Genomic DNA, 114121 nt, shown 5'->3' with positions numbered 1-114121 from the left:
TACGGCGGTGCTCCCGGCGCCTACGCGGCCGAGGGCTTCGACGCGATGACCGTCTTCCTCAAGGGCCTCGAGGACGGCGCGCGTGACCGTGCGTCGATGCTCGAGTTCGTCAACGGCTACACCGGCGACGGCCTGAGCAAGTCCATCGCGTTCGACGAGAACGGCGACGTCCCGCAGGACCAGGTCTCCTACTGGGCCTACAAGAACGTCGGCGGCACGCTGGAGCCCGAGGTCGAGGTCAAGCCGGCCGAGTAGTTCGCACCACCTGCACCAACCATCGCGGGGGCGGCCGATCAGTTGGCCGCCCCCGCTCCATGGCCCCGGCAGGGGCTCAGCCTGGGAGGGTCCTGAGTGGACTTCGACAACCTGATCAACGGGCTCGACCGCGCCACACTGGACGGGATCACCCGAGGATCGATCTACGCGCTCGTCGCGCTCGGATACACCATGGTCTACGGCGTGATGAAGCTCATCAACTTCGCCCACTCCGAGGTCTTCATGGTGGGCACCTGGACGGTCCTCGGTGTCTACACCGTCCTCGGGGCGACCTCGTCCTCCGGCACCGGGATGGTCATCGGCGCCACCTTGCTGGCCCTGATCGCCGCCATGCTCGCCTCTGCAGGCACCGCGCTCGCGGTGGAGCGCATCGCCTACCGCCCGCTGCGCAAGAAGGGCGCTCCCGCCCTCATCTTCCTCATCACCGGCATCGGCTGCTCGATGGTCCTCGTCGAGGTCTTCGGCCAGGTGCTCAAGTACTTCTTCGGCCCGCCGTTCGGCCGCGTGCTGGTCAACGTGCCCGCCGTGCTGGAGACCAAGACGGTGTTCACGATCCCGGGCGTCGACCTCGCGATCAGCAACACCCGCATCCTCATCATCGTCGGCGCGATCGTGATGATGGTCGCGCTCGACACCTTCGTGAACAAGAGCCGTCTCGGTCGCGGTGTCCGCGCCGTTGCGCAGGACCCCGACACCGCCTCGCTCATGGGCGTCAACCAGGAGCGCGTGATCATGCTGGTCTTCGTGCTCGGTGGCGCCATGGCCGGTGTGGCCGCGCTGCTGTTCACCATCCAGTACGACTCCACGAAGTTCGACATCGGCTTCATCATCGGGCTCAAGGCCTTCACGGCCGCGGTGCTCGGTGGTATCGGCAACCTCCGCGGAGCCCTCGTCGGCGGGCTGTTCCTCGGCATCGTCGAGGTCTACGCCTCCGCGATCTGGGACTCCAGCTGGACCAACGTGTACGCCTTCGTCGTCCTCGTCGTGGTCCTGATGTTCCGCCCCACCGGCATCCTCGGTGAATCGCTCGGAAAGGCACGCGCATGAGCCAGATCCTCGACGCCTACCGTGGCCTCAAGCTGGGCGACCGCTGGGACGGCGCTCCCAAGGTGGTCCGCTGGGCCGTCATGCTGCTGGTGATCGCCTTCGCGTTCTACCTGCCCTACCTCAACATCCTGCCGTTCGCCTACATCCGGACCGACCTCAGCTCGACCGGTTCCGACTGGGCCAGCGTGCTGTTCCTGATCGTCGTCTACATGATCGTCGCGGTCGGGCTCAACGTCGTGATCGGACTGGCCGGCCTGCTCGACCTCGGCTACGTCGGGTTCTACGCCCTCGGCGCGTACTCGATCGCGCTGTTCGGGTCGACCAACTCGCCGGTCGTGGGCGCACTCCAGAGCCGGTTCGGGTTCTCGGAGGAGTGGGCGGTCCCGTTCGCGGTCTGCATCCCGATCGCGATCGTGATGTCGTTGATCGCCGGTGTGTTCCTGGGTGCACCGACCCTGCGGCTGCGCGGCGACTACCTCGCCATCGTGACGCTCGGCTTCGGCGAGATCATCCGCATCACCGCCCGCAACCTCGACAACGTCACCAACGGCGCCGCCGGGATCACCCAGGTGCCGGTCCCGCCCGGGCCCGAGATCGACGGACGCAACTTCTTCAACACCATCGACGCCGAGCGCTGGTACTGGCTCGCGCTGACCGTCCTGCTCCTCATCATCTTCCTGGCCCGCCGGCTGGAGCACAGCCGCGTCGGCCGTGCCTGGCTGGCGATCCGCGAGGACGAGGACGCCGCATCCGTCATGGGTGTCGCCGGCTTCAAGTTCAAGCTCTGGGCCTTCGCCATCGGTGCGACCCTCGGCGGCCTGGCCGGGCTGCTCTTCGGCTCGAAGCAGCAGTACGTCGAGCCCAACGCGTTCATGGTCAACCTGTCCTTCCTCTTCGTGGCCATGGTCGTCATCGGCGGGTCGGGCAACATCTTCGGTGCCCTGCTCGGTGCCTTCCTGCTCACCTACCTGCCGGAGCGTTTCCGCGCGTTCGTCGACTGGCGCCCGTTCGCGTTCGGCGTCGCGCTGGTGGCCGTGATGATCCTGCGCCCGCAGGGCCTGGTGCCCAGCAGACGGAGGGCCAGGGAGTTCGAGGATCGACGACACGAGGCAGAGGAGGCTGCGGCAGATGTCTGAGCAGCGCATGACGCAGGACATGGCCGTGGAGCTCAAGGACACCTCCGACCACGAGCTCATCGAGATGCACACGTCCGGCGAGGTGGGGGAGACCCTGCTCGAGGTCGACCACGTCACCCTGCGGTTCGGCGGCGTCGTGGCCCTCAACGACGTCAACTTCGAGATCCGCCGTGGCGAGATCCTCGGCCTGATCGGGCCCAACGGCGCCGGCAAGACGACGTGCTTCAACGCGATGACGGGCGTCTACACGCCGACCGAGGGCAAGATCCGGTTCAAGGGCAAGGAGATCGCGGGCACCAAGCCGCACCGGATCAACCACCTCGGCATCGCCCGCACGTTCCAGAACATCCGGCTCTTCCCGGAGATGAGCGCGATGGAGAACGTCATGGTGGGCTGCGACGCCCGCCACAAGACGAGCGTCGTGGGGGTGCTGTTCCGGCTCTACCGGGTGCGTCCGAGCGAGGAGGAGCTGCCGGACAGCGGCATCCGCCGCAGCCTCGCCAAGGTGTTCGGCATCAGCCGCCACACCCTGGAGGAGCGGGCCGGACGCCGACGCTCGATGGAGCTCCTGCGCTTCGTCGGCATCGCTGATCGCGCCCACGAGCTCGCGCGCAACCTGCCCTACGGCTACCAGCGTCGTCTGGAGATCGCCCGCGCCCTGGCCACGGAGCCCGAGCTGATCTGCCTCGACGAGCCGGCTGCCGGCTTCAACCCGGCGGAGAAGGAGGACCTCATGGGCCTCATCCGCCGGATCCGCGACCTCGGGCACACGGTCCTGGTCATCGAGCACGACATGAAGCTGGTCCTCGGGGTCACCGACCGGATCGTCGTCCTGGAGTTCGGCTCGAAGATCGCCGAGGGCACCCCGGACGAGGTCGCCCGCAACCCGAAGGTCATCGCTGCCTACCTGGGAGAGCCCGACGATGCTGCTTGAGATGAAGGACGCCGTTCTCAACTACGGCAAGATCCAGGCCCTCCACGGGATCAGCGTGGAGGTCAACGAGGGCGAGGTCGTCTCGCTGATCGGCGCCAACGGTGCCGGCAAGACCTCGACGATGCGAGCGCTCTCCGGCGTCCGTGGGCTGTCCCAGGGCCAGATCACGTTCAACGGCGAGGACGTCACCAAGCTGCGCGCGGACCAGCGGCTGCGCAAGGGACTCGTGCTGTGCCCCGAGGGCCGCGGCATCTTCCCGGGCATGACGGTGACCGAGAACCTCAACATGGGCGCGTACACCCGCAAGGACAAGTCGGCCATCGACGAGGACTACGACCGCGTGTTCGGGCTGTTCCCGCGGCTGCTGGAGCGCAAGAAGCAGGTCGCCGGCACGATGTCGGGCGGTGAGCAGCAGATGCTGGCCATCGGCCGCGCCCTCATGTCGCGCCCCAAGCTGCTGATGCTCGACGAGCCGTCGATGGGCCTCGCGCCGATGCTGATCCAGCAGATCTTCGACATCATCACCGAGATCTCGCAGCAGGGCACCACGATCCTCGTCGTCGAGCAGAACGCCAAGCAGGCGCTCTCGCGCAGCGACCGGGCCTACGTGCTGGAGACCGGCAACATCGTCAAGACCGGCACGGGTGCCGAGCTCCTCGACGATCCGTCGGTGCGTGAGGCCTACCTCGGCGTAGCCTGATCGCATGGGTGGGCGATAGCATCGCCCGCGTTGTGGTGCCGTGAAAGGACGGCAGGGGGCCACGCTCGTTGCTCGTAGGAAGTGGTGGGTCGATGAGCCGCACGCCGGTGACCGTACGCGCAGCAGAACCCTCTGATGCCGCCTCGCTGCGGGAGCTGTGGGGCGACATCCTGCGGCGCGGGGGGCTCGACGAGCAGCTCGCCGACGTCGGGACCGTGATCGCGACCGCGACCGAGCGCGAGGACCACTTCATCGCCGTGGCGGAGATCGAGGGTGAGGTCGCCGGCGCGGTCTACCTCGAGGCCACGACCTTCACGCCGCTCAACCTCGAGCCGGCGGTGCTCGCGGTGTCGCCGCACGTGTTCCAGCGGTTCCGGCGCAAGGGAGTGGGCAGCGCACTCATGGAGGCGGCCTGCCGCTTCGCCGAGCAGCGCGGCATCACCCACGTGCAGACCGCGGCCGCCGCCGAGGCGCGCGACGCCAACCGGTTCATGGCGCGGCTCTCCTTCGCGCCGCAGGCGATGCTGCGTGCGGCGACCACGAGCGCCGTACGCGCCCGGCTGCCGCAGACGCGCCAGGTGACCCACGCGGCCACCAGCCGCCAGCGCATCGATCGCGTCCTCGCGGCCCGCCGGGTGCGGCGCGAGCGCGTCCCGGGCTAGGCCTTCGGGGCGTCGAGCAGCGCGCAGGTGATGCGCGAGGTGCAGACGCGCTTGCCGCGCTCGTCGGTGATGACGACGTCGTAGGACGTCGACGAACGACCCAGGTGGATCGCAGTCGCCACGCCCGTGACGATGCCCGAGGTGGCCGAGCGGTGGTGGGTGGCGTTGATGTCGACGCCCACCGCGATCTTCTGCGGGTAGGCGTGGACGGCCGACCCGATGGAGCCGAGCGTCTCGGCCAGCACGACCGAGGCACCACCGTGGAGCAGGCCGAAGGGCTGGGTGTTGCCCTCGACCGGCATCGTGGCCACCACGCGCTCGGCGGAGACCTCGACGAGCTGCACGCCCATCTTGTCGTTGAGGCGACCGTTGCCGTCGGGCATGAACGCCAGGAGCTCCTCGACACTCAGGTCGGCCAGGGATGCAGGGGACTCGCTCATGGGGCCCATTCTGCTGTCGGTGGTGGCGGATAGAGTCGGCGGGTGCCTGAGACGACCGACCAGACCCGTCCCCGCCTGCTCCTGCTCGACGGGCACTCCCTGGCCTACCGGGCGTTCTTCGCGTTGCCCGTGGAGAACTTCGCGACCGCCGACGGCCAGCACACCAATGCGGTCTACGGCTTCACCTCGATGCTGGTCAACGTCCTCCGCGACGAGCAGCCCACCCACGTCGCGGTCGCCTTCGACAAGTCGCGGCAGACCTTCCGGCTGGAGGAGTACAGCGAGTACAAGGCCAAGCGCAACAAGACCCCCGACGAGTTCGGCAGCCAGCTGCCACTGATCCGCCGGCTGCTCGACGCGCTGCGCATCCAGCACCTCTCGATGGACGGCTACGAGGCCGACGACATCATCGCCACCCTCGCCACGCAGGGGCTGGCCGAGGGCATGCAGGTCCTGATCATGACCGGCGACCGCGACTCGATCCAGCTCGTGACCGAGGACTCCACGGTCCTCTACACGCTGCGCGGCGTCAGCGAGCTGGCCCGGTTCACGCCCGCCGCCGTGGAGGAGAAGTACGGCGTCCCGCCCCACCGCTACCCCGAGCTCGCGGCGATCGTCGGCGAGACCTCCGACAACCTCCCGGGCGTCCCCGGGGTGGGTCAGGGCTACGCGGCGAAGTGGATCAACCAGTTCGACGGACTCGACAACGTCATCGCCCGCGCCGACGAGATCACCGGCAAGAAGGGCGAGGCGCTGCGCGCGCACCTCGGCGACGTGATCCGCAACCGCCGGCTCAACGCGCTGGTGCGCGACCTGACGCTCCCCGTCCGCCCCGACGGCCTGGCCCGCCAGCCGTGGGACCGCACCGAGGGTCTCGAGCTGCTCGACGAGCTCGAGTTCCGCGGCGAGCTGCGCGGCCGCCTGCTCGAGACGATCGACCCCGACCCCGGCGAGACGCTCGAGGCCGACTCGGGCTTCGAGCTCGACGGTCGCCGGCTCGCGTCCGGCGAGGCCGCGGCGTGGCTGGCGGAGCACGCGCCCGCGGGCGAGCGCGTGGGCGTCGCGGTGCAGGGGAGCTGGCGTGCGGGCACCGGTGAGGTCGTGTCGATCGCCGTCGCCACGAGCGAGGGCACGGCGGCGTGGATCGACGTCGCCGACATCGGGCCCGACGACGACGCTGCCGTCGCGGCGTGGCTCGCCGACCCCGCGCGGCCGAAGGCGCTCCACGACGCCAACGGCCCGAGCCTGGCCCTCGCCGCCCGCGGCTGGGAGCTCGCCGGCCTCGTCGTCGACACCGCGCTCGCGGCCTACCTCGTCCAGCCCGACCAGCGGTCCTACGACCTCGCCGACCTCACCCTGCGCTACCTCAAGCGCGAGCTCCGCCAGGACACGACCGACGCCGACCAGCTCACCCTCGACGCCCTGGACGACACGACAGCGAGCGACGCCGCCATGCTCACGGCTGCTGCCGTGCTCGACCTCGCCGACGCGCTCGACGGTGCGGTGGAGGAGCACGGCGGCACCGGGCTCCTGCGCGACGTCGAGCTGCCGCTGATCGGCACGCTCGTGCGGATGGAGCAGGTCGGCATCGCCGTCGACACCGACTACCTCGAGGGCCTCGAGTCCGACTTCGGCGAGCAGGTCCGCACCGCGGCCAACGACGCCTACGACGTGATCGGCAAGGAGATCAACCTCGGCTCGCCCAAGCAGCTGCAGGTCGTGCTCTTCGACGAGCTCGACATGCCCAAGACCAAGCGGACCAAGACCGGCTACACGACCGACGCCGACGCCCTGCAGGGCCTGTTCGAGAAGACCGAGCACCCGTTCCTCCAGCACCTGCTGCGGCACCGCGACGTGATCCGGCTGCGCCAGACGGTCGAGGGACTGCTCAAGACCGTCGCTTCCGACGGACGCATCCACACGACCTACAACCAGATCATCGCCGCCACCGGGCGTCTCTCCAGCACCGACCCCAACCTCCAGAACATCCCCATCCGCACCGAGGCCGGACGCCGGATCCGCGAGGCCTTCGTGGTGGGGCACAGTGTGGGCGGCGAGGGCTATGAGTGCTTGATGACGGCCGACTACAGCCAGGTCGAGATGCGGATCATGGCGCACCTCTCCGAGGACGCCCTGCTGATCGAGGCGTTCCGCTCCGGGCAGGACTTCCACTCGATCACCGCCGCCAAGGTGTTCGGCGTCGACGCCGCGGACGTGAGCGTCGAGCAGCGCGCGAAGATCAAGGCGATGAACTACGGCCTCGCCTACGGCCTGTCCGCGTTCGGCCTGTCGCAGCAGCTGCGCATCAGCACCAGCGAGGCGGCGAAGCTGATGGAGGAGTACTTCGAGACGTTCGGCGGGGTCCGCGACTACCTCGGCGGCATCGTCGACGAGGCCCGCAAGTCCGGGTTCACCGAGACCATCCTCGGTCGGCGTCGCTACCTGCCCGACCTCACCAGCGACAACCGCCAGCGGCGCGACACGGCGGAGCGGATGGCGCTCAACGCGCCCATCCAGGGCTCGGCGGCCGACCTGGTCAAGGTCGCGATGCTCGGTGTCGAGCGGGCGCTGACCGAGCAGGGGCTGCGCTCACGGATGCTCCTCCAGGTCCACGACGAGCTCGTGTTCGAGGTGGCGCCGGGGGAGGCCGACACACTCGCCGAGCTCGTCCGCACCGAGATGGGTGGCGCGGCCGACCTGACGGTCCCGCTCGACGTGTCGATCGGCACCGGCCGCAGCTGGCACGACGCGGCTCACTGAGTCGGCGTCACGGCTGTGCCGGGGGCGGCCCGCTGTCGACCGGCTCGGGCTGGCGGGCGATCCGCAGGCTGACGACCGTCAGCATCACCAGGAGCGCGCCGTCGACGACGGCGGCCGCGGTGACGAGCCCGGCCACCGAGTCGGCCCGCAGGCCGACGACGACGAGCGCCACCAGCGCACCCCACACGAGCAGGACGGCGCGGCGCCCCTGCCGCGCCACGACGGCGTACACCTGGAGCTGGAGCATCGCCAGCAGGGTGCCGAGGACGGCGAAGAGCCACAGCAGGTGCTCGACCTCCGCGAACTCCGCGCCGCCGACGAAGATCATCGCCACGCCCGACAGGAGCCTCGCAGCCACCACTGCCACGACACCCACCAGCCCGATGGCGAGGAGACTGCGCACGAGAGCGCGCTGACGGCTGTCCCGCTCAGCCATGTCGGGGAACACGACGATGACCACGAACTGGGGGAGGAAGAGCATGACCTTGGTCATGATCAGGCCCGCGGCGTAGAGCCCGGCCTCGTGCTCGGGCAGGACCTGGCGGGCGAGCACGACGTCGACGCTGGAGAGCGCGAAGAACGCCAGGAGGACCTGCGCGTTGCTGACGCTCTCGACGAGCATCGATCGCGCCGAGTGCTCGGGCGCGCCGGCCTCCGGGACCCGACGATGCCGCAGCAACCACCAGCCGACAGCGACGGGGAACAGGAACCCGATCGCCACGCCGAGGATGGCGCTCGTCGCGGTGGGCCGCCACAGGATGATCGCGGTGCCGACCACCAGGCGGGGAACCCCCTGGGCCAGCAGGAAGCACGAGAGCGCTCCCCAGCGGCGTTCGCCCTGGAGGATCCCCGCCTGACCGCCGGCGAGCGTGAGCGGGACCGCTGCGAGCGCGACCACCGCGGCCGCGCCGAGGTCGTCGAGGTTGAGCAGCGCGTCGATCGCAGGGACGAGCAGGCAGAGCACCAGGCCGATGCCGAGTGCGACCTTGGTGCTGAGGGCCAGGATCGTCTGCTCGACCGCTGCGACGTGGGTGCGGTCGACCGCGATGCGCCGGGCGGCGGTGGCCTGCAGTGCCAGGGCGACGACCTGCACCACGATCAACAGGCTGAGGCAGGCGACGAAGGCGCCGTACTGGGTCGGGCCCATGAGCCGCGCGGCGATGATGGTGAAGCCGTAGGTGCACACGTTCATGACGCTGGTCGCCACGGCCACCGTGCCGCCGCCGGCGCCGACGGGCCGCTCGGGCACGTCGCTCACTGCGCCGGCTCCTGGAAGGGCGAGCGGTCGGAGGCGCCGAAGCTGCCGACGAAGACCTGGGTGACGCACACCGGGCTCGCGTCGGCGGGCGCCGAGACCTCGAACGAGGAGATGCTGTCGTTGACGCCGAACTGCATGAGTCGCAGGCCCTGCTGCAGGTCGAGGTCGACGTCGACGGTGTCGGTGCTGACGGTGATGCTCGTCGGCTGCTCGGCGAAGTAGTCGAGCCGCACCGCCCAGGCGAAGCCGTAGAGGTCGATGGTCATCGGGACCCGCGTGGTCCTGCCGGGTCGCACGAGGAATCCGCAGTCCGGGTTGTCGGTGGGCTTGTTCTTCGCGGCGTAGTTGACGACCTCCGCCTCCCGGAGGTGTCCGGAGCCGTCGGCTGCGAGCAGCTGCTGCGACGGGCGGTCGAAGGACAGGGGCAGGTCGAGCGGCTTCAACATCTTCGGCAGCTGGGCGTTGGCCAGGAACAGCACGGGGTGGATGACAGTGGGCGGGGGAGGTGTGCTGACGAGCGTCGCGTCACCGGCGCGCTTGCTGTCGGCCACGATCGCGTCGACCCACGGGCGGGGCGACTGCTCGCGCGCCGCGGCCCAGCCGAGGGCGTTCATCACCACGATGGCGAGTGCCACGCAGGCCGCGACCATCTGCATCACCAGCCGGCCACCCTCGACCACGCGTGGGGACGGGGCTCGTCGCACCTGCGACGTCTGGTTGGCCGAGCGGGTCTGGGCGGTGAGGAACGCCAACGTCAGCGCGGCCACGGGCAGGATGTCCGTGGCGTAGCGGCCGGTGCCGGCGGCGACCAGCAGCGTGTCGACGTAGCGGTCGCTGCTGAGCACCAGGCCCCAGCTGACCAGCAGGTAGACCGCGGTCATCGCGATCGCGAGCGCACTGCCGCGCCGGAGGACCAGCGACACGACCAGGAAGAGGACGAGCGCGACCCCGAGGCTTGCGGCGAGCGCCGAGGAGATCGGCACGTAGTTGTCCCACGCGTCCTGCATCGTCTCGAACGGCCCGCCGGCGATCGTCGTCAGGCCGATGTTGCGCATGCTCGCCGTCATGAACTCCCACCACTCGTCGAAGGAGCGGGGCGCGAACTGCGTGGTCTGGATGCCGATCGCGCCGGAGCGTCGCGTGGTCAGGTAGACGACCGTGTAGACCGCCGCGAGGACGGTCGGCGCGGCGAGCACCGGGACGAGCCGCCGGAGCCGGGCGACCGGTGCGCCCTCGACCAGGAGGTAGCCGACGAACGCCACCGGGATCATCACCAGGAGCGCCTTCTCCCAGAAGAACAGCCCGGCGGCGAAGCTGACGAGGAGCCAGACCGCGTCGCTGCGGCGGTGCCCGCGCAAGGCGTAGCGCGCGGTGAAGAGCACGCTCAGTCCCATGAAGAGCTGCAGCGGCAGCACCTGCACCCCTGATGCGAACCAGACGGTCGGCATCAGCAGCAGCGGGGACAGCGCGATGAGGAGGAGCGGCAGCAGCAGCTGGACCTTCTCCCCGAAGATCTCGCGCAGCGCGGCCGCCCACGCGATGACCGAGGCGACCGCGAACGCGGTCAGCACGCCGGCGGCGAGACCGAAGCCCAGAGGCTGCACCGACGTGATCAGCCAGACGACGAGGAACTGTCCCGGCATCAGGTGACTGTTGTAGCCCTGGAAGACGTAGGCGAGGAAACCCTGCTCCTGCGTCTCGTAGAGGTAGATCCAGTCGTCGGCGAACCACGACCAGTGCGAGATCGTCCACCAGCGCCAGGCGGCCGTGGCCACCACCAGGATGAGGAGGCCCACCCGGAACATGCTGAGCGGTTGCTCCGTGCGACCACCGGGTGGCGCGCTGCTGCTGGTCACGTCACTCCAGGTACGGCTGTGGATATGGCTGGCTCGGCGGACACTCTAGAGGAACGACCGGGTGCGGCAGGACGCTATGGCCACGACGGAGTCGGGATAGCATCGGCGTCCGTCGGTCGTCCGTGGGGAACGCAGGGGAGTAGTGCAGGGTTTCGTGGCAACGTCGGTCAGCACGCGCCACCCGACCCGACCCGGCCCCGCCGACTGGGCGGCGTACGCGCTGATCGTCTTCTTCTCGCTGGTCCAGCAGGTCGGGCGGACCACGCTCGACACGCGCGTCGAGCTGGCGGAGCGACCGACGTCGTTCCTCGCCGGCGGCTTCAGCCTGTGGCACGGCACCACCAACTTCGGCGAGCTGCTCAACCAGGCCTACGGCTACCTGTGGCCGCAAGGCCCCTTCTTCGTGCTGGTGGAGCTGTCGGGGATGCCGACCTGGCTCGGTCAGCGACTCTGGTGCGCGGTCGTGCTGCTGGTGGCGTACGAGGGCGCGCGGCGGTGCGCCCGCGCACTCGGCTTCGACAGCGGGCCGGCCTCGCTGGCCGGCCTGGTCTACACGTTCAGCCCGCGCCTGCTGGGCACGGTCGGGGTGATCAGCGCTGAGACCCTGCCGGGTGCGGTGCTGCCGTGGGTCGTGCTCCCGATCCTGCTCTGCGCGCGAGGTGCCCTCGGTCCGGTGCGTGCTGCCGTGCTCAGCGGCGCGGCAGTGGTCTGCATGGGCGGGGTCAACGCGGTCGAGGTGATCGGCTCGCTGCCGATGCCGCTGCTGATCGCCGTGTGGGCGACCTGGCGACGACTGGTGCCGCTCCGCTTCCTCGTGTGGTGGTCGGGCGCGATGGCCCTGGCGTGCACGTGGTGGCTGCTGCCCCTGCTCACGCTGGGCCGGTTCAGCCCTCCGTTCTACGAGTACGTCGAGAGCGCGAGCAACACGACGGGGGTGATCGGCTGGTCCGAGGCGCTGCGGGGCGCCTCCCACTGGGTCGCCTTCATCACGACCGGTGGCCGCGGCTGGTGGCCGGCCGCGCACGCCTACGTCGTCGAGCCGGCCCTCATCCTGGTCGCCGCCGTCGTCACCGCCATCGGCCTGCTCGGCCTGGTCCGCTACCGCGACACCATGCGCGTGCCGCTCGTCGCCGGGCTCGGGATCGGCCTCGCCGCGCTCACCATCGCCCACGGCGGCTGGGAGGGCAGCCCGCTCTCGGGCTTCTTCCTCGACGCCCTCGAGGGTCCGCTGCAGGTCTTCCGCAACGTGCACAAGGTGGACCCCACCGTGCGGTTCGCCGTGGCCATGGGTTTCGCGTCGGCCGTCGCCGAGGCCTCGGTGCTGGTGGCTCGCCGCCGGCTCCCCGTCCTCCGGCCGGCGCTCGTGCAGGGCCTCGCCGGGATCCTGGTCCTCGTGCTGGGCCAGCCCTTCCTCGTCAACGACGCGCGCACGCCCGGGTGGGACGAGGTCCCCGAGGCGTGGCAGCAGGCCTACGACTTCCTCGAGCAGCGCCAGGACGGGACGACCACACTGGTGGTGCCCGGGTCGGGCTTCGCGCTCCAGCAGTGGGGCTGGACCTACGACGAGCCGATGCACGCGCTCGGCGAGGGCGTGAGGTGGACGACGCGCAGCCAGGTGCCGATCATCCCCGGCCAGTCGATCCGGGTGCTGTCGGCGATCGACCGGCTCGTCTCGCAGGGCGAGGCCGGCCGGGCGCTGGGTCCGCAGCTGGCGCGAGCCGGCGTCGGCTACGTCCTCGTGCGACGCGACCTGACCCGCGGCTTCACCGACTCCCCGCCACCTGCGGGTGCGGCCCAGTCGCTGGCGACGGCGGGGTTCCAGGAGGTGGCGACCTTCGGCGAGTTCGCCGACGGGGGTCGCGAGATCGAGATCTACGCCGTGCCCGACCGGGTGCCGCGCATCAGGTCCACGCCCACCTCCGACGTCCAGACCGTCGCGGGCGCCCCCGAGGCGTGGCTGTCCCTCCTGGACACCGGCCTCGTCGACCCCGACGTGAGCACGGTGAACCTCGGAGAGCCCGGGTGGTCCGACGACGCCACCCTCGTGACGGACACCAACCAGCGCCGCGAGCGCGCCTTCGGCCGCGTCGAGGAGCCGCTGTCCACGGTCCTCGAGGCCGACGAGCCCTACCGGCTCCAGCGCTCGGTGCCCGACTACCCGGTCACGCCCGGCAGCGCGCAGGTCGTCGCGCGCTTCGAGGACGGCGTGGAGGTGCGCGCGTCCAGCTCGCAGGGGTACGCCGACGCCTACGGGTCCGTCGTACCGCAGGCAGGTCCGGCGGCCGCCTTCGACGGCGACCCGGACACCCGGTGGGTCTCCTCCCTGGCCGGCAAGGCGCGCGAGCAGTGGCTGCGCGTCCGGTTCCCGAGCCCGCGTGCCGTACGCCAGGTGAGCGTGCTGCCGGTCATGGACGACGCGGCGATGGCGCCGATCCGCCGGTTGCAGGTCCGCACGTCCGCGGAGACCACGTCGCTCCCGACCAACCCGACGGGGGCGCGGGTCACGGCGTCGCTGTCGGGGGAGCGGGTCGACTGGGTCGAGGTGCGGGTGACGGCCGCCTCGACGCTCGCCGAGCGCAACCAGCTCGCGATCACCGACATCACCATCGACGGGCGCTCGCTGCAGCGGGTCCTCGTGCTGCCGGAGCCGCTCGACCCCGGCGACGGCCTGCTCCTCACCGGCGACAGCGGCACCCGCGCGTGCCGCTCGACGGGCAACCTGCCCGACTGCAGCACGGCGCGGATCCGCAACAGCGAGGAGCCCCGGGGCCTCCGGCGCAGCGTCGAGGTGTCGGCGCCCACCGACCTCCAGCTCGAGGGGCTCGTGGTGGCCCGGGCCTCCCGCGCGACCGCCCAGCTCCTCGAGCCCTTCCTCTCCGAGCAGCAGGTCGGCGCCACGTCGATCTACGGTGACGACCCCCTGGTCGCGAGCCGGTTCGCCTACGACGACCGCGCCGACACCACGTGGATGAGCTCGCCGAGCGACACGCAGCCCACGCTGTTCTTCACCTGGGGTGTCGAGCGGCGCATCACCGGCGTACGCCTCCCGCTGGGGCCGGCGGTCAACCCCGGCTACACCCGCATCGTGCTCCGGGGCGCGGACCGGATCGAGCGGCTGACCGTGACCGGGGAGCTGACGAAGCTGCCCAGGCCGATGAAGGTGACCCAGCTCGAGATCTCGTTCGTCAAGGACGAGCCCGACGGGGTCGTGTCGGTGCCGCAGATCGACCTCGACGGCGGCGGCATCGTCCGCCCGTTCGACCCCGACCTGCCCACCGGCACGGTGTGCGGTCTCGGCCCGCAGGTGGTCGTCGCCGGACGGGCCAGGCAGACGAGGGTCGACGGCACCCTCGGCGACGTGCTGAGCGGCGCGCCGATGAAGCTCAGCACCTGTCGGAAGAAGTCGGACGACGCCGCGGTCCCGGTGACGACGCTGGACGAGGGGCGCGCACTGATCTCCACCGTCCCCACCGCAGAGTTCGAGGTCGTCGCAGTGTCCGGCCGCCCGACCACCACCGCCGAACCCGGCTCGCGTGCCGTCGAGATCGACAGCGAGGACGACAGCCACGTCGTCGCCTCCGTCGCGAGCGGGCCCGAGGCCGTGGTGTCGGTCCCGTGGAACTTCAACACGGGCTGGGAGGCCGACCTCGACGGACGCCGCGTCGAGCCGATCCGCGTCGACGGCTGGCAGCAGGCGTGGATCGTGCCGGAGGGCACGGGCGGCACCCTGACCATGCGGTTCGCGCCCCAGGCGACCTACACCGCCGTGCTCGTCGCCGGGCTCGTGGTGTCGGGCCTGCTCCTGCTCGCCGGGCTCGTCCTGCTCGTCACCCGGCGGTCCGGGTCCGGACCCCTCCGCGCGTCGGCAGCCTCCGCGTCGGCATGGCGCGACTGGCCGGCGGCTTCGGCGGCTCGCCTCCCCGTGGTCGCGATCGCCCTGGTGGCCGTCGTCGCGACGATGGGATGGGTGGCGGCCGCCGCGTTCGTCGTCGGCGCGGCCTGGCTGCGCCGCGACCTCTCGCGCCTCGTGCTGCTGGCGGTCGTGCTCGTCGTGGCGTCGGGAGTGCTCGACGCGTGGCCCCTCCCGGTCCCCGGCTCGGTCGCCGACGGCCTGGCTGTCGCGGGAGTCGGCCTCGCCCTGGCCCTCGCCCTGCGCGGTCTCTCGCCGGGTGAGTCCCGCACGGAGGAGGCGGCATGAGCGCCGACGTCGTACGCACCGGGAGCCCGTGGCGCGGACCTGCCGGCCTCAGCGCCCTGGCCGTGCTCGTGGTCACGGCGTTCTGGCGCGGGGTGCTCCTGAACGGGTCCTTCTTCAACCAGGACGACTACTACCTGACCACTCGCGCGCTCGACGTCGATCCGTGGTCGTGGTCCTACCTGATGGAGCCGGTCGCCGGCCACGTGATGCCACTGCAGCACGCGACCTACTGGCTGGTCGCCCACCACCTGCCCTTCGACTGGCCGACGATCAGCCTGATGATCCTCGGCGTCCAGCTCGCGTCCGGTGTCGTCGCCTGGCACCTCCTGAGCCGGCTGCTGCCGGGGAGGTGGGCGCGGGTCCCGCTGCTCGCGCTCCTCATGTGGGCGCCGCTGACCCTCGCGACGACGCTGTGGTGGAGTGCGTCGATGGGCCTGTGGCCGCACGTGCTGATGGCGCTGGTGGCGACACTGTTCCTGGTGCGCCAGCGGCTCTCGATCGGCTCTGGCTGGGTCAACCTCGGCACGTGCCTGCTCGCGACCGCTGTCGGGCTGGCCTGGCACGAGCGCTCGGTGCTGATCGCACCGCTGCTGGCCACGGTGGCGGTCGCGATGTCGGACGCCCGTGGCTGGCGTCGACTCACCGAGACCGTCCGACGACTCTGGCCGCTGTGGCTGGCCTACCTGGTCGGGATGTCGGCCTACCTCTGGCTCCACGTGCAGATCACCACGGTCGACGCGGGGACCGCGCCGGCGCGCGAGTACCTCGCCCTCTCCGGCACCTACATCTTCGAGAACGCGCTGCCCGGGATGGTCGGCGGTCCGTGGTTCGCCGAGCTCAAGGGTGGCGCCGTCATACCGCCGATCTGGGTGAGCGTCGTGAGCGGCCTGCTCGTCCTGCTCGTCGTCGCGGTGCTGCTGCGGCGCGGTCGCGCGGATGCTCGCTGGGCACTGGTCGTCGTCGTGGTCTACGTGCTGATCGACCTCGCGCTCGTGCTCGCCGGGCGGGCCGGGTTCGGCCGGATCCTCGGCTACGACCCGCGCTACTCCGCCGACCTCGTCCTGCCGGCGGTCGTCGCCGTCGCCCTGGCGCTGCGCGCGTCGCCACCCCGCGAGCGACGCCTGCCGCAGCGCTGGCACCTGCCCGCCGGGTTCCTGTCCGCCACGGTCGCCACGGCCCTGGTGCTCGTGGCGTGCGTCGTCGGGACGATGACGCTGGTGCCGCACTTCCAGAACGACGACGACCGCGACTACTGGGCCAACGTCCGCGAGGGACTGGCGCGCGACCCGTCGCAGGTCCTCCTCGACGAGTACGTCCCCACCGACATCCTGCTGCCGCTGCTCGAGGACGAGGCGCAGGCCTCGTCGGTCTTCGCGCCGCTCCCGGAGACGCCGGTGTTCGACGAGCCGTCGCCGCGGCTGCGCACGATCACCGAGTCCGGCGAGCTCGAGGCGGTCACCGTCCTGCTGCCGACCTCGATGCGGCCGGGACCCGACGAGGGATGCGGGTACGCCGTCTCCTCGGCGCCGCGGACCGTGCGGATGCGCCGCGCGCTCGACGGCCGGTTCGTGATGCGGGTCTCCTACTTCACCGACGTGGTCACCGAGATGGAGGTCGAGGCGGGCACCTACTCGACCCGCTTCCGCACCGGCGTCGGCCCCAACGACGTCTGGATCGTGGTGCCCGAGCAGGACGAGGTGCGCGGCATCCGGTTCTCGAGGGACGACCCGACCTCGCGGTCGACGGTGTGCATCGCCGGACTGGTCGCGGGCATCCCGGAGGCGTCGTGAGCCACGGCGGCCGGGGCGGGCGTGCGCCCCAGGTCGTCGGTCTCGCGGTCAGCCTGGTCGTGGCGGTCCTGCTCCTCGGTCCGGCGCTGCTGTGGCCCGGGACGGTCCTGCGTGGCGACATGGTGTTCGTCCCGCACCAGCCGTGGAAGGACGCGTGGCTCGGCCTCGACGGCGGCATCCCACGGGCGGTGCCCATGGACGCGCTCGTCTCCCTGGCGACGTACGTCGTCCCGGGCGGACTGCTCCAGAAGGCGCTCCTGCTCGCCTCGTTCGTCGTCGGTGGGTGGGGCATCGCCCGGCTGTCGCGTTCGGTGGTCGACGCGTCGGTGTGGGGTGTGGCCGCTGCGACCACCCTCTTCCTCTGGAACCCCTGGGTCGTCGAGCGGCTGTCCATCGGCCAGTGGGCGACCGTCGCCGGCTATGCCCTGCTGCCGTGGGTGGTGCTGGCCGCGTGGCGGCTGCGCGACGATGCGTCCCGCTGGGGCGGCCTCTTCGTCCTGCTGGTGGGCAGCGCGATCTGCAGCCCCTCGAGCGGTGTCACCGCCGTCCTCGTCGCGGCCGTGGTCGTGCTCGCAGCACGCACGGCGCGGTCGCTCGCCACGCTGGCGGCCTGCGCGGTCGTCGCCAACCTCCCGTGGGCGGTGCCGGCGCTCACCCTGGGTGACGGCGTCGACCTCGCCCCGGGGCCGGGCTTCGAGTCCTTCCGGGCCGTGGGGGAGTCGGCGCTCGGGCTCGTGCCCAGCGTGCTGTCGCTGGGTGGCATCTGGAAGGTGAGCGTGGTCCCCGGCGAGCGCGGTGCCGTCCTCGTCGTGCTGCTCGCGGTGGCGCTGTCGGCCGTCGCCGTCGCCGGGCTGGTGCGCTCGGGAGGGTCCCGCCGCATGGGCAGCAGCCTGCTCGCCGTGGGGGCGGTGGCGGTCGTCCTGTGCGTCGGCCCGGCCTACCTGCCCGGGGCGTTCACCTCCGCGGCCGACGTGGTCCCCGGGCTCTCGATGTTCCGGGACTCGCACCGGTTCCTCGCTCCACTCGCCCTGCCGCTCTCCGTGGGCCTCGCCGCCGCCGTGTCCGGGCTGCACCGGCGGGCGTCCCACGGCCGCGAGGGCCTGGTGGTCGCGGCCGGCACCCTGGTCGTCGCGCCCCTGCTCCTCCTCCCGAGTGCCGCGTGGGGGCTGACCGGCGACCTGCGCCCCGTGACCTTCCCCGGTGAGTGGCAGGAGGTGGCCGACGAGCTGGCGGGCGCCGGACCCGGCTCGACGGTGGTGCTGCCGTGGGAGGGGAGCTACCGGCGGTTCGGGTGGAACGACGGACGCGCGACGCTCGACCCCGCCCCGCGCCTGCTCCCCGGCGACGTGCTCGTCGACGACCGGATCGTGCTCGACGACGACGTCCTGCCGGGCGAGGACGCGCGGCTGGGTGAGGTCACGGTCGCCCTCGACAGCGCCGATCCGGGCGCCGCGCTGTCCGACCTCGGCGTCCGGTGGGTGCTCGTCGAGAAGCCGCTCCCGGCGTCGTACGCCGTCCCGCCGGGCGAGGTCGTGGTCGACACCGCAGGGCTCACGCTCGTCGACCTCAGTGAGCCGACGGGTGCCGCCCCACAGGACGACCGGCCATGGCGGCGGTGGGCCGTCCTGGGCGGCGACGCCGTGGTCGTCCTCAGCCTGGTCGGCGTTTCGGTAGTGCATCTCCGGCGTGGGCGGTATGCTCCCGCTCGAACATGACCGCGGAGTAACAAATCGCCGCACATCCCTGGGAGAAGTCTTGAACAGCAGCGTTATCTCTGGTGCCTGTGGCCTCGTGGCGGCGATGGTCGTCTCCGTCGGTGGCGTCAACGCGGTCCAGTCCGCGACCGCCGGCGACCCGGTGCCGAAGTCGTCGCTCGGCGGATACTCGGACGAGTGACCGGCGCCGCCGGCTCACCGCGGCACCCCCGCACATCGTGATCTCCTCCCTCCAGATCGTCGTCCCCGCCTTCAACGAGGCCGCACGACTGCCGAGCACGATCGAGCTCCTCGCCACCTGGCTGCGCACCGACGCGCCGTCGTGGAGTGGTGTCGAGGTCATCGTGGTCGACAACGCCAGCACCGACGGCACGGCCGACGTCGCCCGCGCGCTCTCGACCCCTGACCTGCCGGTCACGGTCGTGCACTGCGCGCGTCCCGGCAAGGGTGCGGCCGTCCGCGCCGGCATGCTCGCCACGACCGCCGACCTGGTCGGCTTCGTCGACGCCGACGGCGCCACCAGCTTCGAGGCCCTGGCGACCGCCGTCTCCCTCATCGAGGGTGGGGACGCCGACGTCGCGATCGGCTCGCGGGCCGTCACCGGCTCGGTGACGATGATGCGCCACAGCGCCCTGCGCGAGCGCGGTGCCGCGGTCTACCGCTGGTCCACCGCCCGACTGGTCCCGGGCATCCGCGACACGCAGTGCGGCTTCAAGATGTTCCGGGGCCGGCTCGCCCGGGAGATCTGGGCCGACACCCGCATCGACGGCTTCTCCTTCGACGTCGAGGTCCTCGGGCGCGCGCACCTGCACGGCGCCCGGGTCGCGGAGTTCCCGGTGACCTGGGTCGACGTGCCGGGCTCGACCTTCAGCCCGGCGCGCCACGGCGTGGAGTCCTTCCGTGAGCTTGCCCAGATCGGCCTCATCCTCCGTCGGGCGTCGCGCACCGCGACCGTCACGCCGCTGGTCCACGCAGCTCCGCACCCGCTGCACGAGACGCCGATCGCGGACCTGGCGCTGGATGCCTGACGCTCCTGGCCTGTCCGGGGCCAGGGCCGTGGTGATCAACTGGCGCGACCTGGACCACGCGCTCGCGGGTGGGTCCGAGCGCTACGCCTGGGAGTACGCCAAGGCGCTGTCCACGGCCGGCGCCGACGTCGAGTTCCTCACCGCCCGGGACGAGGGCCAGACCGCCAACGACCACCGCGACGGCATCCCGATCCGCCGCGGCGGGGGAGCGCTCACCTTCTACCCGTGGGTCGTCTGGCAGCTGCTACGCCGACGGCGCCGTCTCGACGTCGTGATCGACCCCGAGTGCGGGATCCCCGCGTTCTCGCCCCTGTTCGTGGCGCGCCGGACGGCCGTCGTCCTGCTCGTGCACCACGTGCACATGGAGCAGTTCCGCACCTACTTCTCACCGCCGATGAGCACGCTCGGGCGGTGGCTCGAGGGCTGGCTGATGCCGCGGGTCTACCGGCGCGTGCCGACGTACGCCGTCTCGCGCTCGACGGCGGACGAGATGCGGCGCGAGCTCGGCTGGCGCACCCCGATCGGCATCCTCGAGAACGGCTCGTCGGCCGCGACCCGCGCCTCGAGCGGGCCGGGTGACCCGCGGCGCATCCTCGTGCTCGGCCGCCTCGTCCCGCACAAGCGCGTCGACACCGTGGTCCGGGCGCTCGCTGCGCTGCGTGACGAGGTGCCGGGGCTCCACCTCGACATCGTCGGCCGTGGTCCAGACCGGGAGTCGGTCGTGGCCACCATCGAGGAGCTCGGCGTGAGCGACCTGGTCACCGTCCACGGCTACCTCTCCGACGACGAGATGGACCGTGTCCTCGGGGGCTGCGGGTTGCACGTCTGCGCCTCCGACGTGGAGGGGTGGGGGCAGGTCGTGATCGACGCCGCCGCGCACGGCATCCCCACGGTCGGACGCGACGTTCCGGGCCTGCGTGACTCGGTCGTGGACGGCAGCACGGGCTGGCTGGTCCGTCCGGACGGTGACGACCTGACGGCGGTGCTGGCCGACGAGGTGCGGTCCGCGATCGCCCTGCTCGACGACCCGGCGCAGCAGGCGTCGTACGCCCAGCGGTGCCGCGAGTGGGCGGCCCGCTTCACCTGGGACCGGATGCACGACGAGGCGGTGGCAGCGACCGTCGCGGCCCGCTCCGGTCGTGGGCTACCGCCGAGTTCTACTGGTTCGTAACAAGATGCGCGTGACCGGCTCTCAACAGCTGTTCCCGCTGCTACCCTGTCGCTCGTTCTGCGGTGGGCAGGCACTCAAGAGGGAGAACTAAGACACATGCGACGGATCCTGGGACCCCTTCTGGTGGGCGTGGGCTGCTTTCTGATCGTGGCCGCGCTGATGGTGCGCTTCTACGCCTACCCGAAGCTCGCGGTGGCGCCGGAGAACCAGAACAGCGTCACCAAGCTCCAGGCCGAGGGAGCCACCTTCTTCAACACCGGCACGCTCACCGAGGAGAACACCGACCTGTCGGTCGAGAACCAGACCCTCGGTGACGTCGAGGCCACCGAGGAGGCCGGCGACAACATCCGCGTCTGGTACGGCTCGACCTCGATCCGCGCCTCCGACGGCACGATCATCTCCCGCAGCCAGGAGCGCGCCGCCTTCGACGCCACGTCCGGCGCGGCCGTCAACTGCTGCGACGCCTACACCGAGACCACCGAGGGCGACCGCCAGGCGGCCAACCGCGAGGGCCAGATCTACAAGATGCCGTTCAACACCCAGCAGAAGACCTACCAGTGGTGGGACGGCACGCTCGGCGAGACCGTCGACATGAAGTTCGTCGAGGAGGACGAGATCGACGGCCTCAAGGTCTACAAGTTCGAGTCGAGCGTCCCGCGCACCCAGGTCGGTGAGCGTGAGGTCCCCGGCTCGATCCTGGGCGAGGACGAGGACACCCTCATGGCCGAGACGATGTACACCAACGACAAGACGCTGTGGGTGGAGCCCGAGACCGGCGCGGTCGTCGACCGCAACGAGCACACCGTCACCGCGCTCGCCTACGACGGCGAGGACCGCGTGACGGCCACCGACGCCAACCTCGAGTACACCGACGAGACCGTTGCCGCCAACGTCGACGACCTCGGCGGCAAGGGCAGCCAGCTCGGTCTCGCGCGGACGACCGCACCGATCGTCGCCGGCCTCCTCGGCGTGGTCCTGCTCGGCCTCGGCATCCTGCTGGGACGCCGCAAGGAGCAGGAGACCACCACCGCCTGAGCCGGCCTACGACCTTCGTCGACGACGGGGGATCAGCCTCGAGGTGCCGAGGGCTTGCGAGCCCGGAGCACCAGGCTGATCCCCCGTCGCTGCGTCACGGGCAGGACCGACTCGAGGGCGACGGCGGCGCGCAGGCCCGCGTTGACGAGCGGGTGCACCTCCTCCATCTCGCTCTCGCTCTCGTCCTGGCGCGAGCGACGCATCTTCGCGACCGGACGGAGCAGCACGTTCCACGAGTCGAGGCCGACGACCTCGAGGCCGACCGACTCCACGAGTGCGGTGAGGTCGTCGCGCTCGTAGCGACGGACGTGCCCGAGCGCGACGTCGTGCCCGCTCCACAGGTCCATGCCGGCCGGGACCGCGACCAGCAGTCGGCCGCCGGGGCGCAGCACGCGGGCGGCCTCGGCGGCGACCCGGTCGTCCTCGTCGATGTGCTCCCACATGTCGGTCGACATCACCAGGTCGAAGCTGGCGTCGGGGAACGGCAGGCGTCGCGCGTCGCCGCGAACGATCGACAGGTCGCGCGAACGGGCGAGCGCGGCAGCGGCGGGGGAGTACTCCAGCCCGGTGACCTGCCAGCCCGCGTCGCGGAGCACCGCGGTGTTGCCGGCCGAGCCGCAGCCGACGTCGAGCGCGCGGCCGACAGGAACGCCGCGCACGAGCTTGCGGACGAGGGCGCGCCGGCCGGCGTACCACCAGTGCCGCTGCTCGAGCCGCGCCGACTTCCGGATCTCGTCCTCGTCCACGCGGCCGAGGCTAGAGCATGCCGACTCGTCAGCCGGCACCCGGCGCGGACGTCGCCCTGCACCTAGGATCACCGCATGATCTCGCAGGGGGACCCGGGGAACGGCGACGGTTTCGCCACGCGCTTCGAGCAGATGGTCGGCAACATCGAGCAGGGCGTGCTCGGCAAGACCCACGTCGTGCGGCTCACCCTGACCTGCCTCGTCGCCGGAGGCCACCTGCTGCTCGAGGACTTCCCGGGCACGGGCAAGACGATGCTCGCGCGGGCACTGGCCAACACGATGTCGGGCTCGCACGCGCGGATCCAGTTCACGCCCGACCTGCTGCCCTCGGACGTGACCGGGGTGACGGTCTTCGACCAGCACGCCTCGCGCTTCGACTTCCACCCGGGCGCGGTGTTCCACAACCTCCTGCTCGCCGACGAGATCAACCGCGCGTCGCCCAAGACGCAGTCCGCGCTCCTCGAGGTGATGGAGGAGGGACACGTCACCGTGGACGGCGTGACGCACTCCGTGCCGCAGCCCTTCATGGTCATCGCCACGCAGAACCCCATCGAGCAGGCCGGCACCTACCGGCTCCCCGAGGCCCAGCTCGACCGCTTCCTGATCAAGACGTCCGTCGGCTACCCCGACGCGGAGTCCACCGAGGCACTCCTGCGCAGCAGCCAGGTCCGCGACCGAGCCAGCCTGGTCTCGCCGGTCGTCGACGGCGCCACCGTGACCCGGATGGCCGCGCACGCCGATGCGATCCATGTCGACGACGCGATCATCACCTACGTTCGCCGTCTGGCCGAGGCCTCTCGCGAGCACCCGGACGTACGCGTCGGGCTCTCGCCGCGCGGCGCGCTGGCGCTGGTCCGGGTCGCCAAGGTCTGGGCCGCCGCGGACGGGCGTGGACACGTGGTGCCGCAGGACGTCGCCTCGCTCTGCGAGCCCGTGCTCAACCACCGGCTGATCCTGCGACCCGAGGCGGCCTTCTCCGACGTGCAGGTGGAGTCGGTCATCGCGGACGTCGTCGCGTCGGTGTCGGCCCCCACCGGTCGGAGCTGATGGCACGCCGCCTGCCCCGACCGTCGACTGCGGGCCTCTCCCGACTCGGCGCGTCCGGGCGCGGGGTCACCGAGACCGGATGGGGCCTCGTGACGCTCGGCCTGACCAGCTGGCTGGTCGGGGACCGCTACCACTGGCCCGAGCTGCTGCTCCTCGCCGCGGTGACGGCGATCGTCCTCGCGCTCGGGCAGGTCGTCGTGCTCGTCCCTCGTCCGGTGCACGCGGACCTCCAGCTCCGACCGGCGCGGGTGACGGTCGGCGAGACGGCGACCGCGCAGGTCGACCTGCGCGGCAGCGGCGTGCGGCTGCTGCCGCCGGCGATCGAGGTCCCCCTCGGCGAGGGCCGCGCCCGGCGCTCGGTCGGAGCCGGACGCACGGCCGCGAGCGCCCGCAACGGCACAGTGCGGCTGGAGATCGACCTGCCCACGACGCGGCGCGGGGTCGTCGAGGTCGGACCCGCGACCCACGTGCGCACCGACCCCCTGGGCCTGTTCCGGCGCCGTCGCGAGGTGAGCGGGACGCACGTCCTCCACGTGCGGCCGGTGATCACGCCCCTGCCTTCGCTGGCCTCCGGGATCGTCCACGACCTCGAGGGGGTGGCCAGCAACAAGCTCGCCGCCAGCGACCTCTCCTTCCACGCCCTCCGGGAGTACGTCCCCGGCGACGACCCGCGTCACGTCCACTGGAAGTCGACGGCGCGGGCGGGTTCCCTGCTGGTCCGCCAGTTCCAGCTCACCCGGCGCAGCCACGCGACCGTGCTGCTCGACCCGTCACCGCGCGCCTACGCCGGCGAGGACGAGTTCGAGCTCGCGGTGTCGGTCGCCACCTCAATCGCGCTGCGTGCGCTCGCGGACGACTACGAGATCACCTTCGGCTGCGGCGACGACATCGTCACCACGCGCGAACCGCAGATCATGCTCGACCTGGCATGCCGCGTGCACCAGGGGAGCGGGACCCTCAAGGACACCGGGGTCCGCGTGGCGACCGAGGCCGGCGGCACCAGCCTCGTGGTCGTGGTGAGCGGCGGCCGCTCCGACCCGACCGAGTCCCGCCACGCCGTCGCGCACTTCCCGTCCGGGGCCGACTCGTTCCTCGTCCGTGCCGACCTGGCCGCAGAGCCGCGGGCCGTGCGCAGCGACACCCACACGACCGTTGCCGTCGGCGCTCTCGGCCAGCTCTCGTCCCTGCTCGTCCGGGCGGCGTCGTGAGCCCGGCACCCGGCTCCGAGGTCCCGGGCACGACCACGACCGCGACCACGACCGCGACCACGACCGCGACCACGACCGCGACCAGCACGGCGATGTCGACGAGGCGGCGTACGTCCGTGGTCGACGTGGTCGCACCGGTCGTGATGACGATGCTGGCGCTCAGCGCCCTCGAGGGCAGCTATGCCGATCGGTCCTACCTGGTCGTGGGAGGCCTGGGTGCGATCGTGGCCACCGTCGTCGCCACGATCGCGTGGACCCAGGGCCGCTCGCGCAGCGAGCTCCTGCTGGCGCTGCTCGTGCTCTTCGCGCCGCTGGGCGCGCTCTTCGCCCGGCACGGCGGCGACGTGGTGACGATCCCCGGGATCGAGTCGATGTCGGCGGTGCTGACCGACGGGTTCACCGGTCCCGGACAGCTGCTCAGCACCATCCCGCCCGCCGACTCCGCCGGCGCGCCGCTGACGATGACCTTCATCCTGGGCTACCTCGTGGCCGGGGCCAGCGCGGGCACTGCGCTCTACGGGCGACGCCCGGTGCTTCCGGTGCTCCCGCCCCTGGTCGGGCTCGCCGTCGCCGTGCTCCTCGGCGTGCAGGACCCGACCGGCGTCGCCGTCCGCGCGGTCCTCTTCGTGGTGGTCGCCCTGGTGTGGAGCGCGACCCGCGGCCACCGGCGCACCGGCTCCACGGGCACCCTCCGGCACGTCGCCGTCCGGGGCCTGACCGGACTGCTGGTGGTGGGGACCGCGGCCGGGCTCGCGTCGGGTGTGACCGACACGTCCGCCGAGGGCGACGAGCCGCGCTGGGTGCTGCGGGGTCAGGTGGGCAAGGGCGAGGACGTCACGCGGCTCGACAACCCGCTGGGGGACTTCCGTCGCTACACCCGCCAGCTGCCCGGCACCCCGGGCAACGTCTTCAACGAGGTGCTGTTCGAGGTGGACGGGCTGCCGCGGGGCGTGCCGATGCGCTTCGCGACGCTCGACGTGTACGACGGCACGAGCTGGCACGCGGACAACCGGACGGTCGTCGACCAGGCCGACAGCCTCTTCCTCCGGATCGGGTCCGAGGTCGACGCGCCACTGCCCGGCAGGCCGATCGACCTGTCGGTCACGCTGCGGGCGGGCTACGTCAGCAGCTGGCTGCCCCTGGCCGGTCAGCTCACCAGCATCGACTTCACCTTCGTCGACGGCAGGGCGCAGCGCGAGGACGTGCGCTACAACCCGGCCACGCTGAGCGCGATGGTGCGCGGCGGCCTGACGCGACGCGACGACTACGAGTTCTCCGCCGTGCTGCCCGCGACGACGCTCAAGGTGGGCATGACGCCGTACCGCCGCGCGCGCAGCCAGCCCGAGGGGGCCTTCCTCGACGACGCGCTCGAGCCGTGGCGGCGGGCCTCCCTGTCCCCGATGGAGCGCGTGTTCAGCCTCGCGGAGTACCTCCGCACCAACGGCCGCTACAGCGACGGCGCGCAGCCGTGGGAACGGCGCTTCGAGGCCGGGCACGACGCCGAGCGGTTGGGACCCGACTTCTTCGAGGCGAGCCAGACGGTCGGTGACGGTGAGCAGTTCACCGCGTTCATGGCGCTGGCCGCCAACCGGCTCGGCGTCCCGGCGCGGGTGGTCGTCGGCGCGGTGCCGGGCCCCGACGGTGTCGTCAGCGGCAGCGACGTGACGTCCTGGGTCGAGATCCGCGTCTCCGACGGGTCGTGGCGGATCCTGCCCTCCGACCTCTACCTGAGCACCCGGGCGCCCCGGCGCTCCGAGCCGCCGAAGAAGGACCCGGGGACCTACGTCGCCGAGGCCGAGCAGGAGAAGGCGAGCAAGTCCAAGCCGCCGACGACCCAGCCCCAGCGCGACCCGCTCGAGGAGGTCGTGGAGGAACCGCCGTCCGCGGCTCCGCGCGTCGTCGGCACCGTGCTCCTCGGTGTGCTCCTGGTCGGGTGGATCCCCGGCCTGAAGTGGCTGCGCCGTCGCCGGCGGCGTACGGCGGGGTCCGCGCGCGAGCGTGTCGCAGCCGCGTGGCAGGAGCTGCTCGACCTCGTGGAGGACCTCGGTCAGGTCGTGCCGGACGTGCCTCGCCCGATGCAGGCCGCGGTGCTGGGGCGCGCCGACGCGGCGGCGCGACTGGCGGACGGCGTGTTCGCGGCCGGTCCGCTCGACGACGCCGCGGTGCAGGAGATGTGGGAGCTCGTCGATGCCGAGCGCCGCACACTGGTGGCCGAGCAGGGCTGGCGCGGCCGGCTGCGCGCGTGGTGGAACCCGGCCAGCCTCGACGTGCTCAGGACGGTGCGGAGGTCAGCTCGTCGAGCACTCTCCGGCCCAGCTCCTCAAGTGTGAGGGGCGGGTGCCGGTGGCGACGCGCACGCAGCGTCACCACGGTCGTGCCGCGGAGCCCGACGGCGCCCACTGACACCCCGCTCCCGCCACCGGTGACGGGGTAGAACGCGAGGTCCTCGACACCGTCCGCCTCGACCTCGCCGAGGTGCGAGACGAGCAGTGTCGACCCGAGACGACCGGAGAGCAGCCCCATCGCCGCAGTCGCCATCGCGCCCACGAGACGTGACCCGCCGCCTGATCCCGGCGGCGGCGCCTCCGGCAGCGCCGACCGGATCGCCTCGCGGAGGGCGTCGCCGGAGAGCCGCTCGACGTCCCGCAGCCGCAACAGCGCGCTCCGGTCCCTCACGACGGGTGCGGCACCGCCGTCGCGGGACGCACCGATCGCCACGGCGATCCGGTCGGTGCGCGCACCTCGGTCGTGGTTGTGTGCCCGCACCGCCGCCACCGAGGCCCGCACCAGCTCGGCAACGGGCACGCGCCCCGGGACGGTGAGCCGGACGAAGCTGTCGCCGTCCCCGGCTCCCGGTGGCCCGGGAGCCACCGTCGCGGGAGGGGTGAGCGCGGCCTCGCGCAGTCGACGTACGGCAGCGGCGGTCCCGCCGCCGGACGGAGGGCGATCGCCCACGCCGCGGGCCGACGAGGTCGGCGAGGCAGGCAGCGTGGTGCCGAGGAGGGCGAGCAGCCCGAGCCCGTCGCAGTGCTGGTGCTCGGCAGCGAGGGCGAGGTCGCGCCCCGCGACGACTGCTCGTAGGGCGGTGGGCCCGGGCGCCGTCGCCCGCGCGAGCAGGCTCGCCTCCGGTGAGGGCTCGCTGCCCTCGACCGCGCAGTCGAGGCCGGTGGCGGCCAACCCGGCGCGCACCCGCTCGGGCGTGACGGGCTCCCGCACGCGCGCGGTCAGTGCGATCACCCACGCGACGGTCGGGTCGGCGACCCAGGGCCGCGAGGTCATCCGTCGCCCCGCAGGTGCGCCACGAAGATCGCCGTACCGGGGGTCAGCAGCCCGCGCGCGCGTGACCAGCCGCCCCACACCCGGTCGTGCTGCTCGGGCCACTCCGGCTCGACGAGGTCCGAGAGGACGAACCCGCCGGCGTGGAGCAGCCGTACCCAGTCGCCGAGCGTGCGGTGGTGCTCGACGTAGGCCACCCGCCCGCTCGCGTCGTCGACCTCGACGTAGGGGGTGCGGTCCCAGTAGGACTGGCTGGCCGTGAGTCCGGCCTCGCCGGGGTCGTCGGGGAACATCCACCGGGTCGGGTGGGTGATGGAGAACGCGAACCGGCCGCCGGGGCGCAGCACACGCGCGACCTCGGCCAGGGCCTGTGCGATCTCGCTGACGAACTGGAGCGCCCCGAAGGAGCAGAAGACGACGTCGAAGCTCGCCGGGGCGAAGGGGAGGTCCGTCGCGGTCCCGCGGACCGACGGCACCGCCACGCCGGTCTCCTCGTCGAGGCGCAGGGAGTGCTGGAGCTGGCGGTGGGAGAGGTCGAGACCGATGCCACGACCGCCGTGGACGCGGACCCACCGCGAGCACTGGCCCGCCCCGCTGCCGACCTCGAGCACGTCGCGACCGGTCACGTCGCCCAGGATCCGGAGGTCGTCCTCGCGATGACCCTCGGGACCCCACACGAAGCCGGCGTCACCGAGGAAGGCGCCGTGGGTGGCCTGGTACTCGTCGGCGTAGCGGTCCCAGTCGGGGCCGTTGGCGTCGCGCGACTCACGCTCGGAGACGGCCCGTCGCTCGACCCGCACGGACTGCGGCAGGTGGTCCTCCACGCCGCGAGCCTAGTCGCGTCCGGGACGTGCGAAGACGGCGCACCGGGCAGGAGAACTGCCCGGTGCGCCGCTTCCCTCAGGGGTACGAGGCTCAGCCCCTGATCCGACCGTTCCTTACGCCCGGGTTGCGCGGGCCGGAGCGCCAGTCGGACGGGTTCGCCTTGGCGCGGACCTCCGCGCCGTCCCGTACGCCACCCTTGTCGGTGTCGCACTTGGTGGGATCGGTCTTGGCCTTGTTCCACAACTTGTTGGCCTTGCCGGTGACCTCGGCCTTGTCCTTCAGGCCGTCGCGGTCGGTGTCCTTCTTCGTCGGGTTCGACCGGGTCTTGCCGATCACGAAGGACCCCTTGCGGGTCTTGATCTTCTGCTTGATCTTGTAGCCCTTGACCTCCTTGCCGTCGCGCAGACCGTCCTTGTCGGTGTCGTTGCTCAGCGGGTTGGTCCTCACGGTGATCGACTTCTTGACCTTCTTGCCGCAGATCTCGAACCGCTCGCGGATCTTGACGCCCTTGACCTCCTGGCCGTCGGTGAGGCCGTCGTTGTCGGTGTCGGCGTCGAGCGGGTCGGTGCCGTGGGTGTTGACCTCGGCGCCGTCGGTGAGGCCGTCGCCGTCGCTGTCGGGGTTGAGCGGGTCGGTGCCGTGGGTGTTGACCTCGGCGCCGTCCGTCAGCCCGTCGTCGTCACTGTCGGGGTCGTTCGGGTTGGTGCCGATCGGACCTTCCTGACCAGTGGGCAGGCCGTCGCCGTCAGGGTCGTTCGGGTCCGGGACGACGGTGAAGGTGGTCGTGTCGGCCGAGCTCGTCCGTCCGTCCAGGGTCTGCGTCGCGCTCACCGTGTGCGGGCCGGCCGCCAGCGGCGCACCGGGGTCGCAGCTCCACGTGCCGTTGGCCAGCACCGTGGCGGTGCAGACCGTGGCGCCACCCTCGGTGACGGTGACCTGGGCGCCGGGCAGGCCGGTGCCGGAGATCGTCGGCGTGGTGTCGTTCACCGTCGCGCCGTTGGCGGGCGAGGTGATGTCAGGAGCATTGATCGCGCCCGGCGTGGGACCGCCGCCACCGTCACCGCACTCGATGCCACCGGCAGGTGCGCCGGCGCTGGCCGACAGCGGGACGATGTCCACGTCGGCGATCGTGACCGACGGGACCGGGAGCGGACCGACCGCACCGGTCGTCGCCAGCTTCAGGTGCAGCAGCGCGGCCTGGCCAGAAGCGCTTGTGCCGTCCGCGGCAACCGTCTTGGTCAGGGCGCCGAGCGAGAGCTCGACGGTCAGCAGCGGGTTCTCCGGGAGGGCGAAGGTGGCGACCTCGTTGGCCGCGTCCAGCGTCTGCGCCGGCTGGCCCTGCGGCGTGATCGTCACCACGGGCTGGGTGTACGCGACGTCCGCGCCGCCGGTGACACCGCTCGCGGTCGCGGTCAGGGTCGGGTCCTGGCTGACGCCGACGGTCACCTGGTCGAAGAGGTTGAGGGCGGCGAGGTTGCTCGACGCGGTCGAGACCACCCGGCGGGCGTCGTTCGCGCCGCCGGTCGCCGCCAGCGAGACGTCCTGCTGGGTCTTCACGGTGCCAGGGGCGTTGAGCAGCCGGCCGACACCCGGGACGTCGAGCACCGAGGCGTCGACGGTCGTGGTCGACGACGAGCTCAACGGCGTGCCGGCGGGCAGGCAGCTGCCGTCGGTGAACTGCGCGTGCGCGACCGACGTGGAGATGCCGGCGTTGAGCAGTGGGTTGGGCGGGATGGCGCCGCTCTGCACCGTCGTCGCCGACGGATTCGTCGGCGGCGCTGTCTGCTGTGCCGACGACAGGATGTCCGGCAGCTGCTCGCCGCCGAGCTCGGCACCGAGGTTCGAGGCCCGCGCCGTCACGCGGGGCGCACCGGCCTGGAGCGAGCCGGTCGCGGACGCGACGTCGACCGCGGCCGCGTTGATGCTCCCGATCGGCGCAGGCAGGGTCGCCCCCAGGACGTCGACCCCCAGGAATCCCGCGGACGTCGAGGCGGTGGCGCTCGTCGGCACGGGTGCCGCCGACGCCGTCTGCGCGGTCGCCAGGAACGTCCCCGGCAGCGCGAGGGCGACAGCTACTGCTGCCCCCCTGGTGAACCGGTTGCTCAACCGGTGGTGAGTCGTGGAACCCATCTTCGTACCCCCATGGTGTTGAGTGCGCCGCTGACCCTTTGTGCATCAACGAGGCAACTACGAGTGATCTGTAGGGATTAACGAAAGACCCACGATTAGGTAACACAGGTTTTACTTTCGGTCCGGCGTGCGGCGGTGCACATGTCACGATTCACCCCATGTCCGACCTCGCTGCCTCGCTGACGCCGCTTGCGGGAGGGCACTCCGGGCGGACCTTCCTCAGTGACGTGGCCGGCGAGCGATCGGTCGTGCGGGTCTATCCGCCCGGGGATGCTCGCGGGCCCGACGCTCCGCAGGTCGACGAGGCCGTCCTCCGCCTCGTGCGCGGGCTGGTCCCCGTCCCGGACGTGCTGGAGGTGCGGCGCGGGGAGAGCGGTTTGCCGGGGTTCCTGGTCACTGCGTGGATGCCGGGGGAGCCGGGCGACCGCCTGGTCGTCGGTCTCGACGATGGCGGGCTCGCCCGGTTGGGTCACGCGATGGGGTCCGTCGCGGCCACGCTCGCAGGGATGCCGATGGTGCGCCCGGGGCCCTACGTCGACTCCGACCTCCGCATCGGCGCCTTCCCCGAGGGCGGTCTGGCCGAGTGGGTCGAGCAGCGCCTCGGTGCCTGGACACCCGACGAGCGCGCGTCCCTCCGCCCGGTGGCCGAGGCCGCGCACGACGAGCTGGACGGCGTCGGGCGGGCGTGCCTCGTGCACAGCGACCTCAACCCGAAGAACGTGCTGGTCGACCCCGGCACGATCGAGGTGACCGCGGTCCTCGACTGGGAGTTCGCCCACGCCGGCCACCCCTGGACCGACGTGGGCAACCTGGTCCGGTTCGAGCGGCAGCCGGCCTACGTCGACGCGGTGCTGCGCGCGTGGACCGGGCGGCACGGCGGGACCCCGGCCGCACTGCTCGACGGCGCCCGCGCCGCGGACCTCTGGGCGCTGGTCGACCTCGCCTCACGCGCCGGGACGAACCCCGTCGCGGACCGTGCGGACGTGCTGCTCCGGGCCATCGCAGAGGCGGGCGACGTGCACGCGTGGCCGGCATCGTGGGAGGGCGTCGGCCCGAGCGTGCGCTGAGCGTGGGCTGAGCGTGCCCGCCGGTTGGACGGCGGGCGCCGCACGCGCGTAGTCTTGGCTGCTGCGCCAGTCGCCTGCCCGGCTTCCATACCGAGCGAAGCGAGGCTCGCCTGCCACCGTCATCGACGGAGGTGCGTGAAACAGACGGTTGCGCGCGTCCGTACGACTCCATCCATCCAAGGAATCTCCTTCCATATGACCAGCACCCTCTCCACTCTTCCGGACTACGACGCGCCCCAGGTGGCCGTCAACGACATCGGGTCCGAAGAAGACTTCCTCGCGGCGATCGACGCGACCATCAAGTACTTCAACGACGGCGACATCGTCGACGGGACCATCGTCAAGGTGGACCGTGACGAGGTCCTCCTCGACATCGGCTACAAGACCGAGGGCGTCATTCCCTCGCGCGAGCTGTCCATCAAGCACGACGTCGACCCCAACGAGGTCGTTTCCGTGGGCGACAAGGTCGAGGCCCTCGTCCTCCAGAAGGAGGACAAGGAAGGCCGTCTGATCCTGTCCAAGAAGCGCGCCCAGTACGAGCGCGCCTGGGGCACCATCGAGCAGGTCAAGGAGGAGGACGGCGTCGTCGAGGGCACCGTCATCGAGGTCGTCAAGGGCGGCCTCATCCTCGACATCGGCCTGCGCGGCTTCCTGCCGGCCTCGCTCGTGGAGATGCGTCGCGTCCGCGACCTGCAGCCCTACGTCGGCCAGACGCTCGAGGCGAAGATCATCGAGCTCGACAAGAACCGCAACAACGTGGTCCTGTCGCGCCGTGCCTGGCTCGAGCAGACCCAGTCCGAGGTTCGCCACGGCTTCCTGACCCAGCTCCAGAAGGGCCAGATCCGCAAGGGTGTCGTCTCGTCGATCGTCAACTTCGGTGCGTTCGTGGACCTCGGCGGCGTCGACGGTCTCGTCCACGTCTCCGAGCTGTCGTGGAAGCACATCGACCACCCGTCCGAGGTCGTCGCCGTGGGCGACGAGGTCACCGTCGAGGTCCTCGACGTCGACATGGACCGCGAGCGTGTCTCCCTGTCGCTGAAGGCGACGCAGGAGGACCCGTGGCAGCACTTCGCCCGCACCCACCAGATCGGACAGATCGTCCCGGGCAAGGTCACCAAGCTGGTGCCCTTCGGTTCGTTCGTCCGCGTCGAGGAGGGCATCGAGGGCCTGGTGCACATCTCCGAGCTCGCCGAGCGTCACGTCGAGATCCCCGAGCAGGTCGTCCAGGTCAACGACGACGTCATGGTCAAGATCATCGACATCGACCTCGAGCGTCGCCGGATCTCGCTGTCGCTCAAGCAGGCCAACGAGACCGCTGCCGCCTCCGACGTGGAGGAGTTCGACCCCACGCTCTACGGCATGACCGCGACCTACGACGAGCAGGGCAACTACGTCTACCCCGAGGGCTTCGACCCCGAGACGGGCGAGTGGCTCGAGGGCTTCGACGACCAGCGCGCGGTCTGGGAGGACCAGTACGCCAAGGCGCACGCCCGCTGGGAGGCGCACGTCAAGCAGCAGGAGGAGGCCAAGCAGGCCGAGGTCGAGGCCGGCGAGGCCACGTCCTACTCCTCGGGTGGCGACACCGCGACCGAGGGCGGCGAGACCGGTGGCGACACCGGCGGCTCGCTCGCCTCGGACGAGGCGCTCCAGGCGCTCCGCGAGAAGCTCACGGGCGGCCAGGCCTGATCGCCTGACGCTCACGCAGCACTGCACGACACGTTGGCCCGCCGGGATCACCCGGCGGGCCTTCGTCGTGCGTCGGGTAGAACTGCCGCATGACTGATCGCGGAACCTCGGCCCTGGTCCTCGGTGGGGGCGGCATCACCGGCATCGCCTGGGAGCTCGGCATCCTGTACGGACTGGCGGAGGCAGGCGTCGACCTGACCGGGGCCGACACGGTCGTCGGCACGTCCGCGGGATCGGTGGTCGGCGCGCAGCTGGGCAGTGGGCTCTCGCTCGACGACCTCTACGCCTCACAGCTCGAACCCCCGGACGCCGAGCTGGGCGGGCGGCTCTCGCGCATCGCCGCCCTCAAGCTGGTCCCGCCCTACCTGCTGCCGGGCACCGGTCGCGACAAGCTCGCGAGGGTCGGCCGGGTCGCACGCGCGGCCCACGAGCCCGGGAGCATCGACCGCGAGGGTGTGATCCGCTCGCGGCTCCCGGTCCACGACTGGCCGGACCGCGACCTGCGGATCACCGCGGTCGACACCGAGAGCGGTGAGTTCACCGTGTTCACCCGCGACTCGGGCGTCGACCTGGTCTCGGCGGTGGCGGCCAGCTGCGCCGTGCCGACGGTGTGGCCGCCCGTGGAGATCGCCGGCCACACCTACATGGACGGCGGGATGCGCTCGACGGCCAACATCGACGTGGCGGCGGGTGTGGACCGGCTCGTGGTGCTGGCGCCCCTGCCGCGGTCGGTCAGCAAGAGGACGTCCATCCAGGCGCAGGTGCAGAAGGTCGCTCCGCGGACCTGGTCGGTGATCACGCCCGATCCCGAGTCGCTCGCCGCCTTCGGCCGCAACCTGCTGGACCCGGCGAAGCGGAAGGTCGCGGCCGAGGCCGGCCTGCGCCAGTCCCGCGACCTGGTCGAGCAGGTGCGCGGAGTCTGGTCCGCCTAGGCCGACCGCAGACGCACGAACGCCCGCCGGGACGACCCGGCGGGCGTTCGTCGTACGCGCTGCGTGGTGCGCTCACGCCTCGGCTCACGTCCGCGGGACGAGGTGGCGGCGCTCCTCGACGAGGCCGAGCTCGTCGAACGGGTGGCTGGTGGAGGAGGGGCCGGCGAAGCGGTCGTGGCGGGCGTAGCTGACGAGCAGCGAGGCCAGGGCGAGAACGGCGATGAAGGCGATGAAAGTGGTCATGGCAGTAATTCTGCTCCCGTGTAGTTCCTGCCACCAGTGGCAGGAATGCCAGTCTTGGTTGATTTACTGCCACCGCTGCGGCAGGCTGTCGCCATGAAGAAGGTGGCGGTCGTCGTCCAGGAGCAGCCCGAGCCGTTCGGGCTCGGCGCGTTGTGCGAGGTGTGGGCCGAGCCCTACCACCCCGAGGACGACAACCCGGTGTTCGACTTCAAGGTCGTCTCGCCGACACCCGGTCGGATGCGCACACGCGCGGGCTTCGACCTCGTGGTCGAGCACGGTCTCGACGAGGCCGCGGACGCCGACCTGGTCTGCCTCACGCCGAAGAGCAACCACCTGCAGTCGGCGCCCGAGGTCTCCGAGCTGCTGCGTGCCACCCACGAGCGCGGTGCGATGCTCTTCGCCCACTGCTCGGCGACGTTCATGCTGGCCGAGGCCGGTCTCCTCGACGGGCGCCGCTGCACGACCCACTGGCGCTACGCCGCTGAGCTCGCGGAGCGCTATCCGAAGGTGATCGTCGACAAGGACGTGCTCTACGTCCAGGAGGGGACGATCATCACCGGGGCCGGTTCTGCCGCCGCCCTCGACTCGGCCCTGCACGTGATGCGCCAGCAGTTCGGCGCGAAGGTGGCCGCGACGACCGCCCGCCGGATGGTGGTGCCGCCGCACCGCGACGGTGGTCAGGCGCAGTACGTCGCTCGCCCGGTGCCGGTCTGCGAGTCCGAGGCCCTCGCACCGTTGCTCGCCTGGATCTCCGCCAACCTCGGTGACGACCTCGACGTCGAGACCCTCGCCCGCCAGATGCACATGTCGGCCCGCACCTTCGCCCGCCGCTTCAAGGAGGAGACCGGGACCACGCCCTACAGCTGGATCCTGGGGGAGCGGGTGCGTGCCGCGGAGGAGCTGCTCGAGCAGACCGACCAGTCGATCGACTGGGTCGCCGGCGAGGTGGGCTTCGGCAACGCCGCGACGCTCCGCCACCACTTCGGTCGCTCGCGCGGCGTCAGCCCGCAGGAGTACCGGCGTACGTTCCGGATGCCCGCCTGAGCCCGCTCCTGCCTGCGCCGGACGCGTGCGGAGGAGCGACGTCGACCTCGGTAGCCTTGCCCGTGTGAACGCGACTGCGCTGGCCGACCTGTCCGCCGACGACCTCGCCACCCTGCTCGAGGAGCAGCGGGCGGCCTACGAGGAGCTCAAGGGTCGCGGGCTGAAGCTGGACCTCACGCGCGGCAAGCCCTCGTCCCAGCAGCTCGACCTGGCCGACGAGCTCCTGCGGCTGCCCACGACGACGAAGGACGCGGCAGGTGTCGACGTACGCAACTACGGGGGGCTCGAGGGCCTGCGCGAGCTGCGGGAGATGTTCGCCGAGCTGCTGTGGGTCGAGCCCGAGCAGGTGGTGGCCGGCGGCAGCTCGAGCCTGACGATGATGCGCGACTGCCTCTTCTACCTGACGCTCTTCGGCGGCGTGGACTCCGAGCGGCCGTGGGGCCAGGAGGAGAAGGTCCGCTTCGTGTGCCCGGTGCCGGGCTACGACCGCCACTTCACGCTGCTCGAGAGCCTCGGCATCGAGATGGTGACCGTCGCGATGAACGACGACGGCCCTGACGTCGACGCCGTCGCCGCACTGGTCGCCGACGACCCGAGCATCAAGGGCATCTGGATCGTGCCGACCTACGCCAACCCGTCGGGCGCGATCTGCAGCCAGGACGTCGCCGCCCGGCTCGCCGCGATGCCGACCGCCGCGCCGGACTTCAAGATCTTCTGGGACAACGCCTACGCGCTGCACCACCTCACCGAGGAGGAGGCCAAGAGCGCCGACATCCTCACCCTCGCCTCGGCGGCGGGGCACCCGCACCGGCCGATCATGTTCGCCTCGACGTCGAAGATCACCTACGCCGGCGCGGGCGTCGCCTTCCTGGCCGCCTCGACCGACAACGTGGCGTGGTATCTCGGGCACCTCGGCAACGGCTCGATCGGGCCCGACAAGGTCAACCACCTGCGCCACGTCGAGTTCTTCGGCTCCCCGCAGGGCGTGCGCGACCACATGGCCAAGCACCGCGAGATCATCGCGCCCAAGTTCGCCGAGGTCGACCGGGTGCTCACCGAGCGGCTCGGCGACCGCGGTGTCGCGACCTGGAACACCCCGACCGGGGGCTACTTCGTCAACCTCGACGTGGTGCCCGGCACGGCGTCGCGCGTGGTGGCCCTGGCCAAGGAGGCCGGCATCGCGCTGACGCCCGCCGGGTCGTCGTACCCCTACAAGCAGGACCCCGACGACACCAACATCCGGCTCGCGCCGACCATGCCCCCGCTCGCCGAGGTCACCGCGGCGATGGAGGGCGTGGCGACCTGCGTGCTGCTGGCCGCAGCCGAGAAGGCATCGGCTTCCTGACCGCTCAGGCCGCGACCGGCTCGGCGCCGAGGCCGCCGCGCACCAGGTCGGCGTAGCGACCGCCGAGGAGCAGCAGCTCCTCGTGGGTGCCGCTCTCGACCACGCGGCCGCGGTGCAGCACGGCGATCCGGTCGGCGTTGCGGACCGTCGAGAGCCGGTGCGCGATCGTGATGGTCGTGCGGGTGCGGGTCACGTCGTCGAGCGTGGCGAGGATCGACCGCTCGGTCTCGTTGTCGAGGGCGCTGGTCGCCTCGTCGAGCACCAGCACGGCCGGGTCGCGCAGGAGCGTACGGGCGATGGCGAGGCGCTGCTGCTCGCCGCCGGAGAAGCGGTGGCCGCGGGAGCCGACGACCGTGTCGTAGCCCTCCGGCAACGACGCGATCAGGTCGTGGATGCGTGCCTCGCGGGCCGCCTGCTCGATCTGCTCGTCGGTCGCGTCGGGGCGGGCGTGGCGCAGGTTGTCACGCACGCTCGCGTGCATCAGGTACGTCTCCTGGGTGACCACGCCGACGAGCTCGGCCAGGTCGGTGAGCGCGAGGTCGCGGACGTCGACACCGTCGATGGTGACCCGGCCGGAGGTCACGTCGTGGAGCCGCGGCACCAGCGAGGCCAGGGTCGACTTGCCGCTGCCGGTCTCGCCGACCAGCGCGAGCGTGCTTCCGGCGGGGACGTGCAGGTCGATGCCGGAGAGCACGGGTCGCCCGGCGTCGTACGCGAAGCCGACGGCCTCGAAGCGCACCTCGCCCGCGGAGTCGGCGCGGGCCAGCCGGGACGGCGTGCCGGGCTCGTCGATCTCGACGGGGAGGTCGGAGTACTCGAAGATCCGGCTGAAGAGCGCCATCGACGCGGTGAGGTCGACGCCGACGTTGAGCAGGCCCATCAGCGGCCGGAAGAGGTTGCCCTGGAGGGCGATGTAGGCCACCAGGGTGCCGATGGTCATCCCGCCGGACGTCGCGGGGAAGCCGGCGGCGAGGTAGATCGCGGCGGGGACGGCGGCGAAGACGACGTTCATCGTCGCCATCCGCCAACGGCCGGCCAGGCGCGAGCGGATCTCGAGGCCGACGAGGTCGGCCGAGGTCTTCTCGAACCGGGCGGTGAGCCGCGGCGAGGCGCCGAGGGTCTTGGTGAGGAGCACGCCGCTCACCGAGAGTCCCTCCTCGATCTGGACGTGCAGGTCGGCGAGGCGGCGTTGGCGCTCGCCCGTGACCCGGTGGCGCATCCGGGCGACCTGCCGGGTGAGCAGCACGGCCGGCGGGAGCACGACGAGGGAGAGCAGCGCGAGGCGCCAGCTCAGGGCGACCATCGCGACGGCGGTGCCGACGACGACGGTGAGGTTGGCGGCGATCGACGTCGCGGTCTGGGTGACGACGCCCTGCATGCTGCCGATGTCGTTGACCAGGCGCGACTGCACCTCCCCGCCGCGGGTGCGGGTGAAGAAGCCGAGCGACTGGCGCTGGAGGTGGGCGAAGAGGTCGCTGCGCAGCCGGTGCATGACCTTCTGCCCGACGGCGGTCGAGAGCCACGTCTGGACGACGCCGATGACGGCGGTCGCGACGGCGACGCCGAGCATCGCGTCGACGAGGACCAGCAGGAGGCGTACGTCCTGGCGCGGGAGCGCCTCGTCGATGACGTGGCGCACGAGGAAGGGCTGGGCCAGGCCGACGGCCGAGCTCAGCACGATGAGGGCGACGACGACGGCCAGCGTGGCGCGGTGCGGCGCGAAGAGCCGGGCGATGCGGCGCAGGGAGACGGGAGAGTCCGCCAGCTGGCGGAGGTCGGCGGGATCGGGGCGCCCGACGCGGGAGCCGCGCCGGCCCCGCTCTCCGCGACCTGGGGTGGGCGAGTCAGGGTGGTCAGCCATGCGACCAGCTCCTCTCTGGTGTGGAATCAGAAGTGAGGTAACCTCACTATGAGGGGGCAACGCGGCACCGAGCAGAGGTATTCCCATGGACCACGAGCACTCCACCGGCGACCTCGTGATGGCACTGGCTCGTCGCGTGCGCCGTGAGCACTTGGAGGCCCTCGCCGCCTGGGACGTCACACCGTCGCAGGCCCGGGCGCTGCGGGTGCTGTCGTCGAGCCAGGACGGGATGCGACCGTCGACGCTCGCCGACGAGCTGCGGATCGCGCCGCGCTCGGCGACCGATGTCGTCGACGGTCTCGCCGGGCGCGGCTGGGTCGCGCGAGCCCCCGACCCGACCGACCGACGGGCGACCGTGCTGAGCCTCACCACCGCCGGCCGGGAGCTGGTCGAGCGCATCGAGGGCGTACGACGACAGGCGTCGGAGCGGGTCCTGGACGTGCTCACGGATGCACAGCGTCGTACGCTCCACGAGATCCTGACCGTCGTCGTGGGGGAGCGCCAGTGACCGTCCGTGTGGGCCTGACCGGGGGCGTCGCCTCCGGCAAGAGCACCGTGTCCGCGATCCTCGCCGAGCTGGGTGCGGTCGTGATCGACGCCGACCTGATCGCGCGCGAGGTGGTCGCGCGGGGGACCCCTGGGCTCGACGCGGTGGTCGCCGAGTTCGGTCCGGAGGTCCTCACGCCCGACGGTGACCTCGACCGGCCGGCGATGGGGGCGCTGGTCTTCGGCGACCCCGACGCCCGCAAGCGGCTCGAGGCGATCATCCACCCGCTCGTCCACGCCCGCAGCGCCGAGCTCGAGGCATCGGCCGGCGACAGTGCCGTCGTCGTCCACGACATCCCGCTGCTCGCCGAGGTGGGACGTGCCGGCTCCTTCGACGAGGTGATCGTGGTGGATGCCCCCACCGACGTGCAGGTCTCGCGGATGGTCGAGGACCGCGGCTGGACCCGTGAGGACGCCGAGTCCCGGATCGCCGCCCAGGCGACGCGTCAGGTCCGGCTCGCGATCGCCACCCACGTGATCCACAACACCGGGACGCTCTCCGACCTGCGCGCCCGCGTGGAGGAGATCCATGCCGGCCTCGCGGCACGCGCCTGACGTTTCTTCCCCGCCGGGGTGCGGCCGGTAACGTCCCGGCCGTGCCCCCGCTCCGACCCCGCCTGGCCGTGATCGCGGCCGGCGTCCTGCTGGTCAGCGGGTGTGCCGGCCTCGGGACGGACCCCTCCGGTGATGCCTCGCCGGCCAGGTCGTCCGCGAGCCCCTCGGAGTCCCCGGAGTCCTCGGCGCCCGCCGAGTCGCCCACGGCCACCGAGACACCCGAGGACCCGGACACCCCGACCTCCTGGGGCCCGACGGTCGGCGAGCTCGAGCAGGCGCAGGAGATCGTCAGCGGCTGGACGCCCGAGCAGCTCGCCGGTGGAGTGATCGTCGGACGCTTCCACGGCTACGACCCCGCCGAGCCCGCGGCGATGGTCCGCGACCTGCACCTCGCGGGCGTCTCGGTGACGTCCGACAACGTCACCGACCGCGACCAGGTGCTCGCCATGACCTCGGCGCTGGCCGACGCCGGCGCCGCCGACGGCCGCGACTACCCGCCGGTGATCGGTGTCGACCAGGAGGGCGGCTACGTCTCCCACCTGCGGGGGATCGCGACCGACTTCCCGCACTTCCAGTCAGCGGGGCTCGCGATCCAGGCCGACCCGCGGCTCGGGCGACGGGTCACCCGCGAGGCCGCCCTGACGACCGGTCTCGAGCTCCGCAGCCTCGGCTTCACCTGGGTCTTCGCGCCGGTCGCCGACGTCACGATCGGTCTCGCCGACCCGACGATCGGCGCACGCTCGCCGTCCGAGGACCCGGAGGTCGCCGCGCAGGCGATCGGTGCGGCGATCAAGGGGTACGACGACGCCGGCATCGTGTCGACCGTCAAGCACTTCCCCGGCCACGGCACCGCCACCAGCGACAGCCACGACACGCTGCCGGTCGTCGACTCGACGCTCGCCGAGATCGAGGCGCACGACCTCCCGCCCTTCGAGTCCGCGATCGCCCATGCCGCGCCCGCGGTGATGCTGAGCCACCTCGACCTGACGTCGATCGCGCCCGGCGTGCCCGCGAGCATGGCGCCCGAGGTCTACGACCTGCTGCGCGACGACCTCGGCTTCGATGGCGTGACGATCACCGACTCGCTCGGCATGGGCGCGGTCGGTGGCCGCCCCACTCCCGCGCTCCAGGCCCTGGAGGCCGGGGCCGACCTGCTGCTGATGCCGGTCGACACCGCCGTGACCCACCAGATCGTGGTCGACGCGATCAACTCCGGCGAGGTGTCCCGCGAGCGGGTGGAGGAGGCCGCCGCCCGCGTGGTCGCCGTACAGATGTGGCAGGCGCGGCTGGCAGCACAACGGCCCGTGCCCCCCGACGTGGTCGAGAAGGCACGGGCCGCGAGCGCGGACCTGGAGTCCGCGGCGTACTGACCGCGCATGCTCCTGCCCGGCGCGTCGGACGACCAGAAGTCAGGGGGACACGTCAGTCGTAGGCTCGCGATGTCCTCGCCGACACAGTTGTGGTCGTCCGACGCGCCGGGTCCGGAGACGACGAGACCGCCGGACAACAGTCCGGCGGTCTCGCGGTGACACGTGGTGCGGGCGCTCAGGCTGCGAGGTCGGGGTCTCCGGCGCGACGCAGCTTCTGGAGGGCCTCCCGCTCGAGCTGGCGCACGCGCTCGGCGGAGATGCCGTGGCGGGCGCCGATGTCGGCGAGCTTGTGCTGACGACCGTCGGCCAGGCCGTAGCGGGCCCGGACGATGTCGGCCGACCGCGGGTCGAGGATCCCGACCAGGTCCTCGAGCCGCTGCTTGGCCTCGGCGTCGAGGAAGTTGAGGTCGGGCCCGGGTGCGGTCTCCTGGGCCATCAGGTCACCCAGCGAGGTGTCGCCGTCCTCGTCCACCGGGGTGTCGAGCGAGACGTGCTCGCGGCCCCAGCTCATGAGGTCGAGGACCCGGTCGAGGTCCATGCCGAGCTCGGTGGCGATCTCCTGCGGCTCCGGGTCGCGGCCGAGCTGGCGCTCGAGCGTGCGACGGGCGCTGCCCACCTGGTTGAGCTCCTCGACGACGTGCACCGGGAGGCGTACGACGCGGGCCTGCTGCGCGATGCCGCGCGTGATGGCCTGTCGCACCCACCAGGTCGCGTAGGTCGAGAACTTGTAGCCCTTGGTGTAGTCGAACTTCTCGACCGCACGGATCAGGCCGGTGTTGCCCTCCTGGATCAGGTCGAGCATCGGCATCTGGGAGCGCCCGTACTTGCGGGCGATGGACACCACGAGCCGGAGGTTGGCCTCGATGAAGCGGTCGACGGCGAGCCGTCCCTGCTCCGCGAGCCACTCGAGCTCCTCCTCGTTGGCGGTCATCGGGGCGCCGCCCTTGCGGCGTCCGACCCGGCCGGTGTCGAGGAGGTGCTGGGCGAGCAGGCCCGCCTCGATGGTCTTGGACAGCTCGACCTCGGTCTCGGCGTCGAGCAGGGGGGTGCGGGCGATCTCGTCGAGGTAGAGCCCGACGCTGTCGCGGCCCTCGATCTCACGGGTGGTGCTGGTGCGCTTGGCCTGTGCAGTGCTCATCTTCGTCCTCCTGCTTCTCGTGCGATCACCCCGTGTCGCACATCTGGTCCAACACCCGTGTCCGTTGCGGGATTCCCTGACGGATTGCTCCTGGAGCCTGCCGGCGGATTTCGGTGCCTTCACCTGCCTTGACGAGCCAGTACCCCGTGGAGTTGCACCTGGGACGAACTCTCAGGGACTTCTCAGGGGTTCCCCTCCAGCGGTGGGAACATGCAGGCATGGCTGCACGAGTGGATCTCAACGCCGACCTCGGCGAGGAGGTCACCGACGACGCGGGGCTGCTGGCCGTCGTGACCAGTGCCAACGTGGCCTGCGGGTTCCATGCCGGCACCCGCGCCACGATGCAGGCGGTGTGCGCCGAGGCCGTACGACGCGGGGTCGTGGTGGGTGCCCAGGTGTCGTACGCCGACCGGGAGAACTTCGGCCGGGTGGACCTCGACGTCGCACCCGACGTGCTGCGCGACCAGGTCGCCGAGCAGGTCGAGGTGCTGTCCGTGATCGCGGAGGCCGAGGGCGCGCGGGTGGCGTACCTCAAGCCGCACGGCGCGCTCTACCACCGCGTCGCCGTCGACGAGGTGCAGGCCGTCGCGGTGCTCGACGGGTCCGGCGAGCTGCCGGTGCTCGGGATGCCGGGGTCCCGGCTGCTCGCGCTGGCGGGGGAGCGGGGTCGGGGCGTGCGGGTCGAGGGCTTCCCCGATCGCGGCTACACCGACGACGGCCGACTGCTGCCGAGGGACGCACCCGGCGCGCTCATCACCGATGCGGACGCGGTCGCCGCCCGGGCCGTCGTCCTCGCGGTCGACGTCGACTCGGTCTGCGTGCACGGCGACTCGCCGGGCGCGGTCGCCACCGCGACGGTCGTACGACGCGCACTCGAGGAGGCCGGGCTCGACGTCGCCGACTGCTGGTCGTGACGGTCGAGAAGACGGTGGAGAACCTGTGCACGGACGACGCTCAGCCTGTGGAGCACGGAACGAGTTCTGTGGGGAACCCTGTGGGACCCGAGGTTTGTCGACGAAACCCTTGCGGCGGGGTCCCGCGGCGACATAGAACTCTCCCTACCAGCACCGCTTCGGCGGGGCTGGGGATCGGATCGGACGAACAGCTCCACCCGGCGACTTGCTCGCCGCGCAGGCCCGGTGACGGGGACTGCGGGAGCCGGGAGGCCGGTGCGGTGGCTCGGACGTCACCACCCCGGGCACATCGAGGGGCTCCTGATGCTCATACCATCTGGAGCCCCTCACCTGTGTGCGCCCACGAGGTTGCCAAACCCTCCCGGCACGTCACAAGTCGGCCGCGCGGACGGCTCGATGAACAATGGGTGGCGTGAGGGTGGTCCCGGTCGGCGAGTGCGCGTGCCTCGTCGAGGTCGGGGACGCGGTGGCCGCCGCCTCGCTGGCCGCCTGGGCGCGCGCGTCCGGGCTGGTCGCCGAGGAGATCGTGCCGGCCGCGACGACGGTGCTGTTCGACGGCTGCGACCCCGCCGCTGTGGAGGCCGCACTGCCGCCGATGGACCGTGAGTCCCTGAGCGACTCAGGGCCGAGCGTGCGGCTGCAGGTGACCTACGACGGCCCCGACCTGGAACGCGTCGCGGACCACTGGGGCTGCTCGACCGACGAGGTCGTGGAGCGACACACGGCCACCGACTTCACCTCCCTCTTCTGTGGCTTCGCACCCGGGTTCGCCTACCTCGGCGGGCTCCCGGCCCACCTCACCGTCCCGCGGCTGGAGAGCCCGCGGCCGCGGGTCGAGCCCGGGTCCGTCGCCCTCGCCGACCGCTGGTGCGGCATCTACCCGACCGCCTCGCCGGGCGGCTGGCTCGTGATCGGCACGACCGAGGCCACGCTCTGGGACGCGCGTCGGGAGTCGCCCGCACTGCTGGCCCCGGGCACCCGGGTGCGGTTCGAGGTCGCGCCATGAGCGTCGAGGTGCTGGACCCCGGCCCGCTGTCGACGCTGCAGGACCTCGGACGCACCGGCTGGGCGCACCTCGGTGTCGCCCGGGCCGGTGCGCTCGACCGGGGCGCGGCCGCCCTGGCCCGCCGACTGGTGGGTGGGGCACCCGATGACGCGGTCGTCGAGACCACGATCGGCGGCATCGTCCTGCGCACGGGTCGGGCGGTGACGTTGGCCGTCACAGGTGCGCGGTGCGACGTGCGCGTCGGTCGCCACCAGGTAGCCCACGGGGCGCCGGTCACGGTGCCGGCGGGCGCCGTGGTCACCGTCGGCGCCGCGCTCGTGGGGGTCCGCTCCTACGTCGCCGTCGCCGGCGGGATCGACGTGGAGCCGGTCCTCGGGTCGCGCTCGACCGACACCCTCGCGTGGGTCGGGCCGCCCCGCCTTGCGGCCGGACAGGTGCTGGCCCTCGGCTCGCCGGGCCGGTGGCCCGAGCCGCCTGCCGCGGTCGTCGTACGCCCTCGGGAGGCGGTGCTGCGCCTGCGCCCCGGACCGCGAGCCGACTGGCTGGCGCCGGGCGCGTGGGCTGCTCTGCACGGGACGACGTACGCCGTCGCGCCGGACAGCGACCGCATCGGGCTGCGGCTGGCCGGACCGCGGGTCGAGCGCCGGGCGGGGGAGCTGCCGAGCGAGGGGATGGTGCTGGGGGCCGTGCAGCTGCCGCCGTCCGGGCAACCGGTCGTGTTCCTGGCGGACCACCCGCCGACGGGTGGCTACCCGGTCGTCGCGGTCGTCGAGGACGCCGACCTGGACCTGTGCGCGCAGCTGCGGCCGGGGGACCCGGTGGTGCTGCGGACGGCCTGACTCACTCCTCCGGCGGGGGCTCCCAGCGGTGGAGGGCGGGGTCGTCCATCCGGAAGCTCCGCACCGGCCCGGGCGGGGTCTCGGCGGTCTCGAACCGGACGGTGACGACGCCGGACCCCGAGCCCCACACCCAGCCCGGCCCCATCTCGTCGTGGACCACGTCGACGCCGGGTGGCCACGTGCGCCGCGGCGGTTCGGGCAGGACGACCTCCACCTCGTCCTCCTCCGGCTCGTCCCCGAAGAGGTCCTCCTGCACCCAGTCGGCGAGGCCCGACACCCCGACGCCGAGGAGCCGTACGCCGCCGGTGGTGTCGAGGTCACCGAGCAGCGCGCGGGCGATGCGGGCGATCGTGGCGCCGTCGTCGGTCGGGCTCGAGAGCGTGCTGGACCGGCTCAGCGTCGTGAAGTCGTGCAGGCGCACCTTGATCGAGACGGTGCGCCCGGAGAACCCGTTCTTGCGCATCCGCGTGCCGACCTCCTTCGCCTGGCGGGTCAGGATGCCCTCCATCAGCTTCCGGTCGTTGAGGTCGACGTCGTAGGTGCTCTCCACACTGATCGACTTCGCCTCGCGCTCGGCGACGACCGGGCGCAGGTCCTGCGCGCGGGCCAGTTGCCACAGCCCGTGCCCCTGCGCCTGGCCCAGCAGCCGGACGAGCTCGTCCTCGCTGACCTGCTCGAGCTCGGCGATGGTGTGGATGCCGGCGCGCCGCAGCCGCTCGTTGGTCGCCGGCCCGACCCCGGGGATGACCGTGACCTTCATCGGTCGCAGCAGGTCGAGCTCGGTGCCGGGTGGGACGACCGTCATCCCGTCGGGCTTGTCGAGCTCGCTGGCGACCTTGGCGAGGAACTTCGACGAGGCGATCCCGACCGTCGCGGTGAGCCCGCCGGTGACCTCGTGCACGCGGCGGCGCAGCTCGGCGCCGACCTCGGTGACCGTCGCGACCTCCAGGTCGGGCAGGTCGGCGGCCGCGAGGTCCACGAACGCCTCGTCGAGCGACAGCGGCTCGACGAGGGGCGACAGGTCGCGCAGCACCTGCATGACCGCGCGGCTCGTCTCGCGGTAGGCGTGGAAGCGCCCGCTCAGGAACGCCGCGTGCGGACAGCGGGCGCGCGCCTCGCGACCGGACATCGCCGACCCGACGCCGTACTTCCGTGCTTCGTACGAGGCCGTGGACACCACGCCGCGCCCACCGGTGCCACCGACGATGACCGGCTTGCCGCGCAGCGACGGCTTGTCCCGCTGCTCGACGGCCGCGAAGAACGCGTCCAGGTCGAGGTGGAGGATCGAGGCCGTCGCACGCACCCGGTCATCCTCTCAGCCGGTCGATCACGACCGTTGCGGGCCACGAGGCGTCCACAGGGCCAGTCAGACCCGGCTTCTCCACAGGGGTCCCATCTGCCGGGCGTACGACGTGGGTGGCCGCGGGAAGCGTCACCGACATGGACCCCATCTCATCCGACCCCACGACCACCTCACCCCCGACGACCCGCCTGCAGGCGCGCACGCCGGCCGACCTCGCCGCCTTCGCCCCACTCGCGCTGGGCTTCGTGCCCGAGCGCTCGGTGGTGATGATCAGCGTCGGCTCACCCGGCGGGATGCACGCCCGGGTCGACCTGCCCCACGACCCCGACGACGTCGACGACGTGGTCGAGGCGCTGCTCCGGCCCGCGCGCAACAACGGCGTCCGGGAGGTGGTGGTGATCGTCTACGACGACGACACGACCGTGGCCGACGAGGCCGCGTGGTCGCTCCACGAGGAGCTGACCGCCGCCGGCATCCGGGTGCGCGAGGTGCTGCGGGTCCACGACTCCCACTGGTACGCCGTGCTGCCGGGAGCGCCGCTCGCGGCCTACCGCGGTGTCCCGTTCGACCTCGCCGAGCACGCGTTCACGGCGCAGGGCGTCTTCGACGGTCGGGTGACCCACGCCAGTCGCGAGGCACTGAGGGCGACCATCGAGCACGACGCCGGCGCTGCCCGCGACCTGGAAGCCGCGGTGGCCGACGCGTCCCCGCTGCCGGCGGGATCGCTCGCAGCCTTGGTGCGTCGGCACCACGAGCACGGCACGACCTTCACCTCGTCCGAGCTGGCAGCCGTCGCGGTCTCGCTCCCGCGCGGCGAGCTGCGCGACGAGGCGTGGACGTGGCTCGAGCGCGCCGACGCGCGACGGGCCGTCGACCTCTGGTCCGACGCCGTACGACGGGTGCCGTCGAGCCACGTCGCCGGACCCGCCGCCGTGCTGGCCTTCGCCGCCTGGCTGGTCGGCGACGGTGCCCTGGCGTGGTGCGCGGTCGACCGGTGTCGCGAGGTCGAGCCCACCCACTCGCTCGCGTCACTCGTCGCCCAGCTGCTCGACTCGGCGACCTCGCCCGACACCTGGGAGGAGCTGCGTCCACGGCTCGGCCCACCCTCGGCCCGGACGGCCGATCCGGCGGCGTGAGACCGCCCTTCGGGACGGTTCCCGCCGACGTGGGGGGTGACTAGGGTTCGGGCATGGGTGAAGAGGTCGACCAGCAGGAGTTCAGCCGGGCGGACCGGACGCGCCACCGGGAGAAGGTGCGTCGCAACCTCGACGTCTTCGCGCGCATGCTGCGCGACTCTCGCTTCGACACCGACGACCCGATGACCGGGCTGGAGATGGAGCTCAACCTCATCGACGACGCCGGTGACCCCGCGCTGAAGAACGCGGAGGTGCTGGAGGCCATCGCCGACCCCGACTTCCAGACCGAGCTCGGCCAGTTCAACATCGAGATCAACCTCGCGCCCGCCAAGCTCCGCGAGGGCGGTCTGACAAAGTTCGAGGAGAGCCTGCGGCGCTCGCTCAACGACGCGGAGGAGAAGGCCGCCAAGGTCGGCGCCCACCAGGTGATGATCGGCATCCTGCCGACCCTCGCCGAGGGCCACATGGATCCGTCGAGCCTGAGCGCCAACCCTCGCTACAAGCTGCTGTCCGAGCAGATCCTGGCCGCCCGCGGCGAGGACATCACGATCAGCATCTCGGGCCGCGAACGCCTCACCACGACCGCCGACTCGATCGTGCCCGAGGCCGCCTGCACCAGCACCCAGTTCCACGTCCAGACCTCGCCCGACCAGTTCGCTGCCTACTGGAACGCTGCGCAGGCGATCGCAGGGGTCCAGCTCGCGGTGTCGGCGAACTCCCCGTTCCTGCTCGGCAAGGAGCTCTGGCGCGAGACCCGGATCCCGCTCTTCGAGCAGGCCACCGACACCCGCAGCGAGGAGCTGAAGGCACAGGGCGTGCGCCCGCGCGTGTGGTTCGGCGAGCGCTGGATCACCTCGGTCTTCGACCTGTTCGAGGAGAACGTCCGCTACTTCCCGGCCCTCCTGCCGGTCACCGACGAGGAGGACCCGCTCGAGGTGCTCGAGTCGGGCGGCACTCCCGTCCTCCACGAGCTCCGCCTCCACAACGGGACGATCTACCGCTGGAACCGGCCCGTCTACGACGTCGCCGACGGCATGCCCCACCTCCGCGTGGAGAACCGGCTGCTCGCCGCGGGCCCGACGGTGGCCGACACCATCGCCAACGCCGCCCTGTGGTTCGGCCTCATCCGCTACCTCGCGGAGAGCGAGCGGCCCCTGTGGTCGCAGATGTCCTTCTCGGCGGCCGAGGAGAACTTCCACGTCGCCGCCCAGATGGGGGTCGACGCCCAGGTCTACTGGCCCGGCATCGGCCAGGTCCGGGCGACCGAGCTCGTGCTGCGCCGGTTGCTGCCGATGGCGCGCGCCGGGCTCGACTCGTGGGGCGTGCCGAGCGAGGAGAGCGACCGCTACCTCGGCATCATCGAGCAGCGCTGCCAGGCCGAGACCAGCGGCGCCGCCTGGTTCGTCGAGCGGGTGCGCGAGCGTGGGGGAGAGGACCGCTTCGACGCGTTGCGCGCCACGCTCCTCGACTACCGCGAGCGGATGCACAGCAACGAGCCGGTCCACCTCTGGGACTGACGGCGCGCCTTGATCAGCCGTGGCGCCGCAGCCGGCGCCACTCCCGGCGTACGCCGCTGACCGGGTCGAACCACCCGCGACGGGTCACCACGACCAGCCCGGCCGGCTCGCCCAGGGCGCTGCACGCCCAGGTGACGGGTGCCAGCCACCGGAGGTCGTCGTCGTGCGGGCTCAGCTCGCCGGGGCGGGTGAGCCAGACGACCGGCCGCGGGCCGATCGCGCGGGCGCGGGCGACGAGGGCGAGCACGAGGTCGGCGCGCGCGCCCGCGTCGCCGACCGGAGGATCGTCGACGTGGCGCACGCTGCGGCCCGGGACGCCGGCGTGCAGGACCACCGGGAAGCGCCTGCGGGACTCGCCCTCGACGTGCTCGAGCACGGCGGCGCGGAGCACCCGGTGGGTGTCCCGGTCGATGGGTGCGCGGAGCGCGACGTCCTCGACCGTGGGCTGGGGCATGGCCTCACCCTGCCGGAGGTATGCCCCCGCCGCGCCCCTGTCCACAGCCTGTCCGTCCCCGCGGGTTTTCCGTTACGGTGCCCACAGGCCGACCGCGACGCGCGGTGGGCGCCGAGAGGAGACACCATGGGCACCGTCGTCGTCGGATACGTCCCCAAGCCGGAGGGTGAAGCCGCCCTCGCTGCCGGCATCAACGAGGCGAAGCTGCGGGGCAGCAAGCTCGTCGTGGTGAACTCCCACCGCGGTGGGCAGGAGTTCGACGGGTCCAAGGCCCGCGCCGCCGAGGACGACATGGCGGGCATCAAGACCCGTCTCGACGAGGCCGGCGTCGAGCACGACATCCGCCAGCTCGTCCGGGGCTTCGAGCCGGCCGAGGACCTGATCAGCATCGCCGAGGCCAACCAGGCCGAGCTCCTCGTGATCGGCCTGCGCCGTCGCTCGCCCGTCGGCAAGCTCATCCTCGGCAGCAACGCCCAGCGCGTGCTCCTCGACGCCCCCTGCCCGGTCCTGGCGGTCAAGGCCTAGTCACGCAGGCCCCGGACGTCATACGGACGGGGCATCCGCTCGCCCTCTCCGCATGACGTCGCGGCGGGGGTGGGCGATGATGTGCTCATGGGCTTCCAGATCACCGGCGACCCGGCCGCCGACAAGGTTCTCGACGACTCGTCCTTCGCGCTGCTGGCCGGGATGATGCTCGACCAGCAGTACCCGATGGAGCACGCCTTCCGCGGTCCCGCGAAGGTCGTCGACCGGTTCGGCACGTTCGCTCCCGACGCGATCGCGGCGGCCGACCCCGAGCAGTTCGCCGCGATGGCGTCCACGCCGCCGGCCATCCACCGGTTCCCGGGATCGATGGCGTCACGCCTCCAGGAGCTCGCCCGGATCGTCGAGGACACCTACGGCGGCGACGCGTCGCGCCTGTGGACCGAGGCTGTTGACGGCAAGGACCTGCTCAAGCGGGTGATGGCACTGCCCGGCTTCGGCAAGCAGAAGGCGCAGATCTTCGTCGCGCTGCTGGCCAAGCAGCTCGGCGTACGCCCCGAGGGCTGGGAGGCCGCTGTCGGTGACTACGCGCTCGAGGGACACCGCTCCGTCGCCGACGTCGTGGACGCCGAGTCGCTGCAGAAGGTGCGCGACTTCAAGAAGGCCAAGAAGGCCGCAGCGCGCGGGTCTGACTGACCGGGTTCGGCGCTTCAGGTCGTCCGTGGCAGAATGACGACGCGGCTCTTGACGTCACCGGGCCTCGCCGCGCCCCGAAGTCGTTTGACGAGAGGTGTTCGTGTCTTCACACGCACGCAAGTTGCTCCCCGCCGAGGTGCTCACGCACCCCTCCATCACCTCCCTGGTCGCCGCCGCGACCCCCACGGGCACCGTGTCCCCCGAGGACGTACGACGTGCCAGTGACGACGCCGGCGTCGAGCCTCGCCACCTCAAGGCGCTGCTCGTGCACCTGAGCGGCCTCGGGATCTCGGTGCAGATCGACGCGACGAGCCTCCGGGCCGTCGCTGCGACGAGCAAGCGTGCGTCGACCACGTCGACGGCGAAGAAGGCTCCGGCCAAGAAGGCGGCCCCCGCGGCCGCTGCCAAGGCGCCGGCCAAGAAGGCCGCCGCCGCCAAGGCCGCCGAGGCTCCCGCGAAGAAGACCGCGGCCAAGAAGGCTGCCAGGACGACGGGCGCCCCGGCCGACGAGGCCGTCGACCTCGGCACCGTCGAGGCGCCGGTCGTCGGACCCGACGGCAAGAAGGTCCTGCCGGACATCCCCGACGAGGTGTTCGAGAAGGACGTCGCCAAGGACCCGACGATCAAGGAGGACGAGAAGCAGGCCTTCACCGTCTCCGCGGCCGACGAGACCGACGAGCCCGAGCAGCAGGTCATGGTGGCCGGTGCCACCGCCGACCCGGTGAAGGACTACCTCAAGCAGATCGGCAAGGTGCCGCTCCTCAACGCCGAGATGGAGGTCGAGCTCGCCAAGCGGATCGAGGCCGGCCTGTTCTCCGAGGAGAAGCTCGCCAAGGGCGGCCGGATCAGCCCGAAGATGCTCGAGGAGTACGAGTGGATCTCGGAGGACGGCCGTCGCGCCAAGAACCACCTCCTCGAGGCCAACCTGCGACTCGTCGTCTCGCTCGCGAAGCGCTACACCGGTCGCGGCATGCTCTTCCTCGACCTGATCCAGGAGGGCAACCTCGGCCTGATCCGTGCGGTCGAGAAGTTCGACTACACCAAGGGCTACAAGTTCTCGACCTACGCGACGTGGTGGATCCGCCAGGCGATCACCCGCGCGATGGCCGACCAGGCGCGCACCATCCGCATCCCGGTGCACATGGTCGAGGTCATCAACAAGCTCGCCCGCGTCCAGCGCCAGATGCTCCAGGACCTGGGCCGCGAGCCCACGCCGGAGGAGCTGGCCAAGGAGCTCGACATGACCCCCGAGAAGGTCATCGAGGTCCAGAAGTACGGCCGCGAGCCGATCTCGCTGCACACGCCCCTGGGCGAGGACGGCGACTCCGAGTTCGGTGACCTCATCGAGGACTCCGAGGCGATCGTCCCGGCCGACGCGGTGTCGTTCACGCTGCTCCAGGAGCAGCTGCACGCCGTGCTCGACACGCTGTCCGAGCGCGAGGCGGGCGTGGTGTCGATGCGCTTCGGCCTCACCGACGGCCAGCCGAAGACGCTCGACGAGATCGGCAAGGTCTACGGCGTGACCCGCGAGCGGATCCGCCAGATCGAGTCGAAGACGATGTCCAAGCTGCGGCACCCGAGCCGCTCGCAGGTCCTGCGCGACTACCTGGACTGAGCGGCCGCCGGCACTCGGCAGCCCGTCGAAGCAGCGTCGCCCTCCGGGGCGGCGCTGCTCGTCATCTCAGGTCCACCTCACCGAGCGCCTGTCAGGCTGACGGCGTGAGAGGACGACGGGGGACGGGTTCGGCGGTGCTCGTCGCCGCCGTCGTGGTCCTGGCGGGGTGCTCCGGCGACACCGACGCTCCGGGCGAGGTGCCCGGGTCGGATGCTCCCGCAGGGGTGGACTTCCCGGTGTTCGCGCCGGTCCTCGACGGCGCGCAAGCGCAGTCGAGCACCGTGTCGGCGGACCGGGTGTCGTCCGACTACGGCGACGGCCTGACGCTGGTGCAGCTCGCCGAGCCGGGCGACGACCTGTGTGCCGCGCTCGCCGACGTCCGGCTCGCCGACGACACCTGCGACGCGTCAGCCGGCTCGGTGACGACGTCGATGGAGGAGATGGGCGGCGTGGGCATCGTCCGCGACGGGACGCTCCTCTACTGGGGCGGTCTGGTGACCGAGGCCGATGCGCAGCTCGTGGACCGTGCCACCCGGGCGCTGCGCGAGGCGCCCCCCGCCACCGGCGACGACCTCGGCGAGGTCACCGGGGCCACTGCGTCGCCGACCGGGCCGACCGGAGATCCCACGCAGACCGAACCGGCGGTCGACGAGGCGTTGGCCCCCGACGACCTGGACGTCGCGACCGCGGTCGCCACGATCCGGTTCCTGGCAGGTGAGGTCGGTCCGCGTGAGGCGACCAGCGCTGCCTACGACCGCGCGGCCCGCTGGGTCGGTCGCAGGTTCACCCGGCTCGGCTACGACGTCGACCTGCGGCCCGTCGACGCACCGGCGGGGGAGTCATGGGGCGTGGCCGTACCGGCCGGAAGGTCTGTCAACGTCGTCGCGACCCCGACCGGCTTCGACCCGACCGAGCCGCACCTGGTCGTCGGCGCGCACCTCGACACGGTCCCGCAGGCCCCGGGGGCCGAGGACAACGCCTCGGGTGTCGGCGTGCTCCTTGCGGCCGCCGAGGCCGCGGCCGTGCGGAGCACGCGGCTGCCGGTCGTGTTCGTGGCCTTCGGCGCAGAGGAGCCGCGCGGCCCGGGCGACGACAACCACCACTTCGGGTCGCGGGCGTACGTCGCCGCGCTCGGTCCTGCGGAGCGGCGGGCCGTCCGCGCGATGGTGTCCCTCGACCGCGTCGGGGTGGGGGCACGGGTGCCCGTCGGCTCCGCGGGACGTTCCGACCCGGTGCAGCGCAGCCTGCTCGCGGCCGGCCGGCAGGCGGGCGTGGCGACCGTCGCCGACCCCGAGCAGCAGAGCAGCGACCACTGGTCGTTCGTCAGGGAAGGGCTGCCCGGCGCGCGCCTGGGGTCGACTCCGTACGCCGGCTACCACGACGCCGGCGATGTCCCGTCCGTCGTGTCGCCGGCCCAGCTCGAGCGCACCGGCCGCCTCCTGCTGGCGTGGCTCGCGCCGCGCTGAGGGTCAGGGCCTGAGGCCCGAGCACTGGCGCAGCGACTCGCGGTCCGCGCGGAAGTCAGTGGCGTCCTGCCCGGTGGTGGTGGCCGCGAGGCCGTCGGCGCTGATGCGCTGGGGCTCCCACGCAGCGCGTACGACGTAGGGCGGACGGGGGTCGTCGGTGCGGGGGCGGACCGTCAGGCGGAGCACGCCGGTGCGTGACGTGGTGGCGTCGCCGGGGGTGTACCAGGCGTAGTTGCCGAGGCCGTAGGCGATGTAGCCCGTTCCGAGCCTGCCGTCGCCCTGGAGCTGGTGGGCGTGCGAGCCGACGACGACGTCGGCGCCCGCCTCGACGAGCGAGGTCGCCAGCGCGCGCTGGTCGGGGCTCGGGCAGCGCTCCCCCTGGATGCCCCAGTGGAGGTAGACCACGACCACGTCGGCCACCCTGCGGGTGCGACGCACCCCCTGCAGGAGCCGGGCCGGGTCGAGTGCGACGGCGATGCCGGGACGGTCGGTGGTGGCCGCCCAGTCGCCCGTCGGGTCGGCCGTCGGGTCCTGGTCGGCGACCGACGCGCCGATCGTTGCGACGATCGTGCCGCGGACGTCGTGCACCGCCGCGGCGAACGCCTCGTCGGAGTCACGACCGATGCCGACGACCTCGAGCGGCTGGTCCGCTTCGGCGGCGCGGCGGATCGCCCGGAAGGTGCTCGGGAAGCGGCCGCGACCGTGGTCGAGCGCGTGGTTGTTGGCCATGGTCGCGACGTCGACACCGGCGGCGGCGAGGGCGGTGAACGCCTCCGGTCCCGCGGAGAACGTGAACCGCTTGCCGGGCTCGGGTCGCCCGCCGGTGCCGACCGAGGTCTCGAGGTTCGCGATCGTGAGGTCGGCCGCGGAGAGGGCGTCGGCCACGGGCGCAAGTGCGGTGGCCGGGTCCTGCAGCCTGCTGGCGAGCGGGCCTTCGAAGTGGATGTCGCCGACGACCGCGATGCGGACCGGCCCGGCGTCCTCGTCCGGGGTCGGCGCGGGCTGGTCCGTCGACGGCTCGGTCGTCGGGGTCGCGGGGGTCGAGCCGGGAGGTGGCGACACGCTCTCGGGCGAGGTGGTGGGCGGGCCCGTACAGGCAGCGAGCAGCAGCGCGGCAGGCACGAGGAGGACGCGGCTGCGGCCCCGGGTCCTCATGGCGACATGGTGCCACCGGGCCGGCGACTCACCCCCACAAGTGGGTGGACGCTGACCATGCGGGTTGCCACACTCGAGGCATGAGATCTCGGATCGCACTGGCCGCAGTCTCCGCTCTCGCGCTGGCGAGCATGGTCGCCGCACCGGCGCACGCGGAGTTCTACGGCATCGACGACCCTGCCGACGCGACGGGATCCCTCACCGACATCTACGGCATCGAGGCCAACCACGGGTCGGACACCCTGCGGGTCAAGGTCTACTTCAACGAGCTGATGCGCTCGAGCGCTGCGGGCGTCTCGATCTTCATCGACACCGACCGCGAGCTGAAGGGTCCGGAGTACGTCCTGAGCAGCGGTCTGGGCGATGGCACCGACTACGTGCTGACCGAGGCCGACGCGTGGCAGGGCAGCGACACCAGGGTCAAGTGCGACTACGCCGCCCGGCCGCGGTGGGGCAAGGACGTCTTCCGCGCCGTGATCAGCCGGAACTGCCTCGACGACGCCACGTCGGTGCGCGTGTCGGTCAAGATGGTCGACCAGGCCGACGGCTCGCACCCGGTCGTGGACTGGGCGCCGAAGCGCCACCGCTGGAGCCTGCCGGTCGCGTCCGGCCTCGGCGCCTGACCTCAGCCTGCGGCCACGAGGCCGACCGCCACGCCGCACAGCAGCAGGCCGACGCCCTGCGAGCCGTGGATGCGCTCGCGCAGCACGATCGCGGCCAGTGCGATGGTGCACGCGGGGTAGAGCGACGTGACGACCGAGGCGACCGTGAGGAGCCCGGTCTGGGTGGCGAGGAGGAACGCCACCACCGCCGCCGTCGCGAGCAGCCCGGCCACCACGCCCCACGCCTGCGACCGCTCGTAGGGCAGCCAGCGGCCGCCGAGGGCTGCCGCCGTGAGGGCGACGCACACCATCGCCGCCGCCTGCGACAGCGCGAGCGGGGCGAAGCCCGCCTCCTCGGGCACCTGCCCCATGGCGGAGAAGAGGAGCCCGAATCCGAGGCCGGCGAGGACCCCGTCGAGGATGCCCGCGGCCAGGTCACCCGAGCCGCCCGGCTCGCGGCTGACCAGCCAGATGCCGGGCACTGCTGCGACGATCCCGAGCCACACCAGGAGCGCAGGTCGCTCGCCCGTCGCGACGCCGACGCAGACCGGGAGGAGGGCCGCACCGACGGCGGAGATCGGCGCGACGACGCCCATCCGGCCGGCGGCGAGTCCCCGGTAGAGGAACGCGCCGCCGGCGCCGGTGCCGACACCCGCGAGCGCACCCCACATCAGGTCGTACCGCGTGGGTGAGCCGTCGACGACCAGCGCGAGCACCACGGCCCCCACGAAGGCGGCGGCGTTGCCGGTGAACGCGACGGCCCACGCCGACGTACGCCGTGAGACGAGGCCGCCGACGAAGTCCGAGAGCCCGTAGGCGGCGGCCGCCACGAGCGAGAGCACGACCACCATCAGGTCAGGACCACGCCGACGACCCAGGTGGCCACCGCGAGGAAGGCCGCGACGAGCTCGATGAGGATCGAGACTCCGACGGCGCGCAGCGCGGCCTTCGTCGAGGGCCACGCCCCGGCCGCGCCGACCCGCGCCCGCTCGGCGGCGTACACGCCGAGGACGAAGCCGATGAACATGCCGACGACGGGGATCACGAAGAACCCGACGAACGCGAGGAGCGCGCCGACGACCAGGGTGCGGTTGGGCACGCCGGAGGACTTGAGCTGACGTCCGGGGACGAGGTACTTCACGATCGTGCCGAGGACCAGGAACGTCGTGGCGAAGGCGAAGACCAGCCAGCCGGTGGTCGTGCCGATCTCGAGCGCCCACACCAGGATCGCACCGAGGACCAGGATGGTGCCGGGAAGCACCGGCACGATGATGCCGGCGATGCCGACAGCGATCGCGACGGCGACGAGGAGCTCGGTGGCGGTCACGGGGTCAAGGGTCCCAGATGCGGCTGCCGGATCCGCGTCCGGACGCAGAACAGCCCCGGAGAGCGTGTCCGGGGCCGTGCTGGAAGTTCGGGTGTGGTGCGGGTCTCAGGCGTCGCTTCCCGCGGCCGGGGCAGCGGGGTCGAGCTTGTGGGTCTCGTCGTGCACGGTGGCAGCGACCTCGCGGAGCTTCTCGCCGTGCTCACGGGCGTGGTGCGCGCAGAAGAGCAGCTCGCCGCCGGTCTGGAGCTCCACTCGGAGGTAGGCCTGGGCACCGCAGCGGTCGCAGCGGTCGCCGGCCGTCAGGACGGCCTGGGAGGGTGCGGTGGCAGTGGTCACGTCAGCCTCATTTCTGTTCATCGGTGTCTGGCCCAACGTAGCCAGTGGGACAAAGATTCCCTGCTGCTGTTTCCGGATCGAGAACTCTTGGAGTCAATCACGTCACACCCCGCACCGCTGACGTTGTCCGCAACCGTGGACCAGCCGTTGCCGAAGTGATACCTGACCTGTGCCCCACGCTAGCCGCGCCCATGCGTCCCGGGAGGCAGGCGTGCCTCCGTCGACGTACGGCGTGTCGCGGGTAGTGTCGGCGTGTTCCACATCAGTGGTTCGACGCACACGTACCGGCCGGATTTCTCGTACGACAGGACCCTTGTGGCAGCACCCGCGGACAACACCTACAACGCAGCACACCTCCTGGTCCTCGAGGGCCTCGACGCCGTACGCAAGCGGCCCGGCATGTACATCGGGTCGACCGACACGCGCGGCCTCATGCACTGCCTGTGGGAGATCATCGACAACGGCGTCGACGAGGCGCTGGCGGGTGTCGCGCAGCACGTCGAGATCACGCTGCACGAGGACGGCTCCGTCGAGGTGTACGACGACGGGCGCGGCATCCCGACCGACAAGGAGCCCAAGACCGGGCTGCCCGGCGTCGAGGTCGTGGCCACCAAGCTGCACGCCGGCGGCAAGTTCGGCGGCGGCTCCTACGTCGCGACCGGCGGTCTCCACGGCGTCGGCCTGTCGGTGGTCAACGCGCTGAGCTCGCGGATGGACATCGACGTGGACCGCTCGCCCTCGCAGCAGGGCCTGTCCTTCCAGCGCGGCGTCCCGGGCGTGTTCGACGGCGAGGGCCCCACCGCGGGCTTCACGCCGCAGTCGGGGCTGACCCGCAAGGGCAAGCGGGTGGCGAAGGGGAGGACGGGCACCCGGATCCGGTTCTGGCCGGACCGGCAGATCTTCACCAAGGACGCGCGCTTCGAGATGGAGGGCCTGATCGGCCGCGCCCGCCAGACGTCCTACATCGTGCCGGGGCTCGAGCTGCTCATCCGCGACCAGCGCACCAGCGAGGTCGTCGAGGAGCGGTTCCGCCACGACGGCGGGATCGCGGAGTTCGTCGAGTTCCTCTCGCACGGCGAGCCGGTGACCGACATCCTGCGGCTCCAGGGCACCGACACGTTCACCGAGACGGTCCCGCTGCTCGACGACAAGGGCCACATGACGCCGCAGGAGGTCGAGCGCGAGCTGGCGGTCGACGTCGCGGTCCGGTGGGACACGGCCTACGACACCGAGGTGCGCTCCTTCGTCAACGTGATCGCCACGCCCAAGGGCGGCACCCACGTCAGCGGCTTCGACGCGGCGCTGACCAAGACCTTCAACGACGCGATGCGCGGCGCCAAGGTGCTCAAGGCCGCCGACACCGACGTGATCAAGGACGACGTGCTCGAGGGACTGACCGCGGTCGTGACCGTGCGGCTCGCCGAGCCGCAGTTCGAGGGCCAGACCAAGGAGATCCTCGGCACGCCGGCCGCACGCAGCGTCGTGCGCAAGGTGGTGGCCGCGGAGCTCAAGTCGTTCCTCACCTCCACCAAGCGCGCCGAGAAGGCCCAGGCCAAGGTCCTGATGGAGAAGGTCGCGGGCGCGTCGAAGACCCGGCTCGCGGCCCGGCAGCACAAGGAGAACCAGCGACGGAAGACGGCGCTCGAGTCGTCGGCACTGCCCGCCAAGCTCTTCGACTGCCGCAGCAGCGACACCGACCGCACCGAGCTCTTCATCGTCGAGGGCGACTCGGCGATGGGGACGGCCAAGGCGGCGCGCAGCAGCGAGTTCCAGGCACTGCTGCCGATCCGCGGCAAGATCCTCAACGTCCAGAAGGCCACCGTCGGCGACATGCTCAAGAACACCGAGTGCGCCTCGATCATCCAGGTCGTCGGCGCCGGCTCGGGGCGTACGTTCGACCTCGAGGCGGCCCGCTACGGACGGATCATCCTGATGGCCGACGCCGACTCCGACGGCGCCCATATCCGATGCCTGCTCGCGACGCTGTTCTTCAAGTACATGCCGGAGCTGGTGCGTGACGGACGGCTCTACTCGGCCGTGCCGCCGCTGCACCGCATCGAGCTGTCCAACCCGAAGAAGGGGATGGACAAGTACATCTACACCTACTCCGACGGTGAGCTGCAGCGACGGCTGGCGGAGCTGAAGAAGAAGAACGTGCGCTGGAAGGAGCCGATCCAGCGCTACAAGGGCCTCGGCGAGATGGACGCCGACCAGCTGGCCGAGACCACGATGGACCCGCGCCACCGCACACTCCGCAAGCTGACGATCGACGACGTCGACGAGGCCAGCCGGGTCTTCGAGCTGCTGATGGGCTCGGAGGTGGCTCCGCGCAAGGAGTTCATCGTCCAAGGCGCCTATGAGGTCGACGCCGAGTCCATCGACGCGTAGGACGCGTGAAACGCACGCGCTCGCTGCGTTGTCGTCGTCGCGCGATCGCTTCGCTCCAAGATCGCGCTTCCTCCTCCGCCTTGCGATCACGCACGTTTGACGCGTCCTCCATCCGGGGCCCGGGGGACCGTGACACTGCTTGTGTCGCGGTCCCCGTCGTCCTAGGTTTGTGGCCCGCGTCACAGCTGGTCGAGAGGGAGCACATGCCCGACGAGAAGTTCGACTACGTCGTCATCGGATCGGGCAGCGCAGGGGGCGTCGTCGCCGCCCGGCTGACCGAGGACCCGGACGTCTCCGTGCTCCTGCTGGAGGCAGGTCCCGCGGACGACGACGACAACATCCACATGCCGCTCGCGTTCTCGATGTTGTTCAAGACCAAGTGGGACTGGAACTACGAGACGACACCGCAGAAGCACCTCGACGGGCGCCGGGCCTACTGGCCGCGGATGAAGGCCCTCGGGGGCTGCTCGTCGATGAACGCGATGATCTACATACGCGGCAACCACGCCGACTACGACGAGTGGCGGGACGCCTACGGCGCGACCGGATGGGGCTTCGAGGACGTCCTGCCCTACTTCGTCAAGGCCGAGGGCAACACCCGCCTCGGTGGTCGCTTCCACGGCACCGACGGGCCCCTGCACGTGGAGGACCGGACCTGGAACCACGAGCTCAGCACGTCGTTCATCGAGGCCGGCGTCGCCGCCGGGCTCAAGCGCAACGACGACTTCAACGGGGCCGAGCAGGAGGGCATCGGGCTCTACCAGGTGACGTGCAAGAGGGGTCGCCGCTGGTCCGTCGCCGACGCCTACATCCATCCCGCGTCGGAGCGGCCCAACCTCACCGTCCGCACGGAGGCCTTCGTCACGCGGATCGTCATGGAGGGCACCCGCGCCGTCGGGGTCGCCTACACCCGCGGCGGCGAGCACCACGTCGTACGCGCGGAGGCGGAGGTCGTCCTGAGCGGTGGCGCGATCAACAGCCCGCAGCTGCTGATGCTGTCGGGCATCGGCCCCGGGGCGCACCTGCGCGAGATGGGCATCGACGTCGTCGTCGAGTCGTCGGGCGTCGGCCAGAAGCTGCAGGACCACCCGGTGTCCGGCGTCCTGAGCTACACCAAGGACACGACCGATGTCGCCGAGATGCTCGGCATCGGCAACCTGGTCAAGTGGAAGGCGACCGGCAAGGGCCCGCTGAGCTCCAACGTCGCGGAGACGGGAGCGTTCTACGCCTCGCGCGACGACCTCGACCTGCCCGACATCCAGCTCCACGTCGCGCCGACCGGCTTCTACGACAACGGCATGCACGAGCCCGTACGCCGTGCCCTGACGACGGCGGTGACGCTGGTCAACGTGCAGAGCTCCGGCCACGTCAAGCTGCGCTCGGCCGACCCGACGTGGCACCCCGAGATCGACCCGGGCTACTTCGACGACCGCGCGGACCTCGAGGCGATGATCGGCGGCTTCCGCACCGCCCTGGAGGTCCTGCGCCAGGGACCGATCGCGAAGTACGTCGACGAGCCCTGGATCCCGGCCTCCACCGACCCCTCCGACGACGAGATCATCGAGGGGATCGGCCGGCTCGGCCAGACGCTGTACCACCCGGTCGCGACCTGCGCGATGGGCACGGTCGAGGGCAGCGTCGTCGACCCCGAGCTCCGCGTCCACGGCGTCGAGGGCCTCCGGGTCGCCGACGCCTCCGTGATGCCGCGGGTCCCGCGCGGCAACACCAACGCCCCCACCGTCATGATCGGCGAGAAGTGCGCCGACCTCATCAAGGAGTCGAGATGACCGCCACCCTGGAGCCCACCGCCGCCGTCGAGACCTTCGACTCGCTCGACCCCGCCACCGGTGACGTGGTCGGCACGCACCCCGTCATGGGCGCGGACGAGGTCGACGCCGCGGTGGCGAGGGCGCGCGACGCGGTCGACTGGTGGGGGAACCTGTCGTTCGACGAGCGTGCGGACTTCCTCCTCACGTGGCGTTCGGTCATCACCCGCCGCATCGCCCAGCTCGCGGACCTCTCCCACCGCGAGACCGGGAAGCCGCACGGTGACGCCCAGCTCGAGATCGTCCTCGCCGTCGACCACATCGCGTGGGCGGCCAAGAACGCCAGGAAGGTGCTCGGTCCTCGCAAGGTCTCGTCCGGGTTGCTGATGGCCAACCAGGCGGCCACCGTGGCCTACCACCCGCTCGGCGTCGTCGGCGTGATCGGTCCGTGGAACTACCCCGTCTTCACGCCGATGGGGTCGATCGCCTACGCCCTGGCCGCTGGCAACGCCGTCGTGTTCAAGCCCAGCGAGTACACCCCCGGTGTCGGCCAGTGGCTCGCCGACTCCTTCCGCGAGGTGGTGCACGGACGCGACGTCCTGCAGGTGGTGACCGGACTGGGCGAGACCGGCAACGCGCTGTGCAAGGCCAGGATCGACAAGCTGGCGTTCACCGGCTCCGGCCGGACAGGCAAGAAGGTCATGGCGGCCTGCGCGGAGAACCTCACGCCCGTCGTCATCGAGGCCGGCGGCAAGGACTCACTGATCGTCGACGAGGACGCCGACCTCGCCAAGGCGGCCGAGGCGGCCCTGTGGGGCGGGATGTCCAACGCCGGGCAGACCTGCATCGGCACCGAGCGCGTCTACGTGCACCAGAACGTCTTCGACGCCTTCATGACCGAGATCCTGTCCCAGGCCGACGGCCTGCGCGCCGGGTCCGACTCGGGCGCCAAGATCGGGCCGATCACGATGCCGTCGCAGCTGGGCGTCATCAAGAGCCACATCGACGACGCGATCGCCCGCGGCGCGAAGGTCGCGCTCGGCGGCTCCGACGCCGTGGGGGAGCGGTTCGTCCAGCCCACGATCCTGACCCACGTCCCCGAGGACTCCACGGAGATCACCGAGGAGACCTTCGGTCCCACCCTCGCGATCAACCCCGTCGCGAGCATGGACGAGGCCGTCCGCCTCACCAACGCCACCGAGTACGGCCTGGCCGGTGCGGTGTTCTCCAAGGCCAACGGTCTCTCGATCGCGCGCCGGATCCGTTCGGGGATGACGTCGGTCAACAGCGTGATCGCCTTCGCCGCGGTTCCTGGCCTGCCCTTCGGCGGGGTCGGTCAGTCCGGCTTCGGCCGGATCCACGGTCCCGACGGCCTGCGCGAGTTCACGTACGCCAAGGCGATCACGCGGCAGAAGTTCGCCCCGGTGATGAACCTGACGTCGTTCGCCCGCGACGCGGCGACCGACGGCAAGGTCGCCCAGCTGATCACGCTGCTCCACGGCGGCAAGCAGACCCTGAGGTGAGTCAGGTGCCCTCGCTCACCTCGTAGATCTCGTCCGCCACCAGGCCGTGCGCCTCGCGGTGCACGGTGTTGGCAGCCTCGGCGTCGGGAGCGTCGACCAGGCAGAAGATCCTGCCCTCGGCCTCGTTGACCCAGTACTTCAGGTAGTTCACGCCGTGCTGCGACTGCTCCTGCAGGTCGGCCATGTGGGCCGCTGCCACGTCGCCGACGGCGACGCCTCCATCCATGTGGTGGACGTCCATGAACAAGGGCATCGCGCCACCTCCTTCGTGTGTGGCTCCCCGTTCGGACCCCTCACTCTGCTCCTCGACGCGACGCGCCGACAGTCCGGTCTGGACCTGCCGGCAGCAGCGCGCTTCCTGTCGCGCCCCTAGGCTCGCCCCCATGCGCGTGGACCTGGGGGAGCGGACGGCCGCGGCGTTGGTGTTCCTGTCGTCGGCCGCCGTGCTGGTGGTCGAGCTCACCGCACTCCGCCTGCTCGCCCCCTACCTGGGCCTGACGCTCGAGACGAGCACGATGGTGATCGGCATCGCGCTCGCCGCCATCGCTGCCGGCTCGTGGGCCGGCGGGACCTATGCCGACCTCGTCGACCCGCGCCGCGTGCTCGCCCCGCTGCTCGGCGTGTCGGGTGCGGTGGTGGCCGTGACCCCGTTCGTGGTCCGTGGAACGGGCGAAGCCGCGACCGGGTCCGGCTCGGGCGCGGTGCTGCTCGTCGCGGCGGTGACGATCCTGGTGCCCGGAGCCCTGCTCTCGGCAGTGACACCGATGGTCACCAAGCTCCAGCTCCAGTCCCTCGACCGGACGGGCACGGTCGTGGGCCGGTTGTCCGGCATCGGGACCGTCGGCGCGATCGCCGGAACCGTCCTGACGGGCTTCGTCCTCGTCTCGCGGTTGCGGGTCAGCACCATCCTGCTGGCGCTCGGACTGCTCCTGGTGCTCGGCGCCGTCGTCGTCGAGGTGCTGCTGCGCAGGCGGGTCGGTCGCGGGACCGGCACGGCTGCCGCGGTGGTGGTCGTCGGTGGGCTCGCGGCCGCGCTGGGGCCGGGCGGGTGCGACGCCGAGACGACGTACCACTGCGCGGAGGTCGTGGCCGATCCTGCTCGCGAGTCGGGTCGCACCCTCGTGCTGGACGGGCTGCGCCACTCCTACGTCGACCTCGACGACCCCACCCACCTCGAGTTCGCCTACGTGCGCGCCATCGCGTCGGTCACCGACGTGGCGTTCGCTCCGGGCGACCCGGTGCGCGCCTACCACCTGGGCGGCGGTGGCCTGACGCTGCCGCGCTACCTGGCCGCCGTCAGACCGGGCACGGACAGCGTGGTCTCGGAGATCGACGGCGGGGTGGTGCGCGTCGACCGGCAGCTTCTCGCGCTCGACGAGGCGGTGGCGGAGGTGCGCGTCGAGGACGGCCGCCTCGGTCTCGCCCGCCTCGACGAGGCGACCCGCGACCTCGTCGTCGGCGACGCCTTCGGCGGCGTGAGCGTGCCGTGGCACCTGACGACGCGGGAGGCGGTCGCCGGGATCGAGCGGGTCCTCGATGACGACGGCGTCTACGTCGCCAACCTGATCGACTACGGCGACCTGGCCTTCGCCCGCGCCGAGGTCGCCACGCTGGAGGAGGCGTTCGAGCACGTCGCCGTCCTCGGCGAACCGGGCGACCTCGGGGAGCCCGCACCCGGTCGCGGCGGCAACCTGGTGGCGATCGCGAGCGACCGGCCGGTCGACCTCGACGCCCTGCAGGAGCTGCTGACCGAGCGGGAGACGGGGTGGATCGTGCTCACTGGCCCGCAGCTGGCGAGCTGGGTCGGGGACGCCGAGGTGCTCACCGACGACCACGCCCCGGTGGACCAGCTGCTGCAGGCCTACGTCAGCTGAGGCGGACCGATCCCGGTCAGGCGTGCTGGCTGAGCAGCCCGGTGTCGACGTCGTAGAGGAAGCCGCCGACCTTGGCGCGGTCGCCGATCAGCGGGTGCGTCCGCACCTTGGCGACGTCCTGGCGCAGCTGGTCGAGCTGGTCGGTGACCACGCCGAAGGACTGCCAGCTCGCGTCGGTGCCGGCGGACTCGCCGACCTTGACGCGCAGGTCCGCCTCGGACGCCGACGCCATCGCGCACCGGGTGTGCGGGACGACCAGGATCCGCTGGACGTTGAGGAGGTGCACGCCGAGCACCAGTGCCTCGAGGGCCTGGGGCGTCACGCGGCCGCCGGGGTTGCGGAAGATCTTGGCGTCGCCGTGCTTGAGCCCGAGCATCCGCAGCGGGTCGATCCGCGAGTCCATGCAGGTCACCAGCGCGATGCCGGCGTGGGCCTTGCCGTCGAAGCCGCCGAGGTCGAAGTGCTCGGCGAAGTCCTGGTTGGCCGCGATCAGGTCGTCGAAGTCGCTCACGGCTCGCAGGTTAGCGCGCGTCAGCCGTTGCCCGCGAAGAGGTCTCGGGTCGCGAGCCGGGTGGGCCGGACCTCGCGGAAGAGCACCAGCGCGAGGAGGGCGGCGACGACCGCGCACCCGGCGGCGCCCCAGAAGACGGCGTGCTCCTGGGCGATACCCGCGACGCGCAGCAGGTCGGAGAACTCGGTGCACCGGCTCTTGCCGTCGCACACCTCCTGGACGGGAGGCACGGCCTGCTGCTCGGCGTAGTAGCGACGCAGGCCGATCGTCGTGAGGGCGGAGATGCCGATGAGCATGCCCACCATCCGGGAGACGACGACGAACGCGGTGGCGACGCCGTGCACGTCGTCGTCGGTGAAGGCGAGCAGCGCCGCGTTGACCGGCGCGAGCGCCAGGCCGAAGCCGAGCCCGCCGACGACCAGGGCGACGTTGGCGACCGGCTCCTCGAGCGTGGTCAGCCCCCAGCGGGTCATCAGGACGAACCCGGTGGCCGCCATCAGCATCCCGATCGCGGTGACGACTCCGGGGGAGAGGAAGCGGATCAGGTAGCCGCCCGCGACCGCGCCGACCGGCAGCGCGACCAGGAAGCGCACCAGCACGAGCGCAGCGGGCAGCTGGTCGTCGGGGTAGACCGTCGTCCGCGCGAACAGCGGGATGTCGATGAGGGCAGCGATGAGCGCCGCACCGACGAAGAAGCTGACGAGCAGCGCGCCCCACGCGGGCGTACGACGCAGCGCGCCGCGGGGGACGAGGGGGTTGGCGGCGCGGCGCACGTGCCAGGTGAACGCGGCGCCGGCGACGACCGCGCCGAGGAGGTACCAGCGCCCGCGCGGCGAGAAGACCTCGACCTTGGGGTCGGCGGTGGCGAAGGCGAGGATCACGCCCCCGAGCGCGAGCGCGAGCAGCAGCGCGCCGACGAGGTCGGCGTCGACGAGGACGCGGACCCAGCCGCGCAGGTCGAGCAGCGGACGCGGCGCGAACCAGCACCACGCGAGCAGCAGCGACAGCGCGGCCACCGTGATCGCGCCGATCGGCGTGAGCCAGCGACCGTCACCGGCGAAGGGGATGAAGAGCCGGCCCCAGGTGAGGTCGCGCATCAGTCCGGAGGGACGCAGGAAGACGACCGCGCCGGCGGCGAGGGTGGCGAGCAGGAGGAGGGTGCCGACGAGGTCGGGGAGGCGTGGTCTCGCGTCCTCGACCACCGATGTCGAGCCGGCCAGCGCGCGGATCGCGGCGGCCAGCACGAGGCCGACGGCGAGGTTGATCGCGAAGATCGCCCGCCAGTCCGACACCGCCAGCACGGCCGCGCCGAAGAGCGGACCGAGCACGGACCCGATCTCCTGCACCGCGGAGACCACGCCGAGCGGGATGCCGCGCCGCTGGACCGGGTAGAGGTCGGCGACGAGGGCCAGGGTCGCCGGGACGAGGCCGCCGCCGCCGACACCCTGGAGGAAGCGGCCGGCGACGATGCTGGGCATGTCGTAGGCGAGCGTGGTGATGAGCGAGCCGAGCGCGAAGAGCACGAGCGCCATGACGAGGACCGGCACGCGACCACGCAGGTCGGCGATCCGGCCGATCAGCGGAAGCATCGCGACGTAGCCGAGCAGGAAGCCGCTGACGATCGGGGCCGCGCGCTGGAGCTGGTCGATCGGCACCCCGACGCCGGTCATCATGTCGGGCAGCGCCAGCACGACGACGTACGTGTCGGCGGCGGCGAACGCGACCGCGACGGACGCCATCGCGAGGAGGACGCGCGAGGCGCGCGAGACCCGGACCTGCCCCGCGAGGTCGCTCACGGCTTCGTGATGTCCTTGGTCGTGCCGTAGTCGCGGAACTCGACGGTGTAGGTCATCGGGTCGGTGTGGGGGTAGAAGACCCCCTCCATCGTCGCCTTGGTCAGCTCACCGTCGTCGTTGACCTGCCACTCGACGTCGAAGGAGTCGCCGGACGACGACGGGATGATCGCGTCCATGGCGTCGCCGGGGACGGTGCCGGAGTAGGTCGTGAGGACCTCGGAGTTGTCGGACCCGCCGCGCACGCTCTCGCCGGCCTCGGGGGACTCCGTGAGCTTCAGGAGGCCGGGGAAGCCGTCCGGTCCGATGAGGGCGGTGGGGTCGGGCGCACCGTACTCCTTGGGGTTGACCGTGTCCCACGCGCCGTTGGTGAACGGCAGCTGGGCGTAGACCTTGTCGTCGACCGAGACGACCGGGACGTCCACGGTCTGGCCGGCGAAGACGACGGTGAGCGTGCCCTGGAAGGCCGGCGCGCTGGTGATCAGGCCGGAGGCCTTGGCGATCCCGGAGACACCTTCGGGGAGCGTGCCCGCGGTCAGGGCGAGCTGGACGCCCTCCGTCTGCACGAGCGTGTCGGAGGCCTCGGCGAGCACCTCCTCGGGCGCCCGGTCGTCCGCGGCGTCGGGCTCGTCGCCCGAGCAGGCGGCGAGGCTGGGCACGGCGAAGAGGGCGGCCGTGGCGGCAGCGACGAACCGGGAGCGAGCGGGCATGACGTCAGCCTTCCACAGGGCCGGGCACGGAGTCGGTCGATCCGTCCGCGCGTCCGGCGACCTGACCGGGGACCTGACCGGCGACCTGGAGCGCCACCGGAGAGGCGATCGCGGCGATCGGCTGCGCCGCGGGTACGCCGGAGCCGTCCCGCCTGCCGGTCGCCTCGGGCAGGTCGACCGGGGCGCCGCTGGATGCGGCAGCGCGGGCCGGAGCGGGTCCGGCCCAGGCGTTGATCAGCGTGTCCTCGCCCTTGAGGAACCGGTGGCTGCGCACGCCGCCCGTGGCTCGGCCCTTGCCGGGGTACTCGCTGAACGGGGTGACCTTGACCGCCCCGGCCTCGGTACCCTCCAGCGCGGACGAGGAGCCGGACGCGGTCACGACGACGGCGTCGGCCGTCTCGAAGGCACCGAAGAACGCGACCTTCTGACCGGCGCCGAGCTTGATGCCCGCCATGCCGCCGCCCGAGCGCCCCTGGGGTCGCACGCCGGACGCCGGGAAGTGGAGGAGCTGGGCGTCGGTCGAGATGAAGCAGAGCTCCTCCTCGCCGGTCGCGAGCTCGACGGCGCCGACGACCTCGTCGCCGTCCTTGAGGCCGATGACCTCCCACTCGTCGCGGTTGAGCACCTCGGGGTTGACCCGCTTGACGATGCCGTCGCGGGTGCCGAGCGCGAGGCCCGGTCCCTCGGCGGTCAGCGAGGTCAGTGCCAGCGCACGCTCGCCCGGGTCGAGGGACAGGATCTCGCTCAGCGGGAGGCCGCCCTGGAGGTTGGGGTCGTTGGCCGAGTCGGGGAGCTCGGGCATGTCGAGCACGCCCACCTTGAGCAGTCGTCCGCGGCTGGTGAGGACACCGACCTCGCCGCGGGCGGTCGTCCGGACGGCGCTCGTGACCACGTCGTGGTTGGCACGGCCCTCGCCCTGCCCGGGTGGTGCCGCGGACGTCGTACGGGCGAGCAGGCCGGAGGACGAGAGCAGCGCGAAGCACGGGTCGTCGGCGACCTCGAGCGGCGTGGCGGACGCAGCGGTGACGGTGGTGCCGGCGGAGGCGAGCAGCACCGTGCGACGCGGGGTGCCGTGCTCCTTGGCGACCTCGGTGAGCTCGTCGGAGACGACCTTCCGGAGCAGCTTCTCGTCGGCGAGGATCGCGTCGAGGTACTCGATCGTGCGCTCGAGCTCGGCCTTCTCCTTGTCGAGCTCGAGCTTGGAGAACTTCGTGAGCCGGCGCAGCGGCATGTCGAGGATGTAGTCGGCCTGGAGCTCGGAGAGCTCGAAGATGTCGATGAGCCGCTCCTTGGCGACCGCGGCGTTGTCGGAGCCACGGATCACCTGGATGACCTCGTCGATGTCGAGGATCGCGATGAGGAGGCCGTCGACGAGGTGGAGCCGGTCGGCGGCCTTGCCGCGACGGAACGCGGAGCGACGGCGGACGACGTCGAAGCGGTGGTCGAGGAAGACGTCGAGCATCTCGCGCAGGCTCAGCGTGCGCGGCTGGCCGTCGACCAGCGCGACGGCGTTGATGCCGAAGGAGTCCTCGAGGGCGGTCTGGCGGTAGAGCTGCTCGAGGATCGCCTCGGGCACGAAACCGTTCTTGATCTCGATCACCAGGCGGAGTCCCTGGTGGCGGTCGCCGAGCTGCTTGATGTCGGCGATGCCCTGGAGCTTCTTCGCGAGCACGAGCTTCTTGACCTGCTCGACGACGCGCTCCTCGCCGACGCCGTAGGGGAGCTCGGTGACCACGATGCCCTTGCGGCGCGGGGTGACCGACTCGATGCGGGCGGTGGCCCGCATCCGGAAGGTGCCGCGGCCGGTCTCGTAGGCGTCACGGACGCCATCGAGCCCGACGATCTTGCCGCCGGTCGGCAGGTCGGGGCCGGGGATGAAGCGCATCAGGTCGTCGAGGGTCGCCTTCGGGTGGGAGATCAGGTGCTTGAGCGCCTGGACCACCTCGACGAGGTTGTGCGGGGCGATGTTGGTGGCCATGCCGACCGCGATGCCCGCCGAGCCGTTGACCAGCAGGTGCGGGATCGCCGCCGGCAGGACGACCGGCTCCATCTCGCGGGAGTCGTAGTTGGGCTTGAAGTCGACGGTGTCCTCGTGGATCGACGTCGTCATCGCGACCGCGGCCGGCGCCATCCGGCACTCGGTGTAGCGCATCGCGGCGGGCGGGTCGTCGGGCGAGCCGAAGTTGCCGTGCCCGTCGACGGTCGGGAGCCGCATCGACCAGGGCTGCGCCATCCGCACCAGCGCGTCGTAGATCGCCCCGTCACCGTGCGGGTGGAGGCGGCCCATCACCTCACCGACGACGCGGGCGCTCTTCACGTGCCCGCGGTCGGGCCGCAGCGACATGTCGTCCATCGTGTAGAGGATCCGCCGCTGCACCGGCTTGAGACCGTCGCGCGCGTCGGGCAGCGCCCGGGAGTAGATGACGGAGTAGGCGTACTCCAGGAACGACGTCTGCATCTCGTCGCGGATGTCGGTGTCGAGGATGTGCTCCTCGAAGTCGTCCGGGAGCTCCTGCTTCGTCGTACGGCGTGCCATGCGGGCCATTCTTCCCGGTGTCCCTCCGCGCCGGGGCGGGGGCACGCCGGTCGACGCCCTCCGGCGGCTAGATTGCTGCCCGTGACCGATGTCGAGGCCGAGCAGACGCCGCCGCCCCGCCACTGGGAGGCGGACGTGCTGCTGCGCGACGGGCGTACGGCGCACATCCGGCCGATGCAGCCGGAGGACCGCGACCTGCTCATCGACTTCTACAGCCGGGTGTCCGACCAGTCGAAGTACTACCGGTTCTTCTCGCCCATGCCCGAGCTGTCGGACCGCGATCTCGACCGGTTCACCCAGGTCGACCACCGCGACCGGGTCGCGCTGATCCTGCTCGTCGCCGGGCACATGATCGCGGTCGGCCGCTACGACACGATCCGGCCCGGCTACGCCGAGGTGGCGTTCCTCGTCGAGGACCAGCACCAGGGTCGCGGGATCGGGCAGCTCCTGCTCGAGCACCTCGCCCAGGCCGGGCGCGAGCGCGGCGTCGAGGAGTTCGTCGCCGAGGTGCTGCCCGACAACCAGGCGATGATCCACACGTTCCGCGACGCCGGCTACCAGGTGAAGAGCGCCTTCGAGGACGGCGTGATGGAGCTCGTCTTCCGGATCGACCCCACCGACACCGCCATCGGCGTGATGGAGCAGCGCGAGCACCGCGCCGAGTACGCCTCGATCGAGCGGTTCTTCTCCCCGAAGTCGGTCGCGATCATCGGTGCCAGCCGCCGCCAGGACACCATCGGCCGTGCGCTCGTGCGCCACATGGTGCTCGGCAACTTCGCCGGCCGGATCCACGTGGTCAACCCGAGCGCAGACTCCGTGGCGGGCATGCCGGCGTGGAAGACCGTCGCCGAGATCCCCGGCGACGTCGACGTCGCCATCGTCGCCGTACCCGCGGAGTCGGTGCAGGACGTCGTCCTCGACTGCGCGGCCAAGGGCGTGCACGGCCTCGTCGTCATCTCCTCGGGCTTCGCCGAGACGGGGGAGGAGGGCCGGTTGCGGCAGCGCCGCCTCGTCGGGCTCTCGCGCTCCTACGGCCTGCGCCTGATCGGTCCCAACGCGCTCGGCGTGATCAACACCGACCCCGAGGTCTCGCTCAACGCGTCGCTGTCCTCGGTGATGCCGCCGCGCGGTCGTGCCGGCTTCTTCTGCCAGTCCGGCGCGCTCGGCACGGCGATTCTCGAGAAGGTGCAGAACCGCGGCCTCGGCCTGACGACGTTCGTCAGCGCGGGCAACCGCGCCGACGTCTCCGGCAACGACCTCCTGCAGTACTGGGAGGAGGATGACGCGACCGAGGTGGTCCTGCTCTACCTCGAGTCGATCGGCAACCCGCGCAAGTTCTCCCGCGTCGCCCGCCGCGTCAGCCGTCGCAAGCCGATCGTCGCGGTGCGCTCCGGTCGCAGCTCGCAGGGCGTGCCGATGGGCCACGCGGTCCGCAAGATCGCTGCGCCCGCCCAGGCCGTCGACGCGATGTTCCGCCAGGCCGGGATCATCCAGGTCGAGTCGCTGGAGGAGATGTTCGACGTCGCCCAGCTGCTCGCCCACCAGCCGCTGCCGCGCGGGCGCCGGGTCGCGATCGTCGGCAACTCCGACGCGCTCGGCCTGCTCGCCGCCGACGCCGCCAACTCCGTGGGCCTGGTCGTCAACAAGCAGGTGCCCCTGGGCGCCGACGCGACGTCCGAGGACTTCGAGGACGCGCTCGACGGCGCGATCGACGACCCCGAGGTCGACGCCGTGGTGGCGATCTTCATCCCGCCGCTCAACGTCCCCGGCGCCCGCGAGGAGGTCGCCAACGTGCTGGCGGCGGTCGGTGAGCAGTCCGACAAGCCGATCGTCTCGACGTTCCTCGGCACCGAGGGCGTCCCCGAGCTCCTGCGCGTGCCCGACGTGGCCGGGTCGTCGGCGGGCCGCGGGTCCGTGCCGTCGTACCCGGCCGTCGAGGCCGCCGTGCGCGCGCTCGCCCACGTCGTGGAGTACGCCGTCTGGCTGCGCGTCCCGCAGGCCTCCGTCTCCGACGTCGAGCCGCTCGAGACCGATCCGGTCGACCGTGACACCGCGCGCCACCTCGTCAACGAGCTCCTGATGCACCACCCCGAGGGCCGCGACCTCGACTTCCCCGAGCAGCACCGGCTGCTCAAGGCCTACGGCATCGACCTGTGGGACACCTACGCGGTCGAGAGCCTCGACGAGGCGGCGACCGCGGGGGAGGCGCTGGGCTGGGACGTCGTGCTCAAGGCCACCGCCGACCACCTGCGCGACCGTCCGGACCTCGCCCACGTGTGGCGCAACATCGACTCGGCCGAGGAGATGGCCAGCGCCTGGCGCTCGCTCAACGAGCTGATCACCGACCCCGACCGGGCCGGCTTCGTGGTGCAGCGCAACGCGCCGCCCGGCGTCCCGATCACGATCGCTACGATGGAGGACCCGCTCTTCGGGCCGGTGCTGTCGTTCGGGATCGGCGGCCCGCTCACCGAGCTGCTGGGGGACCGGTCCTACCGGATCCCGCCGCTCGCCGACCACGACGCCCAGGACATGGTGCGCGAGATCAAGGCCTCGCCCCTGCTCTTCGGCTACCGCGGTAGCGAGATCGTCGACGTGGAGGAGATCGAGCGCCTGGTGCGCCGCGTGGCCCAGCTCCAGCACGACCTCCCGCAGGTGCGGGCCCTGCAGCTGCCGCTCGTGCTGGCGGGAGCGGGTGGGGCGACGGTGCTCGGCGCCAGCGTGCGGGTCGAGCCGGTGAAGGACCCGCGCTCGGACTGGTTCGTCCGCCGCCTCTCCACGATGCCCGGGGACACCATTCCCGACTGAACGGCGCCGCTGGCCGCCCCGCCCGGGCGTGCGCGTGACAGACTGGCCGCATGCCCCGCTCGACCCGTGACGCGGACGTCTCCCACGACCTCCGCCAGGCGATCCACCGCACCGGCTACTACCCCGAGGTCGTCGCTGACGGCGTGTTCTCGGCGGCCGGGGGCGAGGAGGTCCTCTCCTACTTCGTGCACCACGAGACGACGTTCGACCACGAGGAGGTACGCCGGCACCTGACGGCGCTCCTCCTGACGCCGACCCGCCTCGTGATCGCGCACACCGACGAGCACCCGGGTGACGACATGCTGCCCGAGCCCTACACGTCCACGACGACCGAGGCGGTGACCCTGACGTCCATCCGGACCGTCGTCGTGACGCGGATGGTCGCCAATCCGACGGCCGGGGTCGCCCCGCCGGCCGAGGCCGTGCTCACGATCGGTTGGGGCGGCGTCGGTCGCGTCGACCTCGAGCCCGCGGGCTGCTCGGACCCCAGCTGCGAGGCCGACCACGGCTACACCGGCACCATCGCCGGCGACGACTACACGCTGCGCGTCTCCGCGGCGGCCGAGGGTGCCGACGCCGTCAGCGCACTGCTGGCCTTCTCGGACTCGCTCTCCGCGCGGACGCGCGGATGAGCACCCCACGGCGTTCTCTGCCTCCCCCGCTTCGCTCCTCCGGCCGACAACGCCGCAGGGACCCCGCTCGCCTCCACGATTCGACCTGAGCGTGACTGGCCTCACCCCACCGGCGTACGGCGACCGGTCGCTCGCCGACGTCCTCCCCTCCGTCGCCCGCGCGCTGGGCGCAGACCTCGACGGCCACCCCGTGGGGCTCGAGCTGCCCGCGGCGCCGTCGTACGTCGTCTTCCTCGTCGACGGGCTCGGCGCCGAGCTGCTGGAGCGCTACGGCCACGCGGCGCCCTACCTCGCCTCGCTCGTGGCGGGCAGCGCCACCGGGACTGCCGGCGTCCCGTCGACCACCGCCACGTCCCTGACCTCGCTCGGCACCGGGCTGGCGCCGGGCGCGCACGGACTGGTCGGCTTCACCGCCCGCATCCCCGGCACCGACCAGCTGCTCAACCACCTGTCCTGGGACCGGCCCGTCGACCCGATGGACTGGCAGCCGCACCCGACGGCGTTCAGCCGCCTCGCGCGCGCCGGGGTGCACGTCACGTCGGTCAACAAGCGGGAGTTCGCCGGCTCCGGCCTCACCGTGGTGTCCCAGCGGGGGGCAACCTACGTCGGGGCCGACCGCGTGGGCGAGCGGATCGCCGCGACCGTGAGCGCTTCGGCGCACCACCCGTCGCTGACCTACGTCTACGACTCCGACCTCGACTGGACGGGCCACAAGTTCGGCGTGGCCTCGACCCAGTGGCTCCAGCAGCTCGCGATGGTCGACGCCGAGGCCGAGCAGATGCGCGAGGCACTGCCCGCGTCGACGCGCCTCCTGGTCGTCGCCGACCACGGGATGGTCGACAGCCCGCGGGACGCCCGGGTCGACGTCGACGAGGTCGACGGCATGCGTGACGGGCTGTCGTTGCTGGGTGGTGAGGCACGATTCCGGCACCTCTACTGCGCGGCCGGCGCGGTGTCCGACGTGGTCGAGACCTGGCGCTCGGTGCTCGGCGACCGGGCCACCGTGCTGACGCGCGAGGACGCCATCGGGCGCGGCTGGTTCGGCCCCGTCGCCCCGGGTGTGCTGCCGCGCCTCGGCGACGTCATGGTCGCCTGCCACGGCGACCTCGGTGTCATGTCGTCGCGGGACTTCCCCTACGAGGACACCCTCGTCGGGCTCCACGGCTCGCTCACCTCGACGGAGATGCTGATCCCGATCCTGGTCGGGTGAGCCTCCACTGGACCGTGAGTCTCCTGGAGACTCACGTGGCTGCTGAGCGTGGAGCTCGGGCGCACTGGCCCGTGAGTCTCCGAGAGACTCAACGTCCAGCGCCGGACTCGGCGGGCGGCTCCTGGCCCGTGAGTCTCCGAGGGACTCAACGTCCAGCGCCGGACTCGGCGGGCGGCTCCTGGACCGTGAGTCTCTGAGCGACTCACGGGCCAGTGGAGCGTCGGAACAGCCGGAAGTCGGCCTTGAGTCTCCGAGAGACTCACTGTCCACTCAGCCGAAGGGGAGCGGCTCCGGAGCAAGGCTGACGGCCTTGGCCCGGTCGGCGGTCAGCCGGCGGCGGAAGTGCTGGCGGCACAGCACCTCGTAGGCCACGTCGGCGGGCGGCTCGTCGGCCTGCTCGACGTCGCCGACGACGATCACCTCGCCCTCGACGACCATCGCGCCGTTCTCGGTGCGGGCGTTGTGGGTGGCGCGCTTGCCGCACCAGCAGAGGGCCTCGACCTGGAGGACGTTCATCCGGTCGGCGAGCTCGACGAGGCGGGCGCTGCCGGGGAAGAGGATCGAGCGGAAGTCGGTGAGGATGCCGAAGGCGAAGACGTCGATCTGGAGCTCGTCGACGATCTTGGCGAGCTGGTCGATCTGGTCAGCGGCGTAGAACTGGGCCTCGTCGCAGATCAGGTAGTCGATCCGACCGCCGCGGGTCAGGGTGTCGACGACGTAGGCCCAGAAGTCGAAGTCGGACTCGACCTCGAGCGCCTCGTGGGTGAGCCCCAGCCGGCTGGACACGGTCGCGGCTCCTGCGCGGTCGTGCGTGGTGAAGATCCGGCCGACGCGACCCCGGGCGGCGTGGTTGTGGTTGGTCTGGAGTGCCAGCGTGGACTTGCCGGAGTCCATCGTGCCCGTGAAGAAGTGCAGTTCAGCCATGACCCGGCGATCCTGCCACAGCGGACGCCCGCGCCGCGGACTACCGTGCCGGGCATGGAGGAAGACTTCACGCGGATCGACGCGATCGCCGAGGAGATCGCCGCCGAGCGACGTCGCCAGGTCACGCGGTGGGGTCGGCAGGACCACCCGTCGGTCGGTCCGGGCGGGACCGAGCCGTTCGTCCCTGTCGTCGAGCGGTGGCGTGCGGTCAACGACGCACGCATGGAGTCGGGCGCTCACTCGTGGGACGCGATCCTGCTCGAGGAGGTCTTCGAGGCGCTGGTGGAGTCAGACCCTGTACGTCGCCGGGCCGAGCTGGTGCAGGTGGCGGCCGTGGCCGCCGCGGAGATCGAGGCGATCGACCGGGCTGCCGGCCGCTGACGTCAGGTCGCCCCGCTGTGCGCGCGGCGGGTGAACTCGACGTAGCTGACCCACAGCAGGAAGCAGCCCACCTGTGGCGAGACCGGTTCGCTCAGCTCGATGCGGCTCCGCGTGGTGAAGATGCCGGACGTCCGGGCCTCGCCGACCTGGGTGCCGGCACGCGAGATGGCGAGTCGGGTGCCCCAGAAGCCGCTGGTCGCGACTTCGTAGGGCTCCGGTCCGCCGGTGACCGCCCATCTGTTGACGAAGAACCCGGACCGCTGGGCGTGGAGCCGCTCGGCGCCGTCGAGCTCGGCGACCAGGCTGCTCCACGTCCACCCGCTGGTGGCGCGGTACAGCCACTGCTCCGGACCGATCTGCACCTCGGCGCGCTCGCGGAACCACGACCGCTCCGCGCGCGCCACCTCCACCCCGTCGGCGAGGATCACGTCGCCGCTCGCCCAGTCGAGCTCCATGCCCCCACCCTGCCAGCCGTCGGGGGTGCGGGCGAGGCGTGGGACAGTGGCGCCATGAGCGACGGGCCCCTCATCAGTCCGGACGAGCTGGCGGCTGACCTCGACCGCTTCACCGTGCTCGACGTCCGCTACCTCATGGGCGGCCCACCCGGCGAGGACCAGCACCGCGACGGCCACGTGCCGGGGGCGGCGTACGTCGACATGGACCGCGACCTGGCCGACCCGCCGGGCCTCGGTGGTCGCCATCCGCTCCCCGACGAGGGGCGCTTCGCGGAAGCGATGCGGCGCGCAGGCGTGAGCGACGACCGGCCCGTGGTGGCGTACGACGACTGGCAGGGCCGCGGCGCTGCGCGGGCCTGGTGGCTGTTGCGCTTCCACGGCCACAGTGACGTGCGGGTGCTCGACGGCGGGTGGTCGGCGTGGATCGCGGCCGGGCTCCCGGTCGAGAGCGGCGCGGTCGAGGCCGGGGCGGGGGACTTCACGGTCTCGAGCAGCAAGCGGATGCCCGTGGTCGAGGCCGAGGACGTGATGGCTGTCGATGTCCTCGTCGACGCCCGCGCGCCCGAACGATTCGCCGGCACGGTCGAGCCCGTCGATCCTGTGGCGGGGCGCATCCCCGGCGCGCTCAACGTGCCGACCACCGTCAATGTCGACGATGCCGGGCGTTTTCGGTCGGCGGGCGAGCTGCGCGCGGCGTATGGGCAGGTCGGCGCCGACGGCACCGGGTCGGTCGCCGCCTACTGCGGCTCCGGGGTCACCGCGGCCCACGACATCCTCGCGATGGAGGTGGCCGGCATCAGGGCCGCGCTCTACCCCGGCAGCTGGAGCGGCTGGATCACCGACCCCGGGCGGCCGGTCGAGCGCGACTGAGCGTCAGGAGACCGTGACCTCGTCGCCGACGACGATCGTCCCGGAGCCCTCGGGCACGAGGTGGGCTGCGAACATCGTCTTGCCGCCGACGAGCCGGTGGCGCGCCAGCGTGCGGATCGGCTCCTTGGCCGTCGTCAGCGTCGTAGCGTCGATCGTGGTCATCACGCAGCGCCCGACCGGCTTGGTCACCCGGAACCGCACCCCGTTGATCGTCAGCGCCTCCCACTGGTCCTCGGCGAAGGGCTCGTCGCCGTCGACCACGAGGTTGGCGCGGAACCGTTCGATCGGGAGCGGTTCGGGCGGCTCCTCGCCGAGCTCGAGCGCGCGCTCGGCGATCCAGTCGTTGAGACGTCGCAGCGACGCCAGCGACGCGACGGTGACCGGGAACGAGTCGGGGAAGGCGGCGTGGTCGCCCGGCAACGAGAACCCGGGTTGGAGGGTCCGACGGGTGGGGTCGTCGCACCACACCAGGCGTACGTCGTCGCGGCCGAGCGCGGCACGCAGCCACGCGTCGGCGTCGGGACCCGCCGGCCTGGCGAGCAGGTCGAGCGAGAAGAGCCGGACCGGTTCGGGGTCGCCGCCGGGCTCGTCGAGGAGCAGGTCGGGGAGCCCGGGCGCCCGCAGGCGCAGGGCGCACCCGACCGCCTGATCGGTGTCTGGGGTGTCGGCGACGACGTGGAACAGCGCGTGGACCTCACGCGCCGAGACCAGTCGCGCGTCGCTATCGACGACCATCCACGTCCGGTCGCCGCGCAGGCCGCCGGGGCGGACCTCGATCGAGCGGACCGGCCGGATGGCTCCGGACTTGAGCGGGTGGACGTTCACCCCGAGGAGCTGCACCTGGTGACCCGGCTAGTCGTTCTTGCCGCCGCCGAACATGATCTCGTCCCAGCTCGGGACCGACGCACGTCCGCGCTTCTTCGCCGGGCGTCGGGGCTCGGGTGCCTCGGCCTCCGGCTCGTCCTCGGCGGCGGTCTCGGCGGCGGTCTCAGCGGGCTGGTCGGAGGCGGGCGACTCGTCGTCGAGGTAGGCCTCGACGGGCTGCTCGGTGCCGAGCGTCGCCCCGCTGATCTCCATCGTCGTCTCGGTCGCGGACGCGGGCTCGTGCGTCTCCTCGTCGTCGGAGACCATCTCGATCGCGTCGTCGCCGAAGGCGGGCTCCTCGCCGACCGCGCTCAGGCGGCGCTGGCGTGCGGCGGCCAGGTCGTCGGCAGCGTGCTCGGCGCTGGCGTCCGGGGTGGCGGGCGTCGCATCGCCGACCAGCCACCGGGCGTCCTCGTCGTCGACGGTCACGAAGTTGCCGCGGGGGTCGTGGGAGAAGGTGCCCGTGCCGGTGCGGCCGGCGACCTCGTAGAGCGCGGTCAGGGTCCAGCGGCCGTCCTCGCGGCGCCAGGCGTCCCACTCGACGGCGGCGGGGTCGACGTTGTGCGAGCGCAGGTGCGCGCTGACGGACTCACCGAGCGTCCGGGCGCCTGAGTCGCTCGAGCGACGGCGGACCGATGCGAGCTGCGCCCGCTCGGCGACGTGGGCGCGCTCGGCCATGACCGGGGCCGCGAACGGCATGATCTTCTCGACCGATGTCCCGGCGGCGTGCGCCACGGCTTCGGGCGTCTCGCCGGCCCGGATGCGGGTCTGGATGTCGCGGGGACGGAGGCTTGATTCCATCGGGATCTCCAACTGGCCTGGGGTGTGCGGGCCGCTTGCGGGCGCGCCCGAGAGGGCGCGACGGAGTCGGGCGTCGATCGCCAGGGTGTGCTCCTGGCCCGACTCGTCCACCAGCAGCAGGCGCTTGCCGTCCCCGCTGCGTCCGGTGAACGTCAGCTTGGCCATCGACAGCGTGCTCCTGCCTATTTGCTCGTGTGGGTTGCTCGTCTGGTGGTCTCGGTACGGCGGGCGCACCGCTTCGCTCGAGCCTACGCCAGCGGCACGCTCCGGCACGGTTGCGGCCGCGGCGCGCCGAGCGGCGGTGGTCACGGTGATTTCGCCGGTCCCGGCCCCGTACGCCTAGCCTTCGGAGGTGCCCGAGACGGAGTTCGCCACGACGCTGGTCGTCCTCGACCTCACCGGCATCTTCGTCTTCGCCGTGGCGGGTGCGCTGGTGGCGGTCCGGAAGAACCTGGACCTGTTCGCGGCCCTCGTCCTCGGCGGTGTCACCGGCCTCGGCGGCGGCTTCATCCGCGACGTGCTGATCGGCGCCACGCCGCCCGCGGCGCTCGCCGACTGGCGCTACCTGCTCGTCCCGATCGCGGCAGGCCTGGTGACCTTCTTCTTCCACACGCTGGTCGGCCGGGTCGAGCGCGTGATCACGGTGTTCGACGCCTTCGGGCTCGCGCTGTTCTGCGTCACCGGAGCCCTCAAGGCCGTCGACTACGGCCTCGAGCCGCTGCCGGCGGCGCTGCTCGGCATGGTCACCGGCATCGGCGGAGGCATGATCCGCGACGTGCTCGCCGGCAGCGTGCCGGTGATCTTCGAGGGGGTCCTCTACGCCACTCCCGCGCTGATGGGTGCAGCCGTCGCGGTGCTGCTCAACCGGACGGAGCTGCCGCTCGTGGTCGTGGCGGCCGCCGGGTTCAGCACCTGCCTCGGCTTCCGGTTGCTGGCGATGGTGCGCGGCTGGCGCGCGCCGCTGCCCAAGGGCCCGGCCAACGTCTGAGGTCCGTCACGGGCCCGTGAGTCGCTGGCAGACTCAAGCGGTCGTCGAGTCGCTGGGAGACTCAAGTCGACCCTGAGTCGCTCGGAGACTCACGGGCCGAGGACGCGCCTGAGATACGGGTTGGCGAAGACCCGGTCGGGGTCGAGGCGGTCACGCATCGCGAGGAAGTCGTCGAAGCGGTCGTACGCCGGAGCCAGATCTGCCGCCGACCGGGTGTGGACCTTGCCCCAGTGGGGTCGCCCGCCCGCCTCACGCAGGATCGGCTCGAGGCCGCCGAAGTAGGCGCGGTGGTCGGTGTCCTGCGGCACGTGGAAGGCGAGGTAGAAGCTGTCGCGTCCGTACGAGGTGGACATCGGTACGTCGTCCGCGCGTGCCGTGCGGATCTCGATCGGGAAGGCGATCCGCCAGTCGCTCGCCTCGATCACCCGGCGACACTCGCGCAGCACGTCGAGGCCGACCTGGCGCGGGACGGCGTACTCCATCTCCCGGAAGCGCACCCGGCGCGGCGTCACGAACACCCGGTGGGCCAGGTCGCTGTAGCGACGCTCCGAGAGCGCATGCCCGGCGACCCGGTTGATCCGCGGGACCAGGCCCGGCGCCCGCGAGCCGATGCGGCACAGGCCGCCGAAGACGGTGTTGGAGATGAAGTCGTCCTCCCACCACGCGGCCAGCCGCGACGGCGGCTCCTGCTCGCCGGGGGCGAGGTCGGTGCGGACGTTCTGCTTCACCATCAGCCAGTCGGTGTGCGGGAACCAGTACATGTCGACGTGGTGCGCGGCCGCGACCATGTCGTCGTACGACGTCAGCGCCTCGTCCCACGTCATCGGCTGCTCGTGCGCCTCGATGACGAAGAGCGGCTCGACGTGGAAGGTGAGGCTGGTCAGGATGCCGAGCGCGCCGAGCCCGACGCGCGCCATCTCGAAGACGTCGGGGTTCTCCGTGGCCGAGGCCCGGACGACCTCGCCGATGCCGGTGACCAGCTCCAGCCCAGCGAGCTGAGCGGCGAGCCCGGCCGCGACACCGCCAGTGCCGTGGGTGCCGGTCGACGTGGCTCCGGCGAGGGTCTGCTCGGCGATGTCTCCCATGTTGTGCAGCGACAGGCCCTGGCGTTCGAGCGTGAGGTTGAGGTCCTTGAGGGGCGTACCAGCACGCACCGTCACGGTCATCGCCTCGCGGTCGACCGCGAGGACGCCGTCGAGCCCGGCGGGCAGCAGCAGGGTGTGCTCGGGCGCGGCGATCGCGGTGAAGCTGTGCCCGGTGCCGGTCATCTTGACCGTGGTGCCGGCGTCCCGTGCACGACGTACGACGTCGACGACGGCGTCCACCGACCGCGGTGTCTCGGTGACGACCGGCGTCGACTCCTCGAGGCCGGACCAGTTGCGCCACGTCGTCGGGGACACCGTCATGTCCGCAGGCTAGGGGATCGCCGGGGATCGCGGCCTGGATGCGACCCGGTTCGGCCGGGCGGTCTGGGCGGCGAGCGCCCCCAGGACGCCGCCGACGAGCGCGACGGCGTACGCCGCCGAGGCGCCGCTGTGGTCGACGACGAATCCCGCGACGGCGGCGCCCGGCGCGACCCCGGCGACGATCCCGGTGTGCAGGATCGCCATCCCCTCGGTGAGCCGGCCCGACGGGACGCCCTGCTCGACCATCGTCATCGCACCGATCATCGTGGGGGCGATCGCCAGGCCCCCGACCAGCAGCACCACCGCCATCAGCGGGATCGAGTGGATGAACATCAGGGGAGTCATCGCCAGCGCCATCGCCGCCGATCCCCAGCGCAGCCGCACGTCCGGCCCGCTTCGCCAGGCGACGGCGCCGGTGACGAGGCCGGCGACGAGGCTGCCGAACGACCAGGCCGCGAGCAGCCACCCGGCTGTCCACCGCTGGCCCTGCTCCTCGGCGAACGCGACGGTGGTGACCTCGGCGGCCCCGAACAGCGCGCCCAGGGTCAGGCAGACCAGTGCGAGCGGCAGCACGAGCCGCCACGGCATCGGGGGACGTACGCCGTCGGTGGTCGTGGTGTTCCCCGCGGGCGGCTCGGTCCGGCGCTGCAACGCGAAGGCGAACGTCCCGAGCACGCCGGTGACCAGCGCGAAGGTCAGGCCGGCGACCGGGTGCCAGCTCGTCGCCAGCAGGGTCACGACCACCGGCCCGACGACGAACACGACCTCGTCGAGGACCGCCTCGAGGGCGAACGCGGTCTGCTTCTCGCCGGGCTCGTCGAGCAGGTGTGACCAGCGGGTCCTGACGCTCGCGCCGACCTGGGGGAGGGCGGCGCCGGAGACGGCCGCGAAGACGTAGGGGAGGGCTCGCGGCCAGTCCTGCTCGACCGCCAGCATCATCATCGCCAGTCCCGCGCCGAAGACCGAGATCGCGATCGGCAGCACCCGGAACTGCCCGAAGTGGTCGACCCACCGGCCGTGCATCACCGCGAACGCCGCCTCGGCCAGCACGAAGACAGCGGAGACCGTGCCCGCGAGTCCGTAGGAGCCGGTCCGCTCCTCGACGAGCAGGACGATCCCGAGACCCACCATGGAGATGGGCAGCCGGGCGACGAGCGCCGCGCTGCTGAAGCGGAGGGCGCCGGGGCGGGACAGCACCCGGCGGTAGGAGTCGAGCATCGAGGTGATGGTAGGTCTGTCTACGCTGAGTTCATGAATTCCGCGCGCCCCGACGTGAGGCCGTACGACGCCCTGCTGGTGCTCTCCTTCGGGGGACCCGAGAAGCCCGAGGACGTGGTGCCGTTCCTGGAGAACGTCACCCGCGGCAGGGGCATCCCGCGCGAGCGCCTCGAGCAGGTGGGGGAGCACTACTTCCTCTTCGGCGGGCGCAGCCCGATCAACGACCAGAACCGGGCGCTGATCGCCGCGCTGGAGAAGGACTTCGCCGACCAGGGCATCGACCTGCCGGTCTACTTCGGCAACCGCAACTGGGACCCCTACCTCGCCGACACGCTGGCCACGATGAAGGAGGACGGGGTCACGCGCGCCGCCGTCTTCGCCACGTCGGCGTACTCCTCCTGGTCGTCGTGCCGGCAGTACCGCGAGAACCTCTACGACGCCGTCGAGAAGGTGCCGGGCGCGCCCCGGCTCGACAAGCTGCGGCAGTACTACAACCACCCGGGCTTCATCGAGCCCGCCGTCGACGCGATCGTCGCCGCCCTGGCCGAGCTGCCCGATGGCGGCGACAGCGCGCGGCTGGTCTTCGTCACCCACTCCATCCCGACCGAGATGGGGGAGAGCAGCGGGTCGGAGGACCCCGCCGGGCAGCCGCGACCGGCGTACGTCCGTCAGCACCGCAGCACCGCCGACGAGGTCGCGACGAGGGTGAAGAAGGCGACCGGGCGCAGCCACCGGCACGACCTCGTCTACTGCTCGCGCTCGGGTGCGCCGTCGACGCCGTGGCTCGAGCCGGACGTCAACGACCACCTCGAGGACCTCGCCAGCGACGGCGTGTCCGAGGTGGTGATGGTGCCGATCGGCTTCGTCTCCGACCACATGGAGGTCATCTACGACCTCGACACCGAGGCGATGGCCACGGCCGAGCGCCTCGGCATGCGGGCCGTCCGGGCGGCCTCCGCCGGGACCGATCCCCGCTTCGTGGCGATGGTGCGCAACCTCGTGCTCGAGCGTGCGGCCGCCGAACGGGGCGAGCAGCCCGACCGCGCAGCGGTGGGCTCCCTCCCCGCCGGACCCGACCTGTGCGGCGCCGGCTGCTGCCCCAACCCGCGGGGGCCGCGTCCGGCCCTGTGCGGGGCCGATTCGTGAGTGCCACGCCCATCGAGCTGCCCCTCCAGCTGCGGAGCCTCGCGGTCGACCTCGCCCACGCGGGCGCCGAGCTGGCCCGTGAGATGCAGCGCGGCGGCATCGACGTCGCGGACACCAAGACGAGCGTCGTGGACGTCGTGACCGAGGCCGACAAGGCGGTCGAGGAGCTGCTGCGCTCGCAGATCGCCGCGGCCCGACCCGACGACGCGATCCTCGGTGAGGAGGGTGACGACAAGCCGGGCACCAGTGGGGTGCGCTGGGTCCTCGACCCGATCGACGGCACCGTCAACTACCTCTACGGCCTGCCCGACTGCGCCGTCTCGGTCGCGGCCGAGGTCGACGGCTCGCTGGTGGCCGGTGCGGTCGTCGCCATTCCGACCGGTCAGGAGTACGCCGCGGCGCTCGGCCAGGGTGCCACCCGCGACGGCCGGCCCATCGGCGTACGTCCGACGCCGCCGCTGGGGGAGCGACTCGTGCTCACGGGCTTCGGCTACCAGCGGGAGGTCCGCGAGCACCAGGCAGCGTGCGTCGCCCGGCTCCTGCCGGAGGTGCGCGACATCCGGCGGATGGGGTCGTGCGCCCTCGACCTGTGCCACGTCGCCGACGGCAGCGCCGACGCCTACGTCGAGGCCGGTCCACAGCCGTGGGACTGGTCGGCCGGCGGGCTCGTGCTGCGCGAGGCGGGCGGTCGCTTCGACCTGCTCGACGGCAGCCGGACCCTGGGCGCGGGTGACCTGCGCAACGTCGTCGTGGGTACCCCCGCCGATGGTTGGGACACCTTCGTCGAGGCGCTCGGGTCCGCGGGGTTCCTCGCCTGACGAACGGCCCGGCACCCGCTCGAACGGGTGGGTGGTCCGAGCGAGGATTGCGGGAATACGGAGCAGTACTCCACTGTTCAGGCGACACGTCGCGAACCGGCTCACCACAGGGTCGATTCATGGTGCACAATCTGGCGCCGACGACGAGCACAAATGGGTCCCACCCCGCGCCGCGAACCGGCGGGGACCAAGACCACCGTATGGGGAGAGGAATCGATGGCCACCGACTACGACGCGCCACGCAAGTCCGAGGAGGACCAGAGCGAGGAGAGCATCGAGGAGCTCAAGGCCCGACGCCACGACAAGAACTCCGGCAAGGTCGACGAGGACGAGACCGAGGCTGCCGAATCATTCGAGCTGCCCGGTGCCGATCTCTCGCACGAGGAGCTGGCGGTCGAGGTCATGCCGCGGCAGGACGACGAGTTCACCTGCATGAGCTGCTTCCTGGTTCACCACCGCTCGCAGCTCGCCGATGAGAAGAAGCTCATCTGCCGCGACTGCATCTGATCCGCGGTCTCACACAGCGCCCGTCCCTCTCGAGGGGGCGGGCGTTGCTCATGCCGTACGAGCCCGCCTGAGGTCGTCCTTCAGGTCCTGGAGGTGCTCGGCCTCCGCCCGCAGCTGGTGCCGCGCAGGGTGGTCGTCCGGGGTGCCGAAGAGCATCCGCTGGACCTGCTTGTGGCGCCCATTGAGCCGGTAGCGCACGGCCGGCAGCCCCCGCTCACGCGAGCGAGCATGGTTCACGAAGTAGCCGATCGTCGTCATCCGCCGGTCCTCCCGCGGCACCCACCACCCGGTGACCTCGAGGTCCACGTGGGCGGGGTAGCGGCTCCCGGCCCGGTTCCTGGCCCCGTCGGCCCGCATCGGACCGATCTGCTCGTCCGTGTCGTCGTCCTTGAGCTCGACCCGGATCCTGGCCAGCTCCAGCAGCTGCTGGAGGGCGCTCACCCGGGGACTGGTCCGCCCGGTCTCCCAGCGTGCGACCACCGACTGCGACACCTCGAGGATCGCCGCGAGCCCCCGCTGCGAGACATCGAGGATGCGGCGTACCCGGCGCACCAGGCCCGGCACCTCACCGTCGAACGGCCCCATCAACATCCACTCCCGCTCCTCCTCCGTCAGGTCCGTCGTCCTGATCGGGTGGATCGTCCCCACCATCTGCCTGCCCTTCCGTCGCGTGTCGTGCTGTCCCTTCGATCCCAGACGGGGGATGCGACAGCCGCGGTGTGCTCGTCCACAGGTGCGTCGGCGTACGCCCGGGCGCTCGGTCGTGTGGACGGAAGGTGGCCCAGGATCGCGGGGAGACGCGACTGGCGACCGGCGCGTTCGCGCGCACCTGCGGGTGTCTGACCCCGAGGTCGGCCCGGACGCGCGACTGCACTGGCCATCGAGTCGCTCCGAGACTCACGGTCAGCGAGCCGTGACGAGGGGTCGCAGCAGTGGACGTCGAGTCTTCCGGAGACTCACGGGCCAGTAAGTGGCAGGGCGACCGGGTCCACGCAGTGAGTCTCTGAGTGACTCACGGGCCAGGGCGCGACCGGCGGCAGCGCATCAGCGGTTGAGTCTCGGAGGGACTCGAGGGCCAGTGGGGACGACAGCTTCGCGCTCCCCGCACCGGAACGTGGGCGCCGAGGGGGTCGGCGACGGCGAATCCCAGGCCACCTATCCCGAGCCCGCTACGCAGAGCCCGCGATCCCGAGCCCGCTATCCAGAGCCCGCGATCCCGAGCCAGAAACTCCGAGCCCTCGACAGCGAGCCGGTGAAGGCGACGCCTCGAGGGTCAGGAGGTCGGAGCCGGGGCCTTCTTGGCGTCCTGGCCGTCCTTCTGGAGCTGCGGCGGCAGGTGGCCGGTCGACTTCGCGTAGTAGTGGGCCGCGCGACGGGTGGCCAGCATGCGCGCCACGCCGATCAGGGTGCCGCTCACGGCCGCCCACATGACGGCCTCGCCGAGGCTCACGTCGGGGTCGGCGGGGTTGGCCGGGGGGTTCTTGCCGGTGGCGGCCCGCCAGGACGTGTTGAGGCCCTTCTTCGCGACCGTCGCGGCGCCGAGCGCGGCGGCGAGGGAGAGCACGGAGTAGAGCTTGCTGTTGGAGTCCTGGGACGAAGCCATGTCGGCCACCCTATCCAGAGCGACCGGCGGTCCGGCCCACCCGGACGGCCGTGACGAGCGCCTCCGGTCGGCGACAGCTCACCAGCCAGTACGGCGCCGGGTCGGCCGGGTCGGTGATGTCGATCCGTACCCCGCGCTTGAGGTAGGGACGCAGCAGGAGGTAGGCCCGCGCGTCGGCATCCACGCCTGCCTGTCGGCGTACGTCGTCGGAGTCCAGCGCCGTGACCTCGCCGACGTGCTCGAGGTCGATGTGGGCCGGCCCCGCGTGAAGGATGCCGTCCTCGACGGCGACCCGCGGACGCCCGTAACCCACGAACAGCGCGACCATGACCACCACGGCAGCGGCCGTGATCGACCAGGCGACGGTCTCGGGGATGGCCACGATGAACGCGAGCCAGAACGACGCGACCAGCATCGTTCCCTGCACCCACCATCGCAGTGGAACGGTGAGGCGTTCGGCGTAGTCCACGGCGCAGATCCTATCGAGGGCCGATAGATTCCTTCCTCGTGCCCGACCAGGACATCCCCACCGACCTCGACATCAGCGTCGTCCGCCTCGACCCGGACCTGCCGCTGCCGTCGTACGCCCACCCGGGTGACGCCGGCGCCGACCTCCACACGACCGTGGACGTCACCTTGGGGCCGGGGGAGCGGGCGATGGTGCCGACCGGTTTGTCCATCGCCCTGCCGGACGGCTACGTAGCGCTGGTGCACCCGCGGTCCGGCCTCGCGGCACGCCACGGGGTCTCGATCGTCAACAGCCCCGGCACCGTCGACGCGGGCTACCGCGGGGAGATCAAGGTGATGCTGATCAACCACGACCCCGTCGAGTCGGTGACGCTCGCGCGCGGCGACCGGATCGCCCAGCTGGTGATCCAGCGGTTCGAGCGCGCCCGGTTCGTCGAGGTGGGGGTGCTCCCGGAGTCGGTCCGCGGCGCCGGGGGCTACGGTTCTACAGGTACCGGTGCCCGATCGTGAGCCGGTTCGCTAGCGAGGAGATGTTGACGTGAAGTTCCGCCGCAAGGCACAGGCCACCGACACCGCTGACGAGGCAGGCAGCACGACCGGGTCGGCCGCCGACACGCCGGACCCCACCACCGGGCCGTTCGACGTGTCGCAGGTCGAGGGCGACGGCATCGACCGTGCGGACCTCGGGTCCGTGCTCGTCCCGCCGATCGCCGACCGCGAGCTGCGGCTCCAGGTCGACGAGCAGAGCGGCCAGGTCCGCTCGGTGATGCTCGCCGGCTCCGACGGAGCGTGCGAGTTCCAGGCCTTCGCCGCGCCGCGCAACGGTGACCTGTGGTCCGACGTCCGCCCGCAGATCGCCGCCGACATGGCGCGCCGCGGGGGCCAGACCACCGAGCGCGAGGGGCGCTGGGGCACCGAGCTGGTGTGCCAGATGCCGGTGAAGCGACCCGACGGGACCGACGCGACGCAGCCGTCGCGGATCATCGGCATCAACGGTGACCGCTGGATGCTCCGCGCCTCCTTCCTCGGCCGTCCGGCGCTCGACCCCGACAACACCGCCGAGTGGGAGGACGCGCTCGCCCAGGTCGTCGTACGACGTGGGGAGCAGGCGATGCCCGTCGGCGAGCCGCTACCGGTGAGGCTGCCGGACGACGCGCGCCGGGTGCGCTGAGCGGTGGCGGAGAAGAGCCGGCTGCGGCAGGCCCTGTCCAAGTGGGCCGACAGCGGCGAGGCGCACCAGCGTGACCTGCGCGAGTCCTACGCGACCGCGGAGGCCGTGGCGATCGTCGACGCACCCGAGCGCGAGCACGTCGTGGTCAACGGCGTCCTGCGCACCGTGACGCTGCGCCCGCGCGGCGGGGTGCCGGCCCTCGAGGCCGAGCTCGACGACGGCTCCGGCGTGATCACCGTCGTGTGGCTCGGCCGCCGCCGGATCACCGGTGTCGACCCGGGCCGCTCGATGACCGTGGCCGGCTGCATCGGACGCCAGGGCGGAGTCCCGCTGATGTTCAACCCGCGCTACGAGCTGCGCCCGTGACGGAAGAGGCGCGGGAGCCCGCCGCGACCAAGGTCGAGGCGGAGACCGTCGAGGCGGTCGTGCGCCAGCAGCTCTCCAAGGCGCTCGGTGGTCGCCGCGGCATGGCCGAGGCCGCCGTCCCGACGATCCTGTTCACGCTGACGTGGCTCACCCAGCGCGACCTCGACCTCGCGCTCATGGTCAGCGTGGGCGCCGCGCTCGTGCTCCTCGCCGTCCGGCTGGTGCAGCGCTCGACGGTCCAGTTCGTCGTGAACGCGCTCTTCGGGATCGCGATCGGGTGGTACTTCGTGCACCGCTCCGCCGCCTCGGGCGGCTCCGAGCAGGACCAGGCGCTGGCCTACTTCCTGCCCGGCATCCTCTACAACGGCGGGTACGCCGTCGTGCTGGCGCTCACCTGCCTGATCGGCTGGCCGCTGGTGGGCTTCATGGTCGGCAGCATCACCGGCGACGCGACCGCGTGGCACGACGACAAGCCGGTCGTCCGGCTCTGCACGCGGCTCACCTGGCTGCTGGTCGCGCCGTGCCTGCTGCGCGTCGCGATCCAGGGGCCGATCTGGCTCGCCGGCAGCTCGGCGTCGCTCGACCCCGACACGGCCGTGGCGGTCCTGGGCGTGTCGAAGATCGTGCTGGGCTGGCCGCTGCAGCTCGCGGCGCTCGGCTCGATGGTGTGGCTGCTCTCGCGCAACCGGACCCCGGTCGCGCCGGACGCGACGCCCGCCTGAGGCGTCGTACGCCGCTCAGTTGGGGTGGTGGCCGGGGGAGAGCAGGTGCTCGAGCTCGGCCTCGACCTCAGCGGGCACGACGAACAGCAGCTCGTCACCCGACTCGAGCGGCTGCTCGGCCTCGGGGGTGTAGACCTGTCCATCGCGCAGGATCGTGACGAGGGCGCAGTTGTCCGGGAAGGGCACGAGCCCGGCGGGCGTGCCGACGAAGGGTGAGTCGGCGGACAGGGTCAGCTCGACGAGGTTGGCGTTGCCCTGGCGGAACGTGAACAGCCGGACCAGGTCGCCGATGGAGACGGCCTCCTCGACCAGCGCCGACATGATGCGCGGCGTGGAGACGTTGACGTCGACGCCCCAGGCCTCGGTGAACAGCCACTCGTTGTTGGGGTGGTTGACCCGGCCGACCGTGCGCGGCACGCCGAACTCGGTCTTGGCCAGCAGCGAGGTGACCAGGTTGGCCTTGTCGTCGCCGGTCGCCGCGATCACCACGTCGCACTTGCCGAGCTGTGCCTCCGCGAGCGAGGACAGCTCGCACGAGTCGGCCAGCAGCCACTCGGCGTGGGGGACGCGCTCGGGTCGGATCGAGGACGGGTTCTTGTCGATGAGGAGGACCTGGTGGCCGTTCTCGATCAGCTCGCGCGCGATCGAGCGACCCACGGCTCCGGCTCCGGCGATGGCGACGCGCATGTCAGCAGTGCTCCTGCAATCCAGTCGAGGTCTCGGTCACGGGTCAGTCGTCCTCGGGCCCGGACTCGAGCACCGAGTAGGCGTGGGCGGCGTGCTCCTCGCGCATGACGAGGTGCAGCATGTCGCCCTCCTGGAGGACGGTCTCCCGGGTCGGGAGCATGCCCTCGCCGAGGCGGTCGATCCACGCGATGCGGCTGCGGGACTGCATCTGGAACTCGACCGTCCGGTTGCCGATCCACTCCTCGGGGACCTGGACGTGGTCCACGCGGATGGTGCCGGAGGGGTCGCGGAAGTCGGGCTCGGCACCCGCAGGCAGGACCCGCCGGAGGATCTGGTCCGCGGTCCACTTCACGGTCGCGACCGTCGTGATGCCGAGGCGCTGGTAGACCTCGGCGCGACCGGGGTCGTAGATGCGGGCGACGACCTGCTGGATCCCGAACGTCTCGCGGGCCACGCGGGCGGCGATGATGTTGGAGTTGTCACCGCTCGAGACCGCGGCGAACGCGTCGGCGCGTCGGATGCCGGCCTTCTCGAGGACCTGCTGGTCGAAGCCGTAGCCGGTGATCTTGTCGCCGTTGAACTCCGGTCCGAGGCGCCGGAACGAGTCGGGCTCGCTGTCGATGATCGACACGGTGTGGTTGCGGTCCTCGAGGCTGCGGGCGAGCGTCGAACCGACGCGGCCACAGCCCATGATCACGACGTGCACGCCAGAACCGTATCCCAGCGCGGAGAAACGCGTCGGGCGGTCTACGCTCTCGTTCGTGAGTGTCGGCGACGTCTCGAAGCGGATCCTGCTCGGGCGCAAGCTCCGCAGCAGCCAGCTCGGCGAGACCCTTCTTCCCAAGCGCATCGCGCTCCCGGTCTTCGCCAGTGACGCGCTGTCGTCCGTGGCGTACGCACCGGACGAGGTCTTCATCATGCTCGCGGTGGCCGGCGCGTCGACCTATGTGTGGTCGTGGAAGATCGGCATCGCCGTCGCGCTGGTGATGCTGACGGTCATCGCGTCCTACCGTCAGACGGTCCACGCCTACCCCTCGGGCGGCGGCGACTACGAGGTCGCGACCGTCAACCTCGGCCGCAACGCGGGTGTCACGGTGGCCAGCGCACTGCTGGTCGACTACGTCCTCACCGTGGCGGTGTCGATCTCGTCCGCCGCGCAGTACGCCGCCGGCGCGATCCCTGGCCTGATCGGCCACGAGGCGACGGCGGCCACGGTCGCGGTGATCCTGCTGACGGCGATGAACCTGCGCGGGGTGCGCGAGTCCGGCGCGTTCTTCGCCGTGCCGACCTACCTCTTCATGGTCGCGATCCTCGGCATGTGCGGCTACGGCCTGCTCCGGCTCCTGGCGGGCGACCTCCCGCTGGCGGAGAGCGCCGGGCTGGAGATCGTCCCCGACGAGGGCTGGGACGGACCGCTCTCCCAGGTGGCGCTCCTGTTCCTCCTCGCGCGTGCCTTCTCCTCGGGCTGTGCGGCGCTGACCGGCGTCGAGGCGATCAGCAACGGCGTGCCGGCCTTCCGCAAGCCGAAGAGCCGCAACGCTGCGACCACCTTGCTCATGCTGGGCCTGATCGCGATCTCGATGATGATGAGCGTCATCGTCCTCGCCAAGAAGATGAGCATCCGCTACGTCGACCCGCACCACCTCGACAAGCTGCGCGCCGCCGGCGGTAGCGGGCTGCCGGAGGGCTACGACCAGCACCCGGTGATCTCGCAGATCGCCAACGGCGTCTTCGACCACTTCCCGCCCGGCTTCTACTTCGTCGTCACGGTCACCGGCATCATCCTGGTGCTCGCGGCCAACACGGCGTTCAACGGCTTCCCGGTGCTCGGCTCGATCCTCGCCCAGGACGGTCTGGCGCCGCGCTCGCTGGGCTCGCGCGGTGACCGTCTCGCCTACAGCAACGGCATCGTCTTCCTCGCCGCCATGTCGATCCTGCTGATCATCGTCTTCGACGCCGAGACCACCAAGCTGATCCAGCTCTACATCGTCGGGGTGTTCGTCTCGTTCAACCTGAGCCAGCTCGGCATGATCCGCCACTGGACGCGGCACCTCGCCACCGAGCGCGACCCGGCCGTACGCCGTCGGATGCTGCGCTCGCGCGCGATCAACACCTTCGGCCTCGGCATGACCGCCGTCGTCCTGGTGATCGTCCTCATCACCAAGTTCCTCGCGGGCGCCTGGATCACGATCCTGGCGATGGCGTTCTTCTTCATGGTGATGAAGGCGATCGGGCGCCACTACGCCCGGGTGGAGCTCGAGCTCGCGGCCGATGAGCAGGACAAGGTCATGCCGACCCGCGTGCACGCGATCGTGCTCGCCTCCAAGCTGCACAAGCCGACCCTGCGCGCGCTGGCCTTCGCCCGCGCCACCCGCCCCAACGTGCTCGAGGCGATCTACGTCAGCATCGACGCCAAGGCCACCAACCGGCTGCTGGAGGAGTGGGACGACCGGCACCTCGACATCCCGCTCAAGGTGCTGCACTCGCCCTACCGCGAGGTGGTCCGGCCGATCGTCGAGTACACCCAGGAGATCCGCCGGGCCAGCCCGCGCGGGGTCGTCGCGGTCTACATCCCGGAGTACGTCGTCGGGCGCTGGTGGGAGCAGCTGCTGCACAACCAGACGGCGCTCCGGCTCAAGGGCCGCCTGCTCTTCACGCCCGGCGTGATGGTCATCTCCGTCCCCTACCAGCTGCGCTCCTCCCAGCTGGCCCAGGAGCGGGGACGGCTCGACGAGGAGCGCGTGCACGCCGGCGACCTGCGCCGCGGCCGCGTGGCGTCGGGGGACACGCCCCGCCAGATCGACGACGTATGACCACCCTGCGATGAGCCGCACCAACCGCCCGCGCCGGGCCCGGGGTCGGTCGCGGGTGGGTGAGCGCTTCGAGGGCGAGGTGGGTCCGGTCGCCCACGGAGGCCACTGCGTCGTACGCCTCCCCGAGCCGGAGGCGCGCGTGGTGTTCGTGCGCCACGCGCTGCCCGGCGAGCGCGTCGTCGTCGAGATCACCGAGGGCACCGACGGCGACCGGTTCTGGCGCGGTGACGCCGTGGAGGTCGTGGAGGCCACGCCCGAGCGGGTCGAGCCGCCGTGCCCCTACGCCGGCCCCGGCCTGTGCGGTGGCTGCGACTTCCAGCACGCCTCGCTGCCCGCCCAGCGCGACCTCAAGACCGCGGTCGTGCGCGAGCAGCTCGTCCGGCTCGGCCGCCTCGACCCCGACTCGGAGATCGTCAGCGGCCTCGAGGTGCAGGCCGTGCCGGTGCCGGGCCGTGACGACGACGGCCTGCGCTGGCGTACGCGGCAGCGCTACGCCGTGACGCCCGACGGGCGTCCCGCCATGCGCGTCCACCGCTCCCACGACCTGGTCCTCGTCGACGACTGCCTGATCGCGGCCGACGGCGCCCGCCCACCGCTGGTCGAGGAGGGCGCGCAGCGCCCGTCACGAGACCCGGTCACCCACGACGTCTCCGCGGCGGGCCAGACCCACCCGTTCAGCGTCGCCGGCGACGGCTTCTGGCAGGTCCACCCCGAGGCCCCGCGCGTGCTGGTCGAGGCCGTCATGGACCTGCTCGCCCCGCAGCCGGGGGAGCGGGCCCTCGACCTCTACGCCGGCGTGGGGCTGTTCGCCCGCTTCGTCGGCGAGGCGACCGGCGCGCGCGTGGTCGCGGTCGAGGCGGACCGTACGGCCTGCCAGCACGCCCGCGGCAACCTCGCCGCGCTCGAGACGGCCGGCGTCGAGTGCGGCCCGATGGACCGCGTCCTCCGGTCCGGCCTCGACGAGCCCTTCGACCTCGTCGTCCTCGACCCCCCGCGCGAGGGCGCCAAGCGCGCCGTGGTGGAGCAGGTCGTCGACCGCCGCCCCCGCGCGGTGGCCTACGTCGCCTGCGACCCCGCCGCCCTCGGCCGCGACGTCGCGATCTTCGCCGAGCACGACTACCAGCTCACCGCGATCCGGGCCTTCGACCTCTTCCCGATGACGCACCACGTCGAATGCGTTGCTCTGCTGACGAAAAGCGGCTCTGACCTGCGCTGATGTGATCTGGGCTCTCGGGCGCGAGTCCCGAGAACGGGCCTTAAGGCTCACTTTGGGCTCACTTTGAGTTCTCGGGCTCGGTTTGTGACGCCTCACTCGCCCTGTCGGGACGGCCTGAGGGCGCGCAGAACGGCCCGTGGGCGGCTCAGAGCGCGTCCACGGGCCGGGAAGGCCATTCGTGACCGCCGAAGCCGTCTCAGAGCCCGGGAGTCGACCCTTCGCTCGTCTCGGGGCCGGGAGCAAGGCGGTCGGTGGCGGCCCGGTAGTCGGGCACGACGAGCCGTCGGTTGATGTAGTGCCGCTCGGTGACCGCCTTGGACGTGTGGCCGAGCTGGTTCATGGCGGCCTCGGCGTCGTAGACCTCGTCGATCTCGGTGGCCACGGTTCGGCGGAACGAGTGGGGTGAGACGTCCTGGAGGGCGGCGAGGTCTGCGTAGTCGGCAAGGTGGCGGATATGCCACAGCCGGCCCTGGACGTTGGTGGGGAAGTGCCAGGTGCCGTTGCGGGTGATGAACACTGCGTCGAGGGCGTTGGGTGGCTGGGCAACCTTGCGTCGGCGTAGCAGCGCCGCAGCCCAGTCCGGGAGCGCGATGGGGCGGATCGCGGCGTGGGTCTTGCCGTAGTCGACCCGCTTGCCTCTCGATGTGATCTGGCCGTTCACCATCAGCCACGGGAACCACCCGTCGTCGTCCCGCCGTTCGGGCGGCGGCGTCAGCTCGATGTCGGACCAGCGCAGGGCGAGCAGCTCGCCGATCCGCATACCGGTGGCGATGAGCATCTCGACGATGTCGGGCAGATCGACGCTTTTCGGACCGTTCCGCTTCTCGGCGTTGGCCCACTCGCGGATGGCGGCGCGCACGGCGTCCAGGTCTTTCACGGCAACAGGCTTCTTCTTGTTTCGTGGCACAGGGACCGAAGGGACGGCCGTGGCCGGGTTGCCGTTAATGGCCTCGTGGAAGATCGCCATGTTGAACGCGCGCACGAGGACGCTGCGTATGCGTTTGCGAAGGTCGGGAGAGACGCCAGCGCTGTCTAGCGCGGCCTGGATGATCACCGGTCGCACGTGTCGGAGCTGGTAGGCGCCCAGCGGGTGCTCGGTCTTGTCGGGGTCGAGGATCCAGCGGACGTGGGAGCCGTAGTAGCTCAGAGTCTCCGAGCGTGGTCCGCCGTCCGCCTGCTTCATCTTCTGGAACCAGAGGTCGAGGAGGTCCTGAACGGTGTCGTCCGGCGCGAGGGCACCGTCACCGAAGGTGCCGGTGTGCTCGACGAAGAACGCCTTGAGGTTGGCCCTCGCCTTGGTCTTGGTCTCACCGTTCTTGCGGTATTGACGCACGACACCATCGACGTCGCAGTAGCGGGCGCGCGCCTGCCACGACCCGTTCTCCAACTGGAAGCAACTGATCTCCCCGTAGGTGCCGACCATCAGCCGTTGTCTGGCCATTCTTCTCTCCTTTGGTCCTCAGGCGAGCTCTCCGGGGTCGGTCGCCCGGAGAGCAGCACCTCGCACGCGACTGGCACGGCGCCGGGGATGGACAACCTCGCGAAAAGGGTGTTCGTCGCTCTCCTCGTCCTCCGTGAAGGACTCCTCGTGGGCACTCAGCCATCGGTCGAGCTCCGAGAGGCGGTACTTGAGCCGGCCACCGGCCTTGACAGCTCGCGGGCCGTAGCCAGGACGGCGAACCCGCCAGGTCAGCAGCGTCGCTTTGGGAACGCCGCGGTAGCCGCACGCAGCCTCGGTGTTCAGGAACGGGTCTCGCACCATCGAGACGACGCTGTCTGACGTGCTCATGTCGGTGGACATTTGCTCTCCTCCGGTCGGCATGACTGCCTAGGTGCTCGGGCGCCGCCGATGGTGTGGGGGTTAGATGTTCGGGACATCGACGGCCCCTTCTTCGGTCGGACGGTGGATCAGCGCGGAGTGCAGGTCGACTCGCGTCGGTCCCGGTGTGGACATCGGCACTTCATCCTTGGGTCGCAGCCGCTCGCGGACGGTCTTCACGACTGCGAGATCGGTCGACGACGTGACGGGTACGAAGCGTTCGCGGACCGGGCGGACCAGTTGTCCGCCCCCGCCGACCAGGCGCGGGAGCGTCACGCGCTTGAAGAAGGCACCCTGCTCGATCCCGTCCTCGATGATGTCGGCGATGCGGTTGTCGAGCCGGTTGAAGAGCAACTGGAACCCGGAGAGGACGCGTGGCTCGACGATCGTGTCGTGGGGGAGGGCCTTCAGCCGCGCCACGGCAGTCGCGCCTTCGGCCACGGCCAGTCCGCCCTTCCCGAGAAGCCCGCCGATCTCGCGCAATTGCTTCTGAACGACGGAGTAGGTCTCGGCACGTTCGGCCCATCGCCCGGCGAGTCGTTCGTCGATGCGGGCGGCGTACGGCGCGAGGTGCGCGGAGACGAGGCGTTGGGAGTCCACGACGAGGCGAAGGTTGGTCGCGTTGGGCACGGACTTCATCCGGATCACGAGGTTGTGCTGCGCCTGCAGCACGCCGAGGATCCCTGGACGCACCGGACCGGCGATGAGCTTCGTCTTCGGTCGCCAGCCGAGGTGATCGACCGCGTAGTCAGGTTGGCCGAGGTTCACGTCGAGCGCCGCAGCCAGCGATGCCCAGCCGAGACGAGCGCTCTGGGCGAGCGGCTCCCAACCGGGTGTGTTCTTGTACCGCTGGTCGGGGACGACCAGTGCTTGGGTCAGCGCGGCGACGTCGCCGACGAGAGCCTGAGCCTGGGGCGCGGTCATCTGCGCTGACACCTGCTCGCTGGTGTCGTGTTCGGCGAGGGCCGCTACGCGGGCGGTGAGGCGCCATCGGTCCACCATCGGGTTGGCGTTCGGCGTGGCCAATGCATCCGTTGACGCGGGGCGCGCGCTCGACTGCTGTCGTGCGATGTCGATGGCTCGCGCCAGTTCGCTGGCTGCAGTCAGATGGGAGCCGCGTGAGCCGACTGACCGGAACGGGTTCGGCTGTGCCGGCGGCATGTTGGAGAACGCGAGCGGGCTGGCCGCGCGCATCGCTTGGCAGAGCCAGACGAGCACGGTCTGGCGGTAGGTCCGGATCAGTCCGCCGAGTTCCTCGCGCTCCTCGGTCGTCGCCCCTACCAGCCGTTGCTGGATGCGGTGCTGCCGGAGAAGAGCCGCGAGCTCTGCGCGCATCGCCGCCCCGGTTTCGCCGTACATCAGGTGCCGTCCAAGGCGTATGCGTCATCGAGCATCGCGATGACGAGCTCGATGGTGAGCGGGTCGATGCCGTAATGCTCTAGCTCTTCCAGCGCCGACGTGGCTACGGCCAGCAGAACGGCGCGGTCCTCAGTCAGCCCCTCGGTGTCGGCCGATGGGCATTCGTCCGCGTGGATTCGATCGAGCTCGATGAGGACGCGCTCGTATGCCGACGAGGCGTCGACCGTCGAGGCCTGATCGGCGAGCGCAGCGAGGTAGGACCGAGCTTGCGCCAGCGTCTGTACGTGGGGGAGAAGCACGATCGACTCCCTTCGTGGCTGGAATGCCACCGTCGCCAATTCGTCGAGGCGGGGCGCTGAAGGTCGCGAAGGCTGTGGAATGAAGGTGCGCGGCGGCGCCCATGAGGCGGATCTGGCTCAGCCGAGCACGGACCGCCTGGCCACGGCCTCGGCGGCTCCGCGCCTGCACACGTCGGCGCGCACAACCTCCTCGAAGTCGCGCCGGCGGTCGGTGATGGAGATCTCGCCGCCGAGTTCCACACCCTTCTCGCCGGGCCAGACCGTCTGGCGGGTCGGGCGATCGCGGTCGAGGCGGGTGCCGCAGATCGCGACCCAGTCCCGCAGCCGGTTTCGGGCCTCGGCGAAGTCACGCATCCACGCGATCGGTGCCGACGGGCTCGCGGTCTCGTGGTAGCAGCTGAGCCAGTGGGTGTGCAGGGCGGAGAACTCCCAGACGAACTCGTCGTGGCGGTGCCAGTGCGGCGGGACGATCGACGCCGGCAGCCCGAAGGTAACCTTCAGCCAGGTCACCCAGGCGTCCAGGTCATGCCACTCGCGGTCAGCCTCCTCGGAACCGAGGAGATTCCAGTTGATCGACTCCGGCGGACGCTCGAGAAGGTCGGTGACGCCGCGGTAGTCTTCGTCGGGCTCGTCGTACATGCCCATGGTCGACCGCGTCTCAGATCGCGATGGGCGGCGGCTCAGGGACTGGTGTCAGCGAGCGATCCGGTGCCGCGTGGCGGCCGCGCTGCACGAGGTAGTCGGTCTTGTTGATGTTGTGGCCGATCTTCTTGGCGACGAACTCTTCCTTGATCACGCTGGCGCCGTCGCGGCTCTCGACCTCGTACTCGTGGATGTAGCCGCTCGCGACGAACGAGTCGCCCTTGCGGAACCGCGCGTAGGTCTCGCGGGCCGTGCTCTCGAACGCGAACATGTCGTGGAAAGTCGGGTCGAGCTTGGTGAAGCTCCCGTCGACCTCCTTGCGCCACTGTTCGACGCCGACGCGCAGCCGGCAGCACTCGGCGCCCTGCTTGGTGAAGTGGAGCTCCGGCGCCGACGCGACGAAGCCGACCAGGCTCATCTGGGTGGGAATGGACATTCTGACTCCTGAGCTGGGCAGCCCACCGTGCGAGCTGCGGTCAAGAGTTAGGTGCGAGCGCGAGGACAAGACTGTCGGAGCGGAGCCCCGTATACGCGGCGAAGCGACGCACGGCGACTGTTGCACGGTGGAGGCTGGCCATCGAAGGGAGTTGGTCGGTAATCTGACGTCTCGTCAGACGGAGACATACACGCTCCGAACCGGGCCGAGCGACTTCTGCCGCGAACCCATCGTGCCGGGCTGGATATGAGCCAGTTGAGCATGCGCCCTGAGGAACGGTCGCGATGCTCGACTGCTCGAAGAAGTCCTATCCAAGCCAGGGGGGCGCGGAACGCGCCTTGCACGCGATTCAGAACTCTTGCCGGTCAGATGGTCAAAAGGCTCCGACCGGGTCCTACTGGTGCGGCCTCTGCAAGGCCTGGCACCTGACCTCGAAATCGAAGAGCCGAACTCCGAGCTGGCTCAGAAAGAGACGATCTCCCGACCGCGTGGGACGGGGATAGGCAGTCGCGGCGGAATGGGTCACGGGTGCGAGTGCGCTGAACGGACCTCTTGGTCAGGGACGTTGGCGAGGGTCCGTGCGCCGACACTCCGAGCGGGGAAGCCACGGCGCCAACGTCCCGGTCGGTACACGCTAAGCACCCGGTGCGGGCCCATCGCCATGATGATGGCGACGACCCATCCCACTATCGTCCAGTCGAGCAGCAGGTTGACCCAGAAGACGGACCAGTGATTCGCCTTGCCCCTGACAGCAGCCACCATCCACGGCAGCATGTAACCGGCAGTCAGGACCGTGGCGGTGATAGCGAGCACCGTAGCGAGGCGGTCATCCCGCTGATCAGTAATGATCTGGCTCACCCTGGTCATGGTACGGCGGGGGGACTCGCGCGTTGATGGCGGAGCGGTTTGCTGAAAGCCATGCGGCGCGTGCTCAGCCGGAGTCTGGATACACCCGCACATCTGCTGTTCCGTGCGCTCATCGGAGCCGATCCGCATGTTCGACAATCGCGCCGACCATCGGGTCTCCGACTTCGACGCGCCACAATGCCAGTGCGAGCGAGTCAACGCCGGAAATGAGGTCCGCCGGTCGCGGTCGCGTACTTGCATGCGGAGATGCGCATGTTGTCGCCTCAAGTTCGAGGGACCCCGCCCATCGGCATGTCATGTCCGGATACTCAAGATGCGCCGTCAGGCGGCGGAAAGACGCAACAGCGGGGCCCTTCAAGATACCGGTGTGATCGCGGATCTAGCCGAACCGACCGTCAGAACCCTCAAGGTGTGGCGGTGGGCGCGGGCAGGTCCAAGACGCGCGAGTGGCGCAGGCGCCAGACGAGGTACGCCGTTCCAAGGCGTGTGCGCCCGTAGCCCTCGAACGGGTCGAACCCGAGGGTCGCGTTCACGGTCTCGAGGCGCGACTGCATCGTGCTGTGGTGCACGCCGGCTTCGCGAGCTGCCTGCCGCAACGAGTGTGACCGGACCACCGAGGCCAAGGTCTCCGCGCCCCACGCATAGGCCATCACCGCGTCGACCAGCGCGACGTCGGGCTGGAAGGAACTGTCCGGCGCGTCGGCGAGCAGCCCGATCAGTCCGCCGAAGTCGTCGGCCAGGACCGACCCGACCGCCGGCGGATCGCACAGCCGCAGCGCGACGAGAGCTGTGCGGAAGGAGTGGTGGAGGTCCTCCACCTCGGTGGCCACGCCGACCCCGCTGGGTACAGCGGTCACCTCGTGGGCACTGGCCGGTAGGACCAGCGCGTGGATTGCACCGAAACGCGTTGCAACGACGTCCTCGGGGCCCTGGGGGTGCTCGGGCCACACGGCAAAGAGCGGCGCACAGACCACTCGGTAGCGCGTTCCCGGACGCAGTCCGAGGGTGATCGCGGAGACGCAGCGGGCCTGCACGTCCACTTCGGGATCGAGCAGCAGGCTCAGGTCGCGCCGGTGGTCGCTCTCACGCCCGCGGCCGTGCCGCATGCGGACCGCCAGGGCGAGTCGCTCCAGCACGATGGCGTCGTTGGGCTGCCGCGCCCCGTTCCGCTCCAACCACACTGTCAGTCCGTCGCTCACATCCTGCTGGAAGGCCGGGTCCACCTCCGGTCGTATGTCGTCCGCGTGATGGCCGCGGGGATCGATGCGCACGGTCCGGCCCGGCGTCTCGGAGTGGAAGCCGGCGATGCAGCCAGCGAGCGATGCGGCAGCGGCAAGCAGCGCGCGCGTGTTGACATTGCCGACCATGAGCTCGTCGAAGCAGGCGATGACGCGCAGCCCGAGGCTCGCGCTCGGGTCGAGCCGGGCAATGCGGCCGAGCAGCTCCTGCACGACGACCTCCTTCTGCGAGCGAGCGTAGTCCGGTTCTCAGTCGGCGATGATCCGCTCGACCCAGTCGTTCCTGGCCCGGATCATGGCGCGGCCGACGGAGGTATGGGCGGCAAAGATGTCGCATGCGTGGAAGGCCCCCGACCACACGTGCAGCTCCGCGTCACCGCCCACACGCCAGATCCCGTCTGCGTAGGCGATCGCCTCGTCGCGGAAGATCTCGGCGGCACCCACGTCGATGAACGCCGGCGGCAGGCCCGAGAGGTCCGTTGCGCGGGCGGGGGCGGCGTACTCTGACACCGCCTCGGTGCCACGGGCGTCGCCGAGCAGAGCGGTCCAGCCGGTCTCGTTGCTGACGCGGTCCCACACGCCGATGCCGTCGAACTGGTGGGTCGAGGCCGTGGTGCCGCGGTCGTCGAGCATCGGGTAGTCGAGTACCTGACCCCGTAGCGCCGGTCCGTTCCGGTCGCGGGCTGCGAGCGCAAGGCCTGCTGCGAGCCCACCTCCGGCGCTCGCTCCTGCGACCACGAGGCGGTCACGCCGCAGGCCCCAATCCCCTGCACGCGAGGCAGCGGCCTCGAGCGCGGCGTACATGTCGTCGAAGGGGTACGGGTGCCGGTGCTCGGGTGCCAGCCGATACTCCACCGTCACGAGGACCGCGCCGAAGTCGGACACCCAGTCGAGAACCAGGTCGATCCCGCTGAAGCGGTCGCCGAACATCAGCCCGCCCGAGTGCGCATACACCACCCCCGGGCGCTCACCAAGCGCATCCTTGGGACGCAGCACCGACACGGCGACCTCATGCCCGTCCGGAGCGACGACCACGTCGTCGGTGCAGACGATGCCCTTCGCAAGGAGGAGGTCATCGATCGGCGGCGCCGCGTAGGACGTACGCATGAAGTCGATGAGGTCGGGCGTGATCGTCGGCGGGAACATGCCGCCAACCACCGCCAGGCCGGCCCGCAGCTCAGCGTCGAATGGCGGGCGCGCGACGGGCTGCACCTCGGCTGTCACAGGTCTCTCCGCATCTTCTGCAATCAGGAAACCGCAGTCTGTCTTAGTAGATCGGCTGGCTCGCCAGCCTGCCACCGCCATGTGGCGGTCGTCACTCCTCCGACCCAGACGTGTTGTCGGTTCCCACTCGCCACCGGTTGGAAGACGGTGGTCGGCAGCCGGACGGAGAAACCGTCCCCGCACTCTGAGGAGCAGCCATGGCCACACACATCGACGGATCCGGGATCGACCGCGTGCTCGCAGACGCCGTGTCGGACGGCGCAGTGCCGCACGTCGCAGCGATCGTCGCCGACCGCGACGGCGTCCTCTACGAGGGCGGCGCCGGGATCCGCATAGCGGGAGAGTCTGATGACCCGGTCGGCACCTCCACCCACTTCCGCATCATGTCGATGACCAAGATGGTCTGCACCGTCGCTGCGCTGCAGCAGAAGGAACGTGGCGAGCTCGACTTCGACGCTCCGGTGGAGGAGTACGTCCCGGACTTTGCCGACGTCAAGGTGCTCGAGGGGTTCGACGGGGACGAGCCCATCCTGGTCGAGCCGCGCACGAAGGCCACGGTTCACCACCTCGTGACGCACACCTCTGGCCTGGGGTACTGGTTCTGGAACGACCAGCTCGTGAAGTACGAAGCGGCGACTGGCGTCCCGAACGTCGTACCCGGATCGATGGCCGCCTTCGGTGCGCCCATGACGGCGCACCCCGGGGAGAAGTACGTGTACGGCATCAACACCGACTGGCTCGGCCGCGTCGTGGAGGCCGTCGCCAGCAAGAGGCTGGACGCAGTCATCGACGAGGGCATCGCTGGCCCGCTCGGCATGAGCAGCACCACATTCCACCCGGACCAGACGCAGATGGACAACGCCGTCACCGTCCACGTGAAGGGCGAGGACGGCACATGGGCGTCGGCTGGCAACATCCTCAACACTGAACCCGACTGGTGGGCGGGCGGCCACGGCCTCTTCTCCACCCCCCGCGACTACATCCGCTTCGAGCAGGCGCTCCTGCGAGGTGGCGAGCTCAACGGCGTGCGCATCCTGGACGAAGCCACGGTCGACGCCGCCTTCACCAACCAGATCGGCGACCTCGACTTCCCCGCCGAGATCCCGACCGCCGACCCGCCGATCACCGACACGATGTATGCCGGCCCCGGCAACAAGTGGGGCTACGGACTCCTGCTCAACAGCCATGACATCCCTGGCCGCCGCCGCGCCGGCACCGGGTCGTGGGCGGGGCTCTTCAACACCCACTTCTTCATCGACCGCACGACCGGTATCTGCGCCTCGATCTACACCAACTCGCTGCCCTTCATCACGCGTCACGAGGCCTGGAAGCTCTACGGAGACTTTGAGGAGGCGGTGTACGCCGCGCTCTGATCGGACCGGGCGTGGAACCCATGCTCGGCGGTAAGCGCAGGACAGAGGCTCCTCGTGCACGTCTGGCGCCCGAGCCGCCTGGTGTAGCAGCGACGTCACCACTCGCCAAACCGCTTGTGGTGAACCTGGAGAGGTAAGAATGGCCCACCCGCGAAAGACCGAGTCCTCGAGGAGATTGGCCCACCGTCGCGCACTCATCTCGGCAAGCCCAGAAGCTGCGAGCGTCCCCGACAGGCGGCGCAATGTCGCGCCCCGGACGGTACGCGGCGGAATGTCGCACGTTCGGCCGCCTGGCTGTCACTCAAATTCGCTGGTCGGTAGGTCGTCGACGGGACGTCTTGCCCGTCTCGGTGTCCCGCGTTCCCACCAGTCGCTCAGGGGAGCTCTGTGCAGCTGGCCCGCTGTCACCTGGGCGTTGCCGATGTTGCAGAACTTCCAGAGTTCTTTCGCGGCGCGTGAGTACTGGAACAAGACCTCGTCGACGTCGAAGGCCCTGAGTTCGCCGCTGCGGAACCGGTCATTCGCGGCGGCTACGTGTGCGACGAAGTTCGGCGAGCTCCGCCTCGTGGTACGTCGCCACCCCCTCACGAGCTTGCTCACGATCTGACTTCTGGGACACGAACTGGGGCTAGTGCGGATCGCCGAACGAGAGGATGCGCGCACGCTGCGGTATGAGGGCGCTGTTGGCTTCTTGCTGTGAGCGCCCGCATGGTCAGCGGCGTAGTGTGGGGACACTGCCCGGCATCCGCCCTAGGGCGGCATGGAGGCGACCCGCGCGCCCAGGTCGTCGAGCACATGCCCGCCATCCTCATCTGCCTCTACGACCTGCCGAGGTTCGGCGCCGACACGCTCGTCGAGCTGCTCTATACCCACCCCAAGGTCGTGCTGGACCGAACGGTGATCGACAACCCCCACTACCTACCGCCGACGGATTACCCCGCCGCCAGCGTCGCCGCGGCGAACCGGTATCCCATGGTCAGGGTAGGTTCGCCCGGCGAGGAGGGCACGGACCAAGGATGGGCGTCACTCACCGACGGCGAGCTGCGCGTCGTGGCCGGGTGGCTCAGGGGATGACCAACCGCAGTATCGCCGTGGAGCTCTACCTCTCCCGTCACACCGTGGACGCCCATCTCAAACATGTCTACCTCAAGCTCGACATCCACTCGCGGGTCGAGCTGACCGTGCTGGCGCTGCAGCACCGTCTGCCCATCCACTAGCAGGCAGCGGCCGCCCCGCCCAGAAGCACCCGTTCACGGGATGCAGGCGACCCGGAGCCGCGAGGAGCATGGCCCTCACACGAGCTTCCGGCGGATTGAGTGGTCATGGGCAGGGCAGTCGGCATCGACCTGGAAACGCCGAACTCGGTGATCGCGGCGATGGAAGGTGGGCAGCCGCAGGTCATCCCCAACGCGGAGGGCAACCGGACGACACCGTCCGTGGCGGGGCTACTGAGAGCTGCGTTCCTTCTCCAGCTTGCGCCAGAACTTCAGCGCGGCGTACTCGAGCTCGAGCCCCAGCTGCAGGGGCACCATGCGGTCGGCGACCTCGTCACGCTCGGAGAAGCGGGCCTGCATCGACTCGTAGACCTCGATGCGGTCCTGGTGCTGGAGGATCTGCTCACGCGCCAGGTTCAGCACGTCCTCCGGCTGGGCGAACTCGCCGAAGAACAGCTTGAGCTCGGCGACGTCGCGCACCTGGAGCTGCTCCGTGGTGGGCTCGGCCAACCAGGCGCTCAGTGCGTCGCGGCCCTCGTACGTGATCGTGTAGGTCTGCCGACGTCTGCCCTCGGACTCCACCTCGAGGTCGAGGAGCCCCAGCTCCCCGAGCCGTTTCGGCTCGGAGTAGAGCTGGGCGTGCGGGAAGGGCCAGAAGTAGCCGACCGAGTGGTTCACCGCGCGCTTGAGGTCGTACGAGGTGCTCGGCCCCCGCATCGCGATCATGCCGAGGACGACGTACGACGTGGTGGTCAACTTTCCCATTGACATGGTCCGAACCATACCGTAACCTTCGGGTCGTTCGAACCAGACCGTATGAATCAGACGATCGGATCGGGACCATGGATCTTGCCACCGCCTTCCGATGTACCACGGAGCGCTACCCGCATCGCCGGGCCGTCGGCGGCCCTGCTCCCATGACGTACGCCGAGTGGGACGCCCGGACGGACCGGGTGGCACACGCCCTCGGCGCGCTCGGCGCCGGTCCCGGGAAACGGGCGATCTTCCTGCTCCAGGGCGGGGAGCCTCTCGCCACGCTGCACCTGGCCGCGCAGAAGGCCGGCATCGCCTCGCTCCCGCTCTCGACCAGGTTCGGCCCCGACGAGCTCGCGTACTGCATCTCCGACTGCTTGCCGGTGCTGCTCGCGGTCGACGAGACCACCCACGCCCTGGTCGCGCTGGCGCTGGAGAGCATCGAGCAGCCGCCCACCGTCGTGTGGGCCGGCGCCGCTGCCGACGCGCCCCGGGGCACGGTCTCCTTGACGGCCGCGATCGAACAAGCCCGCTCCGGCCCGGTCTCCTTCGTGCCGAGTGATGCTGACATCAGCGTGATGCTCTACACCTCCGGCACCACCGGTCGCCCCAAGGGGGTGCCGCGCACGCACGCCGCCGAGTTCCACTCGGCGCTCGCCCACCTGCTGCAGACCGGCCATGCCCCCGGCGAGGTGACCCTCGGCGTGATGCCGCTCTTCCACACGATGGGTCTGCGCAGCCTGCTGGCCACCGTCCTGGCCGCCGGCACCTGGGTGCCCCAGGCGAAGTTCGACGCCGACGCGTCACTCGAGCTCATTGTCCGGGAGAAGGTCGGCGCGCTCTACCTCGTGCCGACGATCTTCTGGGCGCTGCTCCAGACCGGGCGCCTCGGCGAGGCGACGTCGGTGCGCAAGCTGGCCTACGCCGGGGCGTCGATGACTCCGACCCTGGCCGAGGGGCTGGGGGAGACCCTGAACCCTGAACGGTTCGTCAACCACTTCGGCAGCACCGAGATCTACACGTTCTCGATCGGTCCCGACGGCATCGCGAAGCCCGGGTGCGCCGGCCGCGCCGGGGTCTTCTCCCGGCTCCGGCTCGTCGATCCCGACCCCGGCGCCCACCCCGACCAGGTCGTCGCGGACGGCGAGCAGGGCCAGGTCGCGGTCTCCATGGACAGCCCCGAGGCGTTCGCGGGCTACTGGAACCGTCCGGACGCCGACGCGAAGTCGATCCGCGACGGCTGGTACTTCACCGGCGACCTGGCCACCACCGACGAGGACGGTGACCTATGGGTCTCCGGGCGGGTCGACGACATGATCAACTCCGGCGGGGAGAACATCTATCCCGAGGAGATCGAGAACGCCCTCGCGCGGTGTCCCGACCTGGCCGAGGTCATCGTGGCGGGCACACCGGACGACAAGTGGGGGCACGCGGTCACCGCCTTTGTGGTCGGGCCGCCGGGCGTCGACCCGGCCCACACCCTCGCGAAGGTCGAGGCCTACGTCCGCGACGCCTCCGGCCTGCCGTCGATGAAGCGGCCCAAGCGCATCGTCGTGGTCGACCGGATCCCCAGGTCGGCCGTCGGCAAGACCCTGCGCCGACACCTGGTCGCCGGCGACTTCTCGGCGCTCGCGGACTCCACCGGAACGACGCCGCGATGAGCACGCCGAGCAAGACCGGACCCAGCCGCATCGAGGACGCCGCCCTGCTGACCGGGCAGGGGCGCTTCCTCGACGACATGGACCCGCTGCCCGGCACCCTCGTCGCCGCCGTGGTGCGCAGCCCGCACGCGCACGCCCGGATCAAGGCAGTGAACCTCGACGCCGCGCGCAGGCACCCGGGCGTGGCCGCCGTCATCGGTCCGGACGAGGTCCTGGCCACCCTGCGGCCGTTCCCTCTGTCGGTGAAGGCGCCGACCCCCTACTACCCGACCGCGACCGACAAGACCCGGTTCGTGGGCGAGCCCGTGGTGGTGGTCGTTGCCGCGGACCGCTACTCCGCCGAGGACGCCGCGGAGCTCGTCGAGATCGAGTACGAGGTGCTGCCCGCCGTCGTACGGACGGACCAGGCGCTCGAGGACGACGCACCCCGGCTGCACGACCAGGCCGACAGCAACGTCGCCACCGATCGCACCTTCACGTTCGGCGAGGTCGACGCGGCCTTCGACCGGGCGCCCCACACCGTGACGGGCCGCTACTCGTTCCCGCGGTACTCCTCTATGCCGATGGAGTGCTACTCCGTCGTCGCCGACTGGCAGGACCGCGCCGACGGGCCCGAGGTCACCGCCTGGTCGAACTTCCACGGACCGTTCTCGATGGCCCCGGTCGTAGCCGGCTGCCTCGGCATCCCGACCTCGTCGCTGCGGCTCATCGTCCCGGCCGACATCGGGGGCAGCTTCGGCATCAAGTCGGCCGTCTACCCCTACATCGCGCTGATGGCACTCGCCAGCAAGCACGCCGGCCGGCCGGTGCGCTGGACCGAGGACCGGCTCGAGCACCTGCAGGCCAGCTCGTCGGGCTCCGACCGGCTGATGACGTTCTCGGCGGCGGTCGACGCCGACGGTGTCGTCAACGCCCTGCGCGTCGACCTGGTGGACAACGTGGGCGCCTACCTGCGTCCTCCCGAGCCCAGCACGCTCTACCGCTGCTTCGGCAACATCACCGGCACCTACCGCATCGACGAGGTCGAGATCCGGGCCCGCGCGGTCGTCACCAACAAGGCACCGACCGGGCTCAACCGGGGGTTCGGCGGCCAGCAGCTCTACTTCGGTCTCGAGCGACTGATCGACGACATCGCGGCCGAGCTCGGGCTCGACCCGGCCGACGTACGCCGCCGCAACCTGCTCAACGCGGACCAGTTCCCGCACGCCACGCCCAGCGGAGGGATCTACGACAGCGGTGACTACCACCGCGCCTTCGAGCTGGCCCTTCAGAACGTCGACTACGACAGGCTGCGCAAGGAACAGGCCGTCGCCCGCGAGAACGGGGAGTGGATGGGCATCGGCATGGCCACCATCGTCGACCCGTCCGCCACCAACATCGGCTACGTCGGCCTGGCGACGCCGGTGCAGGACCGGACGGCGAAGCGAGGCAAGTCGGGCTCGACCGAGCACGTCCGGATCAGCGTCGACCTGCAGGGAGTGGTCTCGGTGCTGCTCGGCACGGTCCCGCAGGGACAGGGCCACGCCACCGTGGCCCGCGACATCGTCGCCCAGCACCTCGGCCTCCCCGTCGAGCAGGTCCGGCCGCGCGTCGAGATGGACACCGCCAGCACCCCGTGGACGATCAGCTCCGGCAGCTACTCCTCCCGGTTCGCGCCGCTGCTGACCAGTGCCCTGCTCGAGGCCGCCGACGGCATCGCAGCCACCATCAAGCTCGCGGCAGGCGTACTGCTCGAAGCCGACCCCGACTCACTGGAGCTGGCCGACGGCCACGTGCGCGTGATGGAGGACCCGGACCGGTCGGTCGAGTTCAGGCACGCCGCCGGGCTGGTGCACTGGGACCCGGGCTCGCTGCCCGAGGGTGTCCCGGCGCGCCTCTACGAGGAGGCGGCCTTCACCCCGCCGCAGTCCAAGGCGGCCTCTCGGACCGACCAGATCAACTCCAGCCTCTGCTACGGGTTCGTGGCCGAGGTGGTGGTCGTCCGGATCGACCCGGAGACGATGCGGGTCTCGGTCGAGAACGTCTCGAGCGTGCACGACGCCGGCACGATCCTGAACCAGACGCTGCTCGACGGCCAGATCCACGGTGCCCTGGCGCAGGCCCTCGGCGGTGCGCTGTACGAGGAGATGACCTACTCCGACGCGGGCCAGCCGACCGCGGGCACCTTCATGGACTACCTGTGCCCCACCTCGGCGGAGTCGTCCTTCCCGCTCATCAGCGACCACGTGGTCACGCCCTCGCCGCTCACCCGACTCGGCGCGAAGGGCTCCGGCGAGGGCAGCTCGATGAGCCTGCCGGTCGCGATAGCCAACGCCGTCGCCGACGCGCTGGCGCCCGAGGGCGTCGCGATCAGCTCGCTGCCCCTGCACGGAAACGTCCTTCACCAACTGCTCCACCAGACGAAAGGAACCTGACATGCCCCTCACTGGAGGAGAGATCCGGCTCGACCGCAGTCACGATGGCAGGGTCGCCAACCTGACGCTGTCGCACGGCCGCTACAACGTCATCACCTGGGAGACCCGCCAGGTGATGGCCGACCGCTTCGTCGAGATCGACGCGGACCGGGACGTGAAGGTCGTCGTGATCCGCGCCGAGGGCGAGCACTTCACCTCCGGCGGCGACATCGCCGGCTTCATGGAGGTCGACCCGGTCGACCTGACCGACCTCGGCCACAACGTGACCGCGGCCGCCCGCAGCCCCAAGCCCGTGATCGCCGCGATCGACGGCTACTGCTTCGGCGTCGGCCTCGAGCTGGCGCTCGCCTGCGACATCCGGATCGCAACCGACCGGTCGCGGTTCGCCCTGCCCGAGATGAAGCTCGGCATGATCCCCGGCAGCGGTGGCACGCAGCGACTGGCTCGCCTGATCGGCCTGTCGCGAGCGAAGTACCACATCCTCACCGGCGAGCGGATCACCGGACGGCAGGCCCTCGACTGGGGACTCACCTCGCACAACTGCGCCGACGCCGATGAGCTCGAAAGGCGGACCGACGAGGTCGTCGCCATGCTGCTGGGCTACTCGCCGATGGCGCTGCGGACCGCCAAGGAGGTCCTCGACCGGGGCATCGACGGCCCGCTCTACACGGGCATCGAGCTGGAGCGCAAGGCCTACTCGATGCTGCGTGCGAGCCACGACTTCGCCGAGGGCGTCGCCGCGTTCGAGGAGAAGCGCGCGCCGAAGTTCCAGGGTCGGTGAACCAGCTGTGAAGCCTGCCCCGTTCGCCTACGTACGCCCCGGCACGACCGAGGACGCCCTGGCCGAGCTCGGCCGGGACGGCGCCAAGGTGCTGGCCGGTGGCCAGTCCCTCGTGCCGGTGCTGGCGATGCGACTGGGGCGCCCGTCCACGCTCGTCGACATCAACGCGGTCCCCGAGCTCAACCGGATGTCGCGCAGCAACGGCCACCTCCGGGTGGGTGCGACGGTGCGCCAGCGACAGGTCCAGTACGACGACGCCGCGGCGGCCGTACCCCTGCTGCGACTCGCGCTGCCCTGGGTCGGCCACCGGGAGATCCGCAGCCGCGGGACCGTCTGCGGCAGCATCGCGCACGCCGACCCGTCGGCCGAGCTGCCCGCCGTCGCCTCCTGCCTGGACGCCACCATGGTGGTCGCCAGCACGGGGGGCGTCCGGGAGATCCCGGCGAGCGAGTTCTTCACCGGTGCGATGAGCACCGCGGTCCTGCCCGAGGAGCTGCTGACAGAGGTCCGGTTCCCGGTGGCCGAGGACGGCGAGGGCTTCGGGTTCGGCGAGTTCGCCCGCCGGCACGGCGACTTCGCCCTGGCGGGCGTCGCGGTCCGCGTGCGCAGCACCGCCGCGGGGCCCGACGCCCGGATCAGCTGCTTCGGCATCTCCGACCATCCGGTCACCCGCGACGTCTCCCAGCAGCTGCGCGCAGCACTCGACGCCACCGGCGCCGAACCCGATGAGGCCGGCCTGGGCCGGGCGCTGGGGGACCACGCCGCCGGCATCGCCGATGACGTGGTCGACACGGGTGGCGACGCCCACGCGAGTGCGGCGTACCGCCGCCAGCTGATGGCCGGCCTGGTCTCGCGCCAGGTCGTGCGGGCGTACCTGAAATCCATCCGACCCATTCGAGAGGGGGAGTCCTCGTGAGCCTCCCGAACGCCTACGCCCGCACCGAGGCCGACGAGACCGTCGACGTCACCATGACCGTCAACGGCAGCGACGTCACCATGTCGCTCCCGGCCCGGGTGACGCTCTCGGACGCGCTCCGGGACCACCTCGGACTGACCGGCACCCACGTCGGGTGCGAGCACGGGATCTGCGGGATGTGCACCATCCTCGTCGACGGCCAGGCCTCCCGCGCCTGCCTGCTGTTCGCGGTCCAACTCGACGGTGCCGAGATCGTCACCGTGGAGGGCCTCGGGCGCCAGGACGACCTGCACCCGCTGCAGGAGTCGTTCAGCAAGCACCACGCACTCCAGTGCGGCTTCTGCACGCCCGGCTTCCTGATGAGCTCCTACGACCTGCTCACCCACGAGCCCGACGTCGCGACCGGCGACCTGCCCGAGGAGCTGTCCGGGGTCCTGTGCCGGTGCACGGGCTACCGCAACATCATCGACGCCGTCGACGAGGTGGCCAACGCCCACCGCGCCGGCCTGCCCGGGCCCGGCAACTGTGCCCAGCGCACCCTGGTCGGGCGTACACCGACCGGTGCGGGCGCCGCCGCGGCCACGGAATCCGCCGAGGTCGCCGTGCCCGGGGACCACCCCGACGAGATCGCCCTGCCCACCGGCGAGCCCACCATCGTCGTCGATGTCACCAGCCAGCTCGAGTCGACGCCGGACGAGGTGGCTGGGGTCTTCCACGACATCCGGCTGCTCGCCCGCTGCCTGCCCGGCGCGGAGCTGACCGACGAGCTCGGGGACGACTGGTACCGCGGACGGGCCCGGATCGCTCTCGGGCCCGTCCGCCTGTCCTTCGACGGCATCGCGCACGTGCTCGAGCAGCGCGACGACCGCCTCACCCTGAAGGCCCAGGGCAAGGACACCGGTGGCGGCGGCGCCCAGGCGGAGATCGTGATGACGGCCACCCCTTCAGGCACCGGCGTCTCGCTGCACGCCGAGGCCAGGGTCTTCCTCACCGGCCGGATCGCGAGCTTCGGGCGCTCCCTCGCCGGCGACGTCAGTCGCCGCATGTTCGAGGACTTCGCCCGGGGCATGGACCGGGCCGCGGCCGGCGCCGAGCCCGATGTCGGCGCCAAGCCGCCCGGCGCCATGGCGATCCTCTTCGGCGCGCTGTCCGACAGGGCCCGGACCCGCTACAGGAACCTCCGGCAACGCAGCCGGGACCACACGCGACGCGACGGGCGTCGTACCCCCTCCAGAGACGAACGGTGACCCATGTCCCAGCCCACAACTGACCCCGCTGCCGGCGCACCGCCGAGCAAGTCGGCGCTGCCTGCCGCCTTTGCCTCCGTGGCCGGCTGGGCGTTCGACCTGTTCGACCTGTTCCTTCTGCTCTACGTCGCGAAGGCTGTCGGCCAGCAGATCTTCCCGGCAGAGTCGGAGACGCTCAGCCTCGCGCTGGTCTTCGCATCATTCGCCGTCAGCATCGTGATGCGACCCGCCGGCGCGGCCTTCTTCGGCGAGCTCGCCGACCGCAAGGGCCGCAAGACCATCATGGTCACGGTGATGGCCGGCGTCGGTTTGTCGACGGCGGCCATGGGCCTGGTGCCGACATACGCCTCGATCGGCGTCGCCGCCCCGATCATCTTCCTGATCCTGCGCGTCATCCAGGGCCTGTTCGTCGGAGGCGTGACCGCCACCACGCACACCCTGGGCACCGAGAGCGTCCCGCCGCGCTGGCGCGGCCTGATGAGCGGTCTGATCGGTGCCGGCGGCGCCGGGCTGGGTGCGGCCATGGCCAGCGTCGTGTTCATCATCGTGAGCCGGTTCTACCCCGGCGACTCGTTCAACGAGTTCGGCTGGCGGGTGATGTTCTTCAGCGGCCTGATGGGCGGTCTGCTCAGCCTCTTCGTGCTGCGCAAGGTCGAGGAGTCGCCGATGTGGCTCAAGGCCCAAGAGGCCGCGAAGTCCGGTGCGCCGGCTGCGCGGATGCGGTTCCTGGACCTGGTCAAGGGCGAGTACCGCAGCATCACGCTTCTCAACATCGCGGTCGCCGCGGGTGGTGGAGCGATGTACTACCTGACGTCCGGCTTCCTGCCCACGA

106 protein-coding genes and 1 pseudogene (2 of these 107 running past the window's edge) are annotated in these 114121 nt (G+C 71.4%); 64 read left to right on the top strand and 43 right to left on the bottom strand.

What is annotated here, in order from left to right; genetic code table 11:
- The 6 genes from JI751_RS11330 to JI751_RS11305 form a co-directional block, all read left to right on the top strand.
- Positions 1-255, top strand: the 3' end of a protein-coding gene (locus JI751_RS11330) for a branched-chain amino acid ABC transporter substrate-binding protein (protein ID WP_201936296.1). Its footprint begins 909 nt before the window's first position; only the last 255 of its 1164 coding nucleotides appear in the window; the start codon falls outside the window, past its left edge; it ends in the stop codon at positions 253-255.
- 96 nt (positions 256-351) lie between these two features.
- Positions 352-1323 carry a branched-chain amino acid ABC transporter permease gene (locus JI751_RS11325; RefSeq protein ID WP_201936295.1) on the top strand — a complete coding sequence of 324 codons (972 nt, stop codon included), beginning with the start codon at positions 352-354 and terminating at the stop codon, positions 1321-1323.
- Positions 1320-2459 carry a branched-chain amino acid ABC transporter permease gene (locus JI751_RS11320; protein WP_201936294.1) on the top strand — a complete coding sequence of 380 codons (1140 nt, stop codon included), beginning with the start codon at positions 1320-1322 and terminating at the stop codon, positions 2457-2459. Before JI751_RS11325 ends, JI751_RS11320 begins: the two co-directional genes overlap by 4 nt.
- Entirely contained in the window at positions 2452-3393 is a 942-nt protein-coding gene (locus JI751_RS11315) for an ABC transporter ATP-binding protein (protein ID WP_236666070.1), read from the top strand. Before JI751_RS11320 ends, JI751_RS11315 begins: the two co-directional genes overlap by 8 nt.
- Position 3394: 1 nt before the next feature.
- Positions 3395-4093, top strand: a complete 699-nt coding sequence (locus JI751_RS11310; RefSeq protein WP_236666069.1) for an ABC transporter ATP-binding protein — start codon at positions 3395-3397, stop codon at positions 4091-4093.
- A 92-nt stretch (positions 4094-4185) separates the two neighbouring features.
- Complete coding sequence (locus JI751_RS11305) at positions 4186-4755, top strand: GNAT family N-acetyltransferase (RefSeq protein ID WP_201936292.1); 570 nt, start codon at positions 4186-4188, stop codon at positions 4753-4755.
- On the opposite strand, the gene JI751_RS11300 is transcribed toward JI751_RS11305, so the two are convergent.
- The gene (locus tag JI751_RS11300; protein WP_201936291.1) at positions 4752-5195 is read right to left on the bottom strand and encodes a hotdog fold thioesterase; all 444 of its coding nucleotides are present in this window, start codon (positions 5193-5195) and stop codon (positions 4752-4754) included. The genes JI751_RS11305 and JI751_RS11300 overlap by 4 nt on opposite strands.
- A gap of 42 nt (positions 5196-5237) precedes the next feature.
- Between JI751_RS11300 and polA the strand changes: the two genes are divergently transcribed.
- Positions 5238-7955, top strand: coding sequence for a DNA polymerase I (gene polA / locus JI751_RS11295; RefSeq protein ID WP_201936290.1), 2718 nt, complete (start codon positions 5238-5240; stop codon positions 7953-7955).
- Positions 7956-7962: 7 nt separating this feature from the next.
- On the opposite strand, the gene JI751_RS11290 is transcribed toward polA, so the two are convergent.
- Together JI751_RS11290 and JI751_RS11285 are read right to left on the bottom strand one after the other, a co-directional pair.
- Complete coding sequence (locus JI751_RS11290; protein ID WP_201936289.1) at positions 7963-9213, bottom strand: lipopolysaccharide biosynthesis protein; 1251 nt, start codon at positions 9211-9213, stop codon at positions 7963-7965.
- On the bottom strand, positions 9210-11009 hold the full coding sequence (locus JI751_RS11285) for a hypothetical protein (protein WP_201936287.1): 1800 nt from the start codon (positions 11007-11009) through the stop codon (positions 9210-9212). Before JI751_RS11285 ends, JI751_RS11290 begins: the two co-directional genes overlap by 4 nt.
- 214 nt (positions 11010-11223) lie before the next feature.
- On the opposite strand from JI751_RS11285, the gene JI751_RS11280 reads away from it, so the two are divergent.
- From JI751_RS11280 to pgfA, 7 genes are all read left to right on the top strand, one after another.
- Positions 11224-15267, top strand: coding sequence for an alpha-(1->3)-arabinofuranosyltransferase domain-containing protein (locus JI751_RS11280; RefSeq protein ID WP_201936285.1), 4044 nt, complete (start codon positions 11224-11226; stop codon positions 15265-15267).
- Complete coding sequence (locus tag JI751_RS11275) at positions 15264-17057, top strand: hypothetical protein (protein ID WP_201936284.1); 1794 nt, start codon at positions 15264-15266, stop codon at positions 17055-17057. Before JI751_RS11280 ends, JI751_RS11275 begins: the two co-directional genes overlap by 4 nt.
- Positions 17054-18772: an MmpA family trehalose lipid delivery protein gene (locus JI751_RS11270; RefSeq protein WP_201936281.1), complete on the top strand. Its 1719-nt coding sequence runs from the start codon at positions 17054-17056 to the stop codon at positions 18770-18772. The genes JI751_RS11275 and JI751_RS11270 overlap by 4 nt, the downstream gene beginning before the upstream one ends.
- A 40-nt stretch (positions 18773-18812) precedes the next feature.
- Positions 18813-18953, top strand: a complete 141-nt coding sequence (locus tag JI751_RS11265) for a hypothetical protein (protein WP_201936279.1) — start codon at positions 18813-18815, stop codon at positions 18951-18953.
- A 37-nt stretch (positions 18954-18990) separates the two neighbouring features.
- The gene (locus JI751_RS11260; protein ID WP_201936277.1) at positions 18991-19800 is read left to right on the top strand and encodes a dolichyl-phosphate beta-glucosyltransferase; all 810 of its coding nucleotides are present in this window, start codon (positions 18991-18993) and stop codon (positions 19798-19800) included.
- The gene (locus JI751_RS11255; protein ID WP_201936275.1) at positions 19793-20971 is read left to right on the top strand and encodes a glycosyltransferase family 4 protein; all 1179 of its coding nucleotides are present in this window, start codon (positions 19793-19795) and stop codon (positions 20969-20971) included. Before JI751_RS11260 ends, JI751_RS11255 begins: the two co-directional genes overlap by 8 nt.
- Positions 20972-21067: 96 nt before the next feature.
- Positions 21068-22006, top strand: coding sequence for a cell envelope lipid trafficking protein PgfA (pgfA, locus tag JI751_RS11250; RefSeq protein ID WP_201936274.1), 939 nt, complete (start codon positions 21068-21070; stop codon positions 22004-22006).
- Positions 22007-22038: 32 nt separating this feature from the next.
- Here pgfA and JI751_RS11245 read toward each other — a convergent pair whose 3' ends face one another.
- Positions 22039-22752, bottom strand: coding sequence for a class I SAM-dependent methyltransferase (locus tag JI751_RS11245; protein ID WP_201936273.1), 714 nt, complete (start codon positions 22750-22752; stop codon positions 22039-22041).
- Between the two features lie 75 nt (positions 22753-22827).
- Between JI751_RS11245 and JI751_RS11240 the strand changes: the two genes are divergently transcribed.
- The 3 genes from JI751_RS11240 to JI751_RS11230 are packed head-to-tail and all read left to right on the top strand — an operon-like array spanning position 22828 to position 27337.
- A complete protein-coding gene (locus JI751_RS11240; protein ID WP_372440563.1) occupies positions 22828-23799 on the top strand; it encodes an AAA family ATPase in 972 nt (323 codons plus the stop codon).
- Entirely contained in the window at positions 23799-25007 is a 1209-nt protein-coding gene (locus JI751_RS11235) for a DUF58 domain-containing protein (RefSeq protein ID WP_201936272.1), read from the top strand. Before JI751_RS11240 ends, JI751_RS11235 begins: the two co-directional genes overlap by 1 nt.
- Positions 25004-27337 (top strand): transglutaminase TgpA family protein, encoded by a 2334-nt coding sequence (locus JI751_RS11230; protein ID WP_201936271.1) that lies wholly within the window; start codon positions 25004-25006, stop codon positions 27335-27337. The genes JI751_RS11235 and JI751_RS11230 overlap by 4 nt, the downstream gene beginning before the upstream one ends.
- Here the strand turns inward: JI751_RS11230 and JI751_RS11225 are convergent.
- The 3 genes from JI751_RS11225 to JI751_RS11215 form a co-directional block, all read right to left on the bottom strand.
- A complete protein-coding gene (locus JI751_RS11225; RefSeq protein ID WP_201936270.1) occupies positions 27279-28286 on the bottom strand; it encodes a hypothetical protein in 1008 nt (335 codons plus the stop codon). The genes JI751_RS11230 and JI751_RS11225 overlap by 59 nt on opposite strands.
- The gene (locus tag JI751_RS11220) at positions 28283-29107 is read right to left on the bottom strand and encodes a class I SAM-dependent methyltransferase (RefSeq protein ID WP_201936269.1); all 825 of its coding nucleotides are present in this window, start codon (positions 29105-29107) and stop codon (positions 28283-28285) included. Before JI751_RS11220 ends, JI751_RS11225 begins: the two co-directional genes overlap by 4 nt.
- 91 nt (positions 29108-29198) lie before the next feature.
- Entirely contained in the window at positions 29199-31238 is a 2040-nt protein-coding gene (locus tag JI751_RS11215) for an Ig-like domain-containing protein (protein ID WP_201936267.1), read from the bottom strand.
- 158 nt (positions 31239-31396) lie between these two features.
- Between JI751_RS11215 and JI751_RS11210 the strand changes: the two genes are divergently transcribed.
- From JI751_RS11210 to JI751_RS11200, 3 genes are all read left to right on the top strand, one after another.
- On the top strand, positions 31397-32305 hold the full coding sequence (locus tag JI751_RS11210; RefSeq protein WP_201936265.1) for a phosphotransferase family protein: 909 nt from the start codon (positions 31397-31399) through the stop codon (positions 32303-32305).
- Positions 32306-32500: 195 nt separating this feature from the next.
- Positions 32501-33991: a 30S ribosomal protein S1 gene (rpsA, locus tag JI751_RS11205; protein ID WP_201936264.1), complete on the top strand. Its 1491-nt coding sequence runs from the start codon at positions 32501-32503 to the stop codon at positions 33989-33991.
- An 89-nt stretch (positions 33992-34080) separates the two neighbouring features.
- On the top strand, positions 34081-34923 hold the full coding sequence (locus tag JI751_RS11200; protein WP_201936263.1) for a patatin-like phospholipase family protein: 843 nt from the start codon (positions 34081-34083) through the stop codon (positions 34921-34923).
- 84 nt (positions 34924-35007) lie between these two features.
- Here the strand turns inward: JI751_RS11200 and JI751_RS11195 are convergent, their stop codons facing one another.
- A complete protein-coding gene (locus JI751_RS11195; protein WP_201936262.1) occupies positions 35008-35166 on the bottom strand; it encodes a hypothetical protein in 159 nt (52 codons plus the stop codon).
- 93 nt (positions 35167-35259) lie between these two features.
- Between JI751_RS11195 and JI751_RS11190 the strand changes: the two genes are divergently transcribed.
- Positions 35260-36210 (top strand): GlxA family transcriptional regulator, encoded by a 951-nt coding sequence (locus tag JI751_RS11190; RefSeq protein ID WP_201936261.1) that lies wholly within the window; start codon positions 35260-35262, stop codon positions 36208-36210.
- Positions 36211-36274: 64 nt separating this feature from the next.
- Positions 36275-37555 (top strand): aspartate aminotransferase type Ic, encoded by a 1281-nt coding sequence (locus JI751_RS11185; RefSeq protein WP_201936260.1) that lies wholly within the window; start codon positions 36275-36277, stop codon positions 37553-37555.
- Between the two features lie 4 nt (positions 37556-37559).
- Here the strand turns inward: JI751_RS11185 and JI751_RS11180 are convergent, their stop codons facing one another.
- Positions 37560-39416: an ABC transporter ATP-binding protein gene (locus JI751_RS11180; protein WP_201936259.1), complete on the bottom strand. Its 1857-nt coding sequence runs from the start codon at positions 39414-39416 to the stop codon at positions 37560-37562.
- 85 nt (positions 39417-39501) lie between these two features.
- Here JI751_RS11180 and JI751_RS11175 point away from each other — a divergent pair, with 85 nt between their 5' ends.
- Genes JI751_RS11175 through JI751_RS11165 form a run of 3 tightly spaced genes read left to right on the top strand, consistent with a single transcriptional unit; the run spans position 39502 to position 41887 of the window.
- Positions 39502-39924, top strand: coding sequence for a MarR family winged helix-turn-helix transcriptional regulator (locus JI751_RS11175; protein WP_201936258.1), 423 nt, complete (start codon positions 39502-39504; stop codon positions 39922-39924).
- Positions 39921-40517 carry a dephospho-CoA kinase gene (coaE, locus tag JI751_RS11170; RefSeq protein ID WP_307814121.1) on the top strand — a complete coding sequence of 199 codons (597 nt, stop codon included), beginning with the start codon at positions 39921-39923 and terminating at the stop codon, positions 40515-40517. The genes JI751_RS11175 and coaE overlap by 4 nt, the downstream gene beginning before the upstream one ends.
- Before the next feature lie 41 nt (positions 40518-40558).
- Positions 40559-41887, top strand: a complete 1329-nt coding sequence (locus JI751_RS11165) for a glycoside hydrolase family 3 protein (protein ID WP_201936256.1) — start codon at positions 40559-40561, stop codon at positions 41885-41887.
- A 175-nt stretch (positions 41888-42062) separates the two neighbouring features.
- On the opposite strand, the gene JI751_RS11160 is transcribed toward JI751_RS11165, so the two are convergent.
- Positions 42063-43025 (bottom strand): sigma-70 family RNA polymerase sigma factor, encoded by a 963-nt coding sequence (locus JI751_RS11160; protein ID WP_201936254.1) that lies wholly within the window; start codon positions 43023-43025, stop codon positions 42063-42065.
- A 218-nt stretch (positions 43026-43243) separates the two neighbouring features.
- Here JI751_RS11160 and JI751_RS11155 point away from each other — a divergent pair, with 218 nt between their 5' ends.
- From JI751_RS11155 to JI751_RS11145, 3 genes are all read left to right on the top strand, one after another.
- Positions 43244-43939, top strand: a complete 696-nt coding sequence (locus JI751_RS11155; RefSeq protein ID WP_201936252.1) for a 5-oxoprolinase subunit PxpA — start codon at positions 43244-43246, stop codon at positions 43937-43939.
- A gap of 412 nt (positions 43940-44351) precedes the next feature.
- Positions 44352-44945, top strand: coding sequence for a 5-oxoprolinase subunit B family protein (locus JI751_RS11150; RefSeq protein ID WP_307814120.1), 594 nt, complete (start codon positions 44352-44354; stop codon positions 44943-44945).
- Positions 44942-45784 (top strand): 5-oxoprolinase subunit C family protein, encoded by an 843-nt coding sequence (locus tag JI751_RS11145; RefSeq protein ID WP_201936249.1) that lies wholly within the window; start codon positions 44942-44944, stop codon positions 45782-45784. The genes JI751_RS11150 and JI751_RS11145 overlap by 4 nt, the downstream gene beginning before the upstream one ends.
- A gap of 1 nt (position 45785) precedes the next feature.
- On the opposite strand, the gene JI751_RS11140 is transcribed toward JI751_RS11145, so the two are convergent.
- Entirely contained in the window at positions 45786-47087 is a 1302-nt protein-coding gene (locus tag JI751_RS11140; protein WP_201936248.1) for a DNA polymerase IV, read from the bottom strand.
- Between the two features lie 137 nt (positions 47088-47224).
- Here JI751_RS11140 and JI751_RS11135 point away from each other — a divergent pair, with 137 nt between their 5' ends.
- Both JI751_RS11135 and JI751_RS11130 read left to right on the top strand, forming a co-directional pair.
- Entirely contained in the window at positions 47225-48223 is a 999-nt protein-coding gene (locus tag JI751_RS11135; protein WP_201936247.1) for a DUF4192 domain-containing protein, read from the top strand.
- A gap of 53 nt (positions 48224-48276) precedes the next feature.
- The gene (locus tag JI751_RS11130; protein ID WP_201936246.1) at positions 48277-49740 is read left to right on the top strand and encodes a glutamate-cysteine ligase family protein; all 1464 of its coding nucleotides are present in this window, start codon (positions 48277-48279) and stop codon (positions 49738-49740) included.
- A 13-nt stretch (positions 49741-49753) separates the two neighbouring features.
- Here the strand turns inward: JI751_RS11130 and JI751_RS11125 are convergent, their stop codons facing one another.
- A complete protein-coding gene (locus JI751_RS11125; protein WP_201936245.1) occupies positions 49754-50194 on the bottom strand; it encodes a hypothetical protein in 441 nt (146 codons plus the stop codon).
- A 126-nt stretch (positions 50195-50320) separates the two neighbouring features.
- Between JI751_RS11125 and JI751_RS11120 the strand changes: the two genes are divergently transcribed.
- The 4 genes from JI751_RS11120 (at position 50321) to JI751_RS11105 (ending at position 54454) form a co-directional block, all read left to right on the top strand.
- Positions 50321-50719 carry a universal stress protein gene (locus JI751_RS11120; protein ID WP_201936244.1) on the top strand — a complete coding sequence of 133 codons (399 nt, stop codon included), beginning with the start codon at positions 50321-50323 and terminating at the stop codon, positions 50717-50719.
- An 87-nt stretch (positions 50720-50806) separates the two neighbouring features.
- The gene (locus JI751_RS11115; protein WP_201936242.1) at positions 50807-51373 is read left to right on the top strand and encodes an HhH-GPD-type base excision DNA repair protein; all 567 of its coding nucleotides are present in this window, start codon (positions 50807-50809) and stop codon (positions 51371-51373) included.
- Positions 51374-51467: 94 nt separating this feature from the next.
- Positions 51468-52988: an RNA polymerase sigma factor gene (locus JI751_RS11110; RefSeq protein ID WP_307814118.1), complete on the top strand. Its 1521-nt coding sequence runs from the start codon at positions 51468-51470 to the stop codon at positions 52986-52988.
- Positions 52989-53092: 104 nt separating this feature from the next.
- The gene (locus JI751_RS11105) at positions 53093-54454 is read left to right on the top strand and encodes a M28 family metallopeptidase (protein ID WP_307814116.1); all 1362 of its coding nucleotides are present in this window, start codon (positions 53093-53095) and stop codon (positions 54452-54454) included.
- Between the two features lie 3 nt (positions 54455-54457).
- Here the strand turns inward: JI751_RS11105 and JI751_RS11100 are convergent, their stop codons facing one another.
- A complete protein-coding gene (locus JI751_RS11100; protein ID WP_201936240.1) occupies positions 54458-55609 on the bottom strand; it encodes a CapA family protein in 1152 nt (383 codons plus the stop codon).
- An 80-nt stretch (positions 55610-55689) separates the two neighbouring features.
- Here JI751_RS11100 and JI751_RS11095 point away from each other — a divergent pair, with 80 nt between their 5' ends.
- On the top strand, positions 55690-56232 hold the full coding sequence (locus tag JI751_RS11095) for a hypothetical protein (RefSeq protein WP_201936238.1): 543 nt from the start codon (positions 55690-55692) through the stop codon (positions 56230-56232).
- Between the two features lie 2 nt (positions 56233-56234).
- Here JI751_RS11095 and JI751_RS11090 read toward each other — a convergent pair whose 3' ends face one another.
- The 3 genes from JI751_RS11090 to JI751_RS11080 form a co-directional block, all read right to left on the bottom strand.
- Positions 56235-57062: an EamA family transporter gene (locus JI751_RS11090; RefSeq protein WP_201936236.1), complete on the bottom strand. Its 828-nt coding sequence runs from the start codon at positions 57060-57062 to the stop codon at positions 56235-56237.
- Positions 57062-57538 (bottom strand): DUF456 domain-containing protein, encoded by a 477-nt coding sequence (locus JI751_RS11085; protein ID WP_201936235.1) that lies wholly within the window; start codon positions 57536-57538, stop codon positions 57062-57064. Before JI751_RS11085 ends, JI751_RS11090 begins: the two co-directional genes overlap by 1 nt.
- A 105-nt stretch (positions 57539-57643) precedes the next feature.
- A complete protein-coding gene (locus tag JI751_RS11080; RefSeq protein ID WP_201936233.1) occupies positions 57644-57895 on the bottom strand; it encodes a DUF7455 domain-containing protein in 252 nt (83 codons plus the stop codon).
- Positions 57896-58189: 294 nt separating this feature from the next.
- Between JI751_RS11080 and JI751_RS11075 the strand changes: the two genes are divergently transcribed.
- From JI751_RS11075 to JI751_RS11065, 3 genes are all read left to right on the top strand, one after another.
- The gene (locus JI751_RS11075) at positions 58190-60262 is read left to right on the top strand and encodes a DNA gyrase/topoisomerase IV subunit B (RefSeq protein WP_201936231.1); all 2073 of its coding nucleotides are present in this window, start codon (positions 58190-58192) and stop codon (positions 60260-60262) included.
- A gap of 203 nt (positions 60263-60465) precedes the next feature.
- Positions 60466-62049 carry a GMC family oxidoreductase gene (locus JI751_RS11070; protein WP_201936229.1) on the top strand — a complete coding sequence of 528 codons (1584 nt, stop codon included), beginning with the start codon at positions 60466-60468 and terminating at the stop codon, positions 62047-62049.
- Positions 62046-63551 (top strand): aldehyde dehydrogenase family protein, encoded by a 1506-nt coding sequence (locus tag JI751_RS11065; protein WP_201936227.1) that lies wholly within the window; start codon positions 62046-62048, stop codon positions 63549-63551. The genes JI751_RS11070 and JI751_RS11065 overlap by 4 nt, the downstream gene beginning before the upstream one ends.
- A gap of 1 nt (position 63552) precedes the next feature.
- Here JI751_RS11065 and JI751_RS11060 read toward each other — a convergent pair whose 3' ends face one another.
- On the bottom strand, positions 63553-63804 hold the full coding sequence (locus tag JI751_RS11060; RefSeq protein ID WP_201936226.1) for a DUF4242 domain-containing protein: 252 nt from the start codon (positions 63802-63804) through the stop codon (positions 63553-63555).
- A gap of 130 nt (positions 63805-63934) precedes the next feature.
- Here JI751_RS11060 and JI751_RS11055 point away from each other — a divergent pair, with 130 nt between their 5' ends.
- On the top strand, positions 63935-65425 hold the full coding sequence (locus JI751_RS11055) for a fused MFS/spermidine synthase (protein WP_201936225.1): 1491 nt from the start codon (positions 63935-63937) through the stop codon (positions 65423-65425).
- 16 nt (positions 65426-65441) lie between these two features.
- Here the strand turns inward: JI751_RS11055 and JI751_RS11050 are convergent, their stop codons facing one another.
- The 4 genes from JI751_RS11050 to JI751_RS11035 are packed head-to-tail and all read right to left on the bottom strand — an operon-like array spanning position 65442 to position 70975.
- Entirely contained in the window at positions 65442-65936 is a 495-nt protein-coding gene (locus JI751_RS11050; protein WP_201936224.1) for a beta-class carbonic anhydrase, read from the bottom strand.
- 20 nt (positions 65937-65956) lie between these two features.
- Positions 65957-67732, bottom strand: coding sequence for an MFS transporter (locus JI751_RS11045; protein WP_307814111.1), 1776 nt, complete (start codon positions 67730-67732; stop codon positions 65957-65959).
- The gene (locus JI751_RS11040) at positions 67729-68439 is read right to left on the bottom strand and encodes an LppX_LprAFG lipoprotein (RefSeq protein WP_201936223.1); all 711 of its coding nucleotides are present in this window, start codon (positions 68437-68439) and stop codon (positions 67729-67731) included. The genes JI751_RS11045 and JI751_RS11040 overlap by 4 nt, the downstream gene beginning before the upstream one ends.
- 4 nt (positions 68440-68443) lie before the next feature.
- Positions 68444-70975: a DNA gyrase/topoisomerase IV subunit A gene (locus JI751_RS11035; RefSeq protein ID WP_201936217.1), complete on the bottom strand. Its 2532-nt coding sequence runs from the start codon at positions 70973-70975 to the stop codon at positions 68444-68446.
- Between the two features lie 81 nt (positions 70976-71056).
- Here JI751_RS11035 and JI751_RS11030 point away from each other — a divergent pair, with 81 nt between their 5' ends.
- The 3 genes from JI751_RS11030 (at position 71057) to JI751_RS11020 (ending at position 75622) form a co-directional block, all read left to right on the top strand.
- The gene (locus JI751_RS11030; RefSeq protein ID WP_307814108.1) at positions 71057-73780 is read left to right on the top strand and encodes a bifunctional acetate--CoA ligase family protein/GNAT family N-acetyltransferase; all 2724 of its coding nucleotides are present in this window, start codon (positions 71057-71059) and stop codon (positions 73778-73780) included.
- A gap of 50 nt (positions 73781-73830) precedes the next feature.
- The gene (locus JI751_RS11025) at positions 73831-74412 is read left to right on the top strand and encodes a DUF5998 family protein (RefSeq protein WP_201936214.1); all 582 of its coding nucleotides are present in this window, start codon (positions 73831-73833) and stop codon (positions 74410-74412) included.
- A gap of 91 nt (positions 74413-74503) precedes the next feature.
- Positions 74504-75622 carry an alkaline phosphatase family protein gene (locus tag JI751_RS11020; protein ID WP_201936212.1) on the top strand — a complete coding sequence of 373 codons (1119 nt, stop codon included), beginning with the start codon at positions 74504-74506 and terminating at the stop codon, positions 75620-75622.
- A 270-nt stretch (positions 75623-75892) separates the two neighbouring features.
- On the opposite strand, the gene JI751_RS11015 is transcribed toward JI751_RS11020, so the two are convergent.
- On the bottom strand, positions 75893-76546 hold the full coding sequence (locus tag JI751_RS11015) for a thymidine kinase (RefSeq protein WP_201936211.1): 654 nt from the start codon (positions 76544-76546) through the stop codon (positions 75893-75895).
- Between the two features lie 54 nt (positions 76547-76600).
- Between JI751_RS11015 and JI751_RS11010 the strand changes: the two genes are divergently transcribed.
- Entirely contained in the window at positions 76601-76927 is a 327-nt protein-coding gene (locus JI751_RS11010) for a hypothetical protein (RefSeq protein ID WP_201936210.1), read from the top strand.
- Positions 76928-76929: 2 nt separating this feature from the next.
- Here the strand turns inward: JI751_RS11010 and JI751_RS11005 are convergent, their stop codons facing one another.
- Entirely contained in the window at positions 76930-77382 is a 453-nt protein-coding gene (locus JI751_RS11005) for a hypothetical protein (protein ID WP_201936209.1), read from the bottom strand.
- Between the two features lie 54 nt (positions 77383-77436).
- Here JI751_RS11005 and JI751_RS11000 point away from each other — a divergent pair, with 54 nt between their 5' ends.
- The gene (locus JI751_RS11000) at positions 77437-78252 is read left to right on the top strand and encodes a sulfurtransferase (RefSeq protein WP_201936208.1); all 816 of its coding nucleotides are present in this window, start codon (positions 77437-77439) and stop codon (positions 78250-78252) included.
- Positions 78253-78255: 3 nt separating this feature from the next.
- On the opposite strand, the gene JI751_RS21825 is transcribed toward JI751_RS11000, so the two are convergent.
- Both JI751_RS21825 and sepH read right to left on the bottom strand, forming a co-directional pair.
- Positions 78256-79092 (bottom strand): MOSC domain-containing protein, encoded by an 837-nt coding sequence (locus tag JI751_RS21825; RefSeq protein WP_201936207.1) that lies wholly within the window; start codon positions 79090-79092, stop codon positions 78256-78258.
- A 12-nt stretch (positions 79093-79104) separates the two neighbouring features.
- The gene (gene sepH / locus JI751_RS10990; RefSeq protein WP_201936206.1) at positions 79105-80082 is read right to left on the bottom strand and encodes a septation protein SepH; all 978 of its coding nucleotides are present in this window, start codon (positions 80080-80082) and stop codon (positions 79105-79107) included.
- 187 nt (positions 80083-80269) lie between these two features.
- On the opposite strand from sepH, the gene JI751_RS10985 reads away from it, so the two are divergent.
- A complete protein-coding gene (locus tag JI751_RS10985; protein ID WP_201936205.1) occupies positions 80270-80905 on the top strand; it encodes a trimeric intracellular cation channel family protein in 636 nt (211 codons plus the stop codon).
- Between the two features lie 89 nt (positions 80906-80994).
- Here JI751_RS10985 and JI751_RS10980 read toward each other — a convergent pair whose 3' ends face one another.
- Together JI751_RS10980 and JI751_RS10975 are read right to left on the bottom strand one after the other, a co-directional pair.
- The gene (locus JI751_RS10980) at positions 80995-82311 is read right to left on the bottom strand and encodes a D-arabinono-1,4-lactone oxidase (RefSeq protein ID WP_201936204.1); all 1317 of its coding nucleotides are present in this window, start codon (positions 82309-82311) and stop codon (positions 80995-80997) included.
- 9 nt (positions 82312-82320) lie between these two features.
- Positions 82321-83529 (bottom strand): MFS transporter, encoded by a 1209-nt coding sequence (locus JI751_RS10975; protein WP_201936202.1) that lies wholly within the window; start codon positions 83527-83529, stop codon positions 82321-82323.
- 33 nt (positions 83530-83562) lie between these two features.
- Between JI751_RS10975 and JI751_RS10970 the strand changes: the two genes are divergently transcribed.
- The 3 genes from JI751_RS10970 (at position 83563) to JI751_RS10960 (ending at position 86000) form a co-directional block, all read left to right on the top strand.
- The gene (locus tag JI751_RS10970; protein ID WP_201936200.1) at positions 83563-84675 is read left to right on the top strand and encodes a ferrochelatase; all 1113 of its coding nucleotides are present in this window, start codon (positions 83563-83565) and stop codon (positions 84673-84675) included.
- Positions 84672-85493 (top strand): inositol monophosphatase family protein, encoded by an 822-nt coding sequence (locus tag JI751_RS10965; protein WP_307814104.1) that lies wholly within the window; start codon positions 84672-84674, stop codon positions 85491-85493. Before JI751_RS10970 ends, JI751_RS10965 begins: the two co-directional genes overlap by 4 nt.
- Positions 85494-85709: 216 nt before the next feature.
- Positions 85710-86000 (top strand): DUF4193 domain-containing protein, encoded by a 291-nt coding sequence (locus tag JI751_RS10960; RefSeq protein WP_056600397.1) that lies wholly within the window; start codon positions 85710-85712, stop codon positions 85998-86000.
- Positions 86001-86048: 48 nt separating this feature from the next.
- On the opposite strand, the gene JI751_RS10955 is transcribed toward JI751_RS10960, so the two are convergent.
- The 3 genes from JI751_RS10955 to JI751_RS10945 form a co-directional block, all read right to left on the bottom strand.
- On the bottom strand, positions 86049-86651 hold the full coding sequence (locus JI751_RS10955) for a helix-turn-helix domain-containing protein (protein WP_201936199.1): 603 nt from the start codon (positions 86649-86651) through the stop codon (positions 86049-86051).
- A gap of 622 nt (positions 86652-87273) precedes the next feature.
- Entirely contained in the window at positions 87274-87603 is a 330-nt protein-coding gene (locus tag JI751_RS10950) for a DUF4235 domain-containing protein (protein WP_201936197.1), read from the bottom strand.
- A gap of 10 nt (positions 87604-87613) precedes the next feature.
- Complete coding sequence (locus JI751_RS10945; protein ID WP_307814099.1) at positions 87614-88072, bottom strand: DUF3093 domain-containing protein; 459 nt, start codon at positions 88070-88072, stop codon at positions 87614-87616.
- Between the two features lie 53 nt (positions 88073-88125).
- On the opposite strand from JI751_RS10945, the gene dut reads away from it, so the two are divergent.
- The 4 genes from dut to JI751_RS10925 are packed head-to-tail and all read left to right on the top strand — an operon-like array spanning position 88126 to position 90330.
- Complete coding sequence (gene dut, locus JI751_RS10940) at positions 88126-88581, top strand: dUTP diphosphatase (RefSeq protein WP_201937082.1); 456 nt, start codon at positions 88126-88128, stop codon at positions 88579-88581.
- A 28-nt stretch (positions 88582-88609) separates the two neighbouring features.
- Complete coding sequence (locus JI751_RS10935) at positions 88610-89242, top strand: DUF3710 domain-containing protein (RefSeq protein WP_201936196.1); 633 nt, start codon at positions 88610-88612, stop codon at positions 89240-89242.
- A gap of 3 nt (positions 89243-89245) precedes the next feature.
- Positions 89246-89608: an OB-fold nucleic acid binding domain-containing protein gene (locus JI751_RS10930; RefSeq protein WP_201936194.1), complete on the top strand. Its 363-nt coding sequence runs from the start codon at positions 89246-89248 to the stop codon at positions 89606-89608.
- Positions 89605-90330: a DUF3159 domain-containing protein gene (locus tag JI751_RS10925; RefSeq protein WP_307814097.1), complete on the top strand. Its 726-nt coding sequence runs from the start codon at positions 89605-89607 to the stop codon at positions 90328-90330. The genes JI751_RS10930 and JI751_RS10925 overlap by 4 nt, the downstream gene beginning before the upstream one ends.
- Positions 90331-90345: 15 nt before the next feature.
- On the opposite strand, the gene JI751_RS10920 is transcribed toward JI751_RS10925, so the two are convergent.
- Both JI751_RS10920 and JI751_RS10915 read right to left on the bottom strand, forming a co-directional pair.
- Positions 90346-91017 (bottom strand): potassium channel family protein, encoded by a 672-nt coding sequence (locus JI751_RS10920; RefSeq protein WP_201936192.1) that lies wholly within the window; start codon positions 91015-91017, stop codon positions 90346-90348.
- Between the two features lie 43 nt (positions 91018-91060).
- Complete coding sequence (locus JI751_RS10915) at positions 91061-91723, bottom strand: potassium channel family protein (RefSeq protein WP_201936190.1); 663 nt, start codon at positions 91721-91723, stop codon at positions 91061-91063.
- 55 nt (positions 91724-91778) lie between these two features.
- Here JI751_RS10915 and JI751_RS10910 point away from each other — a divergent pair, with 55 nt between their 5' ends.
- Positions 91779-93830: an APC family permease gene (locus tag JI751_RS10910; protein WP_307814095.1), complete on the top strand. Its 2052-nt coding sequence runs from the start codon at positions 91779-91781 to the stop codon at positions 93828-93830.
- A 10-nt stretch (positions 93831-93840) separates the two neighbouring features.
- Positions 93841-95046: a class I SAM-dependent RNA methyltransferase gene (locus JI751_RS10905; protein WP_201936188.1), complete on the top strand. Its 1206-nt coding sequence runs from the start codon at positions 93841-93843 to the stop codon at positions 95044-95046.
- A gap of 196 nt (positions 95047-95242) precedes the next feature.
- Here JI751_RS10905 and JI751_RS10900 read toward each other — a convergent pair whose 3' ends face one another.
- The 9 genes from JI751_RS10900 to JI751_RS10860 all read right to left on the bottom strand — a co-directional run bounded on the left by JI751_RS10900 (position 95243) and on the right by JI751_RS10860 (position 103011).
- Entirely contained in the window at positions 95243-96469 is a 1227-nt protein-coding gene (locus JI751_RS10900) for a tyrosine-type recombinase/integrase (protein WP_201936187.1), read from the bottom strand.
- Between the two features lie 36 nt (positions 96470-96505).
- The gene (locus JI751_RS10895; protein WP_201936183.1) at positions 96506-96847 is read right to left on the bottom strand and encodes a helix-turn-helix transcriptional regulator; all 342 of its coding nucleotides are present in this window, start codon (positions 96845-96847) and stop codon (positions 96506-96508) included.
- A 60-nt stretch (positions 96848-96907) separates the two neighbouring features.
- Positions 96908-98224: a hypothetical protein gene (locus JI751_RS10890; protein WP_201936181.1), complete on the bottom strand. Its 1317-nt coding sequence runs from the start codon at positions 98222-98224 to the stop codon at positions 96908-96910.
- Entirely contained in the window at positions 98224-98523 is a 300-nt protein-coding gene (locus tag JI751_RS10885; RefSeq protein ID WP_201936179.1) for a hypothetical protein, read from the bottom strand. Before JI751_RS10885 ends, JI751_RS10890 begins: the two co-directional genes overlap by 1 nt.
- Before the next feature lie 117 nt (positions 98524-98640).
- Positions 98641-99168, bottom strand: coding sequence for a hypothetical protein (locus JI751_RS10880; RefSeq protein WP_201936177.1), 528 nt, complete (start codon positions 99166-99168; stop codon positions 98641-98643).
- A gap of 13 nt (positions 99169-99181) precedes the next feature.
- Entirely contained in the window at positions 99182-99601 is a 420-nt protein-coding gene (locus JI751_RS10875) for a single-stranded DNA-binding protein (protein ID WP_201936175.1), read from the bottom strand.
- A 522-nt stretch (positions 99602-100123) separates the two neighbouring features.
- The gene (locus JI751_RS10870; protein WP_201936173.1) at positions 100124-100459 is read right to left on the bottom strand and encodes a superinfection immunity protein; all 336 of its coding nucleotides are present in this window, start codon (positions 100457-100459) and stop codon (positions 100124-100126) included.
- 413 nt (positions 100460-100872) lie between these two features.
- Positions 100873-101919: a helix-turn-helix domain-containing protein gene (locus JI751_RS10865; protein WP_201936171.1), complete on the bottom strand. Its 1047-nt coding sequence runs from the start codon at positions 101917-101919 to the stop codon at positions 100873-100875.
- Between the two features lie 36 nt (positions 101920-101955).
- A complete protein-coding gene (locus JI751_RS10860) occupies positions 101956-103011 on the bottom strand; it encodes an alpha/beta hydrolase (RefSeq protein WP_201936169.1) in 1056 nt (351 codons plus the stop codon).
- A gap of 116 nt (positions 103012-103127) precedes the next feature.
- Here JI751_RS10860 and JI751_RS10855 point away from each other — a divergent pair, with 116 nt between their 5' ends.
- Positions 103128-104303 carry a serine hydrolase domain-containing protein gene (locus JI751_RS10855; protein WP_201936167.1) on the top strand — a complete coding sequence of 392 codons (1176 nt, stop codon included), beginning with the start codon at positions 103128-103130 and terminating at the stop codon, positions 104301-104303.
- 297 nt (positions 104304-104600) lie between these two features.
- On the opposite strand, the gene JI751_RS10850 is transcribed toward JI751_RS10855, so the two are convergent.
- Entirely contained in the window at positions 104601-104903 is a 303-nt protein-coding gene (locus JI751_RS10850; RefSeq protein WP_236666068.1) for a hypothetical protein, read from the bottom strand.
- Between the two features lie 195 nt (positions 104904-105098).
- Between JI751_RS10850 and JI751_RS10845 the strand changes: the two genes are divergently transcribed.
- The 3 genes and pseudogenes from JI751_RS10845 to JI751_RS10835 all read left to right on the top strand — a co-directional run.
- A complete protein-coding gene (locus JI751_RS10845) occupies positions 105099-105377 on the top strand; it encodes an MEDS domain-containing protein (protein ID WP_236666067.1) in 279 nt (92 codons plus the stop codon).
- Entirely contained in the window at positions 105374-105520 is a 147-nt protein-coding gene (locus JI751_RS10840; protein ID WP_201936163.1) for a response regulator transcription factor, read from the top strand. The genes JI751_RS10845 and JI751_RS10840 overlap by 4 nt, the downstream gene beginning before the upstream one ends.
- Before the next feature lie 105 nt (positions 105521-105625).
- Positions 105626-105757 (top strand): annotated as a pseudogene (locus JI751_RS10835) (Hsp70 family protein); the annotation flags it as partial.
- Here JI751_RS10835 and JI751_RS10830 read toward each other — a convergent pair.
- Positions 105749-106243, bottom strand: coding sequence for a PadR family transcriptional regulator (locus tag JI751_RS10830; protein WP_372440567.1), 495 nt, complete (start codon positions 106241-106243; stop codon positions 105749-105751). The pseudogene JI751_RS10835 and the gene JI751_RS10830 overlap by 9 nt on opposite strands.
- A gap of 116 nt (positions 106244-106359) precedes the next feature.
- Here JI751_RS10830 and JI751_RS10825 point away from each other — a divergent pair, with 116 nt between their 5' ends.
- The 6 genes in view from JI751_RS10825 to JI751_RS10800 are tightly spaced (at most 7 nt apart) and all read left to right on the top strand, a layout consistent with a single transcriptional unit that may run on beyond the window.
- Positions 106360-107931 (top strand): class I adenylate-forming enzyme family protein, encoded by a 1572-nt coding sequence (locus JI751_RS10825; protein ID WP_201936160.1) that lies wholly within the window; start codon positions 106360-106362, stop codon positions 107929-107931.
- Positions 107928-110345, top strand: coding sequence for a xanthine dehydrogenase family protein molybdopterin-binding subunit (locus tag JI751_RS10820; RefSeq protein ID WP_201936159.1), 2418 nt, complete (start codon positions 107928-107930; stop codon positions 110343-110345). Before JI751_RS10825 ends, JI751_RS10820 begins: the two co-directional genes overlap by 4 nt.
- A 1-nt stretch (position 110346) precedes the next feature.
- Positions 110347-111126 carry an enoyl-CoA hydratase/isomerase family protein gene (locus JI751_RS10815; RefSeq protein ID WP_201936158.1) on the top strand — a complete coding sequence of 260 codons (780 nt, stop codon included), beginning with the start codon at positions 110347-110349 and terminating at the stop codon, positions 111124-111126.
- A 7-nt stretch (positions 111127-111133) separates the two neighbouring features.
- Positions 111134-112042 carry an FAD binding domain-containing protein gene (locus tag JI751_RS21820; protein ID WP_201936157.1) on the top strand — a complete coding sequence of 303 codons (909 nt, stop codon included), beginning with the start codon at positions 111134-111136 and terminating at the stop codon, positions 112040-112042.
- The gene (locus tag JI751_RS10805) at positions 112039-113289 is read left to right on the top strand and encodes a xanthine dehydrogenase family Fe-S subunit (RefSeq protein WP_201936156.1); all 1251 of its coding nucleotides are present in this window, start codon (positions 112039-112041) and stop codon (positions 113287-113289) included. The genes JI751_RS21820 and JI751_RS10805 overlap by 4 nt, the downstream gene beginning before the upstream one ends.
- 3 nt (positions 113290-113292) lie before the next feature.
- Positions 113293-114121, top strand: partial view of an MFS transporter gene (locus JI751_RS10800; RefSeq protein ID WP_201936155.1) — the 5' portion only. It continues 533 nt past the right edge of the window; the window shows 829 of its 1362 coding nt (coding positions 1-829); it begins with the start codon at positions 113293-113295; the stop codon falls past the right edge of the window.

It is taken from the genome of Nocardioides baculatus, from assembly GCF_016735675.1.
GTDB classification, from domain to species: domain Bacteria; phylum Actinomycetota; class Actinomycetes; order Propionibacteriales; family Nocardioidaceae; genus Nocardioides; species Nocardioides baculatus.
This window is presented reverse-complemented; position numbering and strand designations above follow the sequence as displayed.

Bases quoted from the DNA above. Each gene is read 5' to 3' on its own strand.
- JI751_RS11320 (WP_201936294.1), top strand. From the start codon at position 1,320: ATGAGCCAGATCCTCGACGCCTACCGTGGCCTCAAGCTGGGCGACCGC.
- JI751_RS11315 (WP_236666070.1), top strand. From the start codon at position 2,452: ATGTCTGAGCAGCGCATGACGCAGGACATGGCCGTGGAGCTCAAGGAC.
- JI751_RS11310 (WP_236666069.1), top strand. From the start codon at position 3,395: ATGAAGGACGCCGTTCTCAACTACGGCAAGATCCAGGCCCTCCACGGG.
- JI751_RS11305 (WP_201936292.1), top strand. From the start codon at position 4,186: ATGAGCCGCACGCCGGTGACCGTACGCGCAGCAGAACCCTCTGATGCC.
- JI751_RS11300 (WP_201936291.1), bottom strand. From the start codon at position 5,195: ATGAGCGAGTCCCCTGCATCCCTGGCCGACCTGAGTGTCGAGGAGCTC.
- JI751_RS11275 (WP_201936284.1), top strand. From the start codon at position 15,264: ATGAGCGCCGACGTCGTACGCACCGGGAGCCCGTGGCGCGGACCTGCC.
- JI751_RS11255 (WP_201936275.1), top strand. From the start codon at position 19,793: ATGCCTGACGCTCCTGGCCTGTCCGGGGCCAGGGCCGTGGTGATCAAC.
- pgfA (WP_201936274.1), top strand. From the start codon at position 21,068: ATGCGACGGATCCTGGGACCCCTTCTGGTGGGCGTGGGCTGCTTTCTG.
- JI751_RS11240 (WP_372440563.1), top strand. From the start codon at position 22,828: ATGATCTCGCAGGGGGACCCGGGGAACGGCGACGGTTTCGCCACGCGC.
- JI751_RS11235 (WP_201936272.1), top strand. From the start codon at position 23,799: ATGGCACGCCGCCTGCCCCGACCGTCGACTGCGGGCCTCTCCCGACTC.
- JI751_RS11225 (WP_201936270.1), bottom strand. From the start codon at position 28,286: ATGACCTCGCGGCCCTGGGTCGCCGACCCGACCGTCGCGTGGGTGATC.
- JI751_RS11215 (WP_201936267.1), bottom strand. From the start codon at position 31,238: ATGGGTTCCACGACTCACCACCGGTTGAGCAACCGGTTCACCAGGGGG.
- JI751_RS11210 (WP_201936265.1), top strand. From the start codon at position 31,397: ATGTCCGACCTCGCTGCCTCGCTGACGCCGCTTGCGGGAGGGCACTCC.
- rpsA (WP_201936264.1), top strand. From the start codon at position 32,501: ATGACCAGCACCCTCTCCACTCTTCCGGACTACGACGCGCCCCAGGTG.
- JI751_RS11200 (WP_201936263.1), top strand. From the start codon at position 34,081: ATGACTGATCGCGGAACCTCGGCCCTGGTCCTCGGTGGGGGCGGCATC.
- JI751_RS11195 (WP_201936262.1), bottom strand. From the start codon at position 35,166: ATGACCACTTTCATCGCCTTCATCGCCGTTCTCGCCCTGGCCTCGCTG.
- JI751_RS11190 (WP_201936261.1), top strand. From the start codon at position 35,260: ATGAAGAAGGTGGCGGTCGTCGTCCAGGAGCAGCCCGAGCCGTTCGGG.
- JI751_RS11180 (WP_201936259.1), bottom strand. From the start codon at position 39,416: ATGGCTGACCACCCTGACTCGCCCACCCCAGGTCGCGGAGAGCGGGGC.
- JI751_RS11175 (WP_201936258.1), top strand. From the start codon at position 39,502: ATGGACCACGAGCACTCCACCGGCGACCTCGTGATGGCACTGGCTCGT.
- JI751_RS11160 (WP_201936254.1), bottom strand. From the start codon at position 43,025: ATGAGCACTGCACAGGCCAAGCGCACCAGCACCACCCGTGAGATCGAG.
- JI751_RS11155 (WP_201936252.1), top strand. From the start codon at position 43,244: ATGGCTGCACGAGTGGATCTCAACGCCGACCTCGGCGAGGAGGTCACC.
- JI751_RS11145 (WP_201936249.1), top strand. From the start codon at position 44,942: ATGAGCGTCGAGGTGCTGGACCCCGGCCCGCTGTCGACGCTGCAGGAC.
- JI751_RS11135 (WP_201936247.1), top strand. From the start codon at position 47,225: ATGGACCCCATCTCATCCGACCCCACGACCACCTCACCCCCGACGACC.
- JI751_RS11130 (WP_201936246.1), top strand. From the start codon at position 48,277: ATGGGTGAAGAGGTCGACCAGCAGGAGTTCAGCCGGGCGGACCGGACG.
- JI751_RS11125 (WP_201936245.1), bottom strand. From the start codon at position 50,194: ATGCCCCAGCCCACGGTCGAGGACGTCGCGCTCCGCGCACCCATCGAC.
- JI751_RS11120 (WP_201936244.1), top strand. From the start codon at position 50,321: ATGGGCACCGTCGTCGTCGGATACGTCCCCAAGCCGGAGGGTGAAGCC.
- JI751_RS11115 (WP_201936242.1), top strand. From the start codon at position 50,807: ATGGGCTTCCAGATCACCGGCGACCCGGCCGCCGACAAGGTTCTCGAC.
- JI751_RS11100 (WP_201936240.1), bottom strand. From the start codon at position 55,609: ATGAGGACCCGGGGCCGCAGCCGCGTCCTCCTCGTGCCTGCCGCGCTG.
- JI751_RS11095 (WP_201936238.1), top strand. From the start codon at position 55,690: ATGAGATCTCGGATCGCACTGGCCGCAGTCTCCGCTCTCGCGCTGGCG.
- JI751_RS11090 (WP_201936236.1), bottom strand. From the start codon at position 57,062: ATGGTGGTCGTGCTCTCGCTCGTGGCGGCCGCCGCCTACGGGCTCTCG.
- JI751_RS11080 (WP_201936233.1), bottom strand. From the start codon at position 57,895: ATGAACAGAAATGAGGCTGACGTGACCACTGCCACCGCACCCTCCCAG.
- JI751_RS11070 (WP_201936229.1), top strand. From the start codon at position 60,466: ATGCCCGACGAGAAGTTCGACTACGTCGTCATCGGATCGGGCAGCGCA.
- JI751_RS11065 (WP_201936227.1), top strand. From the start codon at position 62,046: ATGACCGCCACCCTGGAGCCCACCGCCGCCGTCGAGACCTTCGACTCG.
- JI751_RS11060 (WP_201936226.1), bottom strand. From the start codon at position 63,804: ATGCCCTTGTTCATGGACGTCCACCACATGGATGGAGGCGTCGCCGTC.
- JI751_RS11055 (WP_201936225.1), top strand. From the start codon at position 63,935: ATGCGCGTGGACCTGGGGGAGCGGACGGCCGCGGCGTTGGTGTTCCTG.
- JI751_RS11040 (WP_201936223.1), bottom strand. From the start codon at position 68,439: ATGCCCGCTCGCTCCCGGTTCGTCGCTGCCGCCACGGCCGCCCTCTTC.
- JI751_RS11035 (WP_201936217.1), bottom strand. From the start codon at position 70,975: ATGGCACGCCGTACGACGAAGCAGGAGCTCCCGGACGACTTCGAGGAG.
- JI751_RS11025 (WP_201936214.1), top strand. From the start codon at position 73,831: ATGCCCCGCTCGACCCGTGACGCGGACGTCTCCCACGACCTCCGCCAG.
- JI751_RS11015 (WP_201936211.1), bottom strand. From the start codon at position 76,546: ATGGCTGAACTGCACTTCTTCACGGGCACGATGGACTCCGGCAAGTCC.
- JI751_RS11010 (WP_201936210.1), top strand. From the start codon at position 76,601: ATGGAGGAAGACTTCACGCGGATCGACGCGATCGCCGAGGAGATCGCC.
- JI751_RS11005 (WP_201936209.1), bottom strand. From the start codon at position 77,382: ATGGAGCTCGACTGGGCGAGCGGCGACGTGATCCTCGCCGACGGGGTG.
- JI751_RS11000 (WP_201936208.1), top strand. From the start codon at position 77,437: ATGAGCGACGGGCCCCTCATCAGTCCGGACGAGCTGGCGGCTGACCTC.
- sepH (WP_201936206.1), bottom strand. From the start codon at position 80,082: ATGGCCAAGCTGACGTTCACCGGACGCAGCGGGGACGGCAAGCGCCTG.
- JI751_RS10980 (WP_201936204.1), bottom strand. From the start codon at position 82,311: ATGACGGTGTCCCCGACGACGTGGCGCAACTGGTCCGGCCTCGAGGAG.
- JI751_RS10975 (WP_201936202.1), bottom strand. From the start codon at position 83,529: ATGCTCGACTCCTACCGCCGGGTGCTGTCCCGCCCCGGCGCCCTCCGC.
- JI751_RS10970 (WP_201936200.1), top strand. From the start codon at position 83,563: ATGAATTCCGCGCGCCCCGACGTGAGGCCGTACGACGCCCTGCTGGTG.
- JI751_RS10960 (WP_056600397.1), top strand. From the start codon at position 85,710: ATGGCCACCGACTACGACGCGCCACGCAAGTCCGAGGAGGACCAGAGC.
- JI751_RS10955 (WP_201936199.1), bottom strand. From the start codon at position 86,651: ATGGTGGGGACGATCCACCCGATCAGGACGACGGACCTGACGGAGGAG.
- JI751_RS10950 (WP_201936197.1), bottom strand. From the start codon at position 87,603: ATGGCTTCGTCCCAGGACTCCAACAGCAAGCTCTACTCCGTGCTCTCC.
- JI751_RS10920 (WP_201936192.1), bottom strand. From the start codon at position 91,017: ATGCGCGTCGCCATCGCCGGAGCCGGAGCCGTGGGTCGCTCGATCGCG.
- JI751_RS10905 (WP_201936188.1), top strand. From the start codon at position 93,841: ATGAGCCGCACCAACCGCCCGCGCCGGGCCCGGGGTCGGTCGCGGGTG.
- JI751_RS10900 (WP_201936187.1), bottom strand. From the start codon at position 96,469: ATGGTCGGCACCTACGGGGAGATCAGTTGCTTCCAGTTGGAGAACGGG.
- JI751_RS10895 (WP_201936183.1), bottom strand. From the start codon at position 96,847: ATGTCCACCGACATGAGCACGTCAGACAGCGTCGTCTCGATGGTGCGA.
- JI751_RS10890 (WP_201936181.1), bottom strand. From the start codon at position 98,224: ATGTACGGCGAAACCGGGGCGGCGATGCGCGCAGAGCTCGCGGCTCTT.
- JI751_RS10880 (WP_201936177.1), bottom strand. From the start codon at position 99,168: ATGGGCATGTACGACGAGCCCGACGAAGACTACCGCGGCGTCACCGAC.
- JI751_RS10875 (WP_201936175.1), bottom strand. From the start codon at position 99,601: ATGTCCATTCCCACCCAGATGAGCCTGGTCGGCTTCGTCGCGTCGGCG.
- JI751_RS10860 (WP_201936169.1), bottom strand. From the start codon at position 103,011: ATGGCGGTGGCAGGCTGGCGAGCCAGCCGATCTACTAAGACAGACTGC.
- JI751_RS10855 (WP_201936167.1), top strand. From the start codon at position 103,128: ATGGCCACACACATCGACGGATCCGGGATCGACCGCGTGCTCGCAGAC.
- JI751_RS10845 (WP_236666067.1), top strand. From the start codon at position 105,099: ATGCCCGCCATCCTCATCTGCCTCTACGACCTGCCGAGGTTCGGCGCC.
- JI751_RS10840 (WP_201936163.1), top strand. From the start codon at position 105,374: ATGACCAACCGCAGTATCGCCGTGGAGCTCTACCTCTCCCGTCACACC.
- JI751_RS10830 (WP_372440567.1), bottom strand. From the start codon at position 106,243: ATGATCGCGATGCGGGGGCCGAGCACCTCGTACGACCTCAAGCGCGCG.
- JI751_RS10825 (WP_201936160.1), top strand. From the start codon at position 106,360: ATGGATCTTGCCACCGCCTTCCGATGTACCACGGAGCGCTACCCGCAT.
- JI751_RS10820 (WP_201936159.1), top strand. From the start codon at position 107,928: ATGAGCACGCCGAGCAAGACCGGACCCAGCCGCATCGAGGACGCCGCC.
- JI751_RS10815 (WP_201936158.1), top strand. From the start codon at position 110,347: ATGCCCCTCACTGGAGGAGAGATCCGGCTCGACCGCAGTCACGATGGC.